This window comes from Clostridium coskatii, assembly GCF_001675205.1.
GTDB classification, from domain to species: domain Bacteria; phylum Bacillota; class Clostridia; order Clostridiales; family Clostridiaceae; genus Clostridium_B; species Clostridium_B ljungdahlii.
Map to the genome: position 1 here is coordinate 1 of NZ_LROR01000053.1, position 115,343 is coordinate 115,343.

General features: G+C 31.2%; 114 protein-coding genes, 2 tRNA genes, 2 pseudogenes and 3 riboswitches (1 of these 121 running past the window's edge). Of the genes and pseudogenes, 29 read left to right on the forward strand and 89 right to left on the reverse strand.

Annotation, left to right across the window (positions count from 1 at the left end; translation table 11 throughout):
* A partial coding sequence (locus CLCOS_RS11640; protein WP_242872335.1) for a sensor histidine kinase occupies positions 1-1,316 on the forward strand: 1,316 nt, incomplete at its 5' end.
* Between the two features lie 233 nt (positions 1,317-1,549).
* Here the strand turns inward: CLCOS_RS11640 and CLCOS_RS11645 are convergent.
* Together CLCOS_RS11645 and CLCOS_RS11650 are read right to left on the reverse strand one after the other, a co-directional pair.
* A complete protein-coding gene (locus CLCOS_RS11645) occupies positions 1,550-2,155 on the reverse strand; it encodes a lactate utilization protein (RefSeq protein ID WP_063600155.1) in 606 nt (201 codons plus the stop codon).
* Between the two features lie 258 nt (positions 2,156-2,413).
* Complete coding sequence (locus CLCOS_RS11650; RefSeq protein WP_063600154.1) at positions 2,414-2,962, reverse strand: TetR/AcrR family transcriptional regulator; 549 nt, start codon at positions 2,960-2,962, stop codon at positions 2,414-2,416.
* A 144-nt stretch (positions 2,963-3,106) separates the two neighbouring features.
* Here CLCOS_RS11650 and CLCOS_RS11655 point away from each other — a divergent pair, with 144 nt between their 5' ends.
* The 3 genes from CLCOS_RS11655 (at position 3,107) to CLCOS_RS11665 (ending at position 5,995) form a co-directional block, all read left to right on the forward strand.
* Positions 3,107-3,544, forward strand: a complete 438-nt coding sequence (locus CLCOS_RS11655) for a flavodoxin family protein (RefSeq protein WP_063600153.1) — start codon at positions 3,107-3,109, stop codon at positions 3,542-3,544.
* Between the two features lie 685 nt (positions 3,545-4,229).
* Positions 4,230-4,688, forward strand: coding sequence for an ImmA/IrrE family metallo-endopeptidase (locus tag CLCOS_RS11660; protein ID WP_063600152.1), 459 nt, complete (start codon positions 4,230-4,232; stop codon positions 4,686-4,688).
* 125 nt (positions 4,689-4,813) lie between these two features.
* Positions 4,814-5,995, forward strand: a complete 1,182-nt coding sequence (locus CLCOS_RS11665; RefSeq protein WP_063600151.1) for a tyrosine-type recombinase/integrase — start codon at positions 4,814-4,816, stop codon at positions 5,993-5,995.
* Positions 5,996-6,081: 86 nt separating this feature from the next.
* Here CLCOS_RS11665 and CLCOS_RS11670 read toward each other — a convergent pair.
* Positions 6,082-6,156 (reverse strand) — tRNA-Glu (locus tag CLCOS_RS11670).
* Positions 6,157-6,369: 213 nt separating this feature from the next.
* Between CLCOS_RS11670 and CLCOS_RS23180 the strand changes: the two are divergent.
* The 3 genes and pseudogenes from CLCOS_RS23180 to CLCOS_RS11685 all read left to right on the forward strand — a co-directional run bounded on the left by CLCOS_RS23180 (position 6,370) and on the right by CLCOS_RS11685 (position 9,491).
* Positions 6,370-7,747 (forward strand): annotated as a pseudogene (locus CLCOS_RS23180) (ISNCY family transposase).
* Positions 7,748-8,014: 267 nt separating this feature from the next.
* Positions 8,015-8,677 carry a metal ABC transporter ATP-binding protein gene (locus tag CLCOS_RS11680; protein ID WP_063600150.1) on the forward strand — a complete coding sequence of 221 codons (663 nt, stop codon included), beginning with the start codon at positions 8,015-8,017 and terminating at the stop codon, positions 8,675-8,677.
* Between the two features lie 19 nt (positions 8,678-8,696).
* Positions 8,697-9,491, forward strand: a complete 795-nt coding sequence (locus CLCOS_RS11685) for a metal ABC transporter permease (protein WP_013239810.1) — start codon at positions 8,697-8,699, stop codon at positions 9,489-9,491.
* 63 nt (positions 9,492-9,554) lie between these two features.
* On the opposite strand, the gene CLCOS_RS11690 is transcribed toward CLCOS_RS11685, so the two are convergent.
* From CLCOS_RS11690 to CLCOS_RS11815, 26 genes are all read right to left on the reverse strand, one after another.
* Positions 9,555-9,851, reverse strand: coding sequence for a DUF2325 domain-containing protein (locus CLCOS_RS11690; protein ID WP_063600149.1), 297 nt, complete (start codon positions 9,849-9,851; stop codon positions 9,555-9,557).
* 447 nt (positions 9,852-10,298) lie between these two features.
* A complete protein-coding gene (gene cobO / locus CLCOS_RS11695) occupies positions 10,299-10,814 on the reverse strand; it encodes a cob(I)yrinic acid a,c-diamide adenosyltransferase (RefSeq protein WP_013239812.1) in 516 nt (171 codons plus the stop codon).
* Positions 10,815-10,949: 135 nt separating this feature from the next.
* On the reverse strand, positions 10,950-11,807 hold the full coding sequence (locus CLCOS_RS11700; RefSeq protein ID WP_013239813.1) for a kinase: 858 nt from the start codon (positions 11,805-11,807) through the stop codon (positions 10,950-10,952).
* A gap of 12 nt (positions 11,808-11,819) precedes the next feature.
* Positions 11,820-12,596, reverse strand: a complete 777-nt coding sequence (locus CLCOS_RS11705) for a cobalt-precorrin-6A reductase (RefSeq protein ID WP_063600148.1) — start codon at positions 12,594-12,596, stop codon at positions 11,820-11,822.
* Between the two features lie 12 nt (positions 12,597-12,608).
* On the reverse strand, positions 12,609-13,433 hold the full coding sequence (locus CLCOS_RS11710) for a sirohydrochlorin cobaltochelatase (protein WP_063600147.1): 825 nt from the start codon (positions 13,431-13,433) through the stop codon (positions 12,609-12,611).
* Between the two features lie 34 nt (positions 13,434-13,467).
* On the reverse strand, positions 13,468-14,190 hold the full coding sequence (gene cobJ / locus CLCOS_RS11715) for a precorrin-3B C(17)-methyltransferase (protein WP_063600146.1): 723 nt from the start codon (positions 14,188-14,190) through the stop codon (positions 13,468-13,470).
* Positions 14,191-14,248: 58 nt separating this feature from the next.
* Positions 14,249-15,253 carry a cobalt-precorrin 5A hydrolase gene (gene cbiG, locus CLCOS_RS11720; RefSeq protein WP_063600145.1) on the reverse strand — a complete coding sequence of 335 codons (1,005 nt, stop codon included), beginning with the start codon at positions 15,251-15,253 and terminating at the stop codon, positions 14,249-14,251.
* Complete coding sequence (gene cobM, locus CLCOS_RS11725) at positions 15,234-16,010, reverse strand: precorrin-4 C(11)-methyltransferase (RefSeq protein ID WP_013239818.1); 777 nt, start codon at positions 16,008-16,010, stop codon at positions 15,234-15,236. The genes cbiG and cobM overlap by 20 nt, the downstream gene beginning before the upstream one ends.
* Positions 16,011-16,022: 12 nt before the next feature.
* Positions 16,023-16,688, reverse strand: coding sequence for a cobalt-factor II C(20)-methyltransferase (locus CLCOS_RS11730; RefSeq protein ID WP_041705537.1), 666 nt, complete (start codon positions 16,686-16,688; stop codon positions 16,023-16,025).
* Positions 16,689-16,867: 179 nt separating this feature from the next.
* The gene (gene cbiT, locus CLCOS_RS11735; protein ID WP_063600144.1) at positions 16,868-17,434 is read right to left on the reverse strand and encodes a precorrin-6Y C5,15-methyltransferase (decarboxylating) subunit CbiT; all 567 of its coding nucleotides are present in this window, start codon (positions 17,432-17,434) and stop codon (positions 16,868-16,870) included.
* A 17-nt stretch (positions 17,435-17,451) separates the two neighbouring features.
* Positions 17,452-18,069, reverse strand: a complete 618-nt coding sequence (gene cbiE / locus CLCOS_RS11740) for a precorrin-6y C5,15-methyltransferase (decarboxylating) subunit CbiE (RefSeq protein WP_063600143.1) — start codon at positions 18,067-18,069, stop codon at positions 17,452-17,454.
* Positions 18,070-18,091: 22 nt separating this feature from the next.
* Positions 18,092-19,174: a cobalt-precorrin-5B (C(1))-methyltransferase CbiD gene (gene cbiD, locus CLCOS_RS11745; RefSeq protein ID WP_063600142.1), complete on the reverse strand. Its 1,083-nt coding sequence runs from the start codon at positions 19,172-19,174 to the stop codon at positions 18,092-18,094.
* 25 nt (positions 19,175-19,199) lie between these two features.
* Positions 19,200-19,820 carry a precorrin-8X methylmutase gene (locus CLCOS_RS11750; protein ID WP_063600141.1) on the reverse strand — a complete coding sequence of 207 codons (621 nt, stop codon included), beginning with the start codon at positions 19,818-19,820 and terminating at the stop codon, positions 19,200-19,202.
* Positions 19,821-19,858: 38 nt separating this feature from the next.
* The gene (gene cobT, locus CLCOS_RS11755; protein WP_063600140.1) at positions 19,859-20,935 is read right to left on the reverse strand and encodes a nicotinate-nucleotide--dimethylbenzimidazole phosphoribosyltransferase; all 1,077 of its coding nucleotides are present in this window, start codon (positions 20,933-20,935) and stop codon (positions 19,859-19,861) included.
* 106 nt (positions 20,936-21,041) lie between these two features.
* Positions 21,042-22,376 carry a cobyrinate a,c-diamide synthase gene (locus tag CLCOS_RS11760; RefSeq protein ID WP_063600139.1) on the reverse strand — a complete coding sequence of 445 codons (1,335 nt, stop codon included), beginning with the start codon at positions 22,374-22,376 and terminating at the stop codon, positions 21,042-21,044.
* A gap of 23 nt (positions 22,377-22,399) precedes the next feature.
* Entirely contained in the window at positions 22,400-23,374 is a 975-nt protein-coding gene (hemB, locus tag CLCOS_RS11765) for a porphobilinogen synthase (protein WP_063600138.1), read from the reverse strand.
* Between the two features lie 5 nt (positions 23,375-23,379).
* Positions 23,380-24,840, reverse strand: a complete 1,461-nt coding sequence (gene cobA / locus CLCOS_RS11770) for a uroporphyrinogen-III C-methyltransferase (RefSeq protein ID WP_063600137.1) — start codon at positions 24,838-24,840, stop codon at positions 23,380-23,382.
* 10 nt (positions 24,841-24,850) lie between these two features.
* Entirely contained in the window at positions 24,851-25,723 is an 873-nt protein-coding gene (hemC, locus tag CLCOS_RS11775) for a hydroxymethylbilane synthase (protein ID WP_063600136.1), read from the reverse strand.
* Complete coding sequence (locus CLCOS_RS11780) at positions 25,720-26,382, reverse strand: NAD(P)-dependent oxidoreductase (RefSeq protein ID WP_063600135.1); 663 nt, start codon at positions 26,380-26,382, stop codon at positions 25,720-25,722. The genes hemC and CLCOS_RS11780 overlap by 4 nt, the downstream gene beginning before the upstream one ends.
* A 21-nt stretch (positions 26,383-26,403) precedes the next feature.
* Positions 26,404-27,642: a pyridoxal phosphate-dependent aminotransferase gene (locus CLCOS_RS11785; RefSeq protein ID WP_063600134.1), complete on the reverse strand. Its 1,239-nt coding sequence runs from the start codon at positions 27,640-27,642 to the stop codon at positions 26,404-26,406.
* Positions 27,643-27,674: 32 nt separating this feature from the next.
* Positions 27,675-28,628: an adenosylcobinamide-phosphate synthase CbiB gene (gene cbiB, locus CLCOS_RS11790; protein WP_063600165.1), complete on the reverse strand. Its 954-nt coding sequence runs from the start codon at positions 28,626-28,628 to the stop codon at positions 27,675-27,677.
* A 50-nt stretch (positions 28,629-28,678) separates the two neighbouring features.
* Positions 28,679-30,196 carry a cobyric acid synthase gene (locus tag CLCOS_RS11795; protein ID WP_013239832.1) on the reverse strand — a complete coding sequence of 506 codons (1,518 nt, stop codon included), beginning with the start codon at positions 30,194-30,196 and terminating at the stop codon, positions 28,679-28,681.
* Between the two features lie 176 nt (positions 30,197-30,372).
* Positions 30,373-30,545: riboswitch (cobalamin riboswitch) on the reverse strand.
* Between the two features lie 111 nt (positions 30,546-30,656).
* On the reverse strand, positions 30,657-31,382 hold the full coding sequence (locus CLCOS_RS11800; RefSeq protein WP_013239833.1) for an energy-coupling factor ABC transporter ATP-binding protein: 726 nt from the start codon (positions 31,380-31,382) through the stop codon (positions 30,657-30,659).
* On the reverse strand, positions 31,379-32,185 hold the full coding sequence (locus CLCOS_RS11805) for an energy-coupling factor transporter transmembrane component T (protein ID WP_013239834.1): 807 nt from the start codon (positions 32,183-32,185) through the stop codon (positions 31,379-31,381). The genes CLCOS_RS11800 and CLCOS_RS11805 overlap by 4 nt, the downstream gene beginning before the upstream one ends.
* Before the next feature lie 99 nt (positions 32,186-32,284).
* Positions 32,285-32,833 carry an NUDIX domain-containing protein gene (locus tag CLCOS_RS11810; RefSeq protein WP_013239835.1) on the reverse strand — a complete coding sequence of 183 codons (549 nt, stop codon included), beginning with the start codon at positions 32,831-32,833 and terminating at the stop codon, positions 32,285-32,287.
* The gene (locus CLCOS_RS11815) at positions 32,833-34,281 is read right to left on the reverse strand and encodes a PLP-dependent aminotransferase family protein (protein ID WP_013239836.1); all 1,449 of its coding nucleotides are present in this window, start codon (positions 34,279-34,281) and stop codon (positions 32,833-32,835) included. Before CLCOS_RS11815 ends, CLCOS_RS11810 begins: the two co-directional genes overlap by 1 nt.
* Before the next feature lie 204 nt (positions 34,282-34,485).
* Between CLCOS_RS11815 and CLCOS_RS11820 the strand changes: the two genes are divergently transcribed.
* Together CLCOS_RS11820 and CLCOS_RS11825 are read left to right on the forward strand one after the other, a co-directional pair.
* A complete protein-coding gene (locus CLCOS_RS11820; protein WP_063600133.1) occupies positions 34,486-36,648 on the forward strand; it encodes a YhgE/Pip domain-containing protein in 2,163 nt (720 codons plus the stop codon).
* Positions 36,649-36,699: 51 nt separating this feature from the next.
* The gene (locus CLCOS_RS11825; protein ID WP_063600132.1) at positions 36,700-38,859 is read left to right on the forward strand and encodes a YhgE/Pip domain-containing protein; all 2,160 of its coding nucleotides are present in this window, start codon (positions 36,700-36,702) and stop codon (positions 38,857-38,859) included.
* Positions 38,860-39,024: 165 nt separating this feature from the next.
* Here CLCOS_RS11825 and CLCOS_RS11830 read toward each other — a convergent pair whose 3' ends face one another.
* Complete coding sequence (locus CLCOS_RS11830) at positions 39,025-40,056, reverse strand: fused DSP-PTPase phosphatase/NAD kinase-like protein (protein ID WP_063600131.1); 1,032 nt, start codon at positions 40,054-40,056, stop codon at positions 39,025-39,027.
* Positions 40,057-40,579: 523 nt separating this feature from the next.
* Entirely contained in the window at positions 40,580-41,401 is an 822-nt protein-coding gene (locus CLCOS_RS11835) for a MetQ/NlpA family ABC transporter substrate-binding protein (protein WP_063600130.1), read from the reverse strand.
* Between the two features lie 135 nt (positions 41,402-41,536).
* Positions 41,537-41,644, reverse strand: a riboswitch (SAM riboswitch).
* Between the two features lie 249 nt (positions 41,645-41,893).
* On the opposite strand from CLCOS_RS11835, the gene CLCOS_RS11840 reads away from it, so the two are divergent.
* The gene (locus tag CLCOS_RS11840) at positions 41,894-42,784 is read left to right on the forward strand and encodes a D-alanine--D-alanine ligase (RefSeq protein ID WP_063600129.1); all 891 of its coding nucleotides are present in this window, start codon (positions 41,894-41,896) and stop codon (positions 42,782-42,784) included.
* 165 nt (positions 42,785-42,949) lie between these two features.
* On the forward strand, positions 42,950-44,116 hold the full coding sequence (gene alr, locus CLCOS_RS11845; RefSeq protein WP_013239842.1) for an alanine racemase: 1,167 nt from the start codon (positions 42,950-42,952) through the stop codon (positions 44,114-44,116).
* 519 nt (positions 44,117-44,635) lie between these two features.
* Here the strand turns inward: alr and CLCOS_RS11850 are convergent.
* The 3 genes from CLCOS_RS11850 to CLCOS_RS11860 form a co-directional block, all read right to left on the reverse strand.
* Positions 44,636-45,697, reverse strand: a complete 1,062-nt coding sequence (locus tag CLCOS_RS11850) for a DMT family transporter (protein ID WP_013239843.1) — start codon at positions 45,695-45,697, stop codon at positions 44,636-44,638.
* Positions 45,698-45,720: 23 nt separating this feature from the next.
* Complete coding sequence (locus tag CLCOS_RS11855; RefSeq protein WP_013239844.1) at positions 45,721-45,993, reverse strand: metal-sensing transcriptional repressor; 273 nt, start codon at positions 45,991-45,993, stop codon at positions 45,721-45,723.
* A 104-nt stretch (positions 45,994-46,097) separates the two neighbouring features.
* A complete protein-coding gene (locus CLCOS_RS11860) occupies positions 46,098-48,575 on the reverse strand; it encodes an MBL fold metallo-hydrolase (RefSeq protein ID WP_063600128.1) in 2,478 nt (825 codons plus the stop codon).
* 150 nt (positions 48,576-48,725) lie between these two features.
* On the opposite strand from CLCOS_RS11860, the gene CLCOS_RS11865 reads away from it, so the two are divergent.
* Positions 48,726-49,232 (forward strand): amidase domain-containing protein, encoded by a 507-nt coding sequence (locus CLCOS_RS11865; protein WP_063600127.1) that lies wholly within the window; start codon positions 48,726-48,728, stop codon positions 49,230-49,232.
* A gap of 76 nt (positions 49,233-49,308) precedes the next feature.
* A complete protein-coding gene (locus CLCOS_RS11870; RefSeq protein WP_013239847.1) occupies positions 49,309-50,028 on the forward strand; it encodes a DUF554 domain-containing protein in 720 nt (239 codons plus the stop codon).
* Between the two features lie 836 nt (positions 50,029-50,864).
* Here the strand turns inward: CLCOS_RS11870 and CLCOS_RS11875 are convergent.
* On the reverse strand, positions 50,865-51,437 hold the full coding sequence (locus CLCOS_RS11875; protein ID WP_013239848.1) for a nitroreductase family protein: 573 nt from the start codon (positions 51,435-51,437) through the stop codon (positions 50,865-50,867).
* A gap of 170 nt (positions 51,438-51,607) precedes the next feature.
* Between CLCOS_RS11875 and CLCOS_RS11880 the strand changes: the two genes are divergently transcribed.
* Positions 51,608-52,588, forward strand: coding sequence for a D-isomer specific 2-hydroxyacid dehydrogenase family protein (locus CLCOS_RS11880; RefSeq protein WP_013239849.1), 981 nt, complete (start codon positions 51,608-51,610; stop codon positions 52,586-52,588).
* Positions 52,589-52,708: 120 nt separating this feature from the next.
* On the opposite strand, the gene CLCOS_RS11885 is transcribed toward CLCOS_RS11880, so the two are convergent.
* Positions 52,709-52,936 (reverse strand): DUF3892 domain-containing protein, encoded by a 228-nt coding sequence (locus CLCOS_RS11885; RefSeq protein WP_013239850.1) that lies wholly within the window; start codon positions 52,934-52,936, stop codon positions 52,709-52,711.
* A 392-nt stretch (positions 52,937-53,328) separates the two neighbouring features.
* Between CLCOS_RS11885 and CLCOS_RS11890 the strand changes: the two genes are divergently transcribed.
* Entirely contained in the window at positions 53,329-54,078 is a 750-nt protein-coding gene (locus CLCOS_RS11890) for a hypothetical protein (RefSeq protein ID WP_063600126.1), read from the forward strand.
* A gap of 55 nt (positions 54,079-54,133) precedes the next feature.
* On the opposite strand, the gene CLCOS_RS11895 is transcribed toward CLCOS_RS11890, so the two are convergent.
* Entirely contained in the window at positions 54,134-54,745 is a 612-nt protein-coding gene (locus CLCOS_RS11895) for a DUF975 family protein (RefSeq protein ID WP_013239852.1), read from the reverse strand.
* A gap of 193 nt (positions 54,746-54,938) precedes the next feature.
* Here CLCOS_RS11895 and CLCOS_RS11900 point away from each other — a divergent pair, with 193 nt between their 5' ends.
* Entirely contained in the window at positions 54,939-56,159 is a 1,221-nt protein-coding gene (locus CLCOS_RS11900) for a multidrug efflux MFS transporter (RefSeq protein ID WP_063600125.1), read from the forward strand.
* Positions 56,160-56,432: 273 nt separating this feature from the next.
* On the opposite strand, the gene CLCOS_RS11905 is transcribed toward CLCOS_RS11900, so the two are convergent.
* From CLCOS_RS11905 to CLCOS_RS12000, 20 genes are all read right to left on the reverse strand, one after another.
* The gene (locus CLCOS_RS11905; RefSeq protein ID WP_063600124.1) at positions 56,433-56,885 is read right to left on the reverse strand and encodes a cupin domain-containing protein; all 453 of its coding nucleotides are present in this window, start codon (positions 56,883-56,885) and stop codon (positions 56,433-56,435) included.
* A 17-nt stretch (positions 56,886-56,902) separates the two neighbouring features.
* On the reverse strand, positions 56,903-58,021 hold the full coding sequence (gene eutH, locus CLCOS_RS11910; protein WP_063600123.1) for an ethanolamine utilization protein EutH: 1,119 nt from the start codon (positions 58,019-58,021) through the stop codon (positions 56,903-56,905).
* Positions 58,022-58,050: 29 nt separating this feature from the next.
* Positions 58,051-58,332, reverse strand: coding sequence for a EutN/CcmL family microcompartment protein (locus tag CLCOS_RS11915; RefSeq protein ID WP_063600122.1), 282 nt, complete (start codon positions 58,330-58,332; stop codon positions 58,051-58,053).
* A gap of 22 nt (positions 58,333-58,354) precedes the next feature.
* Positions 58,355-59,077: a hypothetical protein gene (locus tag CLCOS_RS11920; RefSeq protein WP_063600121.1), complete on the reverse strand. Its 723-nt coding sequence runs from the start codon at positions 59,075-59,077 to the stop codon at positions 58,355-58,357.
* Positions 59,078-59,911, reverse strand: a complete 834-nt coding sequence (eutJ, locus tag CLCOS_RS11925) for an ethanolamine utilization protein EutJ (RefSeq protein ID WP_063600120.1) — start codon at positions 59,909-59,911, stop codon at positions 59,078-59,080.
* Between the two features lie 12 nt (positions 59,912-59,923).
* On the reverse strand, positions 59,924-60,550 hold the full coding sequence (gene pduL, locus CLCOS_RS11930; RefSeq protein WP_204524431.1) for a phosphate propanoyltransferase: 627 nt from the start codon (positions 60,548-60,550) through the stop codon (positions 59,924-59,926).
* A 13-nt stretch (positions 60,551-60,563) separates the two neighbouring features.
* Positions 60,564-61,319 carry a cobalamin adenosyltransferase gene (locus tag CLCOS_RS11935; RefSeq protein WP_063600119.1) on the reverse strand — a complete coding sequence of 252 codons (756 nt, stop codon included), beginning with the start codon at positions 61,317-61,319 and terminating at the stop codon, positions 60,564-60,566.
* A gap of 65 nt (positions 61,320-61,384) precedes the next feature.
* The gene (gene eutM, locus CLCOS_RS11940; protein WP_063600118.1) at positions 61,385-61,678 is read right to left on the reverse strand and encodes an ethanolamine utilization microcompartment protein EutM; all 294 of its coding nucleotides are present in this window, start codon (positions 61,676-61,678) and stop codon (positions 61,385-61,387) included.
* 19 nt (positions 61,679-61,697) lie between these two features.
* Positions 61,698-63,170, reverse strand: coding sequence for an acetaldehyde dehydrogenase (acetylating) (locus CLCOS_RS11945; protein ID WP_063600117.1), 1,473 nt, complete (start codon positions 63,168-63,170; stop codon positions 61,698-61,700).
* Positions 63,171-63,899, reverse strand: a complete 729-nt coding sequence (locus tag CLCOS_RS22995; RefSeq protein ID WP_063600116.1) for a BMC domain-containing protein — start codon at positions 63,897-63,899, stop codon at positions 63,171-63,173.
* Between the two features lie 2 nt (positions 63,900-63,901).
* Positions 63,902-64,555, reverse strand: coding sequence for an ethanolamine utilization microcompartment protein EutL (gene eutL / locus CLCOS_RS11955; RefSeq protein ID WP_063600115.1), 654 nt, complete (start codon positions 64,553-64,555; stop codon positions 63,902-63,904).
* 16 nt (positions 64,556-64,571) lie between these two features.
* Positions 64,572-65,459 carry an ethanolamine ammonia-lyase subunit EutC gene (gene eutC / locus CLCOS_RS11960; protein ID WP_063600114.1) on the reverse strand — a complete coding sequence of 296 codons (888 nt, stop codon included), beginning with the start codon at positions 65,457-65,459 and terminating at the stop codon, positions 64,572-64,574.
* 15 nt (positions 65,460-65,474) lie between these two features.
* Positions 65,475-66,839, reverse strand: a complete 1,365-nt coding sequence (locus CLCOS_RS11965; RefSeq protein WP_063600113.1) for an ethanolamine ammonia-lyase subunit EutB — start codon at positions 66,837-66,839, stop codon at positions 65,475-65,477.
* Positions 66,840-66,854: 15 nt separating this feature from the next.
* Positions 66,855-68,291, reverse strand: coding sequence for an ethanolamine ammonia-lyase reactivating factor EutA (eutA, locus tag CLCOS_RS11970; RefSeq protein ID WP_063600112.1), 1,437 nt, complete (start codon positions 68,289-68,291; stop codon positions 66,855-66,857).
* 112 nt (positions 68,292-68,403) lie between these two features.
* A complete protein-coding gene (locus tag CLCOS_RS11975; protein WP_063600111.1) occupies positions 68,404-69,819 on the reverse strand; it encodes a histidine kinase N-terminal domain-containing protein in 1,416 nt (471 codons plus the stop codon).
* Between the two features lie 16 nt (positions 69,820-69,835).
* On the reverse strand, positions 69,836-70,408 hold the full coding sequence (locus tag CLCOS_RS11980) for an ANTAR domain-containing response regulator (RefSeq protein WP_063600110.1): 573 nt from the start codon (positions 70,406-70,408) through the stop codon (positions 69,836-69,838).
* A gap of 62 nt (positions 70,409-70,470) precedes the next feature.
* Positions 70,471-70,905, reverse strand: a complete 435-nt coding sequence (locus CLCOS_RS11985; RefSeq protein WP_063600109.1) for a EutP/PduV family microcompartment system protein — start codon at positions 70,903-70,905, stop codon at positions 70,471-70,473.
* Between the two features lie 11 nt (positions 70,906-70,916).
* Entirely contained in the window at positions 70,917-71,270 is a 354-nt protein-coding gene (gene eutS, locus CLCOS_RS11990) for an ethanolamine utilization microcompartment protein EutS (protein ID WP_063600108.1), read from the reverse strand.
* A gap of 26 nt (positions 71,271-71,296) precedes the next feature.
* Positions 71,297-72,460: a 1-propanol dehydrogenase PduQ gene (locus CLCOS_RS11995; protein ID WP_153042934.1), complete on the reverse strand. Its 1,164-nt coding sequence runs from the start codon at positions 72,458-72,460 to the stop codon at positions 71,297-71,299.
* Positions 72,461-72,777: 317 nt separating this feature from the next.
* Positions 72,778-73,311: a phosphatase PAP2 family protein gene (locus tag CLCOS_RS12000; protein ID WP_063600106.1), complete on the reverse strand. Its 534-nt coding sequence runs from the start codon at positions 73,309-73,311 to the stop codon at positions 72,778-72,780.
* Positions 73,312-73,670: 359 nt separating this feature from the next.
* Between CLCOS_RS12000 and CLCOS_RS12005 the strand changes: the two genes are divergently transcribed.
* The 3 genes from CLCOS_RS12005 to CLCOS_RS12015 all read left to right on the forward strand — a co-directional run bounded on the left by CLCOS_RS12005 (position 73,671) and on the right by CLCOS_RS12015 (position 76,604).
* Positions 73,671-74,405, forward strand: a complete 735-nt coding sequence (locus CLCOS_RS12005) for a Fic family protein (RefSeq protein WP_063600105.1) — start codon at positions 73,671-73,673, stop codon at positions 74,403-74,405.
* A 105-nt stretch (positions 74,406-74,510) separates the two neighbouring features.
* The gene (locus tag CLCOS_RS12010; RefSeq protein WP_242872336.1) at positions 74,511-74,765 is read left to right on the forward strand and encodes a nucleotidyltransferase domain-containing protein; all 255 of its coding nucleotides are present in this window, start codon (positions 74,511-74,513) and stop codon (positions 74,763-74,765) included.
* Between the two features lie 939 nt (positions 74,766-75,704).
* Positions 75,705-76,604, forward strand: coding sequence for a DMT family transporter (locus CLCOS_RS12015; RefSeq protein ID WP_063600104.1), 900 nt, complete (start codon positions 75,705-75,707; stop codon positions 76,602-76,604).
* Positions 76,605-77,311: 707 nt separating this feature from the next.
* Here CLCOS_RS12015 and CLCOS_RS22815 read toward each other — a convergent pair.
* The 16 genes and pseudogenes from CLCOS_RS22815 to CLCOS_RS12095 form a co-directional block, all read right to left on the reverse strand.
* A pseudogene (locus CLCOS_RS22815) lies at positions 77,312-78,202 on the reverse strand (Abi family protein).
* A 356-nt stretch (positions 78,203-78,558) separates the two neighbouring features.
* Positions 78,559-78,645 (reverse strand) — tRNA-Leu (locus CLCOS_RS12025).
* 103 nt (positions 78,646-78,748) lie between these two features.
* Positions 78,749-79,780 (reverse strand): epoxyqueuosine reductase, encoded by a 1,032-nt coding sequence (locus CLCOS_RS12030; RefSeq protein ID WP_023162163.1) that lies wholly within the window; start codon positions 79,778-79,780, stop codon positions 78,749-78,751.
* A gap of 99 nt (positions 79,781-79,879) precedes the next feature.
* Positions 79,880-80,521 (reverse strand): DUF3786 domain-containing protein, encoded by a 642-nt coding sequence (locus CLCOS_RS12035; protein WP_013239905.1) that lies wholly within the window; start codon positions 80,519-80,521, stop codon positions 79,880-79,882.
* Between the two features lie 142 nt (positions 80,522-80,663).
* Positions 80,664-81,029 carry a MarR family winged helix-turn-helix transcriptional regulator gene (locus tag CLCOS_RS12040; RefSeq protein ID WP_013239906.1) on the reverse strand — a complete coding sequence of 122 codons (366 nt, stop codon included), beginning with the start codon at positions 81,027-81,029 and terminating at the stop codon, positions 80,664-80,666.
* A 105-nt stretch (positions 81,030-81,134) separates the two neighbouring features.
* A complete protein-coding gene (locus tag CLCOS_RS12045) occupies positions 81,135-82,076 on the reverse strand; it encodes a hydroxyacid dehydrogenase (protein WP_063600103.1) in 942 nt (313 codons plus the stop codon).
* A 6-nt stretch (positions 82,077-82,082) separates the two neighbouring features.
* Positions 82,083-83,525, reverse strand: coding sequence for an MFS transporter (locus CLCOS_RS12050; RefSeq protein WP_013239908.1), 1,443 nt, complete (start codon positions 83,523-83,525; stop codon positions 82,083-82,085).
* Between the two features lie 393 nt (positions 83,526-83,918).
* On the reverse strand, positions 83,919-84,299 hold the full coding sequence (locus CLCOS_RS12055; RefSeq protein WP_013239909.1) for a hypothetical protein: 381 nt from the start codon (positions 84,297-84,299) through the stop codon (positions 83,919-83,921).
* Positions 84,286-84,501 carry a helix-turn-helix transcriptional regulator gene (locus tag CLCOS_RS12060; protein WP_013239910.1) on the reverse strand — a complete coding sequence of 72 codons (216 nt, stop codon included), beginning with the start codon at positions 84,499-84,501 and terminating at the stop codon, positions 84,286-84,288. Before CLCOS_RS12060 ends, CLCOS_RS12055 begins: the two co-directional genes overlap by 14 nt.
* Positions 84,502-84,889: 388 nt before the next feature.
* Complete coding sequence (locus CLCOS_RS12065; protein ID WP_013239911.1) at positions 84,890-85,315, reverse strand: YjdF family protein; 426 nt, start codon at positions 85,313-85,315, stop codon at positions 84,890-84,892.
* Between the two features lie 176 nt (positions 85,316-85,491).
* Positions 85,492-86,640, reverse strand: a complete 1,149-nt coding sequence (locus CLCOS_RS12070; protein ID WP_023162166.1) for an MFS transporter — start codon at positions 86,638-86,640, stop codon at positions 85,492-85,494.
* A 255-nt stretch (positions 86,641-86,895) separates the two neighbouring features.
* Positions 86,896-88,467: an HAL/PAL/TAL family ammonia-lyase gene (locus tag CLCOS_RS12075; protein ID WP_063600102.1), complete on the reverse strand. Its 1,572-nt coding sequence runs from the start codon at positions 88,465-88,467 to the stop codon at positions 86,896-86,898.
* A 22-nt stretch (positions 88,468-88,489) separates the two neighbouring features.
* Positions 88,490-89,032 (reverse strand): hypothetical protein, encoded by a 543-nt coding sequence (locus CLCOS_RS12080; protein ID WP_063600101.1) that lies wholly within the window; start codon positions 89,030-89,032, stop codon positions 88,490-88,492.
* 22 nt (positions 89,033-89,054) lie between these two features.
* Positions 89,055-89,291, reverse strand: coding sequence for a hypothetical protein (locus tag CLCOS_RS12085; RefSeq protein ID WP_013239915.1), 237 nt, complete (start codon positions 89,289-89,291; stop codon positions 89,055-89,057).
* Positions 89,291-90,601: a sodium:solute symporter family protein gene (locus CLCOS_RS12090; protein ID WP_242872337.1), complete on the reverse strand. Its 1,311-nt coding sequence runs from the start codon at positions 90,599-90,601 to the stop codon at positions 89,291-89,293. The genes CLCOS_RS12085 and CLCOS_RS12090 overlap by 1 nt, the downstream gene beginning before the upstream one ends.
* 295 nt (positions 90,602-90,896) lie before the next feature.
* Entirely contained in the window at positions 90,897-92,540 is a 1,644-nt protein-coding gene (locus CLCOS_RS12095; protein WP_013239917.1) for a sigma-54 interaction domain-containing protein, read from the reverse strand.
* 567 nt (positions 92,541-93,107) lie between these two features.
* Here CLCOS_RS12095 and CLCOS_RS12100 point away from each other — a divergent pair.
* A complete protein-coding gene (locus CLCOS_RS12100) occupies positions 93,108-94,490 on the forward strand; it encodes an aspartate kinase (RefSeq protein ID WP_063600100.1) in 1,383 nt (460 codons plus the stop codon).
* Positions 94,491-94,616: 126 nt separating this feature from the next.
* On the opposite strand, the gene CLCOS_RS12105 is transcribed toward CLCOS_RS12100, so the two are convergent.
* The 9 genes from CLCOS_RS12105 to CLCOS_RS12145 all read right to left on the reverse strand — a co-directional run bounded on the left by CLCOS_RS12105 (position 94,617) and on the right by CLCOS_RS12145 (position 102,020).
* On the reverse strand, positions 94,617-95,231 hold the full coding sequence (locus tag CLCOS_RS12105) for a methyltransferase family protein (protein ID WP_082853476.1): 615 nt from the start codon (positions 95,229-95,231) through the stop codon (positions 94,617-94,619).
* A 54-nt stretch (positions 95,232-95,285) separates the two neighbouring features.
* Positions 95,286-96,245, reverse strand: a complete 960-nt coding sequence (locus tag CLCOS_RS12110) for a DUF4097 domain-containing protein (RefSeq protein WP_013239920.1) — start codon at positions 96,243-96,245, stop codon at positions 95,286-95,288.
* A 4-nt stretch (positions 96,246-96,249) separates the two neighbouring features.
* Positions 96,250-96,906: a permease prefix domain 1-containing protein gene (locus tag CLCOS_RS12115; RefSeq protein WP_013239921.1), complete on the reverse strand. Its 657-nt coding sequence runs from the start codon at positions 96,904-96,906 to the stop codon at positions 96,250-96,252.
* Positions 96,899-97,240 (reverse strand): PadR family transcriptional regulator, encoded by a 342-nt coding sequence (locus CLCOS_RS12120; protein ID WP_013239922.1) that lies wholly within the window; start codon positions 97,238-97,240, stop codon positions 96,899-96,901. The genes CLCOS_RS12115 and CLCOS_RS12120 overlap by 8 nt, the downstream gene beginning before the upstream one ends.
* A gap of 193 nt (positions 97,241-97,433) precedes the next feature.
* Positions 97,434-98,018, reverse strand: a complete 585-nt coding sequence (gene clpP / locus CLCOS_RS12125; RefSeq protein ID WP_013239923.1) for an ATP-dependent Clp endopeptidase proteolytic subunit ClpP — start codon at positions 98,016-98,018, stop codon at positions 97,434-97,436.
* A 165-nt stretch (positions 98,019-98,183) separates the two neighbouring features.
* Positions 98,184-98,534: a helix-turn-helix transcriptional regulator gene (locus CLCOS_RS12130; RefSeq protein ID WP_013239924.1), complete on the reverse strand. Its 351-nt coding sequence runs from the start codon at positions 98,532-98,534 to the stop codon at positions 98,184-98,186.
* 35 nt (positions 98,535-98,569) lie between these two features.
* A complete protein-coding gene (locus CLCOS_RS12135; protein ID WP_063600099.1) occupies positions 98,570-100,033 on the reverse strand; it encodes a HAMP domain-containing sensor histidine kinase in 1,464 nt (487 codons plus the stop codon).
* Entirely contained in the window at positions 100,023-100,715 is a 693-nt protein-coding gene (locus tag CLCOS_RS12140; protein ID WP_013239926.1) for a response regulator transcription factor, read from the reverse strand. The genes CLCOS_RS12135 and CLCOS_RS12140 overlap by 11 nt, the downstream gene beginning before the upstream one ends.
* A gap of 51 nt (positions 100,716-100,766) precedes the next feature.
* A complete protein-coding gene (locus CLCOS_RS12145; RefSeq protein ID WP_063600098.1) occupies positions 100,767-102,020 on the reverse strand; it encodes a hypothetical protein in 1,254 nt (417 codons plus the stop codon).
* Between the two features lie 177 nt (positions 102,021-102,197).
* Between CLCOS_RS12145 and CLCOS_RS12150 the strand changes: the two genes are divergently transcribed.
* On the forward strand, positions 102,198-102,932 hold the full coding sequence (locus tag CLCOS_RS12150) for a DUF434 domain-containing protein (protein ID WP_013239928.1): 735 nt from the start codon (positions 102,198-102,200) through the stop codon (positions 102,930-102,932).
* Here CLCOS_RS12150 and CLCOS_RS12155 read toward each other — a convergent pair.
* The 4 genes from CLCOS_RS12155 to CLCOS_RS12170 all read right to left on the reverse strand — a co-directional run bounded on the left by CLCOS_RS12155 (position 102,927) and on the right by CLCOS_RS12170 (position 106,395).
* Complete coding sequence (locus tag CLCOS_RS12155) at positions 102,927-103,988, reverse strand: ABC transporter permease (protein WP_063600097.1); 1,062 nt, start codon at positions 103,986-103,988, stop codon at positions 102,927-102,929. The two genes, CLCOS_RS12150 and CLCOS_RS12155, sit on opposite strands and share 6 nt — an antisense overlap.
* A gap of 4 nt (positions 103,989-103,992) precedes the next feature.
* Positions 103,993-104,730 (reverse strand): ABC transporter ATP-binding protein, encoded by a 738-nt coding sequence (locus CLCOS_RS12160; RefSeq protein ID WP_063600096.1) that lies wholly within the window; start codon positions 104,728-104,730, stop codon positions 103,993-103,995.
* A 17-nt stretch (positions 104,731-104,747) separates the two neighbouring features.
* Entirely contained in the window at positions 104,748-105,770 is a 1,023-nt protein-coding gene (gene splB / locus CLCOS_RS12165) for a spore photoproduct lyase (protein WP_063600095.1), read from the reverse strand.
* Between the two features lie 211 nt (positions 105,771-105,981).
* Positions 105,982-106,395, reverse strand: coding sequence for a universal stress protein (locus CLCOS_RS12170; RefSeq protein ID WP_013239932.1), 414 nt, complete (start codon positions 106,393-106,395; stop codon positions 105,982-105,984).
* Positions 106,396-106,617: 222 nt separating this feature from the next.
* A riboswitch (TPP riboswitch) is annotated at positions 106,618-106,719 on the forward strand.
* 128 nt (positions 106,720-106,847) lie between these two features.
* On the opposite strand from CLCOS_RS12170, the gene thiD reads away from it, so the two are divergent.
* Genes thiD through CLCOS_RS12190 form a run of 4 tightly spaced genes read left to right on the forward strand, consistent with a single transcriptional unit; the run spans position 106,848 to position 110,371 of the window.
* Complete coding sequence (gene thiD, locus CLCOS_RS12175) at positions 106,848-107,651, forward strand: bifunctional hydroxymethylpyrimidine kinase/phosphomethylpyrimidine kinase (protein WP_063600094.1); 804 nt, start codon at positions 106,848-106,850, stop codon at positions 107,649-107,651.
* Positions 107,652-107,681: 30 nt separating this feature from the next.
* Positions 107,682-108,491 (forward strand): hydroxyethylthiazole kinase, encoded by an 810-nt coding sequence (gene thiM, locus CLCOS_RS12180; RefSeq protein ID WP_063600093.1) that lies wholly within the window; start codon positions 107,682-107,684, stop codon positions 108,489-108,491.
* Positions 108,482-109,093, forward strand: a complete 612-nt coding sequence (thiE, locus tag CLCOS_RS12185) for a thiamine phosphate synthase (RefSeq protein WP_013239935.1) — start codon at positions 108,482-108,484, stop codon at positions 109,091-109,093. The genes thiM and thiE overlap by 10 nt, the downstream gene beginning before the upstream one ends.
* Positions 109,094-109,126: 33 nt before the next feature.
* Positions 109,127-110,371 (forward strand): HAD-IIA family hydrolase, encoded by a 1,245-nt coding sequence (locus tag CLCOS_RS12190; RefSeq protein ID WP_013239936.1) that lies wholly within the window; start codon positions 109,127-109,129, stop codon positions 110,369-110,371.
* Between the two features lie 140 nt (positions 110,372-110,511).
* Here CLCOS_RS12190 and CLCOS_RS12195 read toward each other — a convergent pair whose 3' ends face one another.
* Positions 110,512-111,204 (reverse strand): LrgB family protein, encoded by a 693-nt coding sequence (locus CLCOS_RS12195; RefSeq protein WP_013239937.1) that lies wholly within the window; start codon positions 111,202-111,204, stop codon positions 110,512-110,514.
* Positions 111,201-111,560, reverse strand: a complete 360-nt coding sequence (locus CLCOS_RS12200; RefSeq protein ID WP_013239938.1) for a CidA/LrgA family protein — start codon at positions 111,558-111,560, stop codon at positions 111,201-111,203. The genes CLCOS_RS12195 and CLCOS_RS12200 overlap by 4 nt, the downstream gene beginning before the upstream one ends.
* Positions 111,561-111,897: 337 nt before the next feature.
* On the opposite strand from CLCOS_RS12200, the gene CLCOS_RS12205 reads away from it, so the two are divergent.
* Entirely contained in the window at positions 111,898-112,845 is a 948-nt protein-coding gene (locus CLCOS_RS12205; protein WP_242834158.1) for a LysR family transcriptional regulator, read from the forward strand.
* A 147-nt stretch (positions 112,846-112,992) separates the two neighbouring features.
* Here the strand turns inward: CLCOS_RS12205 and CLCOS_RS12210 are convergent, their stop codons facing one another.
* Complete coding sequence (locus CLCOS_RS12210) at positions 112,993-113,619, reverse strand: flavodoxin family protein (protein WP_063600092.1); 627 nt, start codon at positions 113,617-113,619, stop codon at positions 112,993-112,995.
* 224 nt (positions 113,620-113,843) lie between these two features.
* Here CLCOS_RS12210 and CLCOS_RS12215 point away from each other — a divergent pair, with 224 nt between their 5' ends.
* The 3 genes from CLCOS_RS12215 to CLCOS_RS12225 form a co-directional block, all read left to right on the forward strand.
* Positions 113,844-114,200 (forward strand): winged helix-turn-helix transcriptional regulator, encoded by a 357-nt coding sequence (locus tag CLCOS_RS12215; protein WP_063600091.1) that lies wholly within the window; start codon positions 113,844-113,846, stop codon positions 114,198-114,200.
* A gap of 184 nt (positions 114,201-114,384) precedes the next feature.
* Positions 114,385-115,191 carry an amino acid ABC transporter substrate-binding protein gene (locus tag CLCOS_RS12220; protein WP_063600090.1) on the forward strand — a complete coding sequence of 269 codons (807 nt, stop codon included), beginning with the start codon at positions 114,385-114,387 and terminating at the stop codon, positions 115,189-115,191.
* A 20-nt stretch (positions 115,192-115,211) separates the two neighbouring features.
* Positions 115,212-115,343, forward strand: partial view of an amino acid ABC transporter permease gene (locus tag CLCOS_RS12225; RefSeq protein ID WP_013239943.1) — the start only. 507 nt of this gene lie beyond the right edge of the window; only the first 132 of its 639 coding nucleotides appear in the window; it begins with the start codon at positions 115,212-115,214; its stop codon lies beyond the right edge, outside the window.

Here is a 115,343-nt window from a genome sequence, read left to right on the forward strand (position 1 = left end):
ATGTTATACAAGAAATATTAATAGATATTATAGAAGCATTTCTCCTTTTAGGTATTTTTGAAGCATTACATAATAAAAAAAAATTTATAATTCATAATAAAATTAAAACAGAACTATTTTGCATATTGTTTGTCTTTACAACTTATTTAAGTACATTTTACATTTCAAAAATTTATCATACACTTTTCCTTTTAATTTTTTATATTTTGTTACTTGCTTGTATTACAAAAATAAAGATTTTTGATTCTACGGTTATAGTTTGCTTATTTGCTACAATAACTTTAACTACGGAAACTTTTATTGAAATTATTGAAATGATTATATTTAATGTAAATTTAAATCAAATTTTTTTAAATAACACATATGTATTGGTTGCTACAATAATTTCTATTTTACTTCAAATATTTATTGTAACAATGATTTTTAAGTTTAATTCATATTTTATTAAACTCAGATTGTTTCAAAAAGAAGGCGCTGTTTTTGCTAATTTAATACTTGAATTAGGTGCGTTTACTTTATTTGTGTTTTGCGTCAACTATGGTATTTTCAGTATAAAAAGTATACAAATCTATAATCTTATTATTTTTATTATTTATTTTATATTTTTAATAACAAAATTTGAAAACTTAAAAGAAGAACAGTCCCTCGTAAATATAAATGCTAAGTATAAAGTTCAAGAAAGCCAAATTAAAAATATGGAAGAAATAATTAGTATAATAAGGCAGGAAAAGCACGATTTTGCTAACCACATAAATGTCATACAGGGATTATGTTTATTAAACAAGCCTAATACTGTTGAAAGAATAAATGATTATGTGTTAAAAATTTCAGATACCATGCAGTCTTCTTTTAAGTATTTGGATACCGGAAATGATTACATAGATGGATTATTATCTATCAAAAACAGCTATGCTATGAAAAATAATATAGACTTTGAAGTAATGATCGATGAACCTTTCGATTTGATAAAAGTCAAACAGGATGAATTAATAAGTATTATAAGTAATCTGGTAGACAATGCTTTTGAGGCATTTCAATCTAAATCATATACTGATTATAAGGAAATAGCTGTCAGTACCTTTAGAGAGCATGAAGATTTTTGTATTGAAGTAGCTGACAATGGGGATGTCATTCCAGAAGATATGAGAAAAAAGATTTTTGATAAGGGCTTTTCTACGAAAACCACTAAGAAAAGTGACCACGGTTTTGGACTGTATATTATCAAACAATTAGTCGAAAAAAATAATGGAAGAATATATGTGGAAAGCAGCTCAGAAATCACTAAATTCTTAGTGAAATTTAAAATAGACGAATAGATAAATGGATGAATTTATAGGATGTTTTGTATAAATAATTACACATGTAGCATACATACATGAAGCAATCTGCTGATGTTGCCGCAGAGAAGTTATATAATGGTCAGGGATCATAAATGGAGCCATGTTGAGCATAGCTCCTTTTTTTATATTTATTTATTTCGTATAATAAGAAAAATGAGAGCTAACTAAACGATAATTTAAAATTTAAAAATTCATTCATATATTTTTATTTAATATCCAAGCTTTTCATGAATTAAAACAACTTCATATTCACATCCTGTAGGTTTTCGACATAATACAGAAAAATTTCTACATATTCTCTGTGGGCTTTTACAGTCGTAACATTTATCCCCCTTTACCGCACATGGAGTTTTTACTCCTAAACGTTTTGCATTAAGAGGTGCTGCTATATTTCTTGCTCTATCTAAAGCATCCTCATAATTTGAAGCTATTTTATTTTCACCAATAATTAAATAAACTTTATCATGTCCAAAACTGATTGCAGATACACGATTTCCAGTATTATCAATATTAATGATTTCTCCTGTTTCGGCAATTCCATTTACTGATGAGATATAAATATCCGCAAGGTTTGCTTTCTTTCTTATCTCCATAGCACTCATGTTTTCAGGTAATCGCATATGCCAGTACACCTCATTACGAGATGCTAGGGCATCATATAATTTCATTTCCTCTACTGTAACTGAGCCTCCTATTCCAATAGTTCTATTGCTCATTTGATTAGACAAATACTTTGTTGCTTCATCTGCATGACTAAATTCACTTACATTGTACCCTAAGCATTCGAGGCTATTTTTAAGTTTTGTAAATTCCATAACTATGTCGCTCCTATTCATACTAAAATATTCTTGTACTTCTCATAAACAAATACCTATTTATCTATTAGTTAAATAGGTATCATTACATCGCAATAATTTACTTTTACATCACATAATATAAATAACCTGTACTACAAATTATTTATAATGATAAACATTAAATTGGAATTTATCGGTTTCGTATTATGTTCATACTGTACTATATAATTAAGAATCTTATGGTTCATTACTCCTAAGCAAGATACGTGATTAAATTTATAAACTATACGATGTTATTCCTGTGTTATATAGATTTTGAATCAAGTTGAACAATTCTTCTAGCGGTAAATCTTTTTGCCTATGCCGCCAAAGGCGAATCAGCGAAATTGATGTGGATATATGAAATTCCATTAAGTATGGCAAAATTGGGGTATCTTTCTCAAAACTCAAATTCAGTTCATCAGAAGAAATTTCTTTTTTCAATCTTTCCAAAAATCGAATGTTGCCATAATCCCCTAATAAAGCTTCAAGGTATTTTCCTTTTTCCTCAAACAGGCAAACAATACTTTGAACATCAGATGGTTTTGTTGTGCACTTTTTGCTTTGCAAAATTTTCTGAATGTAATTCAACACATCATCTTCGATATAAGCCAGTAACTCGTAGATATCACTAAAATATTGATAAAAGGTACTGCGGTTATATCCGGACTTGTTTGAAATTTCCTGAATTGATATTTTCTCAATTGGTTTTTGAGTATATAATTCGCAAAAAATATTAATAAAAGCTTGTCTTGTTTTCTCTGTTGTTTCAGGTTGCTTTTTCATTTTCTCATTCCTTTCTATCAACCAACAAATATCGAAAATCTGTTGGTTGATAAAGATAAATTAAGGTTATATAATAATTATACAACACGTTGTTCTATAGTCAAGATAATATTAGAAATGGTGCTTTAGAAAGGTGGAATTAAAATGAAAATAGCCGTTAGATATCAGTCCAGAGGTGGCAATACGCGTGCAGTGGCAGAGGTCATTGCCAAAGTTTTAGGAATAAAGTCAGAGCCGATTGATAGTCCGTTAGATGAAACGGTTGATTTACTATTTTTAGGCGGTGGCGTTTATGGATGGGATGCTGACCCGCAACTAAAAGAATATTTAGAGAAATTGGACTCTAAGAAAATCGGTGAAATTGTAGCTTTTTCTACAACTGGTGCTATGAAGAAAGCAATAAGCAGAATAACTGAATACGCTGACAAAGTCGGAATAAAGGTAAATGATAAACACTTATGCCTAAAATTGGGGATGCAAGGTCATGGAACGTTTGGCCGCGAAGGTGGTCATCTAACTGATGCTCAAATAGAAAAAATAAAAGAGTTCACATCAGATGTCTTAGCTGGTTTTCAAGATTAAGATTAGTCGTACATTATAAGCATTTTCCTTGACAACAAGCGGTTTCATCACCATCCGAGAAAATAATAACACTACACACAAAAAGTGTATCCATTGGCATAGCTGCTAGGTACGCTTTTCTATGTAATGTCTTTAATGTGTCTTTGCTTCAGTAAAGCTGCTGCAGATCTTGACTACACGTATCTCGGATTCCAGCCTATTTAATACAATAGCTACTCTATACAATGTTTTTATCAGATAAAGTGAGAGATAGTTTTTATACTGTCCCTCACTCTTTTTTAATCCAATCGGGTTTTATTATCGTTCTAAAATTTTTAAATAGATAGAATCCTTAATACTAATAAAATAGTTTTTTAAAAATCCTAAAAGATACTTAAAAATTACTATTTGCCTATATCTTTTTTAATAATCTTTATTTCGCCTTACTTTACAACTGCGAATTTCTCTTTAATCCATTGTCTTTATATAAATAATAGAATAAATTACAAATTTACATCTAAAATAGATTATACCATAGAGCTGGACATGCAGTATATGTATATAGAATGGAACTTTGGCAGCACATTTTGATGGTGAAGATATAACAGATGATGATGTTGAAGATATAAAAAATTTTATAGAATTTGTTGTTCAAAAAAGGAAGAATAAAGACAAATAACTTATTTTCGCGATACGGAGGGATTCTATGACATATGATGAACTTCTTGAAGAAGTAGAATCACAAGGTATAGATGTTTTTGAAATGAACATAGGGAAGCATAAAGGATTATATGTAGATAATACTATAGCTCTATCTAAAAATATAAAAACAACCAAGGAAAAAGTATGTGTTCTTGCCGAGGAACTAGGACATCACCATAAAACTTCTGGAGAGATACTCGGCAAGAAAAATATAAACAAAATAAAGCAGGAAAAAATAGCTAGAAATTGGGGATGTGAAAAACTAGTAGGAATTGTACAATTAATAAATGCTTTTGAAAAAGGTATTAGGAGTAAACATGATTTAGCTGAATATTTAAATGTCACAGAAAAATTTTTAGAACAAGCTATCCAACATTATAAAGAAAAATATGGTGTACATTATAAAATAGATAATTACATTATTTATTTTGAACCAACGCTATTTATTGCGAAAATGTTCTAAAAGAATTGATTTTAATGTTGACCCCAAAGAATAAAATATATAAGTAAAAATTTCATCAGGAGCAATGTCTCCTATATATTTTTTAATTTTATATCGAACAAAAGTTCTGTGAAGGAGGTACTTAAATGGCAACAAAAACAAACTTTACTTCTAATGGGAAAAAATATTATAGAATAAACTATGATATTGGTATGGATGCTGATGGGAAAAGAATTAGGAAACAATTTGTTGGTAAAAGCAGAAAAGAAGCTGAAAAAAAGAAACTAGACTACATAAATAAAATGAATGCTGGTTTAAAAGATGCAAAAAATATGTGGCTTGCACAAACATTAAAAAGTTGGCTATTTGAAGTTGTAAAAATGTCTGGTAATATAAAACGAACTACATTTGCAAGATATGAAGGATTATATAGAAATTACATAGAAAATTCTCCTATAGGATGTATGAGTTTAGATAAATTAGAATCAATACAAATACAGAGATATTATAATAAGCTGTTTAGACAAGGTAAAAGCAGCAATCAAATTAACTATGTAAATAAATTTTTAAAACAATTTTTAAATTATGCGGTTGACTGTGGGTATATTCTCAAGAACCCATGTAGTGGCAAAAAGGTTGCTATTCCAAAAGAGAACTCAGATAAAGTATCTGAAAGGCATATTCCTGTATTCAATAATGAAGATCTAACAAAAATAGTTAAAGCTGAAAGCTCTAAAATTAAATACATTGCTTTATTTTCTTTATCAACGGGAATGAGGCGTGGAGAAATAATTGGCTTAAAAGAAAATGACATTGACTATAAGTTAAAAGAAATTCATATTAGAAGAACTGTGGCAACTACTACAATTTTTGATGATAACAATAAAAGAAGTAAACAAACTATAGTTCAAGAACCAAAAAGCAAAAACTCTAAAAGAACAATTCCACTCCCAGCATCATTAGTAGAAATAATCAAAGCTTCAATTAAAATTAAAAAATCAGAGAAACTAAAAGCTGGTAGTAGCTACTGCAAAGACAACTTGGACTACATATTTCTAAGTGAACAAGGTAATTTAATTAATGCTGGAAATTTGGACAAGACATGGGCAAAATTCTTAAGGTCCTTAAATATTCCTCACAAAAAATTTCATGCTTTAAGACTTACGTATGCTACTAAGCAATTTGAAAATAATATACCTTTAAAAACTATTTCTATGCTATTAGGTCACAGCAGTATTGAAATAACTGCCAATATTTATACTCATGTTTTAAAAAAAGAAAAAGAGAAATCAGCTGACATTTTAGCTGATATTAAAACTATGGTGTAAAAATGGTGTAAAATTTTAAAAAAGCACACCTTAAATCAAAAAGCAAGAATGGCTTAACCATTGTAGTTAAGCCATTCTTTCATCTTTGGTAGTCCCTAGGAGAATCGAACTCCTGATTTCACCGTGAGAGGGTGACGTCTTAACCGCTTGACCAAGGGACCATATTTAATTTTCGCAATCAACATTTAATATTATATATCCTGCTCAACAATTAGTCAATACTTTTTTCACTTTTTATTCAATATTTATGATCGAATTGTGATAATGTCTTAGTATACCGCATTTGATTATGTCCCAAATAAATAAGTTTATAGTATAATAAAACCTCATGACTAAGAAGTGAGGTGGACAAAATCAGAAAGGTAGTTTTAACAATGAATGAGAATGCAAAGTATAACATAATCAAAAAATTAATAGAGAGCAATGGTAACAAGCAAAGAGCTGCTGTACAGATTAATTGTACTGTTAGGCACATTAACAGAATGATTAAAGGGTACAAAGAGCAGGGAAAAGCCTTTTTTATACATGGAAATCGTGGTAGAAAGCCTGTCCATGCTTTAGATGATTCTACAAAACATACTATTGTTGACTTATATCGAACAAAATATAAAGACACCAATTTAACTCATTTTTCAGAGCTCTTAGAAGAATTTGAAGGAATCAAAGTTTCATCAAACACTATACATTCCATTATTTTACAGGAATTTATCCTGTCTCCTAAAGCAAAACGTACTTCTAAGGAAGCTCTACACACTAAACTTAAAGATATGCAAAAATCTACAAAGTCAAAAAAGCAAGCTAGAGTTATTCAAAGTTCTATTCTTGCTATCGAAGATGCCCATCCTAGGCGTCCGAGATGTGCCTACTTTGGAGAAATGCTTCAGATGGATGCTTCTCTTCACCCTTGGTTTGGTAGAGAAAAAAGTCAGCTCCATATAGCTGTAGATGATGCCACAGGTGATATTGTAGGTGCCTATTTCGATGCTCAAGAAACACTGAATGGCTATTACCATGTACTTGAGCAAATACTGAAAACCTATGGTATTCCTTATATGTTTTACACCGATAGGCGTACAGTTTTTGAGTATAACAAGAAAAATCCCCTTCTATTGAAGAGGATACTTTTACTCAATTCGGTTATGCCTGCAAACAGCTAGGAATCGAGATTAAAACAAGCAGTGTTCCCCAAGCCAAGGGACGCGTGGAACGAATGTTCCAAACACTGCAATCAAGACTTCCAATCGAATTGCGTTTGGCTGGTATAAGCACAATTGAGCAGGCAAATGAATTTTTAAACTCCTACATAAAAAAATTCATTTGCCTGCTCAATTCGCTTTACCTATTGATAATATCAAATCTGTATTCGAAGTGCAACCTGATATTGAAAAAATTAACTTAATTCTTAGTGTACTTGCTAGTAGGAAAGTAGACAATGGGAGTTGTGTAAAATACAATAAAGGATATTATCTTCCAGTAGATGTTAATGGTCACCCAGTATATTACCATAAAGGCACCTGCGGTATAGTAATAAAGGCATTTAACAATGATCTATATTTTTGTGTAAACGAAAAGGTTTATGCACTTGAATTGCTTCCAGAGCATGTTCCTTCATCAAAAAATTTTGATCTTGCAAAGACTTCAAAAACTCCAAAGAAACACTACATACCACCGATGAGCCATCCATGGAAGCAGGCTTCATTTGAACATTATTGCAATAAGCAAGCCCATAGACAAAAAGAAAACATAGCTTAAAAAACTAAAAAACTCTTTAACTTAAAACTTTTTGGGACATTTTCAAAATTAGTTTACACACCTTTTTTATTCAATATTTTTTTCTAAAAGCTATACTCTAGATAGCCTTCATTTGAAATGCACAACTAAAACCATTAAAGATTAAATTAAAAATTAATTAATATTTTTAGTTGCAACTAGTTCGCAACTAGTTATATAATAGTATATGTCGGTCTTATATGTACTGCACCTATCGTGTACATTTAATATAAATGGAGGAACTCATTAATGATAGAAATTAAAGATCTGACATTTTCCTACACAGGTAAATGTCCTTATTTAATAAATAAAGTAAACTTAAATATTCAAGACGGAGACTATGTTTCAATTTTAGGTGAAAACGGAAGCGCTAAAACCACCCTTGTAAAATTGATTTTGGGACTGTTAAATCCTTTAAGTGGCAGTATACACGTAGCAGCTGAAAGAATTGGATATGTACCTCAAATAGTAGATAATTTTAATTCTGAATTTCCAATTACAGTTTCAGAACTGATGAGATGTCATAGTAAAATTTTAAAAATAAAAAATAAAAAATCTGCAAATATATGTCTTGGTTCTGTTGGAATGAGTGATTTTAAAAATAAACTGATAGGGAATCTTTCTGGTGGCCAGCGTCAAAAAATATTCATAGCAAGAGCTCTCATTGGCTACCCTAAACTCCTAATATTTGATGAACCTTCTACTGGAATAGACGTTCCAAGTCAAAAAGAAATATACAGTATAATAAAACATTTAAATAGACACCAATCCATAACGGTTCTAGCTGTAGAACACAACTTAAAAGCTGCTCTGGAAAACTCTACCCATATCTGTACCATGAAGGATGGCAATTTAAAAATGTATACTGTTGAAGAATACAAACAAGTACATAATCTATCTGATTTTAATTAAATTTTACTGGAGGAAAATGATGTTACAATACGGTTTTATGCAAAATGCAATTATTGCAGGTATATTTATATCTATACTTTGTCCTGCTGTAGGCATATTTTTAGTCTTAAAAAGATATTCTATGATTGGAGATACCCTATCTCATTCATCCCTCGCTGGAGTTGCAATAGGTCTAGTTTTTGGATTCAATCCAATACTAACTGCTTTTATATTTACTTCCATTGCAGGACTCGTAATAGAGTTTTTACGAGATTATTATAAGAAGTATGCTGAATTAATACTTGTTATAGTCCTTACATTATCCGTTGGTATTGCCATTGTACTTATAAGCACCGGAAAAGCCAATGCAGATGTAAACTCCTTTCTTTTTGGAAGTATACTTACTGTATCTGAAAATGACATTTACACAGTAGTTATATTAAGCATAATTTCTGTTATAACTTTAACTCTTTTACATAATGAATTATTGTATATAACCTTTGATGAAAATGGAGCAAAAGTGTGCAAAATAAAAGTAAAGCTTATAAATTACATATTTGCCCTTTTGGTAGGTGCTACAATTTCTGTTTCTATACGAATTCTTGGGATTCTTGTAATTTCATCCATGATAGCTATGCCCGTGGCTGCAGCCCTTCAACTTCACAAAGGATTTAAAATTACATTTTTATTCTCAATAATATTTGGATTTCTAGACATAATGATTGGATTATTTTTATCCTATTATATAAACAGTGCCCCTGGTGGTACTATAGCAATTACTTCAGTTGTGTTGCTTTTGGTTGTTATTATAGGTAAAAGGTTATTCAATAAATAGCTTTCTCTGTTCTCAGATATGTTTAGGTATTTATAAATTTAAATACTTATACATATCTTAAGCTCATTGGTTTACTATTCTTGTAGTATACTTTTCTATATTCTTTCTTATACTTGGCCAGGAACGTTTGCAAAACATTACTTCTACATTATTTCTACTAGATCTTTCCTTTATTATATTAGCCATATTATGTCCTATATAATCTATAAGCACCAATACCAAATCTGTATTTTCGTGAATTTTTATTTTTCTATCACCTTTTTTTCTTCCTGTAACATGGCCAATTTCATTAAATCCCTTTTCTCTCAATTTATCTTCTATATTCCCAAGTCGGTCTCCCCCTACTACTAAAATACTCATAAATTAATTCCTCCTCAGTTTATAATCGATATTAATTCTCATAATCAATTATAAACTGATATCACTATTTTGTAAACCTTATATTGCGACTAAGCTAAAAACTTTACAAGCTAAAAGCTGTAAAAAATTGCTCATCAAATAGGTTTAATTGATGAGCTTAAACATGCTATTGCTTTGTAAACTTTATATAGAGCTTCTAACTAAAATTTAAACTTATACATAAAATGTAATTACAAAATTGAAAGCACCTTTAAAAACTTTTCCATAAGTCTTAAGTAGGTATTTTAGAAAATCTTAGGAGCTTAGATATGTTTGAGGTACGAGTTTAGCTAAGGTTCTTAGATTTTCAAAATACCGAGCTCTAGACTTATCAAAAGTTTTTATGGTGCTAAAATTTGTCATTACATGACCTGTATAAGTTGATTTTTCGTTTAGAAACTCTATAAGTTAATTCTCTATTCCAACTCTTGCTGGGACACCTTCAGTATAATAATGCTTTATTTCCTTCATTTCTGTAACTAAATCTGCTCTTTCTATTATTCTCTTATCTGCATATCTTCCAGTTAGTATTACTTCAGTCTTTTCCTGTTTTTTATCTAAAATTTTCAAAACCTCATCTACTGTAAATAGTTCATAAAATATAGCTATATTTATTTCATCCAATACTACTACGTCATAGTCTCCCTTTGTAACTATCTCTTCAATTTTTTTAAGTCCAGTTTTGGCTGCTTCTATATCAGCTTTGCTTGGTTTACCGCATATAAAACAATTTCTTCCAAACTGTTCTAATGTAAAATTAGGTAAATACTCTTTTGCTTTCAGTTCGCTGTATTCCATTCCTTTAACAAACTGACCAAAAAATACTTTTTTGCCAGCACATACAGCTCTGAGAGATAACCCTAGTGAAGCCGTAGTCTTACCTTTACCGTTTCCAGTATAAACTTGAATGTATCCTTTATCCATAACAAACAACCCTCTTCCTTATAATAATTATCATATTTGAAATGCCTGAATTCTTCTCTTACTTTAAGTTTATTAGTATGCATTTATTATGTCAATATTTATTGTAAATAGAATTTTTCCCATCACGTAATCAAACTAAATACATTCAACTGGCAGTGAAATTTCATTTAAAGCTTTTACTTTATATATCTTTATATTTTTGAAATTTAATCCTCTTAAGAACTTTTCTTCAAATTTAAACTTTTCTGCATCATCATATATTATTCCTAAAACATTTCCACTATGTGCACCTATTATTCCAAGACCTGAAGTTTTTTCTTTTATGTCCATCACTAAGTTTAAAAAATCATAATAAAGTCTTTTCTGATTTTTCACTATACTTTCAGTTGAGACATAAGCAAGCTTATGTAAATCTTTTTCTTTCACTGCTTCTTTAAGTATTGGAATTAATTCTTTAACATCACATAAATTAGGTAATTTTTTGTGATTAAATTCAACTGTATCTACTGTTTTATCTCCTTCGAAAGCAAGTATATTATAAGATAAGTAATCTCCTATTGTAAATTTATAATTACCACTTTTATAATCAAATAAAGTCATCTTATTGAACACTATACTATCCGTAGGTTCGATATCTATACAGTTTTTCACAAGTTCTGCCTCATTGAATTTTTTATTAAACATATTAATAAGACAATAATAAACTCCACAAAGATCTGCCGTACTGCTGGCAAGTCCCTTTCCATATGGAATCTCGGAGTTTATTTCTATATCTATGCTATCAAAATACTTTTCATATCCCCAGGATTTAAGAATATTATATAAAAAACTAGAAGACTTTTTTAGGTACCTTTTCCTTATGGGATTATTACATTCTATAAGTTTAACTTTAGTATAAATATTTACTGGACAAGACAATAAAAGATCTCTATTTTCTATTTTTCCCTGAAGTATTTCTCCAAAACTTCCAGGATAAATTGTTGAAGTCTCCATAAAATACACCCTTTACAAATTTTTTATTGTCTTTATATATTTCACAAGTTCATTTACATTGTAAAAAACATTAATATTATTATAATCCATTTTCTTTCTTCCAATTATAAACGCATATATTCCACAATCCAGACAGGCTCTTATTTTTTCATAAGTTCCACCTTCCCTACCGCTGTCTTTAAGCAGCATGGCTTCAGCTTCATAATCTTTTATAAAGGCACAATTTAGTTCATAACTTATAGGCCCTTTTAAAGCAATTATATCTGCTAAATCTATATTTTTATCATAACATTCATTTATAACTTTAACAGAAGGCAAAACTCTATAAATTATTCTATTATTAAGACCCATTCCCAGTACTTTATCCAAACTCCTACTTCCTGTAGTATTTAGTATAGTTCCATTTATATCCTTAAGTTTCAATTTAAGCTCATCATAATCCTTTACTTCTACAACTTTATCCTCACTTTTAAATTCTTCTATACAGGAGGGTCTCTCATATCTTATATACTCTATGTTTAACTCATTGCATGCCTTAATTACATTTTTTGTAACTTCAACTGCATAAGGATGTGAGGCATCCACTAATACTTTTACACCTTTTTCCCTTAACTCACTTATAAGATCATGAAGATCAAGGGGTTTGTTGTTCATATAAGCATATTTATATTCTTTAAGAAGCTCTCCACCATATTCCGTGGCTGTAGATACAAATATATCAGAAGTAAATTCATTTAGCAAAGAGAGTATTTTTCTACCTTCAGAAGTTCCAAGAATTAATCCTATCATATGAAAATCTCCTTACATTTTAACTTTCATCTTTTCATCCATAAGAGGATTGCCTTCTATACAATCCCTAATGTGCTGCACATATATCTCCTGAAAAGCCTTGTTTTCCCCAAGTCCATGAAGATATGTGTTTATTTCAAATCCTTTAGATTTAAGTATTTGTTTCCATGAATCATTGTCTTCACCTGCCATGTCATTTGTAGCATGATCTCCTGCTACTAACATAAAAGGCATTAATGTTACTTTCTCAATATTATTTTCTTTCAGCTTAGGTATTATATTATCAATTGCAGGATACCCCTCTACAGTAGCTACAAAAGTATTTCCTATTTTCAAATCATCTAATACATATTGAAAAAGAGCATAGCTAGAATTACTTGGATGGGAAGATCCATGTCCCATTAACACTACAGCTTCATTTTGGCTAAGAGGTGGAAGCTGCTTTTCTAATGCCCTAGCAGCTATTACATAATCACTTTGTCTATAAAGTACAGGGCGACCTAGAACCAGTTTACTAAAGGACCCTTGATATTCATTTATACATCGAACTACCTTGTCATATTCATCTCCTGGCATTATATGAAGTGGCTGAACATAAACTTCTCTAAAGCCTTCATCTCTCATTTTATCCAGGGCTTCAGGCACCGTATCTATATAAATTTTCTTTTGATTTTTTAATTTCTTGATTATTATTCCGGAGGTAAAAGCTCTTCTAACTGCATATTCCTTAAATTCATTTTTAATTTCATTTTCCGTATCTTCAATACAGTTTTTAAGTGTTCCCAACATGCTTGTACCAAAACTTACCACAAGTATTCCTCTTTTTGCTTCCTTCAAATCTTATCACCTCTTTTAAGAATAGTTTTTTATTCTATTCTGGAATTTTGTAACCACGGGGAGTTATAAATATCCCATCTTTTATATAACTGTTACTGTTTCCTATTATAACTACGGACATCATGTCAACTACGCTGTCATCAAAAGAATCAAGTGTAAAAAGCTTATGCTCCTGACCTTCTCTAAGTGCATTTTTAACTACGGCTACAGGGGTATTGCCTTTTCTGTATTTTTTCACAATATCAATACATTCTTTTAAATAGTGTGGTCTACCCTTACTTTTAGGATTATAAAGTGATATTACAAAATCTCCAGAAGCTGCAAGTTCAATTCTCTTTTTTATAAGCTCATAAGGAGTCATAAGGTCACTTAAACTTATGTTACAGTTATCATGCATAAGAGGTGCTCCAACTATAGAAGCTGCTGCAGAGGAAGCTGTAAGTCCTGGAATTACTTCTACGTCTTCATCTTTTCTCATTTCCAAGATGAGCCCTGCCATACCATATATTCCTGGGTCACCTGTACTCACTATGGAAACTACGTGGTCTTTTGAAAGTTCAAGTGCTTTTTTGCATCTTTCCACTTCAGCTCTCATGCCTGTTGAAATTACCTCTTTATTTTTAATTAGGTCTTTTATCATCTCTATATACTTAGTATATCCTACAATTATTTCACTATTTTCTATTACCTTTACAGCACGTAAAGTCATATTTTCATATCCACCTGGTCCAATTCCTACTACATAAAGTTTACCCATTTTACACACATCCTTTATTTAATGCACAATTCACAGTGCACAATTCACAATTTTTAAATCAACATTTGTTTTTATGTACTTCACCTATACACAAGGTCATTCCATTTGCCTTTATTTTATCCGTAATTAAAGATGCTCCCGTAAGTTCTGTGCAAGGCTCGCACACTGCCCTTACGCCTATTGTTTTTTCAACAAAGTCACTGCCTTTATAGTTGTGATGTACTCTTCTTATATCTTCTATAGAATAGATTTTTAAATCACATTTGAAATATTCTGCAAGTTTTAATATGGCTTCTTCCTTTGCCTTTATTTCTACAGTAGAAATATACCTTACAGCTCTCTCATCTATATTGTAATCTAAAAGCAGCTTTTTAACTGTTTCTATCATCTGCTTCGAATCAAAATTTTTCCTGCAGCCAACTCCCAGCACAACATTCTTTCTTATGAGTTTTAGTGTTTTTATATTTTTAAAATTCTCATCACCAAAGGCTTTACACTTATTTGTAACACACAAAAGTCCTTGTATATTATCTAAATTGATGCTGTAACCTTTAGGAACATCCAGCAATTTATCTTCATCTATAAATCCTACTTTTTTGCCTTCCACCAAAAGGGCAGCTATGTATTTAGCATCTTTTAAATCATTTATAATGAATCCATTTTCTTTTGCAAAGACATCCGGTGCCTTTACCCCAATATTATCTGTAGCTGTAGTTATTACAGGAACAGCTTTGAGGATACTTGCCAATTGGCATGTAAGCTCATTTGCTCCACCTAAATGGCCGCTTAAAAGGCTAATTACAAATTTACAGGAACTATCTATGACAACTACTGCAGGATCCTTATCTTTTGATTTTATAAAGCTTGCTATGGCTCTTACAGCTATACCTGTAGAACTTATAAATACAACTGCCTTGTAATTTGACATGGCAGTTTCCGCTGCATCCTTAAGTTTAAAACCTTCCATATTATTTTTAGAATAAAGATCTACAGGAAAATGCTTTTTCATCTTATCACTTATTTTATCTCCTGCAGTTGTAACGCTAATTACCGCTATTTTCATTTTTTGCCTTTCTGAACATATGTGTAAAATTTTCATCGTACAAAAGGCTCTTATCATATTTACAATTGATAAAATCTCCTACAAGTATCTGCGCTGTTTTTGTTATATTTTCCTTCTTTACTTTTTCTACGATATCATCTAAAGTTCCTATAACACACTTTTCATCTTCCCAGGTAGCTTTTTGAATAACTGCTATAGGCACATTTCTACCATAGCCTTTCTTTAATTTTTCCACTACCTTGTCTATCATGCTTACAGACAAAAACAGTGCCATGGAAGCTCCTACAGAAGCTAATCTTTCCAAATTTTCTTTCTCTGGTACGGGAGTTCTTCCCTCTACTCTTGTGAGAATTATAGTTTGGCTTATACTTGGAAGGGTAAATTCTCTGTTTATAGCAGCTGCTGCAGCCGTAAAAGAACTTACTCCTGGAACAACTTCATAATCTATTCCAAGCTTGTCTAGTTCATCCATCTGTTCTCTTATAGCCCCATATATGGTTGGATCTCCTGTATGCAGTCTAACTATTTTCTTTCCTTCTCCATGATACTTTTTTATAACATCGATAACTTCATTTAAGGTCATGGAAGCAGAATTGTATACTTTTACTCCAACCCTACAGTATTCCAAATGATCTTTGCTTACGAGTGAACCTGCATATATAACCACATCTGCAGTTTTTAGTATATCTCTTCCCTTAACTGTTATTAAATCAGCATTTCCTGGTCCTGCTCCTATAAAGTAAACTTTATTTGTCATGTTCTTCCTCCTTTAATCTCTTTGGGCTATTATAAGAGACATATAATCTCTGCTTTTTAGTATATCTTCTCTATTTTTAAGTACTTCCTGTCCTTCTCTATAAGCTCTCTTTACACATATGTACTTGAATCCTTTTTCTTCTAATACATTTAATACATTTTCTTCTTTTCTATATACTTTCATTATTACTACAAACTTCTCATCTGTTATCTTATCTACCTGAGATGCAGGAAGAATCAAAACCCTTTCATCTCCTATAACAATACTCTGTCCTGCTAAACTTGCAGCAGCACAAAACGATGTTATTCCAGGTACAGTTTCTGTTTTATACCCCTTGTTTTTAATGTGATCTAAAAGATATATATAGGTACTGTATACAAAAGGGTCACCTATAGTCAAAAATGCCACATTTTTACCCTCATTTAATCTTTCCTCTATAGTCTTAAAAGCTTCAAATATCTTTCCTTCCTGCTCTTTTCCACCCATTGGAAAGTGTTTTATTATAACTTCTTTATTTTCATCTACAAAATTTTTAGCTGTATCAAAAGCTATGCTTCTATCTCCATCTTTTGCTGAAGGTGCAACTATTACCTCACATTTCTTTATTACATTTACAGCTTTTAGCGTCAGTAATTCTTCATCTCCAGGCCCAACTCCTATACCATAGAGAGTACCCATCTTTAAGGTATCTTTTTCCATAAGTTTTCACATCCTAACTACTTAATATAAAGTTTAAAGTCCAAATATCAAAGTTCAAATAATGATGACTTCCTTCGTACCTCAGCAAATCTATAATTTTAATGTTTTCTGACATTAGGAGGAAAATTATCATTATCTGTTATTTGTTCTTTAACAAATTATAAATTACGAATTGCACTTACTATAAATATACTGTTATTAGAAGTCATCATATAACTGTTCGCCCTGGTCTTATTTATTGATACTTGTATACATTCTACTTCACATTTCATACCTTTTAGAGTATCAAGGGCTTTATACAAATTATTTAAAGTTATAAAATTAAGCACCATTTTCCCATGTCCTTTTAGCTTTGCACCATATCTTTTTACTATTTCCTCTATATTTCCTCCGCTGCCGCCTATAAATACAGCATCAAAATAAGGTTCTATGCTTTCCTCTACCTCAAGTGCTTCTCCTTTTACAACTGTTAAATTGTTTACATTGAATTTATCTATATTTTTTTCAATTACAGAAAGTGCTTCTTCATTTTTTTCAACCGCAACTACCTGTCCCTTAGAGCATATCTTAGCCATCTGTACACTTACAGAACCTGTTCCAGCACCTACATCCAGCACTCTAAAATCTGGCTCAATTCCAAGTTTTGCAATGCTAAGTATTCTAATTTCCTCTTTTGTCATGGGACAGTTTCCTCTTATAAATTCATCATCTTTTATATATCTCATAAAAATTTCTCCCACTTTTATAGAGTTTTATTTTCAATTACAACTACACAAAGACCTCCAAAGTCTTTATCTTTTAGCTCTACAGCACTTCCTGAAGTGATTTTCTCATCCTCGTAAGAAAGATTTTCTCCTACATGCACTACTGCATCTACAGCATTTTCTTCTAGAATGCTGCACAGATAATCTGGTGAATGTTTTTTATCCGTAAACCATATAGAAATACGATTTTCCTTTACTATGCCTAAAAAATCTTCCTCTCTGCCGTGGAGACTTCCTAAAAAGGATCCCTGCCAGCTAAGTTTTACTTTTGCCATCATATATTGAAAAGAGCTTATACCTGGAATAACTTCTATGTCACCATCATAATTCTTTTTTAAATACTCCGTTATACCATAGTAAAGTGGATCTCCAGAAGCTGTAACAGATACGCTTTCATATTTTCCAGATTGCAAAATATTAAGTATATCCGTTAACTTTCTTACCTTTATCTTATTGCCTTCTATAAAGTCCAAACTATCTACTGCTCTTTCAAAACCCAATATAGCCTGCGAACGTTTCATTACAACTGCAGCCTTTGGAAGTATGTAATCTTTATTTCCAGGTCCTATGCCTACTATAAAAACCTTTGTATTCATAACCACACCTACTATTAAAATTTTACTTAGAAAGACTGCTGTAGAGCACTCCTCTTTTCATTGAATACATTATAACATCTGCTTCGATTGAATTATAGGTGTACTGTTCTATTCTATTTTTTACCTTAATACCTATATTTTCATAAAGCTTGTCATATCCATCTCCTAGAAGTTCTACAGCTCCTTCTGTAGTTTTTTCATTATACACTTTTTTTACAAGTTGCAAGTCTTCTCCCATTAAAGCAAGTTCCAGTGCCATTGTCTCAAGTCTTACATCTGATACCCTGCTGTGGGTGTTAAAACATCCTGAAGCAATTTTACTCATCTTACCTATATGTCCAATTACAAGTACTTTCTTTATATTTTTGTTCATGCAGCATCCTAGTGCAAAGCCAACATAGTTAGACATTATAACCATCTTGTTTTTATCCAGCTTCAAACTAGCTGCCATATTTTCTCCCATGTTTCCAAAGAGAAGTATAAGATCTTTGCACCCTTTAGCTATCTTTTGATTTATCTCAAGTTCTACAGACTGCTTAAGTGCTTCCTCAGACATTGGCATTACAATTCCACTTGTTCCAAGTATAGAAATTCCTCCTACTATATTGAGCCTTGGGTTAAATGTCTTTTTTGCTATTTTTTCACCTTCAGGTACAAATATAGTTATTTCTACACCTGAGTTTTCAGGAAGTACTTCTTTTACTTCTTTTTCAATCATCTTTCTAGGCACAGGGTTTATAGCAGCTTCACCTTTTTTCACATATAGTCCTTCACCTTTAACTATTCCAACACCTATGCCGCCTTTTAATCTATATCCTTTAGATATTTTCTTTGCCCTTGCCCATATCTCTATGCCATTTGTTATGTCTATGTCGTCTCCACCATCTTTTAAAACACAGCACTCTACAAAATCTTTTCCATACTTTACTTTTTCAATAGGTATCACAAGCTCAATACCTTTTGGAGTATCTATTTTCACTTCTTTTAAATCAGTTTTAAAATACAGCATAGTACAAGCTGCCTTTGCAGCCGCTGCCGCACAAGAACCTGTAGTATATCCACATCTAAGTCTTTTTCCATCACAATTTACATACATGTCAAGCACAATATCACCACCTAAAAGTGCCAAATTATCTAGTTATCATATACATAAGTGCATTTACTATAGCAGCTGCTATGTTGCTGCCGCCTTTTCTTCCTCTTATAGTTATCATAGGTACATCAAGTTTTTCTATTTCCTCTTTAGAATCTGCAGCTCCTACAAATCCTACTGGTGCTCCTACTATAAATTTAGGCTTTGCCTTTCCGGCTAAAGTAAGCTCCTTTAATTTATAAAGTGCTGTAGGGGCATTTCCAAATACAAAAAACTCCACTCCTTCTTCTACAGCTTTTTCTACAGCTGCCATAGAACGGGTTATACTTTTTTCCTTAGCGATATCTGCTATTTCACTTCTACTTACAAAACATTCTACTTTACAGTTGAGCTTTGCAAGTGCTTTTTTATTTATTCCTGCTGCAGCCATATTTGTATCTGTATATATGGTCACACCTTTTTTTAAAAGTCCCAAAGCACTATCTACAGCTCCTTCTCTTATATAAAGTATATCTTTATATTGAAAATCTCCTGTAGTATGTATTACCCTCTTTACTATAGAAAGTTCTCTTTCAGGAAAATTACATTCTCCCATTTCTTCTCCTATTATTTCAAAACTTCTTTTCTCTATTCCCATAGGTGATTTTATATAATCCATGATAATCTATTCTCCATTTCCTTATATGAAGTTAAAAACTACTTTTCCCTTATATCTATAAATTTATCTGAATTTTTTACATCTGCTTCTTCAAAAGTTGCCATATTGTCCATAGTATAAAGTGCGGCCTCTATTACTGAAAATTCTAAAGGACATCCTGAACCTTCTCCAAGTCTCATATCTAAATTTAACATAGGCTTTAATCCCAGTTCCCTCATTACATAGCTTATAGCTGGTTCTGCTGAAAGATGGGACGGAAATAAATAATCTCCTACCTTTTTATTTAATTTAAAAGCACATAAGGCAGCTGCCGAAGATATAAATCCGTCAATTACAATAGGTACTCTATTTTTAGCTGCTCCTAAAAAACATCCGCACATTCCTGCTATATCAAATCCACCTACTTTTGACAATACATCAATAATATCTTTTGGATCCGGTTTATTTATATCAATAGCAGCTTGTACAGCTTTCTTTTTGCTTTTAAGCTGTTCATCTGTTATTCCAGAACCTTTTCCAACTGTAAGGTCTACTGGTAAACCTGTAATTGCACTTAAAATTGCAGAACTAGTAGCAGTATTACCTACACCCATCTCTCCTGTTCCAAAAAGGTCATATCCTTCTTTTACAAGATTATCTACTGACTCTATACCTGCCTCAATGGCCTTTATGCATTCTTCTCTAGTCATAGCTGGTCCTTTAGCCATGTTTTTTGTACCATAGGCCACTTTTTTATTTATTATTCCAGGCTCTTTAAAGTCATAATCCACTCCTACATCTACTACAGTTATATCCGACTTGGCAAAATCCGAAAGCACACAAACTCCTGTTATGCCTCTTGCAAAATTTTTAGTAACTGTTACTGTAAGATCTTTAGGACAGTTACTTACCCCTTCTTCTACTACTCCATTATCAGAACACATAATAACTATATTTTTTTTATGTATTTTATTATGTATTTTTCCTGTAATTCCTGCCATTTTAGCAGCTATTTCTTCAAGTTTTCCAAGGCTTCCTATAGGTTTTGTCAAACTGTCCAATCTTTCCCATGCCTTTTTTACAGCCTCTTCATCTTTTCCCTCTATACACTTTAAAGTTTCTTCAAATAAACTCATAATACATACCCCCCAATTTACTTTTAAAATTATTAAATTTACCCCTTACTATATAAGACACTAAAAACACAAAAATAGTAACGCACTTTTTAAAACTTTTTTATCTTTATTTTTTTGATGCCCCTGAAATTTTTTGTAACATATCTAAGTTTCCAAAGAAGTGAATGTGGGCATAAGCTCCTAAAGTATTGTTTTTAACGTACCCGCAGTTCCACTTTTTTATTTTTCCATCGTAAGTATCCTTAGTTACGTTATAAATTTTTTCTTCTTCTGAATCGATATAGGATTTATGAAACTCATGACAATTTACTTTAAGTCCTAAAGGTAAAATGTTATTTTCCTTAGCTACTTCTACCTCGGCATATCCAAAGTTTTGTAATCTGGAAGTCATGTGAGCCTTTCCTTTAAAAAATCCAACTGTGTCAAAGACAGCACTTTTGTCTACATTTTCCATACCTTCTGTCAAATACATAAGTCCTCCGCATTCGGCATAGCATCTAAGTCCCGCTTTTAATTCTGTTTTTATACTTTCCATCATAGATATATTGCTGCTAAGCTCCTCTATAAAAACTTCAGGATATCCGCCTCCTATGTACAAAAAGTCTATATTAGAAGGTAATTTTTTATCTTTAAGGGGACTAAAGGATATAGTTTCACCTAGTTCCTCTAAAAGTTCTATATTTTCCTTGTAATAAAAGCTGAAGGCTTTATCGTAAGCTACTGCTGTCCTTATCTTCCTATTTTCAATATGGTAGTCATCCTTAAAGTTCTTGTTTTCCTTAAAGCATCTAAGCAGCATTTCAACATCCACATTTTTTAAAATAAGTTCACTGCATAGGTCTATTTTTTCATTTAAGTCACCTACTTCACTGCTTTGGACAAGTCCTAAATGTCTGCTCTTAAGGGAAAGCCTTTCATCCTTTGGAATGTAGCCAAATACCCTTATATTGCAATTTTTTTCTACAGCAGCTTTCAAAAGTTTATAGTAACTATCTCCTATATTATTAAATATCACTCCTGCTATATTTAAATTTTCAAAGTTCACTATTCCATTTATTTCAGCACATAAGGTAGTACTTTGAGACTTAGGGCTCATAACAAGTACCACAGGCAGGTCCAGTACCTCAGCTATATTAGCTGTAGAATACTTGCTGTCTATCCCCTTGCCGTCATATAATCCCATAACACCTTCAATTATTCCTAGTTCTCCTTTTCCCCTACTGAAAGAGGCCTTTACTCCCTCTTCTCCCATAAGGTATAAATCCAAATTTCTAGAACTAGTTCCAGTTATGCTTCTATGAAATGCAGGATCTATATAATCCGGTCCTACTTTGTAACCTTGAACTTTATATCCTTTTTTCATAAGTGCTTTCATAAGTCCAATAGTTACTGTAGTCTTTCCGCCTCCACTACTGTTTGATGATACAATAATACTTTTCAATGCCCATCACCCTATTTCATTTTTTACTTGAACTCTTCTTTAATCCACCTGCATATGTCAAGAGCATAATAAGTAATTATCATTCCTGCTCCTGCCCTCTTTATGCAAGTTAGCATTTCCTTTACTATAGCTTTTTCATCTATAAGACCAGCTTTAGCTGCTGCTTTAACCATGGCAAATTCTCCACTTACATTATAAGCAGCTACTGGCAAGTCAAATTTGTCCCTGGCAAGTCTCACTACATCTAGATAAGGAAGGGCTGGTTTTACCATTATTATGTCTGCCCCTTCTTTTATATCATCTTCTATTTCCAGCATAGCTTCTCTTACATTGGCTGGATCCATCTGATAACCCTTTCTGTCACCAAATTTAGGTGCTGAATCCGCTGCATCTCTAAAAGGTCCATAAAATGCAGAACAGTATTTGGCACTGTAAGCCATTATAGCTACATTTTTAAATCCATTCTCATCTAATATATTTCTAATAGCCTCAACTCTTCCATCCATCATATCCGATGGTGCTACCATATCTGCTCCAGCTTGTGCATGAGAAAGTGCTATTTTAGCTATATATTTAAGTGTTTCATCATTGTCTACTTCATGTCCATTGAGTATTCCACAGTGGCCGTGGCTTGTATACTCACACATGCATACGTCTGTAATTATATAAAGTTCTGGATCTAATTCTCTCAGTTTTCTAACTGCCTTTTGAATTATTCCATTTTCCTCAAAAGCTGAAGTTGCCACCTCATCTTTATGATCTGGAATTCCAAATAAAATTACACTCTTTACTCCCGCATCTTTAATTTCTTTTACAGCTTCAGGAAGCCTGTCAATAGAATAGTGGTAATTATTGTCCAGTGAAGATATTTCTTCTTTAATATTTTCTCCTTCTACCACAAATAATGGATAAATAAAATCGCTTGGATTGAGTACAGTTTCCCTAACCATATCTCTTATAATTGGATTTTTTCTAAGTCTTCTGTGTCTTCTAAACATATTTTTTACTTCCCTTCTAATAGTCGTTTTATAACTCCGTCTGTAGTATATTCTTCAGACATTTCATAATCTATATCATGCTTTTTCAGCTCTTTACCTGTTATAGGTCCTATAGAAATTACCTGCTTTTCCTTTATAGCAGAAAGTCCTACAAGTTCTATCATGTTTCTAACTGTAGTTGGACTTGTAAAAATAACTGTATCTACATCATTAAAACAATTTTTATCAGTTAAACTTCCAGCTATTGTCTCATAAGTATAACATTCATCTACCATGCAGCCTTCTTCTCTCAAGGCTTCTGCCAAATAAGGTCTTGCATTTTTAGATCTTGGAATAAATACCTTGTCTCCTTTTTTTATGAAACCTTTCATTTTATCATGGAGACTTTCAGCTACAAACTTTTCTGCTACTATCTCAGGTATAATTCCCTTACTTTTTATAGCTCTTTCTGTGGCAGGACCTATAGCTGCAAATTTTCCTTTTATATTTCTAATATCATAATTTTCGGTTAGAAGTCGTTCAAAAAAGCTGTTTACCCCATTTACACTGGTGAAAATAATATAATCATACTCCGGCAATTTACCTAAATACTCTTTGATATTTTCTGAAGTATATTTTATTTCTATGGAATGTATCTCAGTAACCTGAGCTCCTAAATCAAGAAGTTTTTCTCTCATTTCACGTGACTGAGCCTTTGATCTTGTGATACATACATTTTTTCCAAAGAGAGGCTTTTTTTCATACCAATCAAGCTGCTCATTGAATTTTATAACATCTCCTATAACTATTATGCATGGAGAAGTCAGTCCTGCTTCTTCAGCTTTTTCTTTTATGTCTTTTATTTTTCCTACAACTTTTTTTTGCTTTGAAGTAGTTCCCCTCATAACTACAGCACAAGGAGTATTTTCATCCATACCATTTTCCTTAAGTTTGCTGCATATTACTTCCAAGTTTCTAAATCCCATTAAAAAAATAAGTGTTCCTCCTATTTTAGCTGCAGCTTTCCAATTTATATCCAGCTTTTCAGCAGTCTTTCCTGTAAAGATATGAAAACTTCGAGCTACTTTTCTATGAGTTACAGGTATTCCTGCATAATTTAATGCTGATATTGGAGAAGTTATTCCGGGTATGACCTCAAACTCTATATTTTCTTTTAAAAGAGCTAGAGCTTCTTCCCCTCCTCTTCCAAATACATAGGGATCTCCACCTTTAATTCTTCCTACTACATGTCCTTTTTTAGCAAGTTCAACTAACATGTTATTTATTTCATCTTGATTTTTATAATGGCATCCTGGTTCCTTACCACAGTAATATATTTCACAGTCCTCATTTACATATTTTAAAATTCCAGGGCCTGCCAATCTGTCATACATAACTGCAGTACATTCACTTAGTTTTCTCACTGCCTTTAAAGTTATAAGTTCCTCATCTCCAGGTCCTGCACCAATAAGATAAACTTTACCCATAGTATCCTCCTTAAGCTTTCAATATCATTTTTGCAAGTTTTTCACCTAAAACCATATAATCTTCCTTGTTCCCTGTTACATCTTTTTTTATAAGTTTATTTCCTACCATGAACATTCCCATGATATTTATAGTATCTTTATCTATTTTTGCATAGGCACCTATGGTGGAATGACAATCTCCATTTAATGTCCTCATAAAGCTTCTTTCAGCTTCTACACAAATCCTTGTATTTTCATCGTCTAATTTACTGAAAAAGCTCTTATTTTTACTGTCTTTTTTTGTTTCTATACCAAGAGCTCCTTGTCCAATTGCAGGTACCATATCTTCCACCTTAAAATACTCAGTAACTAGTTCCTCTAAGTGAGACCTTTTAATTCCTGCAGCTGCCAAAACTATGCCATCTAAGTTTTGACTTTCTATTTTACTTATTCTAGTCTGTATATTTCCCCTTATAGGAGCTATCTCTATATCCGGCCTTAATATCTTTAACTGTTCTGCTCTTCTATTGCTGCTTGTCCCAATTTTAGCTCCTTTAGGAAGTTCATTAAAAGGTACTTTATCTTTAGATACAAAGGCATCCCTTACATCTTCTCTCTGCATAATAGCAGCTATTTCAAAATCTTCCGGCACATCAAAAGGTACATCTTTCATACTGTGAACTGCTGCATCTGCTTCATCTTTGAGAAGTGCCAGTTCAATTTCCTTTAAGAAAAGACCTTTTCCACCTATTTTATTTAGGGCTATGTCAAGTCTCTTGTCTCCCATTGTTTCTATAAGCACTTTTTCACACTTTGCATTATAATCTTTTTCCAGTATATCCATTACTATTTCAGTTTGAGTCTGGGCTAATTTGCTCTTTCTAGTTGCAATTTTAAAATTCAAATGTTATCACCATCCTGTGTTATCCTTAAATTTGCTGTTGTAAAAAACATATTTATTACATCTAGGGCCTTTCCCTTTTTATAAAAAAAGTAAAAATCATCTGTACATATAAACTTCATAATTTTTTTCTTATTATCTATACTGCAAATGCTATTTCTTATATGAGAAGTAAATTCTACAAATTCATCATAGTCTTTTATATAATCTACCAGCTTATTTGCAATAAATACAGAAGTTACAGGTGATACTCCTTTTGTATTTATCCCAATTGAAATATTTTTAGTATTTCTCTGGCAGGGTGTAATGCAATTTCCATTTTCAGGCTTAGTTGCATCTATATATATTTTACATAACTTTCTGCAATCCTCTGCTATACTGTAGTTTACTTTCACATCATCTGTAGCTATTACTACAAGGTGCTTGTCTTCTATATACTTCTTTTCATACTCTGCATTAATTATATTTACATTAGGGAGGCTCCCTATATTTTCAAAATCATCCATAAACTTTTTAGACAATATATAAACCTGGCATCCTTTTTTTGAAAAGGTTTTTGATTTAATGTAAGCTGCATGTCCTCCCCCTAATATAATCACTTTTATTTTAGGAGATAGTAGCGACAAAAGCATATTATTATTTTCTAAGTTGTTTACCTTCATCTCTTCTTCTCCCCTTAAAACTTAAGTAGTTACATCTTTACTTATTTTTTTTAACACCTGTAGTATTCTTTCATTTCTCCACCTATCTTTTACAGCTAGCCTTATAAATTTACTATCAAGTTTCTTAAAATTATTGCATCTTCTTATGAGAACATCTTCCTTTAAACATCTATCATATAGCTTCTGACAATCTTCATATTTCATTTTACATAATACAAAATTGCTGTAGCTATCATACACTTTTTCAAATAAAGGTATTTCTTTTAACTCATCTAACATAAATTTTCTTTCTTTTTCTATCCAAGAAATGGAGTCTTCTATGTATTTCTTATCTTTAAAAACATTCTCGGCTGCTGTTTCTGCAAAGGAGTTTATGTTCCATGGATTTTGTTTGGATTTTATACTTTTTATTAAACTTTCATTTTTACAAAGTCCATATCCCATTCTTATTCCCGGAAGTGCAAAAAATTTAGTAAGAGCCCTGATTAAAAATACACATTTATATTTCTGCGCCTCCCTTAAAAAAGAACATCCTCTTTTTCCTGTAAACTCCACGAAAGCTTCATCTATAATTATAGTTTTATGATTTTCTTCACAGTAATCAAGTATTTCTTTAAACTTCTCTTTATCTATTACACCGCCATTTGGGTTATTTGGATTACCTATAATTAAGGCTTCTGACTTTGTTATTTTTTGTCTGATATCTTTATAATCATACTCCATATTCTCTTTCAAATGTGAATGTATTATTTGGCAGTTCCATTTTGCTGCATTTTTTTCATATTCTATAAAAGAAGGTACTACAATACAGATGCTTTTAAAACAGCTGATTACAAGATCTATTATCTCTGCAGCTCCATTACCTAATACAATGTTTGTATCTTCCATGCTGCTTGATATTTTTTCTTCTTCAATGTAAACAGAGTTCTTGGCATCAGATGGAGTTTTTGACTTCCCCTGATACTTAGAAATCGTTATCCAGGGACGTAGCTGCTCTTTGCTCCCACTTGAAGAAGTGGGAGTATTAGAGCAGGTAGTCATCGGATAAAAGTAATTTAATGAAAAATTTATATACTCTTTTATTGAATTTTTAAGTTGTCTATACTCCACATCAGGATACTTTTCTACATCTTTTAATGCTTTCTCTATATTTTCTTTGAAACTTAAAGGTACTCCTAGTGGATTTATATTTGAACTGAAATCCAAAAGCTTTCTTCCCTTTAAAAGTCCCTCTGTATATATATCCCCACCATGTTCCATAATAACACATCCTATATCATTGATTTTCTAAATTACGCTCTGGGTAATCCAATTATAACTATTCCACATAAAATCATAAAAAGTATTTCGGTAAAATACATAATTATTATGCACTGTCCTATGTGTTTAAAACTTAGTTCCATAAGTTTATCCCCTATAGTAGGTTTATAAACTACTTGACCAAAATAAACATTTGTGCCACCAAGCTGTATTCTCATAGCTCCAGCTGCTGCTGCCTCAGGATAAGCACAATTAGGACTCTTGTGGTTTTTCCTGTCCCTTATCATTATTTTAAAAGACTTAAAAGGATTTCCTTTTACTACAAAAGCGGATATACACATAAGTACCCCTGTAATTCTAGAAGGTATAAAATTAAATACATCATCTACCTTTGCAGGAAAAAATCCTATGTACCTATACTTTTCATTCATATATCCAAGCATGGAATCCATAGTATTTATTCCCTTATAGAGCATAGCAAGTGGTGATCCAAAAATAGCTGCATATATAAGTGGTGCTATTACTCCATCGGAAGTATTTTCCGCCACAGTTTCCACATCTGCCCTTATTATTTCCTGACTGCTTAAAGAGGATGTATCCCTTCCAACTATATAAGAAAGCTTGGTTCTTGCATCTTCAATATCTTCATTTTTAAGGGCATAGTATACTTTCTTTGCCTCTATAGCAAGGCATTTAGCAGAAATAGTCGTCCAAATAATAAATGTATTTACTATATTGTATAAAATAACATTTTTTCTTAAAAGCAGCAGTACTGCAAAAGGCACAATAAAACTAACAAATGCAACAAGGAAAACAATTAATCCACCAAATGCTTTTAAGCTCTCCTCTTTTTTGCAAAGCTTTCTTCCCTTTTTATCTAAATAAGATATAAGCTTTCCTATATATATAACGGGATGGGGAAACCAATAGGGATCTCCTATTATCCAATCAATTACAACTGCTATCACAATATCTATTAAATTCATAAATACAAAAGAACTGGACAAATTTAACCCCTCTTTTCTAAATTTAATTACTATCTTTTAATTCCCATAATATTGTATATCTTATCTATATCTAAATTCTTTCGCACTATGCTTGCTAACTTATCCAATTCTCCTTCTCTAAGATTTTCATATGTCTTAGATTTTTTATAACCTAATCCTTTATTTTCTCTTATCTTATTTACAATAAATTCTCTAAAATCAATTCCATCGAAAACTCCATGTATATAAGATCCAATTACATTTCCTGACATATTTATGGCACCATCTTCTGTGTCAACCTTTTCACCATTTTTATCAGTTATATTAAACAATGGTCTTGCATCTTTTCCATATTTGCATATTCCCATATGTATTTCATATCCGTATACATCCAATTTTCTATTAGTTAAAGATTCGCCATCCTTTTTTATTGGAAAGTCAATTTTACTTTTTGCATTTACTCTAGTTGTAACCTTTTCTTTTTCAAATATAGTTTCTATGTCTAAAAGTCCTATACCCTCTACTTTTCCTACATCTGTCTCCACTCCATAAGGATCTTCTATGACTTTACCAAGCATTTGATATCCACCGCATAGTCCTATGACAAGTCCAGTTTTACTATACTCTTTTATTCGATCCTCAAGGCCGCACTGTCTAATTTTAAGTAGATCTTCTATAGTATTTTTACTTCCTGGAATAATGACTAAATCTGGATTTCCAAACTCTTCTACAGATGTTATAAATCTTACGGAAACGTCTTCTTCGCTCTTAAGCGCATCTAAATCTGTAAAATTAGATATATGAGGCAGCTTTATTACGGCTATATCAATAGGTGCTGTAACTCTTTTATTGAATTCTACAGCTCCATCTTCATCCTCAAGTGCCAATCTAAAATGAGGTATGACACCAAGACAAGGTACCTTTACTATATCCTCAAGCATCTTAAGCCCCGGCTCCAGTATATCTTTATCTCCTCTAAATTTATTTATTATAGTACCCTTTACTCTTTTTTTCTCCTCTTCTGTAAAAAGCAGCATTGTTCCTGCAATGGATGCAAATACTCCTCCTTTGTCTATGTCTCCTGCTAAAAGTACTGGTGCATCTACTGATTCTGCCATACCCATATTTACAATGTCTCTATCTCTTAAATTTATTTCTGCAGGACTTCCTGCTCCTTCCATTACTATTATGTCAAATTTCTTCTCCATCTTTTCAAAGTGTTCTTTAAGCATATCCCTAAATTCCAGCTTCATATTATGATATTGCATAGCAGTGCTGTTACCATACACTTTTCCGTTAACTATTATTTGGCATTTCTTATCTGAAGTTGGTTTTAACAATATAGGGTTCATATATGCTTCCGGCTGCAATCCAGCTGCATAAGCCTGAAGTACCTGAGCCCGTCCCATCTCTTTGCCATCTAATGTTATATATGAGTTCAATGACATATTTTGAGATTTAAAAGGACATACTGAATAACCATCTTGTTTAAATATTCTACAAAGGGCTGAAACAATTATACTTTTTCCTACAGAAGAACCAGTTCCCTGAATCATAATTTTTGCCATAACAATTACTCCTCCCAAAACTTCCTAAATATAATAAAAAGTTTAATTTTAATTAATACACACATATCTATATTAAAGCCAAAAGGCAGTAAGCTTTAGAAAGCTAACTGCCTTTAACATAAAAACCTCAGCTTAAGCTGAGGTTAACCACACTAAAAGTTTCTCTCCCTCCGAAAGCATATAATAACAATCAGGCAGGTCTCCTGGCTTATGATTCATATTTACTTTAACCTTCCTCTTTTACGAGTGGTAACTAAAGTTCATCATCACATACAGTAGCGGGGGCTGCTACGGAGTTTAACCGTATTCCCTTTTCACCTATAAAGGCACCTGAATTTTCTATTTAATTTATACTCTAAGTTTATTATAATTAGAGTTTTATGTCAACTTGAAATATCCAATATATTACATAAAGCAAATAAAAATTTCATGGAATTCTAAAGTTTTACAGTTAATAACACTATTTGATATTATATTTCACTAAAAACTCAGTATCCTCCATTACTTTGTTGTAAGCGTCATCCCTTATTATATGGTGATCTTCAGAAAATACAAGAACTCGTTTAAAAAGTCCATTAACATATTCAAAATCATGTGTTGAACATATTATAGTTTTTCCTGCTTTATTTAATTTGATAAAAAGATCATTTAAGAATTTCTTTCCCTTAGGGTCTATTCCACTCATAGGCTCATCTAAAACCAAAACTTCAGGATTTAATGCAAGTACAGCAGCTATAGCCACTCTCTTTTTTTCTCCCCCACTTATGTTATAAGGCTCCCTGTTTTCTAAATCCTTCACATTTAAAAGTTCTAGACAGTCATTTACCCTTTTATTTACTTCATCTTCATCCATTCCCATTTGCCTTGGTCCAAAAGCAATTTCCTCGTATACACTAGAGCAAAAAAGTTGTGCATCGGAGTTTTGGAATACAAATCCTACTTTTTTATGGAACTTCTTTGAGAAGTTACCTTTTTCCAATTCATTTTTACATATTTTCACATCATCAAAATAGTAATTTCCCTTTGTGGGAAATACCACTCCATTTAATAATTTTAAAAAGGTAGATTTACCACTTCCATTTGCACCTATAAGCGCTATGGATTCTCCTTGTTCTATAGTTACATTTATATCTTTTAATACTTCATTATTTTTATATTTAAAAAAAGCATTCTCAATTTTTATCATCTTAATCCCACCCTAGATATGTAAAAATACATAGTTATGATAAGTACATTAACTATTAAATATATTAGATCAAAAAACTTAAATTTAAATTTTTTGTGAGACACATATTCTCCTGTAAATCCCCTACATTCCATAGCACAATACATTTCATCTCCCATTTCTTTTGATTTTAAAAATAAACTGCCAATTATCTTTGAAATAGAAGAATACTTTTTACTATTTCTTCCTATAGATCTAAGCTTTAGTGCATAAAACATGTCCAAAGAAAATTCACCTAATATATAAATGTATTTTAAAGTTATGTCAAATACCAAAATAAATATGTCTGGTATAAAAAACATCTTTAGCGCCTTAGTTATATCATGCCATTTAGTTGTATAAGATAAAACATTTATTGAAATTATAGTACCAGCTACTTTTAGTAAAAGCATTTCACTATTTCTAATGTTCCCCATAAGTATGGAAGGTATGAGCATTATAAATGTAAAAAATGGAATAGAAATGCTTAAAAGCAGTATTTTTTTTATATCTTGAACATCCAAAAAACTTAAAATTAGTAGAAAATAAACATCTACAAGCATTACATAAGTAAAATTTTTAGACAACGATAAAAATAATATATTTAAAATAGTAAAGGAAAGTTTTAACATAGGATTTAAATTATATATAAAGCTATTATTTACTTTATTGTTCCTTTTGATAAGAGATAATAGATGTAATATAGAAAATATACTTTTATCTATAAATTTGTCTTTATCTTCTTTGGGAACGTATTCATCCTTTTTTAAAAGCCAATCCTCCATAAATTACACCCTCAATTCTAATTTTTAATTTTTCTGCTTCCTTGTTAAAAATATATCATACTAACAGTTATTATTCAACTAAATACAAAAACATTATTCTTAGCTTAATCCATAAAAAACATACCATACACCCATTCCTATAGCAGTTCCCCTTGCCTGTTCTTTAATCAAAAAGTCTTTAAGTTCTTCTCTGTGAAGTGCAATTACCTGTATATCTTCCTCTGGCTCCAGCTTTTGTATGGGAATTTGATTTTCCATTAAATCTTCATATATATCAACCCTTGCTAACGTAACCTTATCCGTTAAAAGTGCAGGATTTGAATAAAGCATAGGGCTCATTGACTTTACTTCTCCCTTATATCCAGTTTCCTCCTCCAATTCTCGTAGTGCATTTTCGCCTATATTATCCCCTTCCACAAGACCTGCTGGAAATCCAATAACGTATTTATCTATAGCAGCTCTGTATTGTTTGATAAATATATACTTATTAGATGGTACGAGTTTGCCAACTATTACTACTGTATTTGTAGTATTGGTTCTCTTTATTCTTTCCCACTTTAACTCCTCATTATTTTTTCCTGTATAAGTTATTTCCTGTAATTGAATCCACTTTCCTTTATACAGTGTTTTTTCCGATATTCTTTTCATCAAGTCCATCCTCCTATTTTTTTAGCCTCCTGGCCTATTATCATAATTCCTTTTTTTATATCTTCTTCACTGACTCTTGAAAATCCAAGCCTAAAAGTATCATATCCCTCATCATTTACATAAAATACATCACCAGGAGTAAATATTACTCCTCTCTTGCAGCATCTTTCTAAAAGCTTTCTGGAACTTATATTCCTTAGCTTTATAAATATATGCATTCCCCCCTCACCAAATATCTCTTCACAAGGTATATTCTCTCTTGCACACTTTAAGGTGAATTCATATTTTTCCTTATATACTCTTCGAGCTTTCTTTATGTACTTTTCAAAATTGCCTTGATTTAAGTAATCATAAAAAATTGCCTGATCCAGAGAAGAAGTATGAATATTCCTAGCCCTTTTGCAACTCTCTAAATAGTTTATAAGTACTTCATCCGCGAGTATCCATCCTATCCTTATTCCAGGAAATAATACCTTTGAAAAGCTTCCTATATATATAATACTATTTCCACTACCGCTAAAAGCAGCTATAGGTGATACATGAGTTCCTGAATACCTAAGCTCTTCATTAAATCCATCTTCAATTATAGGTACACTATAACTTTTAAGTATGTTATATAACTTCACCCTATTTTCAGGAGGCATGACAATACCTGTAGGATTTTGATAGGATGGAATAAAATATGATATCTTAAATTTATTTTTTTTCAGCTCTTCACTAAGATCTTTTAAACATACTCCGTCTTTTTCAACTTTTACTCCAGTTATATTGAGTCCATGTAGTTTCATAATTTTAATTGCAGTATTATGAGTTGGATTTTCACAAAGTATATTATCTCCTCTTTCCGTAAGACAAGATAATATTAAATCAAATCCTTCGGTAAATCCATTTGTTATAAGTATATCCTTTTCCTTTGTACAAACTCCTTTACTTTCCATATATTTAAGTAAATATTGAATAAGGGGCCTATAACCTTTAGCATACCCATAATTCAACACTTTTTCTCCTTCTATAGACATACGATTTAAAAAAGCTTTTTTAAATTCATCTACATTAAAAAGTTTTTCATCAGGAGCTATACTTTTAAAGGATATCATTCCTTTTTCCCATTTTGCTTCATGTTTTATTATATCTAATCTTTCGGAAAGTTTGCCATATTGATTTATTTTGTCTTCCCAATCTATACTCCACTTTTCCTGAAAATCTACTTTTACATCCGATACAAAGGTACCCCTTCCTTTTTTCATGTATACAAATCCTTCATCTTGCAAAAATTCATAAGCATACATTACACTATTTCTGCTTATTTTTAGCATTGAAGCCATCTCTCTTGTGGAAGGAAGTTTTTCTCCACTTCTAAGCATACCCTTAAGTATCATATCTTTAATATAATCTTTTAGCTGTATATATACAAGCCTATCTTTATTTATCTTAAGTTCCGAAAACATAACAAGTTTCACCTCAAATATATTCTTGCACAATTTTACTAATAAATAAAGAATAATATTAATAAATAAGTTATTGACATATAGTAAAAAAAATGTTTCAATAATACTGACTAGTCAGTTAATATTTAAATATTATATAATTTCATTATTGAGAATAATTTTCCATATATTTATTTTAGATATTTATTTTAGGAGGATTCATATATGCTAAGAAATATTATACAAGTTTTTAAAAGAGATATGAAAAGTATTGTTAAAAATAAAATGACAATGTTGATTGTTGCAGGTGTATGCATACTTCCATCTCTCTATGCATGGGTCAATATAAAAGCATGTTGGGATCCTTATGGAAATACAAGCAGCATTCCTGTAGCCATAGTTAATGAGGACAAGGGTACGAACTTTAACGGAAAAAATTTAAATACAGGAAATGAAATCGTAGAAAAATTAAAAGATAACCATAAAATAGGCTGGAAATTTGTAAACGCTAGAAACGCGGATATGGGTATCATAGATGGTACATACTATGCCATGATAAAGATTCCAGAAGATTTCTCAAGGAATATTACAAGCATAACATCAAATACTCCTAAAAAAGCTGAGATCATTTATAAAGTGAATACAAAAAATAGTCCTGTAGCTCTTAAAATAACTGATGCAGCAAGAAACACGCTAGCAGAACAAATAAAATCAAATTTTATATATACAGTAAATCAAACTATATTTTTTTCTTTGAACATTTTTGGTAAAAATGCAGAAAATGATAAACAAAACATTATAAATTTGAAGGATGCAATAATAAAATTAAGTGACAATATGGATGTTATAACAGATGTTCTTGGAGGCATAAGTGATGATTCAAATGATTTTAATTCAACGCTTTCTCAAATTAAATCAGGTATTCCTATGATAAATTCAAGAATAACTACTTTAGAAAATGGTAATGACACAAACAATTCATCTGTGCTATCCCTTCAGTCTTCCATGAACAATACCTTTGATAACATTGCATTTAATTTAAATACCTCAAAGACTGATATATATAGGATTCAAAATTCGATCTTAAATTTTAATTCAGTAGTTTCAACTTCCAAGTATTCAAATATAGATACCGCTGTAACTAAAATCAATTATGAGATAAATATATTATATAATAAAATCAATTCAACCATTAACATTCTTGAAAAATTTAATAATTTTAAAAACGATGACAGTACATCAGAACTTATAAATTCATTAAAAAATACTAGGGATTCATTAAATACAGAGAAAAAGAAAATAAACGATATCCAAAAACAACTTGAAAGTTCAAATGAAATAAATAGGGATTTGATTAATTCAATAACAAATGACACTGCAAATTTAAATCAGCAATTAATAGATGAAACCAATGCATACAATGGGCAGGTAAGAAAAAGCTTAAATTCCACGGCGGCTGAACTTGTTGAGTCCACAGATAAAGCTTCTTCTGTTTTAAAATCTATACAAGATCTTACTTCCCATGGAGATAATTCCTTAGATGCGTTAATAAACGGAAGTGAGCTGACAGCAAATTCATCCAGCAAACTAAACAATAGATTACTGGAATTTAAGGGTATTATTAACAATTTGGCAGATAAACTTAAGCTAGTAACTAATAATGACATAATACAGATAATCACCATATTGCAAAATAACCCTGATTTTATGGGTAGCCTTGCATCAAGCCCATTTAATGTGAAGGAACAAAATATATACACTATTTCAAACTTTGGATCTTCCATGGCTCCAGCTTATACTACACTTTCAATCTGGATTGGATCTATTATTCTTGTATCCATTTTTAAAACAGATGCAGATAGATTTAAAGGTGATGAAAGATTGAGCTTTAAAGAAAGGTATCTTGGTAAAATGAGTACCTTTATAGTTTTTGCATTAGCACAGGGATTTATAGTTGCTATTGGGGATAAACTTTTGCTAAATGTCCAAATGGTAAATACATTTTTAATGATAATGGTAGCTCTAGTTTCATCTTTTACTTTTACTGTAATAACATACACCCTTGTTTCTATGTTTGGTAACTTGGGGAAGGCTATATCCATTGTTTGGCTTATAACTCAAATAGCAGGAAGTGGAGCAACCTATCCAATACAGCTTGATTCACTTATTTTTAGAATAATGCAGCCTTTATTTCCATTTACCTATTCAGTAAGTGGATTCAGAGAAGCTATCGCAGGACCTCTTATAAGTACTGTAGTTATGGATTTTACGTTTATGATTTTAATTTCAATGTGTTTTATACTATTAGGTATATTTTTAAAGAAACCTTTGCAAAATAAAATCTATAAGTTTAGAGCCAAGCTTTCACAATCTGGTATAGGAGATTAAAGCATTTGAAAGAAAATGCCTTAAACAATATTAATTTTAGGAGGAAATACATTGAAGGTAATATTCAAACTATTAAAAAGAGATTTTAAAAATATAATAAAAACTCCATCAGTGCTTGCTTTAATTTTATTATTGTGCGTCCTTCCATCTCTTTATGCTTGGATTAGCATTAAAGCCTCATGGAATCCTTATGCCAATACAAATAGAATGCCTATAGGTGTAGTAAACAATGACAGCGGTACAACTATTAACGGTAAAAATTTAAATGTTGGAAATGAAATAGTTAAAAATTTAAAGAAAAATAATTCTATAAATTGGATTTTTATAGATGACTGGCAGGGAAATTATAATCTTAATTCAGGAAAATATTATTCACTTATAGAGATACCTGCTGACTTTTCCAGCAAACTTTCCACTTTAATTACAGCATCACCTGAAAAGCCTAGTATAATCTATAAATCTAATGAAAAGCTAAATGGAATAGCCACTAAAATTACAGATTCAGCTAAAAATTCCTTAGCAGATACTATAAAAAGTTCTCTTACAAAATCCGTAAACATGGAAGCTCTTAAAATGCTAAACTCTACAGGTAAAAAGCTTGAAACAGACAAGCCGCAAATTTTACAATTAAAGGATGCTTTACCTCAAGCAATATCTACCTTAAATGATATAAAAGGTAATATGTCACAGGAAAATTCCAACTCCAAAAGTCTGCAGCAATATCTAAGTGGAGTTCAAACAGATTTACCAAAATTGTCCAAAGAGATAACTAGTCTTCATAATATTGTAGCACAGAGCAGAACACTGACTTTATCTACCAAGGAATCTCTAAACTCTATGCAAAGTGATTTAAATAAAGATATAAATGAAATTGAGTCAAAAGAAAATCAAGTTCAACTTTTGCTTAACAACCTGCAAAATATAAATAATATGGATGCTGGCAAAAGTTCAGCTGCAAGTATTATAGAAAATATGAGTAATTTGAATAATTCTTTAATAGATAGTATAGATACTGATATTAAAATTCTAAATGAGATAAATGGATTTATAAATACTAATATAACAAGTGATCTTATAAACTCATTGAAGTCCCTAAGAAATTCGTTAAGCACTGAAAACAATTATTTGGCTGAGTTAAAGAATTTAATAAATAGCAACTCTTCACAAGATAGTATTAATCAAGTTATATATGAACTTTCATCATTAAGTAGTGAATCATCAGAAGATATAAGCAATATATCAAATATCTTTTATTCAGGAACATATGAATCCATGAATTTATTATCAGACACATTGACATCCAATTTAGATAGTATTGATTCAATACTTAATGCAACTGGGCAATTGGTACCCGAATTAAATCTTATGGCAAACTCAGGAATATCAAGCAGTAAAAATTTAGTTAATCAAAGAGATAGGTTAAGTAAAAAGCTAATAGATATTCAAAATAACTTAAACAAATTAAGTGATAAAATAAAGGACTTAAACGATGAAAACTTAACTTCAATAATAAATATAATGGAGAAAGATCCTAATAAAATATCAGATTTTATATCATCACCTATTGAATTGAAAAATGTTGAACTATATAATTCAGGTCTTTTTGGATATGGAATAACGCCTTTTTATACTACTCTTGCAATATGGGTGGGAGCTTTGTTGTTATGCTCCATGCTAACACTAAAATGTAAAGATCTCGAAAGTGGAGAAAATGTGAAATTGTCACATAAATACTTTGCCAAATTACTTCTATTTTTAATAATATCAATTATACAAACTACCATTATAACTTTAGGAGACATATATATAGTAGGGATAAAGCCAGAAAATTTATGGCTTATGATGGGATTTGCATTTACCTGCAGCTTTACTTTCACTATTATTATAGTTACATTAGTATCTATTATGGGTAACATTGGAAAAGCCGCTGCAGTTATAATCATGGTCTTTCAAATTGCAGGGGCAGGAGGACTTTATCCTGTAAAAACCTTGCCTCAAATATTTGGAGTACTAGAACCTCTTTGGCCTTTTACATATGCTATAAATGGATTCAGGGAAGCTATAGCAGGACCTATTTGGAGTAATGTGTATAAGGATTTCCTCACTTTAATGGCTTTTGCAGGTGCATTCTTGATTATTTCTGTCTTAAAAAAGCCTCTTCACAAATTAACTGATAAAGCAGAAAGTCAATTCAAAGAATCAGGTTTATAGTAATACCAACAATATATCAAGCAGACTTTTACTATAAAAACAAGCTATTTCCAATACTATCTTTATAATAAGACAATTAACACACAATATTCTTATTTTGTCTATCATCAGCAGGCAGTCCAATTTCATCTTAAATTTGGACTGCCTGTTTTTTAGAATATACCACTAAGTTCTAATCCATTGTGACCATGTAGTTTTAAAGTTGTCATCATTTTCAACACAATATATATAAAATCTTTCTATTAATTTAGCTCTTTGTTTGGATCGGTTCATTAGGTATAGTTCATCTCTAAGTAAGTTTTTTCCTCCTAGTAAGACCTGTCTATCCATTATATTTTGGAGACTAACATTTTTAGCGTTTTTCATTATATCATACATTACCATAAAAGTACCTGTTCTTCCTACTCCACCTTTACAATGAAAATGTAGCCAGGTATTTTTTGACAATGACTTAACGAATTTTATAAAATAATCAACCATGTCATTAGTAGGCTTTTCTTTATCTGTTACTGGTATACGCATATATGACATACCATAGCTTTGAACTAATTTTTCTTCATCTTCAACTTTTTTCGGTATTAATATTTTATCACTAATATATAGTGGTTTGTTTAATAAGATGCTTTGTAATCTCGTATTTTCATCAAATAAAACTTCTTCTTTAGTCAAGCCTTTATTAGCTTTGTTTCTGTTACCTGACCAACTTATCGCTATACCGTTAATAAATCCATGTGATTCTTGTCTTAAGTCAACTATAATTATTGGCATAGCATCACCTAGGGATTGTTTAATTAATATAAGACTATTTTCAGAGAATTGGGAACTGCCAGATATATTTAAATTAGCTAATCCATTTAAGTTTATAACTTTATTACCTTTAAAATTAGTTAAATCAGTAGTTTTCCGAAAGTGTTTAGATAACTTTTTTATATTATTAGAATTTATAACAAGGTGCATATCATTATTTGGAGGTTCATAATAGCGTTCTTGTATCATTCCATCATTCATATGCAAGCCATATTTATAAAAAAATGGATTCCAATAAGCAGGTACTTTATATGGACAACAGTGTAAATAACAACAAAGATACAAATATTTATACAAATAAGCATACCAGCCATAACAGTTATGTTTAAAACTATCCTCAACTAAATTGTAATTTGTGGAGTCATTTGAAATTATTTTATTTTGTTTCATACATAATTCTCCATAAAAGTTCTTCACATTATATTGTATGATATTAACTCATATTGTTCTTAATTATTTCTACCAATTTTATAATTTTGTTATAGAATTAATGTTTTTTATTACTGGATATAAAGATACATTTATCAATTAAATATTAATTATTATATAAAAATTATTCAACATAAATAATTTACTCTAACGAATCCTAAACTAAAAATCCAAAATATGTATTATTCATAACTAAAAAATAAACTTACACTTCTGACATTTTTACAACCACAAGCACGATTAAATATTTTAGCAAGTCTTAGTAGAAAATATTTAAATGCGCCTATTTATTGTAAAAATATCTATACGTATAAGCTTATTTCAAGTTAGATTACTATATATAGTATTTTTAAGTAAAATTTGAACTTATATAAGGTGAATATGCTGCCAAAATTGAAGCTACATTTAAAAATTTTTTTATAGTAGTGAAATTTAGCAACATACTCCGCTGTATATGTCAACTTTTTACTTACAACTTTATTTTCTAAAATGCTGGAACTATGCTTCCATTATATTTTTCCTGTATAAACTTCTTAATTGATGGATCGTTAACAGCCTTTGCTAATGCCTTAATATAAGGTTTGTCTTTATTTTCTTTTTTAACAGCAATTATATTAGCATAAGGTGAATCCTTAGATTCTATGGCAATAGCATCTTTAAGTGGATTTAACTTTGCTTGAAGTGCATAGTTTGTATTTATAACTGCCGCATCTACTTCTGTTAAAGTTCTTGGGAGTTGTGGTGCATCGAGTTCCTGGAATTTTAAGTTTTTCTTGTTTTCAGTTATATCTAATTTTGAAATAAGATCTCCACTCTTTACTTTTATAATTCCTTCATGAGCTAATAATTTTAATGCTCTTGCACCATTTGTAGGATCATTTGGTATTGCAATTTCAGCTCCATTTTTCAAATCTTTTAAGCTCTTGATTTTATTAGAATAAACCCCCATAGGTTCAAGATGTACTTTTGCTACATAATCTAAATTTGTATTATTCTTTTTATTGAATTCATTTAAATATGGAATATGCTGAAAGAAGTTTGCATCTATATCCCCTGAATCCAAAGCCTTATTAGGAGTTACATAATCTGTAAACTGAACTATTTGTAAATCGTATCCTTGTTTCTTTAGTATAGGTTTTACCTTTTCTAGTATTTCAGCATGAGGCTGTGGAGATGCCCCTACTTTTATTACTTTTTTGTCATCACCTTTACTACTGCTTGAAGAACTTGTACTGCTTTGCGCACCACATCCAGCTAATGCCAAGATCAATGTTAGCGATAAAATAGCTGTAATTAATTTTTTCATTTTGATTCCCTCCAATTATAAAATAATAGACAATTTCTAAACATTAAGCTGAGATATAAAATTTTCATATCATATTTTCAATTCAAAATCAAATAAAGCTCGAGGAACAACCTCGAGCTAAAAATCTCAATGATCCTCTCATCTTCCAGCTTATGCTGCAGGAATTAGCACCACTATACTATTAAAAATAGCATTGGTTGCCGGGCTTCATAGGGCCAGTCCCTCCACCTCTCTTGATAAGTTAATATTAAATTTTGTTAACTTGTGATTTACATTATAACAGCGAAATTTAAAGATGTCAACAGTAACATTTTCTGTTCTCAAAGATTTTTTACTTTACTTTTAACTTAATATTCTTCCCTATCCATAAAGCCACATTTAGGATAAACTAGTTATCCTGTGGTTCTTTATTTTATATGGAAAATGTATAAAATAAATATTAGACATAGTAATTGAAAAATATTAAATAACAAGTTCAGTGGAGGAATTAACATGAAAATAGGAGTTATAATGGGTGGAATATCTTCTGAAAGAGAGGTTTCACTAAATTCAGGTAAAGAAATAGTAAACTGCTTAGATAAAAATAAATATGAAGTTGTACCCATTGTTATAGATAAAAAGAGAGATGTTCTTGAAAAAGTAAAAGATATAGATTTTGCCTTTATTGCACTTCACGGTAAATTTGGTGAAGATGGTACTATACAATCAGTACTTGAAACCATGGATATACCTTACTCAGGATGCGGACCTTTGACAAGTGCCATTTGCATGGACAAAGACATGAGTAAAAAAGTGTTAAAATCTGCAGACATAAATACTGCCAAATGGATTTGTGTTAAATCTATAGAAGAAATTGATTATGATAAATTGGATGAAATAGGCTATCCTGTAGTTGTAAAACCTAACTGTGGTGGTTCAAGTGTTGCTACTAATATAGTTAAGAAAAAAGAAGATATTGAAAATAATGTAAAGTTAGCTCTAGATTATGACACTGAAGTTGTTATTGAAAAATATATACAGGGAGATGAAATAACATGCTGTATGTTAAAAGGTAAAACTCTTCCTGTAATTGCAATAAAGCCTAATGCAGAATTCTTTGACTATACTGCAAAATATGCAGATGGTGGTTCTGATGAAATAGTTGTAGAACTTGAAAAATCCCTTCAGGAAAAAGTTGAAAAAATATGTGTTCAATGCTGGGAAGTTCTCAAATGCAAAAGTTATGCAAGGGTAGATATAATAGTTGAAAATGGTATTCCTTATGTACTTGAACTAAACACTTTACCAGGCCTTACAAAAAATAGCCTATTTCCTAAGAGTGCTCGTGGAATTGATATGTCCTTTACCCAACTATTGGATAAAATAATTCAATATTCACTCTAATTTGAAATTACATTCATAGACATCAATAAATTTTTACTAATTGAAAATTATATTTAAGTTAAGAATTAATAATCATCTATAACTATTAATTCTTAACTCTTAATTTTTAATTATACATTATTGTTGAGTGGACAATATCTATCAATATCGAAAGGAGAATGTGTTTTGTTTAAAGATTACAGACCTGTATGGGAAGAAATTAATTTAGACAATCTTGTATATAATATACGTCAAATAAAGCTGAAAGTTGGTAATAATAAAGGACTGATAGGTGTTGTTAAAGCTAATGCCTATGGCCATGGAGCTTTAGAAGTATCACAAGTTTTATTAGAAAATGGAGTAAATAGATTGGCCGTATCTGAGTTAGATGAAGCAATAGAACTTAGAGAAAATGGAATTAAAGCTCCCATAATGATACTTGGCATAGTCCCAGATACTTTTTTGAATGACATAATAGATTATAATGTAGAGCCAGTGGTGCCTTCTTATGAATATGCAAGTAAATTATCAAAAGTAGCTAAAAATAAATGGAAAACTGCAAAAATACACGTTGCAGTAGATACTGGAATGGGAAGAATAGGATTCCAGCCAAATGAAAATAGCATAGAAGAAATATACAACATAAGCAAACTTCCAAATATAGAAATACAAAGCTTATTTTCTCATTTTTCCACTTCAGATGAAAAAGACAAAACATATTCACAGGAACAATTTGAAAAGTACAAAACATTTTACAATGAGCTCATAAATAGAAAGATAAAAATAAGCATGAGAGATATTGCAAATAGTGCAGCTATAATGGAATTACAAGACACTTATTGTGATGCAGTTAGACCAGGAATAATAATTTATGGATATTACCCTTCAGATGACGTAGATAGAAATGATCTAAGCATAAAACCTGTAATGAGTTTAAAAGCTAAAGTAGCTTATGTAAAGACATTAGAAGCTGGAAAATACGTTGGCTATGGAAGGAAGTTCAAATCTGAAAGAAAAAGTGTAATAGCTACACTTCCAATAGGATATGCAGATGGCTATACTAGAATGCTTTCAGGAAAGGCAAAAGTAATAGTCAATGGTAAATTTGCACCAGTAGTTGGTAACATCTGTATGGATCAGTGCATGATAGATGTTACAGATGCAGGTGAAGTAAATGTAGGCGATGAAGTAATACTCATGGGTGAAAAAAACGGATTGAAATTTGATGCGGAAGATATAGCTAAAACAATTGGAACTATAAGTTATGAAATACTCTGCTCCATAAGTAGAAGAGTTCCAAGGGTATATATAAAAGACGGAAAAATAATCAAAATTAGAAATTACCTGAAATAAATATAGAGTTTCTAAACGAAAAATCAACTTATGCTACGGGATATTTTTTACAACCTTCAGCTCATTAAATATTTTGATAAGGCTAAGTAAAAAATTTTGAAAAATACTGAGAACTTTTGAAAACTCGTACCTCAAACAATTCAAAAGTTCTAGATTTTTCAAGAAATTTTTTTCTAAGTCTTATATGCAAAATATTTAAAAGAGCTTCATTATTGTAAAAATATGCCTACGTATAAGTTGATTTTTTAGTTAGAACCCCTGTAAGTTTTCAATTGAAATTTAAACTTATACATAAAATGTAATGACAAAATTGAAAGCACCTTTAAAAACTTTTCCATAAGTCTTAGCGAGACATTTTAGAAAATCTTAGGAGCTTAGATATGTTTGAGGTACGAGTTTAGCTAAGGTTCTTAGATTTTCTAAATGCTGAGCTTTAGACTTGTCAAAAGTTTTTATGGTGTTGAAATTTGTCATTACATGATCTGTATAAGTTAACTTTCAATCTAGAAACTCTATTTTTTAGTGAGCATGTCTATGATGCAAGTCTGGAGTATGTGGATGACAATGTTCCATTCTCTCATGAACGTGATAGTGCGTATGATACACGCTATCAGGTATACCAGGATGATGATGATTGTGATGTCCATCTGTATGACAATGCCTGTGTTCATGGGCCATATACAAATGAACGTGCATATGGCTGTGATTTTCCCTTATAATAAGAACCGTTCCTGCAATCATAAGAGGAAGTGCAAGTGCAAAAGTAACACCTGGAACTTCTCCTAGTAAAATAAAAGACAATATAGTACTTATAAAAGGTGCTGCACTGAAAAAAGCACTAGTTCTAGCACTGCCTAAATTTCTCATTGCAAACACAAACAAAACTGTACTAAATCCATAGCTTAAAAATCCAAGCAGCAATGCCATAAAAATTATTTTAAAGTCCGGCAAATGATTTCCTAAAATAATTGACAAAATTAGTGAAAATGTTCCTGCTCCCAATCCTTTAACCATAACTATAGTATAAGGATTTTTAGCAGATATGTTTCTTGTAAAATTATTATCTATCCCCCAACATACGCAGGCCAATATTATTCCCAAAGCCCCTAAAGATATTCCCCACTGGCCAGTAAAATTCCAGGATAAAATTACACTAGCAGAGAGTATACATATTATAGCCGCACCAATTCTCTTGCCGATGTTCTCTTTAAAAAATAGTGCTGCAATAATTGTGGTAGCTACACCTTCAAAATTCAAAAGAAGTGATGCAGTAGATGCTGGCGTTACTTTTAAGCTTATCATTTGAATTATAGGCCCTAAAATCCCCCCAAAAATAACAGCCCCTAAAAGCCATGGAAAGTCTCTTTTAGTTAATCCTGCTTCCTCTATATCTTTTTTGTATAAAATTTTTTCTAATATCTGAAATATTAAAAGTCCTACACCACTTCCAATATACAAGAGAGCAGCCAAAAGAACTGGATCTATTCGTCCAAGAAGGATCTTTGAAATAGGTGCACTGGCTCCAAAAAGTAGTGCAGAAAAAAAAGCTTGAAATATTGGATATAATTTGGTATTCCTCATTTATAACACTCCCAATTTAAAAATTATTCCCAAAATTTATCAATGGCATTATTCAAATTATCTAAGACCTCTGTATCATTTTTTTCAACTGCATCCTTCACACAATGATTGATATGATCTTTCAATATTACTTTTCCTGTATTATTAAGTGCAGATCTTACTGCAGATATTTGAATAATAACTTCACTACAGTCTCTTCCTTCTTCTACCATACGCTTTACAGCCTCCAGATGTCCAATTATCCTGGATAATCTATTTACAACTGCTTTATTATTTGGATGATTGTGTTTTTCCATATAAACATCTCCTTATCCCCCTATAGGGGTTATTTAAATTATAATACATCATACTTTTATTGTAAATAGTGTTAAAAAAACAAGCCCCTTGTGGGGTCTGATCTCTACCATTTTAACATGCATCCAGTTTTATACTCAAATTCTTTCTTTACATCCTCCATATTTTCTACATTATCATCTTCTAATTTTAACTCCACACTTAAATTACTGCTATTAAAAGACGGATTTTTTTTCAAATCTATACCTTTACTTTTACAAAGTATAGATGCAATTTGCAATATTTCATTCTGATTTGCACTATTTGATACTTTCATATTCCACCCTGTAAGATGAACTAATTCCTCTATGTTTTTTTCATATTTTTTACCAATTATAGGACTTATAAATGTAAGTTCTATGTATCTTCCTTTAGAATTTGACTTTATACTTTTTTTGTAAGGCCTAAACTGTTCTCTTTCAAAAGTTTCATCTATTATATTTAAAGCTTTATTTTGTTCCATCATTTCGCACTCATCTTCAGCTTTAATAAGCATACTATCTTTTAGATCTATTCCTGGAGATTGTATTAATACTTGAAGTCCTGTAATGTTCTCAATTTCAGCTAATTTTTCTTTTTCCACATTACATTTAGAATTCAACATAACTACAACCTGGTTTTCTCCTAATCTATAGGATATTTTTTTAATAGATATATTCTGTAAATTTATCCTTACGACTTCGGAAACTGCATTTATATTTACAGAATTATTTATTTCTACCTTCCACTTAACCTCTTCCTCAAATTTTTTTATTTTCCCGTATATACTCTTATCCACTACACCTGGAAAATCAAAATTTAAAATCACCTTTTTCTGATCACATATGAAACTAATTTTCTTTGTATTAAATTTATTAAAATATTTGTCTGCAGCTTCTTTTAATTCATTTAATTTAATCTCATTATTTTTTAAACTCTGAGAGACCTTATCCTCAGAATTGATTTTAAATAAAAACAATCTCCTTGTGTCACTTTCGAAATAAGGACATTCTACTATAATTCTTTGAAAATCTTCTAAAGCATTTTTGCCCTTGTTATTTCCCTTCCATATAAATATAAGTTCTTCTAATGTAAAAAGTCTTTCACCGTAATTATAACGCACAAACTCCCATAACCTTTTCACATTATTTTCATCCATTTCTTCACAAGAGTTCATAACTTTATCAATATTTTTTTTCCACTGTTTTCTTGGGTTTTTTATATTTATTTCATAAACTTCACTACACCTAGGTGCATATACTCTTCCTCTTACATCTTTGGAAAGCTCTTTTGATAAATTTTCCACTACCTCTTCATTTCCATGAACTAGAAATATATTTTTAGGTGTTAAAAAATCTATAAGAGATTTTATTTCATATTTGTCACTGTGGGCAGAAAGTCCTACTTTTTCTACCTTGCAATTTACAGGAACAGTTTTTTCATTTATATAAAGTTTTTTGTCCTTTTCCTCATCCAAAAGATTTAATAGCTTTCTTCCAGGGGATTCCTCATCCTGATATCCCGTTATAACTATGTACCCATTTTCCATAGGGGCTATTTTTTCTGCATAATATTGACTGTATCCTCCTGTAAGCATTCCTGAACTTGACACTATTACACAAGGCTCGTCATCTTTTAGTACCTCTTCTCTAAGTTTATTATTATCTACTGCAATTATATTGTCATCATAAAAAGGTTCAATTCCTCTGAGTATCTTTTTTCCTAAAGAATTTTTAAGGTACAGTGGATTTAATTTGTAGGTCCTGTTTATATCCTTTATCATACCATCCACATAAACTTTAGTATCTTTTAATATATTTTTATTTACTGCTTTTTTTATAATAAGAAGCACTTCCTGAGCCCTTCCAAGAGCAAAAGCAGGAATAAGCATTTTTCCTTTTTTCTCTATGCAGTCATTTATTGTATCAATAAGTTTTTCCTCTTCCACTTCTCTATTTGAATGAAGTCTATCTCCATAAGTGGATTCAAAGATTGCTGCATCTGGTCTTAGTTTTGGAACTTTCAACCCTTCCACAGTTTTTTGTGAAAATATTGAGAAATCCCCAGAATAAAATAATGATCCCTCTGGAGTCGTAATATAAATACAAGCGGCTCCTGCTATATGACCTGCTGTATAAAAAGTGAGTTTTATATTTTCAAATATAGAAAATTCCACCATGTAATTTATAGGAACCACCCGGTTTAACATGCTTATAACGTCTCCTTCAGCATAAAGTGGAATTTCTCCTTCTCTATTCTTCATTATTTTCAAACTATCATACAAAAGTACTTTCATTAAATCCTTTGTCATTCTAGTTGTATATATTCTAGCCCCTGGATATTCCTTACTTATTATAGGCAGAGAACCTATGTGATCCATATGGGCATGACTTACAATTATAACATCTACTCCTCCCTGATCTTGAATTGATTTAAAATCAGGCAGGGTATCTTTAGAGGAACTCTGTCTTATGCCGCAATCAAGAAGTATATTTTTATTATATATGTTCAAAAGGATACAACTTCCACCTACTTCTCTAGCTCCTCCTAAAAATGAAATGTTCATGTTGGCCTATCACCTCTCCTTTTTATCCTTTACAACTCTATAATTATTATATCCTATAGAATTGTAAAGTAAAAATTAGATTTGTTATTTTACGCACTTGCATAAGATTTATACATAAAATATATTGTAATTAATTTTATAGGAGAAATCATGAGTTATAGAGATACTTCATCCTACTCTAGAATTTCAGCTGTAAATTATGCAGTAAAGTACGCTCTCACCCCCAATCCAAACTATAAATACTTTTCCATATACCAAACTATCGGCGGTGACTGCACAAATTTCACTTCACAGTGCTTGCATTCAGGAGGAGCGCCTATGGTCTTTTCAGGTAAAAACACCTGGTGGTATAACATTAGAACTAATAAATGGTCAGTTTCCTGGACTGTAGCAGGTTCTCTTTACTGGTATTTAAAAATTAACGCTGAAAAAAATTCCTACGGCATAAAAGGAAGAGAAGTGCCTTCTATTTCTTCTCTTGAGATAGGCGACCTGATATTTTATCGAAATAGTAAAGGTACAATAGCCCATTCTGCCATCATTACTTCTTTCCGTAACGGCCACCCACTCATATCTCAGCATACTTTTAATGCATTAAACATAACTTACGTAAAAGATTGGGCATCTAAAATGCACTTTATGAAAATATGGTTATAAGATTTTGTTTACAATGCCTATTATAAAAGTATATAATATCCCTATGTAGATAAGAAAAATAGGTGGTTTGATAAACATGATAGCAGTTATAGTAAACTTTATTTCCATAATAATAGGAAGTATAATCGGAATATTTTTAAAAAATGGTATACCAAAAAAAGTTAAAGAAAGTGTTTTTAGTGGACTTGCTTTATGTGTTCTATACATTGGAATTTCAGGTTCTTTAAAGACAAATAACGTACTTACTCTAATAATATCCATAGTAATAGGTACAATTTTAGGAGAACTAATAGATATAGACAAACATATAACAAGTCTAGGAAACTTAATAGAAAGTAAATTTAAAACTAAAGGTGGAAAGATATCAGAAGGGTTCGTAACATCAAGCCTTTTATTTTGTGTTGGAGCCATGGCAATAGTCGGATCTCTAGAAGCAGGTCTTGACGGAAATTACAAAACACTTTTTGCAAAATCAGTAATAGATGGAGTTTCCGCAATTATTTTTTCTTCTTCTTTAGGTATTGGTGTAATGATTTCATCTGTAAGTGTACTTGTATATCAGGGTGCTATAACCCTTGGAGCAGTGTTTTTAAAAAGTGTTCTGACGAGCTCAGTTATTGCTGATATGACTGGAATAGGAAGTCTTCTCATTATTGGACTTGCCCTAAATATGCTCAACATAACTAAAATAAAAATAGCAAATTTGCTACCTTCAGTTTTTATGCCAATTTTTGCATACATAATTTATACTAACTTTCATCGTTTTTTATCCTATATTCCATTTTTAACATTGTAAATAAAAATTTCACGTATACTAGCAAATTTGAACTAAAAAGTTTCGTACGATGTTACTTCTAAAAATAAACAGAGTTCTTGGTTTCAGGTGGAGTTTTTTTCTCCATCTAAAACTTGTTAACAGGATTCATAGTGCTTTAGCACTTAGAAGGCGTTATCCTTTAGGGTAAATCGCTATCCAGGGACGTATCAGCCATTATCCCCCACTTTATAAGAAAAGGAGATGTCCCAAATCATTGATTTGGCGACAGTCGCTTTCGCTGTGTGTGATGGGGTATTACGGCTGGTAGCCATCAGATAAATGTATATAAATATATATTTATCTGTATATTTTCTAACTTAAAACTCAACTTATATGCAGGAATATATTTACAATAATGAAATTTTTTAAATATTTTGTATATAAGTCTTAGAAAAAATTCGTAAAAACTTAGAACTTTTGAATTGTCTGAGGTACGAGTTTTCAAAAGTTCTTAGCTTTTTTAGAATTTTTTACTTAGACTTATCAAAATATTTAATGAACTGAAGGTTGTAAAAGATATCCGGAGTATAAATTGAGTTTTAAGAGCAACACTGTACGTGGTATTCTAGCTTGAAATTTGAACTTATACATGAAATATAATGACAAAATTGAAATCACATTTAAAAACTTTTTTAAATAAGTCTTAGCTTGGTATTTTAGAAAACCTTAGGAACTTAGATATGTTTGAGGTACGAGTTGATCTAAGTTCCTTTAGGTTTTAAAAATACCAAGCTTTAGACTTATTAAAAGTTTTTATAGTGATGAAATTTGTCATTATATGATATTGTATAAGTGAACTTTCAACCTAGAAATATCTAAATGTCTAAAATTATATCTTCTAAACTTCTTTTTGGTACATGATGGACTTTATTCTCGTCTCTCCAGTACTTCACATCATTATTTGAATCCATAGCTTCTATAACCACTTGTTCCTTTGGCTTTCCAAGAGCTACTACCAATATAATTTCATATTTTTCATCCAAATTAAGATTTGATTTTAATTCTTTTTTATTCACATTTCCCAGCATACATCCGCCAAATCCTTTTTCTACAGCTCCTAGTAAAATAGTTTGAGCTGCTATTCCAGGATCAAATGATGGGCTTTTACTAATAGATGTGTCATTAAGTATAACAACATAACCACTTGGTTTTTCACCTTCTTCAGGTCCATCCCAGTCCTTTAAATATCCTGCCCAACCCAAAGTCTTAAATATTTTTTCATTATTATCTTCTGTATTTGATATAACATATTTTAGTGGCTGCAAATTTGAACCTGATGCTGATAATCTGGCAAGGTTCACCAAATATTTTAAAGTTTCCACAGTTATTTTTTCATTCTGATAGAATCTTCTACAGGATCTATTTTTTAAAACTAGTTCTTTTATCATATTCATCCCTCCAAGCTAATAACTTAATATCATTACAATTATCATATCTCTAAACAAATTGAATATCAATCAAATATAGTAAATATAAAGGTAATATTGAATTATATCCCTTGTTACTATAAAATTATATATAGTAAATATTATTCATAAAAAGGGGGAGCTAGAATACAATGAAAGTTTTGGCATATAGTCATAGACAAGATGAAACTGAATATTTCAAAAAATTCAGTAAAAAATACGACGTGGAGGTTGTATTGTGTGATGATCCACCAACTATGGAAAATGCAGACTTGGCCAAGGGATTTGACTGCATCAGCATTATCACAACTAAAATTTCAGATAAATTAGTAGAAAAATTTCATGAAATTGGAGTAAAATTTATATCTACAAGAACAATAGGATATGACCATATAGACATAAAAAAGGCAAAAGAGCTAGGTGTCCATATAGGCAATGTAAACTATTCACCAAATAGTGTAGCCGATTATACAATTATGATGATTCTTATGGCTATAAGAAAAACGAAAGCTATTATAGAACGAAGTAATGTACAGGATTATTCTTTAAAAGGTGTTCAAGGTAAAGAGCTTCACAATTTAACTGTAGGTGTTATTGGTACAGGAAGAATTGGCCGTGCAGTTATAAGTCGCTTAAGTGGATTTGGCTGCAAAATATTAGCTTATGATTTATATGAGAATGAAGAAATAAAGAAGTATGTTACATATGTTACACTAGAAGATCTCTTTAAAAACAGTGACATTATTACAATGCATGCACCTGCAACAGATGACAATTATCACATGATAAATAAGGATTCCATAGCACTTATGAAAGATGGTACATTTATTATCAATATAGCCCGAGGCTCACTTATCAATACTGAAGATCTTATAGATGCCATTGAAAATAAAAAAATTGGTGGTGCAGCTATAGACGTTATTGAAAATGAATTCGGACTTTGCTATAACGATTTAAAATGTGAGATACTAGATAAAAGGGAAATGGCAATTTTAAAATCTTTTCCAAATGTAATTGTAACACCTCACACAGCTTTTTATACAGATCAAGCTGTAAGTGATATGGTAGAACATTCTATTTTAAGTTGTGTTTTATTCATGGAAGGCAAAGAAAATCCATGGCAAATTGAATAAACAAAAGTTCTTATGCACTCTTCTTTTTTTGATAAAAGAAGAGTGCATTGATTTTAATGTTTTTTTATCTTATTTATAGAATATAGAAATCTTAGCAACTAGACTTAAACCATAATCAAGTTAAAATCTTGGTAAATCCTTTAAATTTTCAACATCCATAACATCAGGGTCAGCTACTAAATATTCTCCTCCATCTTTACCTTTAAATACGCCAACTCCTTCAATTATGTGCTCCCTTGCCATCATTATAGCATGATTTAAAGGAAGCACCTCACCATTTTCAAGTAATACATCTGTAATCTTACCCTCATGATCTTTCCTTACTTTAATTATTTTTGAATTTTTCATTATATACCTCCTGATTAGATATATCATTAATATATATTTTGAGAGAAAACTCAACTACTTATACAAAATATTTTTACATTATATTTACACAATTATAACTTTTGTGGTTGCAATTAAAGTTATAATTGAACCAAATCTTGTTATTGACAGTACAAAATGCAAGTCATATATTTATCCGATGACTACCCGCTCTAATACTTTCCCTCTTTTCCAAGTGGGAGTAAAGAGCGGATACGTCCCTGGATAACGATTTTTCCTAAAGGATAACGCCTTCTAAGTGCTGAAGCACTAAGAATCCTGTTAATAAGCATCAGGTGGAGTTAAACCTCCATCTGATACTAAGAACTCTGTTTATAACATGATTTGCAAATATATCACTTTGGAGGAATTTTATGAAAAAAAATATTATTAAAAGTTCCATAGTATTTATGGTGATTTTTGCTTTATTTTTTATAGCATCAGATAAATCAACTGTTCATGCATTAAATTGCTATACAGTAAGCTTGTCAAATTTTAAAGAGGTATCCCAAAACATTTATGTACAGCCAAATACTTCTGATAAAGATATAAATAATATATTGAGTACCATTTCCAAATCTAAAAACATTGTGGCCAATTTATATGGAAGTTTCAATGCTAAACCTGTCTTTATAATTAGCAAAGATTCAACAGCCTTAAAAAAATTTGGTGTTGAAAATAAAACAGGAGCTACACAAAAAACTATACTAGGTAGCTACATAGTTCTGGGACCAGAGGGGTTAAATACTAATGTAATTTCTCACGAACTCACTCACAGCGAGTTAGCCTACAGGATTCATAAAAGTACAAAAATACCTGTGTGGTTTGATGAGGGAATGGCAATGCAAGTAGATAATAGACCTAAATACTCTGAGGGACAATGGATAAAGGAAACTCAAAATGGTACAAAAATACCTGATATGAAAACTTTAAATTCATATACCCAATTTTATGCAGCTGATTTAGATACAAGAGTGTTAAATTACACTTTGGCAAAGCATGAAGTACATAGATGGTTATCTATTGTAGGCCAAAAAGGTCTATCACAGTTAATTGATGATGTTAATAATGGTAATGATTTTTATAAGTCTTATAACACCATTGAAAAAGAAAATAGTAAATAATAGCTGATCAGGACTAGCATAAGTACTAGTCCTGGTCAATAAATTAAATAATTTACTATTCTTGGTTATTCAATATTGGTACAAGCTTTACATCCTGATAGAAGTTTGCAGTAGCCGCTTGCATATAAGGACATACAAAAATAAACCCTATGCCAAAAGTAACAACTGAAAGTATTATCCATCCTAAAAAGCTGATCAATAAGCAAAATAACTCCCATTTGTGTCCATACATCATTTTCTTGCTTTCATCAAGTGCCTCAAGTACAGGAATATCTGGGTTTTCACTAAGAACATACATAGCCATAGAGTACCTCAATGATGCTATTAATCCCGGTATAATAAGCAGCAGTGACCATAAAAAAATAAATATGCTCATAATAATATATAGTATTATTGCAGAACCTAGATTTTTAAACCCATCGAACAAATCCTCCACTTGAAACTTCTCGGATTTTACAAGTTTTATAAAGCATCCTACAACACCAAGTGTAAGTGGTCCAACAATCAAAAAAGAAATAATGATACCTGCATGTGGTATAAAATTTATACCAATAATAATTAGTGAATACACAAGGCACACCAAAACACACTTACCCCAGTTACCCTTTAACTGATCTCTAGATACTTTCCTCAGCTGATAGCTAGTACGAACAGAAGCATTACTCATTTTTAATCCCCTTTCAAATACATATATTTTGCTCTACATATTACTGCAAAAAGTTACAGCTATATTAACTTATGATCTATCAAATAAAACTGTTAATTTATTTAAATGTAATTCAAATTTATTCTTTCAAAATTGAGCAGTATGATATATCATATAACTAATGTTGGTAATTTTGAAAGAAGGCTTGACATCATTGAAAATTTGGAAAAGAAACCTAATTGTATGTTGGTTAGGAGCATTTGTAACTGCCTTGGGACTAAGCCAAATAGCCCCAATAATGCCCCTTTACATCAAACAACTTGGTATTCATGACATCTCTACTATTGAACAAATATCTGGAGTTGCCTTTGGAGTTACTTTTGTAGTTTTAGCAATATTTTCACCAATTTGGGGATATGCAGCTGATAAAATTGGTAGAAAACCAATGCTCTTACGTGCAAGTATTGGAATGTCTATTGTAATTTCAACTATGGGACTTGCACAAAATATATATCAACTTATTGGTTTAAGAATGCTCCAAGGAGTTGTAGCAGGTTACAGTACAGCTTGTATGACATTAATTGCAACTCAAACCGAAAAAGAACATTCTGGTTGGGCATTAGGTGTGCTGTCCACAGCTTCTATTTCTGGTTCACTACTTGGGCCACTTATTGGAGGATATCTTGATGAAATTTTGGGACTGCAATTTACTTTTTTCTTTACTGGTATCCTTATGCTAATTGTTTTTATTCTAACTTTAATATTTGTAAAAGAAAACTTTATAAAATCCAATAAAAAAGTACTCAGTACAAAAGAAGTTTGGAAACAACTTCCTGATTGTCACTTAACTATTGTTTTATTTGCTACTTCTTTTATTTTACAGCTTGCCTTTTATTCTATAGAACCCATAATAACAGTATATATATCTCAATTATCTCGCAGCTCAGCCCATATTGCCTTAATTTCTGGAATGGCATTTTCTGCTTCTGGCCTTGCTAGCATTATTGCAGCTCCAAGGCTTGGAAAACTGTCAGATAAAATTGGACCTCAAAAGGTTATGCTTGCATCACTTATTATAGCTGGTTTAATATTTATACCTCAAGCTTTTGTAAAAAATTCTTGGCAGCTTATCATATTAAGATTTTCATTAGGTTTTGTAACAGCAGGACTAGCACCATCAATTAATACACTGGTAAAGAAAATAACACCAGAAGCCCTTACTGGAAGAATGTTTGGTTTTAACATGAGCGCATTTTATTTAGGTACCTTTTCCGGTTCTTTACTTGGTGGACAAATAGCTTCATATTTTGGTATGAAGTATGTATTTTTCATCACCAGCACATTACTTCTTTTAAATGGTTTATTGGTTTATGAAAAAATCTGTAAAAAGTTAGATTCAAATGCTACTACTCCATTAAAAGAGCATATGGTTTAAAAATCAGTTTTAAGTTCATTAAAGAATATATTCCTCTGTCATTATCACCTATCAACATCTATAGAATATTATATGTTGAGGGGTAAACTGTATTAAGATATATGTAAAATCATTGTTAGGAGATGTGATTTATGTCACAAAAAAACAGCAATTATATCTTAGACATGAAAAATACTAAGATAAAAAAGTTGTTAGCAATTAAAAAAAAGGAATGAACATAGATTTAATCCTTTAAATCTATGTTCATTCTCCATAATTAGTTAGCATTCCAAATTACTTATTTTCTTCAGCCCAGTCAGCAGGATAAGTACAGTACATAAATTTTGCATATTTAGGTACAGAAAATTTAATTTTTGAATTTCTTGGTATCATTAAAATATCACCCTTATTTCCGCCAATCCTTTTGTCACCTATTACAATCTCAAGCCTGCCTTCTATAATATAATCTATTTCTTCATATTTAAGTGTCCAATCAAATGTAGTTTCAGTCATTTCCATAATACCACATCCCATATATGGGCTCTCATCAAGAGTTAACACATCTGTAAGCAGTACATTGTCCCCTTCTTTTCCCGTATCAAATTTTTGACATTTTACTGTATCAGTTTTTACATGAATAACTCCTCCAGGGCCAACTTCCTTTTCAAAGTCATTATTATTTGATAATTTTTCAGCTATAATTTTTCTTACTATTTCTTCAATAAACTTTTCACTAATTTCAGCCATTTCAAACACACCTCTCTTTAAGCATTTTTAACATCAATTTTTTCAACACTATTTTTCTTGATAGTACTTTTTGGTGCTATAAGTGAAGCAACTGCCACAGCACTTATTCCACCTATAAGCTTTCCTACAATCATTGGAAATATCATCTGCTTGTTTACACCTGCTGCAAATCCAAGATGATCACCAAATACAAAAGCTGCGCTTACTGCAAATGCGACATTTAACACTTTTCCCCTATCATCCATGTCCTTCATCATTTGGATCATAGGTATATCATTTGCAAGAGTTGCAACCATTCCAGCTGCTGCAACATCTCCCATACCAAGAAGTCCACCTAATTTCATAAGCGGCTTTTTAAAAACTTTTGTAATAACATATACAAGTGGAAAAGCACCTGCAAGCATAATTGCAATATTTCCCACAATTAGTATGCCATCTGAAAGTGGAGCCATTCCAGGTATTACTACGATACCTGTAAGAGTTTGAATTATTATAGCAGCAAGTCCTACTGTTATCATTACTGTAACGGCATTTCCAAATATGTTGAATCCCTTGATCATACCATTAGGTACTCTCCACAAGCCTATTGCTATTAATGCTGCAAATATTATTATAGGTACAAGATTTTTTAATATCATAACTATGTTGAATCCAGCTGCAATACCACCAAAGAAGCATCCTACTGGTATTGTCATTATACCTGCAAGCACACCTTTTGCAAGAAATTTTCTATCTTCTTTTTTTATAATTCCAAGTGCTACAGGAATAGTAAATACAATAGTAGCTCCCATCATTGAACCTAATATTAAGCCTGCAAATTGCCCTGCATCATGTGAAAGTGCCAGTTTAAGTGCAAGAGGATATCCGCCCATATCACATGCAAGAAATGTCGTTGCAAACATTGAAGGGTCTGCACCAAGTGCAGTATAAATAGGTACAACAACTGGTTTCAATACTTTAGCTAGTACTGGAGCTAGAGAAACAACTCCAACCATAGAAATTGTAAGAGAACCCATCGCATTGAAACCTTCTTCAAATTTTTCACCAAGTCCAAATTTATTTCCTATACACTTGTCCAAAGCTCCAAATATCATAAATATTACCATTATATAAACAATTATCTGATTTATTCCCATATTAAACCTCCTTTAAACTACATTAAGAATTATTCTTTTTCACCTTTCTCTACCTCCACATTATCTACTATACCAACAATAGTTGCGTCTACAGGTATATATTTTTTACCAAGACATACTCTAGCAGAACTTCCCTTTACTACGAGAACTATCTCTCCTATACCAGATCCTATGCTGTCTACCGCTATAAACGTATGACCTTCGTAATAAGAGTAACAATCTATGGGCTTCACAATAAGAAACTTAAGTCCATTAAGGTCATCATCTTTCTTCGTAGCCCATACATTTCCAACAATTTTACCTATTTCCATATAACAATCCTTTCCTTTGAAGTTATTCTATTCTATTAACTTTTAACCCGTTTATCTTTATATAATCAACAGCAAGAGAAGTTATAATGGCCTTTTTAGGAACACTTATTTCTATATATCCTTTTTCACAAGCTTTTCTAATTTCCGATTCAGTTATCAACTTTTTGCCTGTAAATTCAAGTATATTTTTATTTTTTTTCTCTAAGCCTTCATTTTTATGATCAATTGCACTGTTTTTAATATTCTCCTCATCTCTGTTATTCTGTTTAGGTTCACTAAATTCATTTACAAAGTTTTCCCTATCCACTATACGTACCCCATACTCACAAAGCTTTTTTTCATACTCCTCATAAAGTTTATACAAAGCCTTGTTAGAAGTAGCTGCATATTTTCTATACGCTATGCCATCATCGAGTAAAAATACTTTTTTGCCTAACAAAAGTGCTTCAAGAACTGTCTGTTCTTTTATACCACTTTCCAATCCCATCGCCATATTTACAATTTCCTTATTGCTCAAGGATGTAATTATAATTTTTTCATATGTGAGGGTATCCTTTTTATCTTTCATATAATCTATTTCATATCCAAGAAAATTTAACTTTTGCTCTATAATTTTAAAACTTTCATCACTACTTTTATCAAGCACTAAAATTCTTTTTAAGGATTTTTGAGGATATCCATTTTCATCTTTCAATCTTTTCATTATCTCCCGTGTAACCATATCAACAATAGCATTAATATCCATTTAATCACCTTCTTTATTACAACAGTTTAAAGCAATTCCTATTGGAGTTACTAATAATGGATTCGACGGCTTAACTGTTTTTATACCAGTTTCTTTCTCAATAACACTCTCAAACCCTTTTAAACAGCATGTACCACCTACAAGATAGATAGTGTTTACTTTAAATTCCCTTATATGACTTTTTATTATGGAAGCCACTTTCTGTATCACAGGCCTTACAATATTAAAAATTTCATTCTGTTTTTCACTTGTTTTTTTCATTTTTTCTGCTTCAGTAAAACTTATCCCATACTGTCCAGCTATTACAAGAGATAAATGTGTACCCCCTGTAGGTTCATCAGCTGTGTATATAGTTTTTCCATTTTCAAATATGGAAAGTCCCGTGGTTCCACCACCTATATCTACTACAACTCCATCTTTTATATTGAGCACTGAATTTGCTGCCGTAGGTTCATCAAGTATCGCAGTAACATCCATTCCCGCTCCCTCCACTATATATCTATGAGTATCAGCATCCCTTTTTCCCGTACCAGGAGGAACAGCAATAGCTGCTTTAACAAGTTCTATTCCTGTTTTTTCTTGAATTTTCTTTTTTAATCTTCTTACTATATCACTTGCTCCAGTAAAATCTACTACCAATCCATCTTTAACCACTTCAGCATATTCCATTTCACAAGCTACAGGATTTTTATTACTGTCAAGCACAACGATTACTATGTAGGAAGTGCCAAGATCAACTCCCACCAAATATTTTTCATTTTTTTCTACTTTTGCAGGATACTTTATACTTTTTTCTACTGAACTTACAAAGTTATTTATCTCTTCAAGATTCACAGCAGGCACCTCCTATTTAACTATCTTTGCATTCATTCCCTTTAGATAACAACATGCATTGGCTTCGTCAAAATCAATGTGCATAGCCGTTTTATATTTATTGCTCACCCTTATAACTACATCACCAAATATAAGAGATCTTTCTCCTAAGGTCTGAATTTTTACATTATCCCCATTTTGTACTCCATATAATCTTGCATCAAATGGAGTCATATGGATATGTCTTTTGGCCACAATCACTTTTTCCTCAGCCTTTATAACAGATTTTCCTGCCGCAATAATAAGTGATGCACTTTTTTTCAAATTTCCAGATTCTCTAACTGGAGGATTAATACCAAGAGTAGCAGCATCTGTTTTAGAAACTTCAACCTGTGTTTCATTTCTAACAGGTCCGAGCACTGACACATTTTTTATAACACCTTTAGGTCCAATAAGCATTACCTTTTCATTACTTTGAAACTGTCCAGGTTGAGAAAGATCCTTTTTCTTTGTAAGACTATATCCTTCACCAAAAAGATTCTCCATATCTTCCTGTGATAAATGAACATGCCTTCCCGATACTTCTATAGGAATAGGTCTATGGTTCAAAATCATCTCTATTATCTTATTTGCAACAGTTTCAATATCATAATTGTTCAACTACTTCACCTCTTTACTTATACATTCCTGCTTTATACTTGCACATCATTATATAAAAGCAGCTGCTGAGCCTGTTTAAATACATGACAATATCCTCTCTTGTCAGAACACCTTCCATGTTTTTAAAAGCTTTAAACGCACATATTTCAACTTTTCGTGAATAGCTCCTCAAAGAATTGAGCATTACTACCATTTCACCCATATCCGCTTGTGTTATAAAATGATCCACATTAAAATACTTTTTAGGATGATGTGACATTTCCCTAAGTTCACTGTCATTCATTCCAAGTAAAACCAAATCTCCAAGTTTTTCTTCAAGTACTTCTGCTCTTAAAATATTTCTTACAAATTTAAGAACTTCCCCCAAATCCTTTCTAAGGCTCGAACATTTATTTTTTTCAGCTTTGACTTGGGCTTCAAGTATATTGGATTCAAGGTTATCAAGTTCACCTCGAAGTATTATTCTTGGATGATCTTTATAAACAAGTTTGTTTCCATAAAGCTGGGTCATAAATTCAGGTTTTTTTTCATAATACCCTCCCTGAAGTGTTACATACACAGGTTTTATAGTTTTATCTATAGGAGCCACATTATTAGGCAGAGCAGATTTTTTTTCGTTATCTTCTTCTTTAATAACAAGTTTTATATTCTTGTCATTTAAGTACTGCCTTGCAGAAGGAGTAACTATAACATTTTTTGCTATAGCATATTCAGAAATATTTTTATTTCTTAAACTTGTTCTAAGCTCATACTCCGTTAATACACTCATATCATCACATCCTTTTAAGAATGTATATCACCCGGGTATTTTTTATCCCGGGTTTTTATCCTTTTTTAGTCTTCTACTCTCTCTATTTTAGGTAAAATGTATTCAACTTCATTATGAGGTCTTGGTATTACATGTACTGAAAGAAGTTCTCCAACTCTTTCGGCAGCTGCAGCACCTGCATCTGTTGCAGCTTTTACAGCTCCAACATCTCCTCTTACCATTACAGTTACAAGCCCTCCACCTACATGTACCTTACCTATAAGTGTTACATTGGCTGCTTTTACCATAGCATCAGAAGCTTCTATTGCTGCTACCAATCCCTTTGTTTCAATCATTCCTAGAGCATTTGTATTTGTCATATTAATTCCTCCCTATATTTTACAAACTAAGCTTTTCAGCTATTTTTTTAGTTATAAGTTCAACGTACTGATCAGAAATATCTAAAACAGTATGTGAGGTTTCTCTGTCATTACAATTACTTACAAAATTTTTTATATCTTCTATTTCCTTTACTCCATAGGCAACTCTTCTTATATTTATAAGATTCCTTGGCCCTACATTATCAGAAGTTGCACTTCCTCCAACTGCTCCGCATCCAAGTGTAAGTGCAGGCACTAAATTTGTAGTAGCTCCTATTCCTCCAAGTGATCCCGGCGTGTTTACAAGTATTCTGGATACAGGTTTTTTAAGCCCAAATTCTTTTACTATTTCTTCATTGTTTGAATGTATTATGAGAGTATGTCCTATACCTTCATTATTTAAAAGCTCAATACATCTCTCGCAAGCTTTTTCCCAATTTTCTTCACAGTAGAATGCTAAAATTGTTGTAAGCTTTTCCCTTGAAAATGGGTTATCTTTTCCAACTGTTGTCTGCTCTGAAATCAATATTCTTGCATTTGGATCTACAGTTATATCTGCCATTTCAGCTATTTTCTGAGCTGATTTTCCCACAATTTGAGGATTCATAGTACCATTTGCTCTCAATATAAACTTTGCTACTTTTTCGGATTGTTCTTTAGATAAGAAGTATGCTCCTTGACGTTTAAGCTCATCTACAACTTCATCTTTTATACACTTTTCAACTACTATGGACTGTTCTGAAGCACATATTACCCCATTGTCAAAAGTTTTACTATCCATTATTCTTTTTACTGCAAGCTTTATATTTGCTGTTTTTTCAATAAAAGCAGGTCCATTTCCAGGTCCAACTCCTATAGCAGGAGTTCCTGAACTGTATGCTGCCTTTACCATAGCTGATCCACCTGTTGCTAGTATGAGATCAACGTTTTTCATAAGCTCATGAGTTCCTTCCATAGTAAGTATGCTCATTCCGGAAACCATTCCTAAGGGTGCTCCTGCCTCAACAGCTGCATCACTTACAACTTTTATAGCTTCTGCAATGCAATGTCTTGCCTTAGGATGAGGACTAAATACAATTGCATTTCCTGATTTTAAAGCTATAAGACTTTTGTATATAACGGTAGAAGTAGGATTAGTTGATGGTACAAGTCCTGCAATAATACCTACAGGTGAACCTATCTCTAATATTTTTCTATCTTTGTCATCTCTTAAAATGCCTACTAACTTCATGTCTTTTATATTTTCATACACTATTTCACTAGCAAATTTGTTTTTAATTATCTTATCGGGTAAATTTCCAAAAGTTGTTTCTTCTACAGCAAGTTTTGCTAGTCTTTCAGCTTGTAAACCAGCGGATTCTGCTACATGCTCAATAATTTTATTCATCTTTTCCTGACTGAATTTACAATATTCCTGTTGAGCTTGTCTTGCTTTTTGAACAAGCCGTCTTACATCTTGTATAGATTGCAAATCCCTATCCATATTTTCCATTTATTTTAGCCTCCTTGTATAGTATTCTAAAATTGCTTTAATCAGCTGCTTTTTCTTGCCAAATTTAATGTCCTTCTTAGTCAATGAACTTAAATTCATTCTTCTAGCCATATTTCTGAGTTCAATAACTTTCATTCTTTCAAGTTTTTGTTTTATCTCAAGAAGTGAACCTGACTTTCTTTCCTCATCTACTTTTACTCTCTCTGGTTGTTCCTGATTTGATTCATCTGGAGCTAGTTTTTCCAGGTTTTCTGAACCTTCTGGTTCTGATTCTTCCTGATCTGGTTCCTTTATACCCGACTCTTTTGGATCTTCTCTCTCTTCTATCCCATCTAGCTTTTCTTGTTCTTCTGATTCCTCTGGTTTTTCCAATTCTTGTAGTTTTTCTACACATTCAAGCTTTTCCAACTCTTCTGGCTTTTCCTGTATTTCTTTAAGCACCATATCTTTCTTTTCTGTTTCACAGAAAAATTTAAATACATCATCAGCAGGCCGTGGTATAACAAATGCCGAAATTAATTTTCCCACTTTATTCACTGCTGTTTTAGCAGCTTCAATAGATGCATTTACAGCACCAACATCACCCGTAACCTTGATAGTAACAAGCCCCTCCCTTATAAGTTCACAACCAGCAAATTTAACATTTGCAGATTTTAGAGAGACATCAAGTGCTTCTACAGCTGCTATATATCCTAATGTTTCAACCATACCTAATGCTTGACTATACATTTTTAAAACTGAGTCGGATTATCGGCTACAAATTTTACTGAATTGGCAAATGCATCACAAGCAGCTTTACAAGCAGATTGGCTTCCTGTCAAAAGCCCTCCTCCAAAATTAGTTTCAGATGGAGGTCCATAAAATGTTGCAACCTTTACATCTGCTGCCTTTAAAGCTGCATCTAGCCCATATATTGCCTCAAGGGGTGGTGCTATAAGATAAGCTATTGCTTCACCCTCTGGTATACCAGCTACTTTTGAAAGATATGTACCTGTTCTTGAAATACACTGTGCATAATAAATAATATCGTCATCATCATTTGCACTATAAAAACAAGCTTTACTATTTATGAACTCTACTGCTGCATCTAGTCCACTTCTAATTTCAGCAGGATTAGGAGCTGCAAGAATTCCTATAAATTCTCCTGCAAGTTTTGTGCTTGCATTTCCTGAACCTGCATACATAGATTTTGCATATACTACTTCAACATCAGCTTTTTTTGTAGCTTCATCAATTGCCGTATATGAAACATCATCTATATCGGAAGTTATAAGTCCAAGACTTCTTTGATTTGACTGCAAATTTAACGCTTGTGCCAAATCAGGGTCAACACTAGGAATTATTTTTACGCTCAACACACGGGCTTTTATTGGATCATTTTTCATATGCTTTTCCTCCTAATTAAAGTTTTAAATCAACTCCACTTTTTTTCTCTTCTAAAATAGTTTTTATAATATCCGCAATATGAGCTCCTGCTTCTACCGGAGGTGTTCCTCCTCTATGAATATTAGAAACAACGGTTCTTCTAGCTTCAGGCATATTAACAGTTGCTCTATAAGCCATATAGGCACTCATACTTTCAGCTGTTACAAGTCCCGGTCTTTCTCCAATAAGTACACACGTAACTTCAGCATCAAGTGTTTCTGATATAACATCCATAGCAGGCACTCTACCATATTTTACAAAAAACGGTGTACCTACCTTTATTCCATAGCCTTCAAGTCCTTGAATCATTGCAGGCAAAACATCACTTACATTTGATTCAATTGAGGTTGAACTAAGTCCATCTGATACGTAAATCTGAACTTGTGGTTTCATTATGCATTTTTCTCTTACTTTGTCTAACTCTTCTTTTTCAAATTGTCTTCCAAGATCAGGTCTTGTAAGGTATTCATCTTTATCTTTACATTTTGTTTTTATTGAAAACAAATTCATCTTTTTTATAAATTCTTCAGGAACACTTGTAAATACGGCATCCATTGCCGCAGCATGATCTGCTCTAAATCTCAAAAGCGATTCTGTGTTATACCTTGTTCCTGTTCTCCACATACCAAGCCTTGCAGATGTCATTTGTTTTGCCTTCATATATGCTTCTCTATTCTCTGGATTGGGCACATAAAAAAGGTCTCTCAAATTTTTTCCTGTTATATCAGGTAAAATGCCACCAGATATATCATTTTGCACACTGCTGTTACTTATATCTACTTTATCAGTATCCTTTTTATCAGCAGAAACCACCTCACACAAAACCTGCTCAATCATCTTTTTTAATTCATTTTCTGATACCATTATTTTCACCCCTTATTATTTAAGAAATATAGACGCATCTCCAGCAATTTCAGTGAATTTGCCATCTTCAGTTATTCCCATTTTTTCAAGCCACTGATCAAATTCCTTTATAGGCTTCAATCCAAGTAATTGTCTAAGTGTTGGAGTGTCATGATAACTTGTACATTGGTAATTAAGCATTACATCATCTCCAAAAGGTACACCCATAAAGTAATTACAACCAGCCGTAGCAAGAAGTACAGCCAAATTTTCAATATCATTCTGATCTGCTTTCATATGATTTGTATAACAAGCATCACATCCCATAGGTATTCCAGTAAGTTTTCCCATAAAGTGATCCTCAAGTCCAGCTCTTGTAACCTGTTTACTATCATATAAAAATTCAGGTCCTATAAATCCAACAACTGTGTTTACAAGAAATGGACTATATCTTTTTGCCAGACCATAACACCTAGCTTCCAATGTCACTTGATCTGCACCATTATGTGCATTTGACGAAAGTTCAGAGCCCTGACCTGTTTCAAAATACATTACATTAGGTCCTGTAGATGTTCCAAGCTTTGTAACAATTTCCTTTGCTTCATCCAGCATACTTGCAGTTATTCCAAAAGCTTCATTACCCTTTTGAGTGCCAGCAATACTCTGGAAAATCAAATCTGAAGGTGCACCCTTTTTAATAGCTTCCATCTGCGTTGTTACATGTGCAAGCACACAAGCCTGCGTAGGTATTTCCCACTTATTCTTTATTTCATCAAATTTATTTAAAATTTTAGTTACATTATCTACTGTATCTTCAACAGGATTTAATCCTATTACAGCATCACCAATTCCATAGGATAAACCTTCCATAAGAGATGCTACTATACCATCAATATTATCTGTGGTATGATTTGGCTGTAATCTAGATGAAAGAGTTCCTTCTAATCCTATAGTAGTGTTGCAGTGAGCTGTTCTTCTAATTTTCCTTGCTCCAACAATAAGATCCATGTTTGACATAAGTTTTGCAACTGCGGCAACCATCTCACTTGTAAGTCCTCTGCTTATCCTCTTTATTTGCTCACCAGTTGTTTTGATATCTAATATCCATTCTCTAAGTTCACTAACTGACCAATTTTTAATTTCATTATAAATTTTTTCATTTACAGAATCTTGTATTATTCTTGTTACTTCATCTTCATCATAGTCAACCACAGGATTATTTCTAAGATCTGCTAATGTCAAATGGCTTAAAACCACTTTTGCAGCAATCCTTTCGGAAACTGTAGATGCAGCTATACCAGCAAGTTTATCTCCTGATTTTTCCTCATTGGCTTTTGCAAGCACCTCTTTAACTGATTTAAATTCATACGTTTGACCAAATAATTTGGTTTTTAAAATCATTTATCTTCACCCCTTTTATGAACTAAAAGCTAACGTTTTAATAACTACAGGAACAACACGTCCATGCATAAGCGGTTTGCCTACATCTACGTAATCACCTGCTTCTACTTTTATACTGTCAATGCAAATTACATCTTTTTTATAATCAAGCATCTTATATATTGTTTGTCCAAGTACCTTGCCCATATCATTTTCAACTATTACAAATAGAGGATATTCCTCATCTAAGATATCCGAAACTCCACTTATTACAGAAGATGCCATTTGCTGTACCTCGTTAAAACTTGGACTTTTAGTACCATCTATTGCAATTGCAACTTGCTGAAATTCATTTTCCACCTTAAACCAATGAAGCCTTTCCTTTAAAGTTTCTGATATGTAACTACAATCAATATTATTATTTCTTTGATGAACTCTAACTACAGGAACATTTTTTATAGGAAACACATTCTTTGTATAGGTTATTGTGCTTCCACTTATATCAGTGGTATGAGATCCTGCACCTACAACTGTAGCTCTTATAGTTTCTCTGGATTTTTCCAAATTAAATTTTTGCGTAAGTATGGAATTCTTTATACATCTTCCAAGCAGTATACCAATATCTCCATATTTATAAACATCTTCTTCATCGTCTCCCGCATATATATAATTTGCTACTCCTCCAGAAAAAGTAATACAATCAATGTTGTAATTTAATTTAAGACCTTTATTGGTGATTATTTCTTCATATTCATGCGTTTGGTTTTTCATTCCAACAGATTGTTCAAGAAGCTCCACCATCTTTTTAACAATATTTTCAACATCAGAAATGTCAGGTATTTCACCAACTTTTATGTTTATTCCATATTTATCAGCTAGTTTTTTAATTTTAGAAGCAATATATGTTATTTCATGTGTATTTTTATCTATTTTTATAAGTCGCCCTCCTATATCAAGACAACCGGTATCAATTACTTCACCTTCTTTAAAAACTGCAAGATTTGTAGTTCCTCCTCCAATATCCATATTAGCTGCAGTGCAATTTTCTTCTTTTGATATAATGTTTGTGCCTGCTCCTTTGCCTGCAATAATGGATTCCAAATCAGGTCCTGCCGTAGCAACTACAAAATCTCCGGCGAGACCGCTCATTTCATCTAAAATCTCTCTTGCATTTTCTTTTCTTGCAGTTTCACCAGTAATTATTATTGCTCCTGTTTCAACTTCTTCAGGTTTTATACCTGCTTTCTTATATTCAGATTCTACAATTTTTCTTACTGATGAACCGTCTATTTCATTTTGTGATATCAAAGGTGTAAAATAAATATTACTTTTATATATAACCTTTTTATCTACTATATTTATTTTAGGTATTGAAAAACTAGATGCCATATTTTCAATAGTAATCCTGCTAAAAACAAGTTGTGTCGTAGATGTTCCAATGTCAATTCCCACACTCAATATTTCCTGCTTCAATTTATCACTTCCCTTCTATTAATATTTAGATGAAATTTTTCAAAAAACAAAAGTCCAAAGTTTTTTAACTTTGGGCTCCATTGCCATACATAACACTTCATTGTGCTAAAATTTAATTTTCACTATTTTTAAAATCAAAAACAACTTTAGTACCTTTATTGTTTGAACTCATATTAAGATCTCCTAAAAGCTTTTCCTTAACAATGCTTTTTACTATATTAAGTCCAAGACTTTTCCTGTCAACATTATCTATATCAAATCCTATTCCGTCATCAATAACAGATATGCTTGAATACATCTTACCATTGTCTATTTTAATATGTATACTTCCCTCCTCTTTTTCCTCAAAAGCATGTTCAATAGAATTTTCAATAAGTTCATTTACTACAAGTGATATAGATGTTGCCTTATCTGAATTGACTTTAAAATTATTACCAGAAACATCAATATATATCTTCTTTGATAGACTACAGCTATACATTTTTATTTTTTCAACAACTTTTCCTATAACTTCTTTTATATCAACATCATCCATTCCATTTTGCGATAGGATTTCATGCGTTGCAGCTATGCTTAATATGCGATTCATACTTTGCTTAAGTGCAATTTTAGTCTGTTCATTTTCTATTCTTCTTGCCTGCAAGTTAAGAAGACTTGCAATCATCTGTAAATTATTCTTAACTCTATGATGTATTTCTTTAAAGGCAACAGACTTTAGCATCAATTCTTTTTCCTGCTGTTTAAATTTTGTTATATCTTTTATCATCATAACTATCCCAACTGACCTTAAATTTTCAAATACATATTTCACTTGTAAGGTGTAATTACTTATGTTTACTTCTGAAATACTAAACTGCTTTTTTGACATAACATTTTTAAATGAATTGTCATCAAGACATACGTTATTAAAATGCATACCAACTATATTATCTTTATATCCAAGGTCTTTATATAACCGATCTGCAACAGAGTTAGTGAACTCCACAACTCCATGCTCATCAAAGATTATAATAGCATCATCCAAATAATTCGTAATACTTCCCTCATTTCCTGTTAATGAAAGAAGATTATTGGTAAGTTCCTCTGTAGTTTCAGCTAACATTTCCATATATTTGTTTTTATTAATATCTTCTGTTATGTCTTTTTCCACTATTATAACCCCTATGACATTATTATTTCTATTTCTTATTGGGGCAACTGTTTGGCTTACATTTTCATTCTCCTGAGTAACAGCCTTCATATCTTTTGTTGAAATTCCAAGTTCAAGTGTCCTTAGTGCTGCCGGCTCGTTCTCACGTAATGCCAGTTTACCAATTACACTATTTTTATACATAGACTGACAATTTACAGGTTTTGCTTCAGATACAACTATAGCTTTATTCAAATCTTTTGTAGGACAATCTATAAATACATCTGCTTGGACAAGATCAGATATTGTTGGAAGTATCTTTGATACTTCCCTTATTTTTTTGATATCGGTTTCAGAAAGATTTGTGTACATTTTGCATAAACTTAAAATCGTATTCATATTAATGTATACCCAATCATATATCAAAAGATACTATTATAGTTGAAGCAATATCTTTCATAGAGCACCTTTTATTCATACTTAATGTTCTAAGTCGTGTAAAAGCCTCACCTTCACTGATCTTATATTTGTCCATTAATAATCCCTTTGCCTTTTCAATTCTCTTTCTAGCTTCAAGCTTATCTTCAGCATTTTTTACATTATTTTTCATATCCATCATTTCTTCTGATTTCGATATAGCTATTTCTACTGCTGGTATTAAATTTTTTTCATCCACAGGTTTCACTACATAACTTATGACCTGTGCCTCTTTAGCCCTCTCAATAAATTCACTGCCGCTATATGCACTTAGAATTAATACTGCACCTGCAATATTTTCATCATTAATTATCTTTGCAGCAGCTAGTCCATCTACTAAAGGCATTTTGATATCCATAATTACTAAGTCAGGTAAATTTTTTCTACATAGTTCTATTGCATCAAATCCATCTACCGCCTCACCTACAACATTGTAACCGGACGATTCGAGTATTTCTTTAATGTCCATCCTAGTAATAGGTTCATCGTCGGCTATCACTATTCTTTTCATACTATCCTCTCCCTTTAATCACTTTCTACCTCATTGTAGCATAAAATTTCAAATACATAGTATTAATTTATATCAAGCCATTTCTTTAATGCATTAATACCTTCACTTTTCATTGAGCTAACTTTAAAAATATACCTTGCACCTGCGCTAACTAAAAAATTTTCTGCTGCTTTTAGTGTTTGTTCATCATTACACAAATCAATTTTTGTTATAATTCCAATAACAGGTTTGGAAAACATAGAGCTAAAACCAGGTGGAAAAATACTTACTTTACTCGTACAATCATGTACAAGTGCTATAACATCACAATCAGAAGAAGTATTATTAAGAGCTCTATAGTATCTTACATTTTCTACATATTCACCTGGGGTATCTATAGTATCACTGAAGAAGTTCACTGCCTGGGTTTTTTTATATTTAATATCTTTATTATGTATAGCCTGATACAGCGTAGTTTTACCACAGCCTGTTCTGCCTACAAACATTACTCTTTTCAAATCTTCTCCTCCTATGATTTTGTTATTGGTGATACTGTAAAATTAAGTACATCTCTAAGTAAGAGAATTATTCCATCCAGTGCAGTTTCTACACTTCCTATATCTCCAACTATAACCAGAGCTCCACTGAACCTATCCATAAATCCTATTTTTACATTTCCTGATTTGGTAGCAACATCACCAGCTATTATTGCAGCTTCACTTGGCGTCAGTGTCAATATACCTACTGCTTCATTGTATTCACCAGATAATCCTAATTTTTGATAAATATCTTTATCTGGATGTGCAATTATATGAGATAATGTTACCTGCTTACCAGGAACAAATTCTTCAATTATTCTATCTCTTTTTTCCAAAGTCACCATTCCTTTAATAAAGTTATAGATTTAATTTATTCTATAGAAAAAACCCTCTTAAACAAATTTTCAACATCCTTTATTTTAGGAACCCTCGGATTTGTTTTTGTACATCTATCATTTAGTGCAGTTATTGATAAATCATGAATCTCGCTGTCTAAATTTCCACATAAAACTTCACAATTATTAATGCATTTAGGTAAGTTTAGCTTATTCATCAATATCTTAACTGCTGCAATCAAACTTCTAACACCTTCAAATTGGTTAGATGCAGGAAGCCCCAAAAATTTGGATATTTCAGTATACCTATATGCCGCACTAAAAGGCTTTACCTTTCCTTGCAAATTCTTAAGGTTTGCATTATACTCTATTACGTATGGAAGGAGTAGTCCATTTGCTCTTCCATGTGGTATATGAATTTTTCCACCAAGTGCATGCGCCATGCCATGGTTTAATCCAAGGGAAGCATTTGTAAATGCCATACCTGCTATACAGGATGCATTATGCATCTTCATTCTAGCTTCCTCATCATCTCCATTTTCATATGCAGCTAACAAGTATTTAAACACCATTTTTATTGACTTTTCTGCCAGTGCATCAGAATAATCTGATCTATTTGTAGAAACATATGCTTCAATTCCATGTGTAAGTACGTCTATTCCTGTTTCCGCTGTAGTAGATTTTGGTACTGATTTCACAAGTTCAATATCAAGTACTGCCTGATCTGGTGTCAAATTATCATCAACAAGAGCATATTTGACTCCTTTTTGCTTATCAGTTACAATACAAAAGTTAGTAACCTCGGAACCTGTACCACTTGTTGTCGGAATTGCTATAAACAGAGGCTCTTTCGTTTCGTTATTCAATTCATTATTTACATACTGACAAAAATACATTATTCCTTTTGCAGAATCAATAGCTGATCCTCCTCCAAGTGCTATAAGTACATCTGGTTTAAATTTAACAGCTTCCTGCACTCCTTTTACAATAACTTCAACAGGAGGATCTGGTACTATATCTGAAAATATATCATACTCTATATGTGCCTTATCAAGCTGTTCAGTAATTTTATCAACCGTTGATGACTTAACCATAAATGGATCTGCAGCAATTAAAGCTTTCTTACATTTTAATTCACACAAATGATTTAAAGCATCAGTATCAAAATAAACCTTTGGTTTAATATTAAAATTTTTCACAATAATCATACTCCAATTTTAAAAAAATATTTATAAAAAACTATATGGTTTCCTGATAGCTATCAAAGAAACAAAAAAAGCTTCCCAGAATATAAAATTCTTTGAGAAGCTTCGTCGCTTTTTCATACTTCATTGTATAAATTTATTTTATTTTTAATATTTAACTAATTTCTGACTTTATATTACACTTTTAAACTTATATCGTCAACAGTTTTATATATCGTTTACATGTTGTAAAAAAATAGTTTTTGCTAATTATTATAAAATAAATCTCTCAATCTTATAATATCTAACTAATTCATGGATTATCTTAGCAATTATACTTTTTTCAACTTTTTAAATAAATATATTGTTATTTTGCCAGATACAAGTCCTAACACTATTCCAGCAAGCACATCTGTAGGATAATGCACATATAAATATATTCTTGAAAAAGCTATTAAAATTGCTACAGCAAAAAATGCTGGCGCATATTTTTTGAAATACCTGGATAATATACTAGCTGCTGCAAAAGATGCCGTAGTATGTCCTGATGGAAATGAATAGGAAGCCGGTTTTGCAACTAAAAGTTTTATAGTGGGGTCAAGATAAAAAGGCCTTGTACGTTTAACTATATGTTTTATCAATCCTTCACCAAATATCGATCCTATTATAATAGCTGTTAAGACCATAATTCCAACTTTTCTATATTTTTTACTTACTATAAGTGCTATGGAAATTGCAATCCATATAAGCCCCTTATTACCAAGCGAAGTAAATGCAATCATAACCTTGTCTAAAATCTGATTATGCATATTATTTGCTATATACGAAAGAATGTATTCATCAAATTTGTATATTAATGTAACCATCTCTATCTCCCTGCTGTTATATTTAGTATGTACAACTTACTAATAATACTACATTTGAAATTTAAAATCCACTAGTGTATTGATTTTTGGTGATTTTAGCATTGCTAAATTTTCAGTATGGAATTTGTGTCCTATATAATCACTTCTAAATAAATGATTTATATATAAATTAGTGAAATAAGAAGAGTGGATATCATATAGTTATAGGAAAAATTTTTTAGTATTTGCTAAATAAATTCAGTAAAGTTGATAATACTAATTACGAGATATTCATATTTTACCATAAATATAAATTTTGTATGGTATAATACGCTTAAGAGTATTTTATAAATAACAATTTCATTTGTAAGGGGGATATTATGATTAAAGAGATAGATAAAAAGAAAAAAATACTTGATAGTAAAAGACCGTTTGATAAAACTGCTATTAAAAATTTGAAAGAGTATTTTGATGTGGAACTTACATATAATTCAAATGCTATTGAAGGAAATACCCTTACAATCACTGAAACTAAAGTTATTTTGGAAGATGGAATCACTATTGGAAAAGGAAAAACTCTTAGAGAACATCTTGAAGTTATTAATCACAAAGAGGCTATGGACTACATTGAAGATATAGTTGATAAAAATATAGATATTACTGAAAGTGTTATAAAAAACTTACATTACATTATTCTTAAAACTATAAACAATGAAAATGCAGGAAGATACAGAAATATAAATGTACTCATAGGCGGCAGCAAACATAGACCTCCAGAGCACTTCTTAGTTCCACAAGAAATGGAAGACTTAATCAAGTGGTATGACGAAAATAAAAATAAATTGCATCCTATAAAGCTTGCAGCAGAATTTCATCATAAATTTACTTTTATACATCCTTTCATAGATGGAAATGGCAGATGTGGAAGATTACTTATGAATTTAATCCTTATGAGATGTGGATATCCAATCACTGTTATAAGAATGGAAGACAGAAATGAATATATGAGTGCTCTTGAAAAAGCAAGTGTTGAAAATAATTTAGAGGATTTCATAGGTATTGTTGCTGCAGCAGTAAATAGAAGCCTAGATACGTATTTGTATATTTTAAAATAAAAATACATTTTGAGATACTTGCAAACCAAGGTATTATTGAAAAAAAATATATAAATACTTACTTTGCTATGGCAAAATTCAGAAATAGAATTGTTCATATGTATTTTGACGTTAACAATGAAATACTATATGAAATTTGCCTGTGATATTACAGATGTACTTAAAATAGAAAATATTGATACTATAAATTTAGTAAAAGCACCAATTACACTTCAATTTAAGACAATAAAAGAAGGCAGAAACTTATATGAAGCAGATTATATTAAAGTGTGTGATTATATAGAATATGTAATAAATAATTATGGAGATAGGAAATATTATTTGGATAAGTTTGATAGGGATTATTTTGCCACTCTTTAATTTGGGATGATATAAGAAATATTTAGCTAAGAATACAGTATTCTTAAAATTATGAGAGGTACCCACAGGCTACACTTAGAAGAACTGAATACATCCGGTTCTTCTTTTAATTTTAATTATTTATTGATCTGAAACAGTGACCAAACTTTAGTGTTTCCTACATTCAAATAAAAGCCCTGGCTACTGCTATAATTTTAATCGGATACTATGATTGAGAGAATAATTATAAATGCTGACATATTCAATAGTAAGATACCCGTTTGGAAACAGAATAAACTCTTAATCCATTAAATTAAAGCACATAGATGCTATTAACTTGTATAAACATATAGAGATCAATATTTGTATAATAAAACATATTACGTGTTTTTTATATGTTAACTTAAAAGACATATAGCTTTTCACATCATCATAGATTATTGACTTCAATTTTTTTACTATTCGTAAAATGAAATAAATACGTACTAACCATTAAAATTGCGAACGCTGTTCTTTGGTAAGTAAATAATGAGGTATTAAAACTATGAATGTATTTTGGGTTAATACAAAAATTAGTGAAATACTGCAAAAAAGGTGTTATAATTTGTACAATGATTGAATAAAAATCATAATTTATCGTGAGAAATATTATACATAGCATATATGATGGACAAGAAGTCTGAATAAATTTGATATTTTGCCTAGTTTTGCTTTACTCGAAGCTGCAATAACACTATTGAATAAAATTAATGCTTTATAGAAATTTTTAATAGGAGGAATACAGAGTGTATAATATTATAATAAAAAAGCTTTCCCCACCACGAATACCAAGACAGTAGAATCTATCATTACTGTTAGGTATTTGTAAAAAGTTCTCTAATAAACAATAGATTCTACTGTATGGGAAGTTTTATATTCTATTATATAAAATATCATATTAGTAGAAAGTGGGAACTTAAAATGAAATTAAAAATATATTTTATATTATCAATGATGATCTTTGGTACAATTGGAATCTTTGTCAGATACATTGACTTAGCTTCAAGCGAAATAGCTCTTCTCAGAGGTTTTATAGGAAGCTTATTTCTGTTAACTATTACTATAGTTAACAAGCAAAAAATATCTTGGACAAATATTAAGAATAATATTCCTGTATTGTTATTATCGAGTTTTGCATTGGGATTTAATTGGATCTTTCTTTTTCAGGCATATAAACATACAACTATTGCAAATGCTTCTTTAAGTTATTACTTTGCTCCGGTTTTCGTCATTGTTATGTCGCCTATTGTACTGAAAGAAAAAATTTCACTTAAAAAAGCTGCATGTATAAGCATTTCGGTATTTGGAATGTTTTTAATTGTACAAAATAGAGGAAATGGCGGTACAGAATATAATCATTTATTGGGTATCTGCTATGGAATCACTGCAGCGGTATTTTATGCAACATTGATGTTGACTAACAAGTTCATTAAAAATATGAATGGTTTGGAAATAACACTGTTACAGTTGTCATTAGCAACTGTAATGCTTATACCTTATGTTTTTGTAACGGAGAGGGTTAACCTATTTCAAATAACGGGGCTTTCAGTTGCATGTATTATCATATTGGGAATAATTCATACAGGACTTGGATTTTATCTATTCTTTTATGGAATGAAAGGGTTAAGGGGACAAAGTATTGCAGCCTTGAGCTATATAGATCCAATAACATCATTATTTACTTCATTTATTATTTTCGGTGAGAATATGACAGTGTTTCAGATTATAGGTGCTGTACTGCTTTTAGGCTCAACATTTATAAGTGAAATAAGTAAAAACTATGATTGTTCTTCTAAAAAAAATAAAGGTTATATTGAGTGATCTGAAAATAAGCAAGTGTCGAGAAATTCTTATTTTATAACTCAATTATAAAAATTAAACAATTTACTGGAACACTGCATTATTCAATTTTGGAGTGTTCTTAGTTACTTTTTTTTAATTATATTTTGATATTTGTATATAAGGATGAATAGATAAATTTATAGTATAAAGATTTTATGTAGCACTGGCCAAGCTTTAACTTTTCTCGCACTCAGACAAAAAGCTTGGCCAGTAGCTTTGATTTTAATGGGATGCTCCGGACCAAATCCAGGAAGTAATGCTCCTCGGTCTTATACTAGGCTCGGATTTCCTCGCATGGAAGCTTTGGACAAACACTTTCTTTTTCACTTATTTTATACCTCAATAATCTCTAAATTGTAGTCTCTCTTCTGCAGCTTTATAAAACTAGCTTTTATACCTTTCACAAAATAAAATTAGCATATATTTATAAGATAAACAACGTAGTTCAAATATGGATATATTATTATACATGCTATTTTACAGCATTGATTTGTTTTTTATATAGCATTATATCAGCTTTTAAACTAAGCAGATACTTTATATTATTCTACTCTTTTTTGCCACTGATAAGAATTTATATAAATTATTGTATAAATTCTACTTTATATATAATATATATCTTCTTCTCCCCTATATACTTTTAAATAATAAATAGCTGTATGTTTTCTTCAAGCACCAGCACTTTTTTAGTCCTCGTCATCCTTAGAACAGTTAAAAAAATAAAAGGAAGGCTTCTTGCTTAAATCTATAAATCTCGCCCATTTTTGTATTGCCTTATCTAAATCATTTATAAGCCTGTCCAACTCATCTTTATATGGAAGTAAATATTTAATAGCCACAACGTTGGCAAACAATTTATTTTTTTCTATCTTATAATTTGATAAATCCTCATGAATAGCAGGAACTAGATTAAACTTTCTATTATACAATCTACCATAATGTGCGCATATATTTCTTAGAATTGATGATGATCTTAACCAGCTGACCACAATTTTATGATTAACACCAATAAAATCATTAGCTATCTTACTTCTATCCTAAGTTTTTAAATTAGCATATAGTCTTGATAACATACCAAAAGTCATTATTTCCGTTGCAACCCATATAGGTAAACTCCCATGATAATTATTTATATAGTGTTCTATAAATAATTCTCTTTTATTACTTTTCTTTTCTCTTTCTAACTCTTGTAAAAACTTCTTATGATATTTTCTATTTTTGTCAACCATTTTAAAATTATCCGCATACATATATCCATCAGGTCCATATTTATGACCTACAACATATGCTATACTTGTCCTCATAGAAATTTCTACAGTTTCAAGTGCATCCATTAAAATATTCCTCATTCTTTTATCAAAACTATATATGCCAAATATTGATTCTATAGTATATCCTTTCATATAATGCTCACCACATTTTATATGTAAAGCATACCCCGTAAGTCTATAATAATTAACCGTACTCAATATTTTTCTAGCTTTCTCTTTATCATTTATAATTATGTTTCTACTTCTAAGAATTTCAATCTGTTCGTCAAACGTTCTTGGTGGTTTTAAATTCACTTCATTTTTCATAGAAATTCTCCTATATGTAAAAAGCTCTGCCAGTTTCGCATTGTTAAGAGATTTGACAAGTTATGTTACTATTGCAGCATAACAATTTTGCAAATTGATATACTTATTTTTCATTTAAATATTTCAATTACGTTAAATTATATTCATATATCTCGATATATCTTTTTTTATCTTTTAGCACTCCTCTCAATTACTCCTCTAATTTCATCTTTTAAATTTTTTAAGTTCTAACGCAAGATCATTTTTTTGTTATCTTGTTTTAATCTGTTTTAATTTGTGATATTTTTTTGGAGGACATAAACCCAAAAAGAGCATTTTGGAATAAATTCCAAAATGCCCTTAAACGTTGATATTCATGGTGCCGGAGGCGGGAGTCGAACCCGCATGTTGTCACCAACGACGGATTTTGAATCCGTTGCGTCTGCCAATTCCACCACTTCGGCATATCTGTATCCGCTGTTAATTTCTATACTTTAGCGGTTAACATATAATATGATAACAGGTGCTAGCACATTTGTCAAGTTAGAATTTTTAAAAAAATAATAATTATTGTAAACAAAGTTCCTTACAAATTGAGTAAGCCATTTCACGTACCTTATAATTTTCATTATTGCAGGCATTTATAATAAGTGGTCTATAAGTTTCCTTATAGTTATTACGCATATAGCACAATACATCTACTTTCCATTTCCAAAGTTCTTCTGATGATAAATAGAAAAATTTTGGTTGGACTTTCTTACGATAAAAGTCTTCTTCCATATTTAAAATATTCTCTGGAGTTAATACAGAAGATAATTCTGCAAGGCCAGGAAATTCTTCTTCTTCCTTCCACTTTCCTTTGTTCATAGGACATACGTCCTGACAAATATCACAACCATAAATGCAATTTCCAAATGTTCTACTTAATGGTTCCTGGGGCAAATTACGCCCACCAAAGGTTGTCAAAAAAGAAATACATGTAGTTGGTGACATAGTATAGGGATCAGAAAGAGATTTTGTAGGACAGGATGCCATGCAGCGATTGCAGTTCTTTGGACACTGTAAAACATCATTTGTTTCCTTTAACTCCATTTCTCTGTCAGTTACCCAAGCTTCAAGATGAACCCATGAACCAGATTCTGTGTATAAGAAGTTATTTCTGCGAACAATACCAATTCCAGCTTGCAAAGCTGCCCAGCGCATTCCAACCACTCCAAATTTTTGATTTGTCTCTACCTTTAAACCAAGTTCCTGCATATATTTTTCCAATGCTCGATTATTCTGATATTCTTTTGTATTTTTATCAACACGTATATCAAATAAATATGACTTACCTATGTGTCCCTTTACTACCTCTGGAATTTTATATTTTCCATATTGTACCGCAAGTACTACTACAGACTTCGCCCATGGATATGTTGCCAATGTATTAACTAAACGCTGCTGATTTTGATAAAACATCTTTGATTTTGGAACTTTTTCAATACGTTCTTCAAATTTTTTAGCATATCCATCCATCAAACCAATCGGAATAATACCACATTTTTCGTAGCCCAGTTCGTAAGCCTTTTTTTGAATCATTTGTTCAATTATATTCATATTGACTACCACCTTTTATAAATTTGGCTTAATATATTTATTTTTTAACTTCATATTGTTAAATTATTTAAGCATTTTTTCACTACTATAGTTTATTAATCATTCTGATATTTGTTTAGCAATTTCAATCACTTCATCAATTAGCAAAGAGGATAACAAGGCCACATCTTCTGGATGTAGCTCTTTCACCACCGAAGGATCATACAACATATTAGAATTAGCCTCCAATTCATCATCTGCTAGCCATAAAACTAGAATTATTGGAATGTTCGGGAACACATCAATTTTTAAAGCTATATCTCCATATGATATCTTTTTTGCACCAAGAATATGTCCAACTTTTAAGAAAAGATCTCCTTTATGCCCAAAGAATTGTGATAATTTATTTGTAGTAATACCACCTGAAACATTATATAAAACAGCTCCATCTAATTCTCTGTATGGTACCCATTTATTTTGGTGGGTGGCTTTAGTACATCTGTGAAAATAACTAATTATCAACATTTTTTTCATTACATTATCTCTAAATAAATTTCTTTGTGTATCATTTTTTAATACAATTCTTCCCTGTGGATAAGAAATTATATATTCTCTGTTTAAATAAGTTAAAGTAAATTCCTTTTTTTCAAAATTATATTTAGCACCGCTTTTATTTGCCATTTCTTCTGGGTCATGCTTAGCAAATTCTATACAAAGATTTTCATAGCATAGATCATAATTGTTTTTATTATAATTTTGCATAATAATAATCTCCCGTTTTCATAATTACCTAGCTTTCATATATGCAGTTTGGTTTAAAAATTAACTTTTTTATCCCATTTAAAAACTTTAAACTTAAGTATATACCAGTTAGCGTGTATATACACGATAACTGGTAAAAAATTTAAGAAACTAAAGCCTCAATTTTAGAAAGTAATGTCGTAAAAGTGGATATATTATCTTTGCCAAGATACTCTTCTAAAAAACTTTGTGCCTTCTCCCAAAGTTCTTCTGAATATTTATAAGTTTCAATTCCTTTATCTGTTAATCTAAGTTGTCTATTTCTAGTTTTTTCTGTTGATATATCTTCTACAAATCCACTTTTTTCTAAAGGTTTAAGATTTCTCACAAGGGTAGTTCTATCTAATCTTATGACTACAGCTAAGTCACTTACACTTACTGGTCCTAATTGGTTTATATGTCTAAGTAATGCTAACTGGCTTATCTTCAAGTTACTTGGTACAAGAAATTCATCGTAAACTTTAGTCATTGCTTGTGAAGCCCTTCTAATATTAAGACAATTACACGGTGATGGTTTCTTCTCATAAATGTTTCTCTCCTATGTAAAGCAAATACACCCCTAGAAACATCAAACTCAATTTACTGGCCAGGAAGGCTCTCTTCCGCTTAACACTTCATCTATACCAATGGCTGGATGAAGAGACATCCTTATACCTGCTTCTTCTGTATGTGCTGCAGTATGAGGCGTTACAATTACATTTTCAAGTTTAAAAAGAGGATTATCTTTCGATGGTTCTTCTCCTTTAAATACATCAATAGCAGCTCCAGCAATTTTATTTTGCAAAAGTGCTTCAAGCAAGGCATCTTCATCAACTACTTCTCCCCGTGCCGTATTTATAAGAAATGCTTCAGGCTTCATAATAGACAGCTCCCTTTTTCCTATCATACCCTTTGTTTTCTCTGTAAGTGGAACATGCAAGCTTACAAAATCAGAATTTTTAAGTACATAATCTAAATCTCCAGTAAGTTTTATATTATCGATTTGATTTGCAGCTATATTTCGCTTGAATCCTATAACTTTCATGCCAAATCCCTTTGAAGCCTTTAAAGCAACAAGCTCTCCTATACTTCCAACTCCTATAATTCCTAGGGTTTTACCTTCAAGATCCATTCCAAAACTTTTTCTTATTTGAAAATTCCCATCTCTAAGTTCTCTATCATAAATAAGTAATCTTTTAGCAAGTAATAGTATAAGGCCCATAGTATACTCAGCCACACTATTCTTATTGGATTCAGGAGAATTGGTGACTCTTATTCCAAGACTTGATGCAGCTTCAACATCTATATTATCTACTCCCACACCAAACTTAGATATGACTTTCAACTTTGTTCCTGATTTCATAATTTTTTCAGTAATATTTGCCATTCTAACTAATATTGCATCACAGTCCTTTACTTCCTCTACCAAAACATTTTCTGAAATATCAGAAGCCATCTTTAATTCATAACCATGACTTCTAAGATACTCCTTGCCTTCTTCATATATATTTTCCGTAATCAAAACTTTATAACTCATACTAAATCACCCCTTCATATATAATCCCCTTAATTTTTTACTATAGTAAAGCCTTAATGCAGTTATCAAAACTCCAAATAAGCACATAATACCAACACTTATATATACTGATCTCATGCCATAAATAAAAACATCATCTCTGCCTTTTATGTAATCCACCACTCTGTACCCAATTTTATGACTCATTCTATTGTAAAGTAATAACGTGGAAAGAGATGTACCTAGAACAAATCCTAAGTTTCTAATAAGGGCATTTACACTTCCTGCTATTCCAAGCTTATCTCTACTAACAGTAGACATAACTAGCGAATTATTAGGAGATTGAAACATTCCATTTCCTAGAGTCATAATTACTATATAACCTATAATCAAAAGTACAGAAGACCTTTCATTTAAACTAGATAAGAAAAACAACCCTAAACTCGTAAAACTAAGTCCAAATAAGGTAAGTATCTCGGATCCAATTTTATCTGACATATATCCACTAAAAGGAGCCACTACAGATAAAACAATAGGAGATACCATCATGAGCATTCCAGATGCTGCCGGTGAAAATTTCAATGTATCCTGAAAGTAAAAAGGAAGTATTATATTTGATGCACTAATTGCAATAAATGAAATAAAAGCACATATTATACTTATTGAAAATAAACTGTTTTTAAAAATACTCAATTGCAAAATTGGCATGCTTATTTTATGTTCTAATATAATAAACAATACAAAAGTTATAAATGAAATTACAAAAGCTAAAATTATAAATATATTGTCATAACCCTTTACCTGGCCTTGTCCCAATGCTCCAAACAGCGAAACTGTAGTTACTACAAATAGTAAAGCTCCTTTTATATCTAGTTTTTCATCAGAAGTAGTATGTGCTTTAGGAAATATCTTTAATGTAAGTATAAATACAATTATTCCTATTGGTATGTTTATTAAAAATATATATTCCCAGCTTATAGCGGAAACAATAATGCCCCCAATTGGAGGACCTGCCATAGAACCCAATGCCACAAATGTACCTAAAACTCCAAGTGCCCTCCCCCTCTCATTAGCCGGAAAAACGTGAGTTATGATTCCTTGATTAGTAGCCATGGTAGCTGATGCTCCTACTGCCTGTATAACTCTTGCTGTTACAAGTAAGGGCAGTGAACTTGTGAGCCCACACAGCAGTGAACCCATTGTAAAAAGAACGACTCCAAATTTAAAAACTTTTGTCTTTCCTATCATGTCTCCAAGCCTTCCAAATATTAAAATAGTTGCTGCAACAGTTATTAAAAAACTGGTAACAACCCATGTAATACCTGACATTCCTACATTTAATTTAGATGCCATATCCGGCAGTGCTACATTTACAATGCTGCCGTCAAGTGTTGACATAAATGTAGCAGAAACAACTGTAATCAGAATCAGCCACTTTTTTTTATTCATTTCACTTTCAATTTTTTTCAACCTTCACTCATCCTCTCACAAATGCTTTTTCATTTTTTAAATCCTTCAAGTTTTTTATCCGATGACTACCTGATCTAATACTCTCACGCACTCTGTGAAAGCGACTATCACCAAATCAAAGATTTGGGATATCTACTTTTCTCCAAGTGTACGTTGCGAGCAGCTACGTCTCTGGATAACAATTTTTTCTAAAAGATAACGCCTTCTAAGTGCTGAAACACTAAGAATCCTGTTAATAAGCATCAGGTGGAATCAAAACTCCATCTGATGCCAAAAACTCTGTTTATAAAAATAAGCCTGTATACATCTATATATGTTATTAGTTAGTTTGTTCAAAGTTAACGCCTTATTATTCATAGTCAATAAGTTTTTACTTTCACTATCTGTTGTTTTTTACATTTCCTTATGATACTTAGAAAAAGACACCATATAGGATGCAAAAATAACCAAATATGCTGCAATTGCAAGGAAAATTGTAAGTAAATTAACTCTCAAAAAAACGTATGAAATTACAAGAATACCAAATACTATTTCCATAATATCAAAAGCCTTTGCCTTAGCTCTATTTTCAATAGCAATGTTCCGTTCATCTTTATCTTTTTCTTTCACAAGAAATTTATGATATATGCCATTAGTAATTGAAGCTACCGCCATTGCCATAAGAATTAAAGGTATGGTTTTAGACGTATATCCACCTACAAAAAACATACCGATTGCTGAACTAATTAGCATTACAACTACTGCCACGATAAATACATAATTAAAAGTTTTCATTTTCTGAACTCTCCTCATAAATAAATATTTCTTCAATACTCACATTAAAAAATTTAGAAATCTTAAAAGCTAGCAATATAGATGGATTATAGCGTCCATTTTCAAGGGATCCAATTGTTTGTCTTGATACCTCCAGTTTTTGTGCTAGCTCCTCTTGTGTGATGCCATGTTGTTTTCTAATTTTTTCAAGCCTGTTTTTCAAATTAATGCCTCCAATCACAATGAAAAGTGACTTTGTAATATTAGAATATTACTGTTTTTTTGCAATGTCAAGTTTGCTTTCCATCGTTGTTATAAACAGAGTTCTTGGCATAAGGTTGAGTTTTGACTCCAACTTATGCTTAGAAATCGTTATCCAGGCGCCTAGCAGTGCTTATCCCACCACTTTGATAGAAAAGCGACTATACCAAATCTTTGATTTGGTATAGTCGCTTTCACTGTGCGCGATGGGGCGTGTTAGCAATGGTAGCGATCGGATAAAAAAAGGGTTTTAAAAAATCAAACCCTTTCGTAGATACCATCTTAGCAAAAATAGCCATAAGATAATTTTAAAAACCACACCAAACAAATTAAATTATTGACAATTCTAGTTAATGTCCCCTGTGCTTCATTAATTTTTTCTGCTGCCTTAATTTAAATTTTTTCTCTTTTTCTTCTTCCTTTTTTTCTCTTGAGACCTTTTTTATTTTTAGTTTAAAATCTTCATATTGCTGCTTCATGGCAATTTGGGCTTTTGTACCTATACCATTGTCTTTAGTCTCTTTTTTAATTTTTCTCTGAAGTCTTTTAGGATTTATCTTTTTATCAATGCTTTTATCAGAATAATTGATATCCAACGGTTTACTAAACTTTAAATCATTAAAATTTTTTAGTATATAGTCGTATACTTCATAGTCTTTTGGTTCAGCACCAAATACAACCCTTGAAAGATATATTGTATCAGAATCCCACCTTTTAAACACGCCAACCCAAAATGGCTCTTCAAAAAATACTGTTAGCTTAATATTAGCTGTCATTTTATATTCCTCCTGTTTAACAAATAAAAAATCTAGAGAATGGACAACCCCAGGAGGGCAGGTTACTGCTAACTTATAAAGTACAAGCCAAGTTTTGGACTACCAACCAAAACTGTGTTTTTATCTCTATTAACATAATAGCAAAAATCATCTAAAATGCAATGTTTTTTCAAAACCTAAACTTTACCAGGTTTAAAAATTCTATAGTACACAGAAATTAATGCTATGTATATGTAAAACAATATTTGTATTATAAATACATAAGTTATTTTTATACCACCTGCAAAACCTATTATATAGGTTAAAAATGTAGCTCCCAAGTTATTGAAAATCATAGTAACAGCAGATGCAGAAGGTATATTTTTTTCAGTAACATGCTGCACAATATATCCTTGCAGTGCAGGATACATAATTGATATTGATATTCCTATAATTGCAAATCCTGTTAAAGCTTGAAGCTTACTTTTTCCAAATAGTAAAATAATAATTCCTAAAATTGATATTAAAGGTGATATGGAAAGGAATCTAAGTTGTCCAACCCTTTCTAAAAATTTATCTCCTAAACTCCTTCCTATAGTAAACAAGATCCAAAAGCTTAAAAGTATATTTGGTACTTCGATTTTACTAATTCCATAATATTTTTCAAGAAAAGTTCCTGTCCAATTTGTAGTTGAGATCTCCGCTCCGACATAGAAAAATACCGCAATACAAAGCAATAAAATCATAGGGTTTTTTAATATAGAAAAAGAAGTGTTACATTTAGAATTACTTTTATAAAATGTCCTTCTATCCATTTTTGACACAAGAATAATATAAAAAGATATAAGTAATATATGAATAATATATGTGTAATTAAATTTTATACCCATCTTTAATATAAATCTGTCTATTGGCAAAATTAAAATTCCACCTAATCCAAAGCATGCATTTGCAAAACTAAATTTTTGATATTTTTGTGGAAGAAGTGAAAGCATCGTACTCAAATACAAGCATGCCATCCCGGTTGCCAATCCTGCCATAAAATATCCAGTTAAAATAACATAAAATGATTTGGAAAATACAATTATAAGACTTGCAAAAATTTCAAATACAATTCCCAGATACAGTCCATTTTTAATTCCCAGCCACGGCATAAGTTTTGCCCCTACAATATTTGTTATAAGTGCGGCACAATATACTACTGATGGTATAAATGCAATGACATATGATGACACATTATACGTACTTTTTATAGTTGTTATAAAAGGTGATAATGTATTAGAAAACAGTGACAATAAAAAATATCCTATAAAAATAGTTACCATAGCTTTAAAGTTTTTTTCCATTAAATTTCTCCTACAAAAAATTTTTGAATTAGTTTTACTTTCCACCTTGTTTTTCAAAACATAAATCCAATTATTATACAAAGTTCATTATAGTATATAAAATTAACTTTTAAAACGAGATCTTTTTATAATTCTATTTGATACTGACTTTTCATATACATCCCTTTCTGGATTATAACATTTTTCTTATAATATAATAAGGGCATGAAAGTTTCCTGCTTACTTTCATGCCCTTATTATATTAAGGCCTACATTTTAAATTTCCAAAACACCTATTACATCTTCAACTTCTTCTAAAATATTGCCTTCATGTATTTGATTATTTATATACTCAATATAAGGATATAAATGCTCATCATCTTCTATCTTAGGAACAACTTTTCTAATCAAATCATACACCGATTTTGTTGCCGTAGACATCTTTAGTGGTTTTAGAAACTCAACAGCTTGAAGTGCATTTAATAACTCAATGGATAATATGTTTTCCAATAATCCCACACACTTATACGCTTTCCTTGAAGCATTGTAACCCATGCTCACATAATCTTCTTGATTTGCACATGTTGGAGTGTTATCAATACTTGCTGGTGTTGACAATATACGCATCTCCCCTAAAAGTCCTGCAGCCGTATATTGTGGAATCATAAAACCATTATTAAGTCCAGTCTTCTCAATTAAAAATGCCGGCAATTCGCTTATATGATGATTTACAAGCCTATCTATTCTTCTTTCTGACATTTTGGCAATGCTTGTCATAGCAATGCATGAGGAATCTGCTTCAATTCCAACATATGATCCATCTGCATTACAACCCATAAGTGCAACACCATCATCTTTAATTGGATATATAACAGGATTATCACAGCAGGAATTGATTTCAGTAATTATTGTTTTTGCAGCATCTTTTAGAGTTTTTTTAGCTGCTCCATGCAGCTGAGGTATACATCTTAAAGAAAGCGCATCCTGAAGTCTATAATCTTTATATTTTATGGCAATTTCACTATCTTCAAGTATCCTTAGAATATTCCTAGCTGTCATATTCTGTTCCTCATGGGGTCTTACAGACTGCAGTCTAGGGTCAAATGCTCTTGTAGTTCCCCTTAAAGCCTCAAGGCTTATTGCTCCGATAATATCTGCAGTTTTTGCAGCCTTTATTCCATCGTATATTGCCAATGCAGCTAGGGCAGTAACCGAAGTAGTTCCGGAAACCAAAGCAAGTCCTTCCTTACAACCTAATTCAACTGGTTTTATCCCTTCCAATTGTAATGCCTCATAACCATCTATTAGTTTGCCATTATAAAAAGCCTTACCTTCACCTATAAGAACTAAGCTGATATGTGCTTCTACTGAAAGATATCCTACTGACCCATGACAGGGCGCAAATGGAACTATATTACTATTTAAAATGCTAGCTATAGTTTCAATAGTATCCAGTTTTACTCCTGAATAACCTTGTCCCATATTCAAAATCATCATTAATAGAATTGCCCTAACACACTCCCCTTCTAATGCTTCCCCTATTGAACAAGCATGGGATCTCAGTATATTTTTCTGAAGAATAATTGCATCTTCAGGCTCAATAATCTTATCACAGTTATCACCAAATCCTGTAGTTAAACCATATATAACTCTTTTCTCCTTTAAAAATTTCTCTACCAGTCCTCTCGATTTAGTAACTCTTTCTCTAAAAGCATCTGATAATATAACTGTTGCCTTATACCTTGATATTGCTATAAACTCCTCAAGAGTAATATCTTTACATCCTATAACTACCTGCTTTAACTTTTTTGCATATTGAATACAGTCTTTCTCATCTTCATATTCCAATAGTATCACCTCTTCATCTTAGTTACATACTCCTATGTGATCCACATCCATCAGCTGCAATAGGCATATATCGAACCTTATTGCCTTCTGCCACATCACCATAAAGAGCAACCCAATATGGTCTAAAAACACTTTCTATTTTTAAAACTTTGAATTCTGGTATTCCTCCGACATGCCTGTGCACAACTTTTAATGCAAGCTTTCTTGCTTTTAATATAAGATAATCATCATCTTTATCAGACAGTTGAATAGTATTACTATCAACTTCCTTTAATTCAATTATGTCAGGCATACTATCTACCCATGAAACAGATCCTGTTGATCCATTGGCAAGCAAAGTAATTGTTTGTTTTTTTTCATGAGCTTTTTTTGATACCATTCTTTCAATAACTGTTGGTTTATGGATAATTTCAAGGGTCACAAGTTTAAATTCAACAAAATGTTTTCTAACCTCAGAAAGCTTTTTATTTAAAAATATAACTTTCCATAAAACTCCTCCCATAGCTTGAGCTCTTTTCTCTGCTTCTTGTTTTTCAACTTTAATAGGGAATGCTCTTATATCCATAATATCTACTCCTAATAAAAATTTATTTTTCCTTATTGCCTTTAGACTTTCTAGAAAATTTAAATATTATTCCAAGATAATTTATAAAAATTAAAGTTACAGCAATCATAATCCCATAGGGAATTAACCTTCCCACTATAAAGTCATTATGAGCTGAAATTGCATAATAAATTACCCCTACTACTATAAAATAAAGCAATACAAGAAACCCATCAATTCCAAACCAGGAAATTTCAAGTTTATCATTTTTCTTTGACATTATACTACCTCCTTAGCTACTTTTTCAGGAATAGACTTACCAAACTTATTGCCTAAAATCCATGCTATTAAAGACAATGGCAGTGCAACAACAAGTGCTTCCACATTGAAAGCCTTAATAGGAAATAACTTAAAATATGCAAATGCAAATCCCCCTACAAGTATCCCAAGATAACCTCCTAATGCCGTTTTCTTACCTTTCCAAACAAGTCCACCAACTATTGGGACAAATCCTGCTGCCATCCAGATACTGCTTACAAATATAAATGCATCTTGTGCTGTAGTAAATTTAAATGCAATTGACAATGCTGCTACTGATTCTATTATTATACCTATTCTTGTAAGTAGAACCAGTTTGTCCTGCGTAACATTTCCTTTAATCCTACCGTATATATCATTTGCAAGAGTTGCTCCACCTGAAAGGTAATATCCATCTAATGCAGAAATTATTGAACCTGCAAGACCAATTATAAATAATGCCCTTACTCCTTGAGGTAAACTTCCTAATACAAGTTTTATATATCCTTCTCCAGGTACCATATTTGGATACCTTACCTTAACAATGAGTCCTGTAAGAGTTAATACAATATCAAAACAAACCCACAAAACAAAGCATGATAGAAGTGCACGTCTTCCTGATTTTGGTGAATCTGATGCAGAAAATCTTTGGTAAAATGTTGGATCGGCATAAACTCCAAATGAAAGTACACAGAGCATTAAAGCTTTCATAGGCGTAAGTCCACCTAATGGATCCATTAACGCTGGAGTTTTAGATAATGCATGCTGAAGTCCAGCCCATCCGCCAACACTATCCCATTGTCCAGGCAGCACCATTGTAAGTCCAAAACACATACACCAAAACATTAACATATCAGTAACTGCAACTCCCATAAGTCCCCCTAAAACTGCAATTACAATAACCATTACAATACATACTATACCTGCCGTAAAATTATTAATTCCCCAGGCAACCTTTCCTATAAACCCAAATGACGTTAACTGACCTATTTGAGTGCAGTACGTAAGCATTAATATAGCACCAAGGACTGCAACTCCCTTGCCATATGCACTCTCCAATAAATCTGGAACTGTAATGTCTGTTCTAATATGTATTTTAGGTCCTACCCAAAGTGCTAATGGCATACGTCCTAAATGGGAGGTAACACACCAAATAACCCAAACAGATAATCCATACATTGCTGAATACTCAACTGTTCCAATTGTTCCAACTCCACCATACCAAGTTGCAACTAGTGCTCCAACAGTAAGAGACCATGGAAGACTCCTATTACCTAGATAAAAACTCTCCATATCTTTTACTGCCCTTGAAAAATACCAGCCAATAAAAATTAGTAGAATTGAGCATAAAATGATAACTACATTGTCAAAGCTTGATAATAACATAATCCAACACCTACCTTATTTTATATTTTGTATCTAATTAATAAAATAATTTATAGCAAAAGTCATGCCAGCTTCAGTATTGTGTGAATATATTAAAAATGCTGAAAATATCAGGTTTTATTCTAGCTTATTGCATTTTCATATCCTATGATTTTAAAAAAGATGCATAATGATTTTGCAAAAGTGCAAAATCATTATGCATCTATAATCCATATTTTTTCATTCTATATTGCAGACTTTGTCTCTTCATTCCCAAGTATTTTGCTGTATTTGTCACATTATTCTTATTTTTTCTAAGAGCAGTTTTTATTACTTCTCTCTCATATTCATTAAGTATCTGTTCCAGTGTTTTATGCTGCAAACCTTTTTTGCAGTCCCTGTTAGCTTTCTTTTTCATATATTGGGGTAAATCACTTATATATATAGTATCCTCAGTTATAGTGTTAAATATATATTCAATACAATGCTGCAGCTCCCTTACGTTTCCCGGCCAATCATATTCTTTAAATACTTTGATAACTTCATCTGACATTACATTTATATTTTTTGAATAATTACGGCATAATTTTTTCATAAATAATTGTGCCAGTAGTTCAATATCTTTTTTTCTTTCCCGAAGTGGAGGAATGTTAATCGTTATTGTACTTATTCTATAATATAAATCACTTCTCATCTTGCCATTTTTAATCAATGAAAATGGTTTTTCATTGGTAGATGAAATGATCCTTACATTACTTTCAATATCTTTGCTTCCTCCTACCCTTCTAAAACTTTTCTCCTGCAAAACCCTAAGAAGTTTAGACTGCATTTGAAGACTCATTGAATTAATTTCATCTAAAAATAATGTACCGCCCTCAGCCTGTTCAAATAGTCCCTTCTTATCATAACTTCCAGTAAAGGCTCCCTTTTCTGTACCAAACAATATACCCTCTACTAAATTTTCAGGAATAGCAGCACAGTTTACTGCAATGAATTCCTTATATTTTCTTTTACTTGCAGAATGAATACTCTGTGCAAACAATTCCTTGCCAGTACCAGTCTCCCCATATATAAGTACAGAACAATCTCTTTCAGCAACATTACATGCTAAATTAATTGCTTCAAGAAAATTTTCATCTTTTCCAATTATATCATCAAAATTATAATATTTTAATGCATAGTACTTTTTTGGCGACTTTAAATATTTATTACTTTTTTTAGTATCTATAAAATTCTTAAAAATTGCAGCTTTCTCCCTATACTTTTGGAAAACTGACACATCTTGTACTAACCCAACAGCTCCAATTAAATTACTTCCTAGAAATAAAGGATAACCTGAATTCATTGTTGAAATTATTTCACCTTTATTATTCTTAAAATTATCACATCTATCTACTATAGCTTCTCCCTTTTTCATTGTATTTAAAATCGTACTATAATCTTCCTCTAAACTATAAATATCCAATAAATGCTTTCCAATTATATTTCTTCTATCCATCTTTTCAATTTTCTCATTAAATTTATTGCAAAATACAAGATGTGCATTCTTATCATATATCTGCATTCCTTCTGATAAGCAGTCAAAAGCCGCCCTATATAGATCTTCATCACTTTCTGCCTGAGTTATGTATAAAATGTATCCTTTGCCTGTAAAATTCTCGGTTTTAAAATATCTAAGAAATAGCTCCCCCCATTTTATATAACCACTATCTATTTTCAAATCTACATCTAAAAAACTAGTGATTTCATTTCCTATATATTTTTTTAAAATATATATCCTCTTATCTGTTCTCGTTAAATCTCCAAATTTGACATGTCTTAGAACATTATCATTATCAATAAATAACATAATATCAATGGAAATCATACCTTTACCCCCTTAAAGTTGATTTCATATTTAGTAATTCTAAAAATCAATAATTATTGCATTTTTAGTTAAATGCATATTGTCTTCAATTTTTATATGATTATATCATTTTTACTAATATAAAACCACTTTAAGACACATTATTTATAGTTTGTAATTCATATTTTTTAAATATGCCTCTAGATTAATAATAATTTCATAAAATTATAAAGTAAATTTTGTCAAATTATTAACAAAATTTTATAAAGTCCTTGTATACCTTTTCATAATATCGTATTCTATTAACAAATATAAAATAATCATTCTTACCTAAAAAGCGCGCACATACTGTAAAATGTTGTAATTGATAACATTTTACAATATAAATGAAAATAACCAATTGAATTTTTACAGATACCTTCTGCCTTTAAATTGCATAAAATATTATAGTACTTTATTCAAAAGCATTTTTAGCAATATTTCTAGCATTAAAAGCAATAAAAAGTGTAAAATTCTAAACTATAATATAATAAAGCTATAATAAAAAAATCTGATTTAATAAATTATAATTCATAGGAGACCTTAAAAATGAATAAATTAATAGTTGCTAAATTTGGAGGAAGCTCACTAGCTAATGATAAACAATTTAAAAAAGTAAAGGAAATCGTTTTGCAAGATAAAAGGAGACGATATATCATAGTTTCTGCTCCAGGAAAAACTTTTGAAAAAGATTATAAAGTCACAGATCTTCTATATAAATGCTATTGTTGTGTTGACAATAAAAATCTATTTGAAAATTATTTCAATATAATCGAAGGAAAATATGTTTCTATATGTAATAATTTAAAATTAGATTTAGATATAAAAAAATTCTTATATGGTATAAAAAATGATTTTTTTAACGGTGCCTCTAAGGACTATATTTTAAGCCGTGGAGAATATCTGAATGGTTTAATTTTTTCAAAATTTATGAATTTTACGTTTATAGATCCTTCAGATATAATCTCATTTAAACAAAATGGCCAGTTAGATAAAGAAGCTACTAAAATGTTAATTTTGAGTAAACTTTCCCATATAGAAAAAGCTGTAATACCCGGTTTTTATGGTTCTAATAAAGATGGATCGATTAAAACTTTTCCAAGAGGAGGATCAGACATAACTGGTTCCATAATATCAAGTGTTATGAATGCTTCTATATATGAAAACTGGACTGATGTATCCGGCGTGTTAATGGCAAATCCAAAGATTGTAAAAGACCCTAAAAATATAAGAAACATGACATATAAAGAAATAAAAAATCTTTCTCATATGGGAGCAAATGTTCTTAATGAAGATTCAATTATTCCAGCTGAGGAAAGTAAAATTCCAATAAATATAAGAAACACCAATAATCCAGACGACATTGGTACTCTTATATCTGATAATTTACCCGATGAAGATTATAAAAATACTATTGCTGGAATATCCGGCAAAGAAAATTTTTCAATAGTAACATTGGAAAAGCTCAATTTGATAAATGATGGTTTGCATAATCTATTTTCCATTATAAACACTAATAATATTTCTATAGAACATTTATCTTTTAATTCAGATTCTGTATCATTAATTGTACCAGATTTCCAATTACGTAAATGTGAAAGTTCTTTTATTAGTAAAATAGAAACTCAGATTAATCCAGGTTCCATAACTATAAATCATAATATATCTTTAGTCGGAATAATTATAAGAAATATAAATAAATTTAGGCAAATTATCCATAGGATTTTTCAAAATTTATCTAACCAAAATGTTAAAATAAAAATAATTATACAGCCATCTTGTGAATCCAATATTATTTTTGGAGTAGAGGACGCTGATCTTTCTAAGACAATTAAACTAATTTATGAATCAATTAATAATCCTGTATTAATTGAAAAGTCAAATACGGAAAATGAATCCCTTCCTATTTATTTTAATGTATTAAGTAAATAAATTTTTCAAACTTATTCAAAGCATGTACTCATTCTAATACTAAAAAGTTACCTGTACTGATAATACACTTAGAGGACTTGATTAGTTTGCAAAACAATTTTTGTAAACTAATCAAGTCCTCATATCTTACCACACAAATGGAAATAAACAATACGTACGCTTACAGTAATCTTCAAATTCTTTTTTAAATTGTTCCCTTAATGCCTTTTCTTCAACTTTTATTCTAATCCCATAACATAATACACAAATGGCTAAAACAACTATAGGTGCCAATATATTTCTCAATGAAAATGCTATTCCCAAAAGACTTAGTATACTTCCTGTATAAGCAGGATTTCTTACATATCGATAAAACCCTTTTTGTATTAAATGTTGGTCAGATGTTGTTTGTACTGATAATGTAAATGCTTTTTTTAATGTCCACACAGAATAAGCCCTGATTATAGTACCTGCTATTATTAGGAAAATACCTAAATAATAAAATATGTGTGGGAATACAAGATTTCTTATAAATTCACTTACTTCTGAACCTGTGAAATAATAGCTTACATAAATACTTAACCAATATCCTAAAACTATTAACCAAATTGAACCTCTATCAGATTTTTTCCTATTTTTTTTATTTCCACTTGAAGCAAATATCCATATTATAAATTCACATAGAAACATAAATCCAATTGCAAAAATATATATATTATATTCAAACATATTTGAAAATTTTGCGAAGTCACTAATATCCAAGCCTTTCCACCTCCAACATTTTATTTAATCCCTTTTCTTTATTTTCCATATTCATCACTTGCTTGAAATATCTATATCACCTGATACTGTACCTACATTTATTGTCTTATATGGTCCATTTCCTACTTGTGCAGATGCTTTGCTTTTTCTACTATTTTCATAGGTTAATGGAAAATCTCCTTTTATATCTCCAGAAGTACACTTTCCTTCAAATTTAAAACTCAAATTTTGAGGAAGTACCATCTTCACATCTCCAGAAGTAGAACTTGCCTTAGCATACTCATCAATGGACTTGTAATTCATTTTTATATCTCCTGATACAATTTTTGCATTTCCAGAGCCTGAAATAGACTTTACGAATATATCCCCTGATATAGCTTGTATATTATAATATTTAGAATCCAGGCTAGTTATACCTATATCTCCTGAATTTGTTTTTATATCGACATTATTTGCAGTAATACTACCATCCATCTTAAAATCTCCAGAACTTTGTATACAATTTATATCATTCAATTTCATGTCAGAGTTAAATAAGATATCTCCTGAAGTTGTACTTATATCTAAATCTTTAGCATAGCTTTTAGGTACATACAATTCTATTTTCTCATTTGTATTGAATCCATCGAATATATTAATAAATTTATTGTGAAAAACTTTATTTTCATCTCTCCTTCTAATTTCAATGTCATTTCCCTGTTTTTCTATTACAAACTTATCTCCATCTTTTAACTTTCTAGATGCACTTTGTACAACTTTTAAGTTTGATTCATCTGTTGCCTGTACAATCACATCTCCTCTAAAAAATCTCAAGCTTATCTTACTACAATTATTTACAGATGTGCTTTCACTTTTCTGTACAACATACCTAGCACCTGTTATTTTATTTCCATATTCAAATATTGGGAAACCCTCTCCGTGAGAAAATCCATATATTAAGAAAGATATGCCTGCTGCTGCAATGACAGCCCACATTACAATTAATACTTTTATTAGGCTTCTATTTCTATTCATATTTCTACTCCTTCAACTTAAAGCTCAAAGTTATAATTTTTTCTACGGCAGCACCTATTATAAATATAACCCAGGAATATCCCCAAGCATCAAAAACAAAACTCAATATAAAATATAGGGCAACTATAATTAGCCATGCTATAGATTTAATTGATTTAATAATTTCCATTTGGCTGTCATTAGAAGATTTCCACTGTTTGAATTCTTCCACGATAGTATCATCTCCTTTTACATATTTAGGCTTTGAAGCATGATTGTAGACTATAAGACATGTTGCAATAGCATCTATTGTAAGCATAAGACTTACGGATACAACATTATTTACCATAAAAACTTGATTTAACAGCATTAAAAGCACTACACTCATAATATATAATCCTACAGACACAGACAATACAAGTGCATTTTTCCTGCGATATTTTTGCTCCTCATCATAATCAAACATATTTTTATCTTTTAACCCCTCTAAGAGTTCATCCACATCACCTATACTTGAAATAGCTATTTTAAAGGCTTCTTCTTCACCTTTTCCTGAAGATACCAAATCATCATATTTATCTATAAGATTAGCTAAAAGCTCTTCTTTAAGCTCTGTTGCTCTATGAGTTTTAGGTGCATTTTCAAATAATTCTTCTACACTATTTCTCAATCTTTCATGCATTTTCATTACCTCCATTAATTAACTTATCTATTAATTCCTTTGATTCATTCCAATCTAGCCTATTTTGATTTAGTACTTCTTTTCCCAATTCTGTTATAGAATAATATCTCCTTCTTGCTCCTGTATTTTGATCTCCCCAATAAGAAGTTATAAGAGAAGCTTTTTCCAGCCTTCTGAAAGCAGAATAAAGAGTTGCTTCTTTAAGTTCATATTTATTATCCGTCTTTTCCTTTATAAATTTATTGATTTCATAACCATAGCTGTCCTTTTCAATTAAGTGCGCCAAAATTATGGTTTCTGTATGCCCCCTTATAACATCTGAAGTTATAGACATCTACTCACTCCTTACAACATATTAAATTGTAAACTAAATTACTTTAATAATTTAGTTATATTATATAAAAGCATACCTCACCTGTCAAGGTATATTTTATTTGGACATATATATAATGTGAATATATGTCCAAATAAAAAAGCAGCAGCTGCATAATGAAGTTTTCTTCATTATGCAGCTGCTGTTTAAAAAACTATTTTGAAAGTATTTTATCCACTAATCCATAATCTAAAGCTTCTTTAGCTGACATAAAATAATCTCTCTCAACGTCCTTTTCTATCTTTTCAATAGGTTTACCTGTCATTTCACTGTATAATCTATTCATCTTTTTCTTTATTCCTAAAAGCCATTTTGTGTGAATTTCTATGTCTGTGGCCTGACCCTGCATTCCACCGTATACAGAGGGCTGATGTATTAAAATTTCACTGTTTGGGAGAGCAAATCTCTTTCCTTTTGCCCCTGCTGCAAGCAAAAATGAGCCCATGCTGGCAGCCATACCAACACATATTGTGGATACATCGGATCTTATATACTGCATTGTATCATATATTGCCATTCCAGCAGTAATAGATCCTCCTGGACTATTTATATAAAAATTGATATCACTGTCAGGATTATCTGATTCCAAAAATAAAAGCTGTGCCACAATTGAACTTGCAGCTTCATCTGTTACCTGACCATTTAACATTACTATCCTATCTTTTAAAAGCCTTGAAAATATATCGTAAGAACGTTCTCCTGCATTTGTATGATCAATTACTACTGGTACATAACTCATTATTCAAATCACCTCGTAAAAATATTGTCTTAATAAACAAAGTTCTTGGCATCAGATGGAGTTTTAACTCCACCTGATGCTTAGAAATCGTTATCCAGGGACGTAGCTGCTCTAATACTCCCACTTGGAGATGGAGTATTAGAGCAGGTAGTCATCGGATAAATATTAAGCTGCCATAGAAATACTACTTGCAGTTCTATTTCTTCTGAATTCCCTTGGAGGCATTCCATAAAGTTTTTTGAAGGCCTTTGTAAAAGATTCCTGAGAACTAAACTGATACTTTAATGCTATATCTACAATTTTATTACGTGTATTTAAAAGCTCATTTGCAGCTTCTTTAAGTCTTCTCCTTCTTATATATTCAGCTACAGGTTCTCCAACAACAGAATGAAAAATTCTATGAAAATGATATTTTGACAGGAAGACTTTGTGAGCAATATCTTCAAGTTCTATTTTATTTTCTAAATTATGCTCTATATATTCAATAGACTTCCTAATACAAGCATTGTAATTCATTTTAGAATACCTACCTCCTTAAACCTTTTCCTATATTATATATTAACCTTTGATGTAAATCCTGTCTTTTTTTGCTCATTTATCCCATCGGTACCATTGCTAACAGTAAGTTTAGATGAATTATTCTTTAACTTAATATACATTTTAAAAATATTATCATTTTCTTCCGCCCAAACTTCTCCACCGTGCAGATCCACAATATTTTTAACTATGGCAAGCCCTAAACCAGAGTTGTTTTTATGAGAATTTCTAGACTTATCCCCCATATAGAATCTATCAAATATTTTATTCATATCTTCAGAGGACAACTCTCTACTTGATAAGTTTTGGAAACTAATTATAGTGTCATTTACATTATGGACAATATCTATATAAACTTCACTATTTTTTACACTGTACTTTATAGCATTTGATAAAATATTTTGAAATACCCTGCTGATGAGATATGGATCAATATTTAAATTCAACTTTGTAATACTATACTTTTTTACAAAACTTATTTGAGACTTGCTGGCAATTATAGAAAGCTCCCCTATGATTTGTTCTATAATTTCAATTATATTAACATTACATATTTCAAGACTTATTGCTCCACTTTCCAGTTTTGAATATTCAAATAAGTTCTCTATTAAAACTTTTAGTTTTTCCGCTCTCTCCATAGATTTTTTGCTGTATACCTCCTTATCTTCTATAGAAACATTCTTATCATTTATCAAATACAAATACCCCATTAATGAGGCAAGAGGTGTCCTCAAATCGTGTGATATATTGGTTATAAGCTCATCTTTAAACTTTTGGACAGACTTTTCACGATTTATCATATTATTTAAATTAAGTGACATGCTATTTATCTCATCTGCCAACGTTCCAAGTTCATCTGTGCCCTTTTTCTCCAACCTATAATTTAAATCCTCATGGGAAATTTTCACTATTCCATTACAGATGTACTTTATATACCTGGTCTTTCTATATGAAACTAAATATACAACTGCCAGTGAAATAATTATTGGAATTAGTATCATTGACGTATACCTAAAAATATTATGATACATACCTGTGCCTTTCCATGTAACAAGTATGTATTTAGTACCTGATATATTTATATTATACACCTGATATACTACATCTCCATCCCTTGGAGTAGTAGTAAGTATAATATTTTTTATATTATTCAGATCAATATACTTGCCTTCTACTTCACTTGATTTAAAAATTATACAGCCTTTGGTATCTGTAATAGCTATATTTACATTGTTTTCGTCAGCCAAATTATTTATATAACTTTGAACTTCAGTATTTGTAGATTGCACATATCTATTTACCTGAACATAAATGTCATTTGATGCATTTTCAATATTTTGAGGGTTATTTGTATCCTGCATTATAACACTAAGAGCACTAGTTATACCAATTATAAGTATAACAAAGCTAAGTATATTTATAATCAAAAATTCCCTTGATATGCTCTTAAATGCAAGCTTCTTTATTTTATTTATCAATTTTATAACCTACCCCCCAAACAACTTTTATATATTTGGGGTCCTTTGAATTTATTTCTATCTTTTCTCTTATATTTCTTATATGTACTGCAACTGTATTTTTAGCATTGTAAAAAGGTTCTTTCCAAACACTTTCATAAATACTTTCCGTGCTTAAAACCCTTCCCCTATTATTTGCAAGTACTTCCAAGATTGAAAATTCAATTGGTGTAAGTTCTATTAACTTTTCTCCAATAAATACTTCTCTAGATGCTGTATTTATTATCATATCATCTATAACAATTTCTTCTTTACTTTGTGGTCTTTCCATATTGAATTGAGAATACCTTCTAATTTGTGATTTGACTCTGGCAACTAGCTCCAGCGGATTAAAAGGCTTAGTAACATAATCATCTGCTCCAACATTTAATCCTAATATCTTGCTGCTTGAATCATCTTTAGCTGAAAGCATTATTATAGGTATTTTTTCTTTTTTCCTAATTTCAAGACATGCATGTATACCATCTAAGTTTGGCATCATTATATCGAGTATTATTAAATCTATATTATTTTTTTCAAGCTTGTCCATTGCTATTAAACCATCTTGGGCAGTAATCACATTGAAGTTATCATTTTTTAGATAAATTTCTATTATATCTAAAATATCCTTATCATCATCCACTACTAGTATAGTACTATCCATAAAAAATATCTCCTCTTAATGCTATATAAACTATTTTTATTATACACCACTTTAGTTGCCTAAACTTTTGCTTTTTTTAACAAATGGTATACTTATTTTCTCTCCAAAATATGAGAAAAAATAAACAACTATAAATATAGATGGAAATGAATAACGCGGCTGTCCCTCTGTTATAAAGTAAACACAAGAAAACATGTAAAAGCAAATTAAATTATATAGAGAGTATGAATCAATTTCTCTTTTTTTAATCAAATTTCTAATTACTTTTACACTGTACAAAGGCATTAAAATTATTGCGGGAATAAATATTACATACCTTGCTATATAAGTATAAACTGCAAATAATATTTTAAAGAACAAATTTAAATTTGTTCCATTTAAACTGTAAAATAAATCACCTCCATCAAGATAGGTCTTAAATAATCTTGTAAAACCTAACTTTACAAAGGATAATGGATGACTTAATATCCATTTTTTAGCTGCTTTAGACAGCATTTTATTTTTTTCTGTAGCATTTGCATTTATGTATTCTTTAGTATTGACAATAGAATTCTCAACATTTTTAGCATCCATCCAAACACCAGATTTATTTTGAGAATTGTTATTTATATAAAGTACTATTCCAGAGTTGTTTGATATAGATGTAAACTCACCAATTAACTTAGTATTTCTATATATCCATGGAGATATAGAAACACAGCTAACTATGAGTACTACAGCTGTATGTTTTAAAACATCTTTAAATTTCATCCTTAAACATATCTCCAATATGAATATAGCAAAAAAGAACACCATAAAAAATGGTTTTACCATAGCATCAGCAGCTGTTAAAACACCAATTATTACATATTTGTACTTAATATCGTGAAAATATATTAGTGTTATAAAAAGTAATATAGTGGTAAATAATATTTCCGTTGCCAAAACACTGTTATAGAAAATATTGCTTGGGAAAAATACAAATAACCCATAAATAATTTTACGCCTTTTCTCATTTAAATTTGCTTTTTGTAGTATAATATAAAACATTCCATAATTTAAAAATGTCAAAACCAAATTAAAAACTTTTGCTGAAGCTAAGTTGTTCCCAAAGATTTTATATATAAATCCAAGAACAATGGAATACCCGACAGAGGTATAAGTATCTCCCCATTGACCTCCACTTGCCACTTGATTTGCAATCCTATTGTAGTATGCAAAATCTGAAAATGGCTGGGTATTTACTAAAATAACCCACAATATGCTAATTAACATTGCTGCAAGTGTCATGTTTCTGTAATATCTGCTCATATGTATATCTTCCATTATAATCCTCCTGTACTGAATGCATACAAATTTTTGAATTAAATTCTAATTTATACACATAAATAAATTATCTGTAATTCTTAACTTTCAATTTGATTTTACAAGATATTTTTTAAGAATTGCCTATTAATTTTATGAAGATTTTATGAAGATTAATCTCAAAAGGAGGTTTTAAAAATGAACTATAATTTGAGAACAGTTAGGAGAGGAAGTGATCCCAGTGACAATAGATGGTTTTCAAAAGAATCCGTTTTGAAACTTCAAAAAGCACAGGTAGAAGTATCCTGGTTACTTGATAGAGGTTACAAAATGCATTCAATTATAGAGATGGTAGGTAATCATTACCAGTTTTCACTAAGACAGAGAAATGCTCTTCAGCGTTCAACCTCTTCTAAAGTAAGCTGCGAAAAAAGGAAATCAAAATGTCTGCCTTTTTCATGCATATCTGAGGACTGCATATACATAGACGGATTTAACCTTATAATAACTTTAGAAGTTGCCCTTTCAAAAGGAATATTAATATTATGCAGTGATAGTACCATAAGGGATATAGCAGGACTTAGGGGAACTTATAGTATTGTAGATAAAACCCACCTAGCCTTAAATTTAATTGGCCAGGAATTTATTACTTTAGGTATACCAAAGGTTAAATTTTTTCTTGATTCTGGAGTTTCAAATTCGGGCAGACTTAAAAATTTTATACTTGAACATTCAATTAAATGGAATATTCCTGTTGAAATAGAATTAATACCAAATGCAGACCCTCTTCTCTCCAAAATGGGCAGAATTGTAACAAGTGACTCCATAGTCCTTGACAGCTGTTTAAGCTGGTTTAATATAGCAAGAAAAATAATAGAAGACTATGTACCTGATGCTAACATAATAAATTTAAGTAGAGCAATTTCTTTATAACCGTCTGTATTTTTTTAGTGCCAATGAGTTTAATACTATAAACAATAGTGCATAACCCAAAAGTATTAAGATATCCATATAAACTTTCGAAAGTCCATACCCTCTAAGCACAATTCCCTTTAGGGCATCTGCACCATATGTTAGTGGAAATATTTTAGAAAGTATATTTACCCATATTGGCGTTTCTCTAAGGGGAAATAATCCACAAAACAATATTTGAGGTACTATGACTATAGGAATAAATTGAAATAATTGAAATTCATTTTTAGCAAATGCAGAAAGTAAAGTTCCAAGAGTCAATGATCCTGCTGCCAGCAGCACATTTACAAGTAAAACTAAAATTGGACTTCCTTTTATGATAATGCCAAGACCATATACCATAAACAGTTGAATCACTAGAGTTTGAAACATAACAAATATACCAAACCCTAAAAAATATCCTAATACAATTTCTATTCTCTTAACAGGTGTTGCCATAAGTCTATCCAATGTACCGCTAATTCTTTCCCTTAAGAAAGATACCCCTGCCATAAGAAATACAAAAAAGAATATAAAAAATCCCATCATCAGCGGAGCAACCGTATCAAAAGTTGTCATATTCTCAGAACCGTTTATATATTTATACTCACTATCAATCATTCTAAAACCCAGCTGCTTCAGCATTGGATTTGATGAAATACTAGTATGCATATATTCGTTAAAAGCTTTTGAAACTGCTTTTTTAACTGAATTTGAAACTGCCATATCACTTCCTTCAACAGTCACTATAATTTTATCATTTTCAAATTTAACTAGTCCATCTATAACATTATTTTTTACTCTGTCAAGAGCCTTATTTTCATCTTTAACCTCCACTATATTTGTCTCATTTTTAAGTGATTCCATAAGTGTTTGTGGTAAATTTATTCCTTCTAAATTGGGCTTATCTATACCTGAATTCAACATTATACTTAGCAAATACAGAACAAATATTGGTGCCACAAATAATAATGCAAGAGATCGTCTATCTCCTAAGATTTGTTTTATAACTCTTTTTGCTACAGAAAAAGTATTCATATAACTACACCTCTTCCTTTAAAGAACTAAAGTATATAAAAGCATCTTCAATAGTTTTTCCACCAGAACTTTTTATTATTTTATCTGGACTTCCTTCTGCTATTACAATTCCATTTCTTATTAGAAAAAGTCTATCACACTTATATGCTTCATCCATTACATGTGTAGTTATAATTATAGTTCCCTTATCTCGTTTTATTTTATAAAATTCATCCCAGAATTTTTTCCTAAGAACAGGATCTATGCCAACTGTAGGTTCATCTAAAATGAGCAATCTAGGTCTGTGTACTAGTGCTATAGCCAATGATAATCTCCTCTTCATTCCACCTGAAAAGTTTTTAACTGGATACTTATACTGCTCTTCCAAATTAACAAGTTTTAAAACATCCTTAGCTCTTTTTCTTATAATACTTTTTTTAATATTGTAGAGTTCTCCAAAAAACAATATATTATCAATTGCACTTAAATCATCATACAGTGCATCACTTTGTGCCATATATCCTATTCTTGAAGTTACACCAAGAGACGGCATTTTTTCACCAAGTACTTCAATAAATCCTTTAGATAATTCTTTCATTCCAATAATAGATTTTACAATAGTGGTCTTTCCTGAACCAGAAGGTCCTAAAAGTCCAACTATCTCTCCCCTTTTTATATCCATATTAATATTTCTTAATACAACTTTTTTATCATATCTAACTTCTGCATCCTCTATTTTAACTACATTTTCTAATTCCTGCATGATTAAAATTCTCCCGTTTATATAATGTATTTTATATTTTCTTTTGAGAATCTACTTGAAAGTTCTCTTTCAAAAAAGGTTTTAATTTCTTCCATTTGCTCTTTCGTGTACAAAAATTTACCGTATCCAAATTGACCATACTTGAATTTTCTTTCACTATCCTCCATTGGCAGCGTCGTTTTAGGAAATACCTGTAGTATGATATTTTTAGCTTTAGTTGTATATCTATGCGATATGACTTCAAATCCAATAGGATTCTTTAAATTTTTAGGCATTCTATCATATAACATGTCTAAAACTTTTTCATATTCCTGCTTCCAATTTTCATATATGAATACAGGTGCTATTATAAAACCTATAGGGTAACCTGCTTCAGCAAGTTTAAAAGCAGATTGTATTCTTTTTTCCATTGAAGCTGTATAATGCTCATATTGTTTTATTATCTTATCTGTATTTAAACTAAATCTTATTTCCGTATGACCATTATGATTTATGTTTAAAAATCCATCTATATCATTGTACTTTGTTACGAATCTAAATCTTGCAAGCTTTTGATCTCCAAAGTATTCTATACTCTTTTTAAGTGAATTGGTATAAGGCTCCACAGGAACTGGATCGGAGGTTGCAGCACCTTCAAATACAGTTATTTCAGGATTTCTTTCATCTATATATTTTTGAGCCTGTTTTAAGATGTCATCAACATTGACATGAACTCTCACAAAAGGTTTTTCCCCTAATTGTGTATTTAAATAGCAGTACTCACACTGTCCAATACATCCACTAACTAAGGGCATTTGATAATGTGCCGAAGGCTTACAACTTTGAAATTTCAAGCTTTTTTTTACACCCACAACTAAAGTTTTTTTACCTTCCCTGTACTTTTCATATATATCTTTTCCTGGCACAGCTGACATAATTCTATTTGAAGACAATTTTATTATCTCAACCTTGTCATCATTTTTAAATCTATTATATATCTCATTTCCCAGAGAATATTCTAGGGTACCTTTTTCAAAAATAACTCTATGTGGAACAAACATTAATTACACACCTTCCTGATATAGAGTTTCTAAACAAAACTCAACTTATACCTCAAGCAATTCATAGGATGCTCATTAAAGTATGTGAAAAAATCAATAAAAATATTCTAAATAAAATCACCTATAATTCCAAGTACCAGACAAATATTTTAATATGCAGATAAAAATAGCCATAATGCTTGTACAACATTATGGCTATTTTAAACCATTTTTATTCTGGAACAATCATAACTAAAACCTGTGAATTTTTTAATACTTTACTTGTTACGGATCCGATCATTCTAGCCAAACCCTTTTTATTAGATTTAGTCATAATTATCATATCAAATTCATCACAATTTGCCTTTTTCAGTATTTCATCTGCTACACGTCCAAAAACACAATATTTTTCAGGTTTATATTCTTGAATCTTTCTTTCAGCTCTATCTAAGATGTTTTCACCTTTTTTCCTTGCCATATCTACCATGCTATTTGATACACCCGTTTCATTTACTATAACTATTTCAGATACATACATAAGAGTTAACTGTACTTCATCTCTGGAAAACAATTTTTTTAAACAGTCAAGTGAATGCATACTTCTCTCTGTTTCATCTAATGGGACTAAAATTCTTTTCTTTTCCATATCAACACATCCTATCATTTTTATTAATTTGTTTTGTAACAAAAATCTTCAATTAATGCCATTATATCACACGTACTGCAAAAACTTTTATTCGGCTGCTATTGCTAACACCCTCCCACATTCCATTTATGTACATATGGGGAGACTTAGTCAATGAAGTAAATATTAAAATTTCATATTGCAAATTTTTATCACTGTAGTAAAATTAATGTATAAAACTTAATACTTTTGTGGGGGTGCTGCAAGGCTGAGAAGAGATCTTTCTCTAACCCTTTGAACCTGATCCAGATAAAACTGGCGTAGGGAAGCAACTTACATATTTTTGATTTTAAAGGTATATGCTTTTCTGCATATACCTTTTATTTTGACCTGATGGCTGCCTACTGTAATACTCCCACTAAGTAAAATTCAATTGATATTAATTTTAAAGTTACTAAATTAGGGGGGTAAAAATGAAAAAGGTATTAACAATTGCAGGTTCTGACAGCTGTGGTGGAGCTGGTATACAAGCTGATTTAAAAACCATGAGTGCCCTTGGCGTATATGGTATGAGTGTCATAACTGCTGTTACAGCTCAAAATAGCATAGGAGTACAGGACGTAATGGATGTAACTCCTGAAATTGTAGAAGCACAAATAAGATCTATATTTGATGACATACAAGTAGATGCAGTAAAAATTGGTATGGTTTCAAACAGCAAAACCATATCTGTAATAAAGAGGCTTTTAATAGAATACAAAGCTAAAAACATAGTAATTGATCCTGTAATGGTATCAAAAAGTGGTTACTTTCTCTTAAAACCTGAAGCACAAACAGCTATAAAAGATCTGACAAGCATTGCAGACGTCGTAACTCCAAATATTCCAGAAGCTGAAGTTCTGACAGAAATGAAAATAAAAAATAGCAGCGACATGGAAAAAGCAGCTTTTAGCATAAAAGAGCTAGGTGCTAAAAACGTGCTTGTAAAAGGAGGCCACAGATGCAATGATGCCAACGACGTTCTTCTTTATGAAAACAAAATATTAAACATAGACGGTCATAGAATAGATACTAAAAACACTCATGGAACAGGATGTACCTTATCTTCTGCCATAGCCTCCTTCTTGGCTAAAGGTGAAAGTACTGACAAATCCGTATATCTTGCAAAGCAATATATAACTAAGGCTATAGAAAATTCATTTTCCATAGGAAGTGGCGTTGGTCCCGTGGGACATTTCATTGAATTATATAAAAAAGCTGATGTAGATTTCAAATAAACAGATTTCTAATATAAAGGAGTATGAAAAATGGATAATTTAAACTTAGACAGTGTGTCAAAAGTATTAACACAGGTAAGAAATAAAGTACCTCTTGTAGATTGTATTACAAACAGTGTCACTATAAATGACTGTGCAAACATTCTATTATCTTATGGAGCTTCTCCTGCCATGTGTGAAGCTTATGATGAAGTTTTTGATTTTGTAAAAATATCTTCTGCCCTATATATAAATTTAGGAACCCTCACAAAAGAACAGGAAGCTGCAGTAATCCTAGCAAGTACCTCTGCAAAAATCCACAATATACCTGTAATACTTGACCCTGTAGCTTGTGCTGCTATACCAAGGAAAGCTCAAGTTATAAATAGAATTATGCAAATTGGTAAAGTAGATGTTATAAAAGGAAATGTAGGTGAAATTAAATTTCTTGCAGGACAATCTTCTAACGTAAGAGGAGTAGATTCCTTAGATAATGGAGAAGGAGCCTTGGATTCAGCTGTAGCTTTAGCCAAAAAGTACAACTGTGTAGTTGCTGCAACTGGCAAAGAAGATTTTATAACAGACGGTAAAAATAGTGTTGTAATTCAAAACGGGGTGGAAATGTTAACTAAAATAACTGGTTCGGGCTGCATGCTTGGAGCATTATGTGGTGCTGCCATAGGTGCCTATGAGGATAAATTTATAGCTACTGTAAGTGCTATACTTTCAATGAATATAGCTGGTGAAGAAGCCTATAAAGCAGCAAAAGCTCCTGGAACTTTTAGAGTTAAACTAATAGATTCTATATATGAATTAACTGAAGAAAAATTAAAGAAAGGAGGTAAAATAACTTGGAAGTAGATTATAGTTTATATCTTGTTACAGATAGAAGTTTTTTAAAAGACAAGTCTCTGCAGCAAGCCGTAGAGGAATCAATTTTAGGTGGAGTAACTCTTGTCCAACTTAGAGAAAAAGATGCGTCCACAAGAGAATTTTATGAAATTGCTAAGGAAGTTAAAAAAGTAACTGATCACTATAAAGTTCCTTTTTTAATAAATGACAGACTTGATATAGCCCAAGCTGTAGATGCAGATGGAGTTCACCTTGGTCAAAGCGATATGCCTATAAACACAGCTAGAAAAATATTAGGTAAGGATAAAATAATTGGAATATCTGCAGGCAATGTGGATGAAGCCTTAGAGGCAGAAAAAAATGGTGCAGATTACATTGGAATAGGTACAATTTTTTTCACAGGAACTAAAAAAGATATAGATACTCCTATAGGTATAGAAGGTCTCCGTAAAATATACAGTAGTATAAATATACCTGCTGTTGCCATAGGTGGAGTTAATGAAACTAACTTTAAAGAGGTATTTTCAACTGGAGTTGATGGTATTTCAGTTATATCTGCTATTTTAGGCAAAAGCGATATAACAGCTGCTAGTAAGGCTCTTTGCAAATAACTTTATAGGAATAAAATTTAAGGAGCGAATAATATGATATTTGATGCATTTGATGCATTTCTATTTGATTTAGATGGAGTGATTTATATAGGAAATAAGCCTCTTCCAGAAGCAGTAGAATCTCTTGAAATACTTCGTAAAAATCAGAAAGCAATTCGATTTTTAACAAATAATCCATGCACAACTCGTAAAAAAATAGCAAAACGATTAAATGCACTTGGAATAGAAGCAAATAGTAATGAAGTGATTACATCAGGCTGGGTGACCGCTCAGTATTTACAAAATAAGAATATAAATAATGTATTTGTTCTTGGTGATGAAAACTTAAAATGGGAATGTCATCAGGTAGGCATTAATACTAATGATATAGCTGATGCAGAAGCAGTTGTTATAGGTTGGGATGATGATTTACGCTTCCATGATATTAAAAAAGCAGTGCAATTAATTAATAACGGTGCAAAATTTATAGGCACAAACAGTGATAATAATTTTCCAAGTACAGATGGTCCATCACCTGCAGTTGGGTCAATTGTGAAAGCTGTTCAAGTAGCAGTAGAGAAAAAACCTTTAATTATAGGAAAGCCACATTCATATATGTTTAAAAAAGCTCTAGATAATTTAAAAACATCATCTAAAGTAGTAATGATAGGTGATAATCCCTATACAGATATTTTAGGGGCGCATCAGGCAGGAATATCAGCTATTTTAGTATCAAGTGAAAAAACAAACAAATTTCCATCTGCTAGGGATTTTCATAATGCTGATGCTACTATTGCAAACCTAAAAGGTTTATTTGACAATAATGTAACCATAAAAAAATGGAGTTCTCCTCATTTTCCATGGCCTAACGATGGTGTTAAGGCAGGAGTTGCCGGTATTATATTTGATAAATCTCAAAGGGTTCTTTTGATGAAACGTACTGACAATGGATTATGGGGAATCCCTTCAGGTCATGTTGAACCTGGAGAAACTGTAGAAGAAGCAATTATAAGAGAAATTAATGAAGAGACTGGTTTAAAAGTTAAAGTAAATCGATTAATTGGCATATATTCTGATCCTGTTTCACAAGTTTTTTCATATCCAAGTGGAAAAGTTAATCATTTTATTACAACTTGTTTTGAATGTGAAGTTGTAGGTGGTAAATTAATTAAAGAAGGAGAAGAAACCTTAGATGTAGATTACTTCGATTTTAATTATTTACCAAAAAATCTTTTACCAATGCATCCAAGATGGCTTAAAGATGCCTTAGAAAAAGAAAGAGTTTCATATATACGTTAATTAATGTTCTATACTCTATGTTAAAAAAATATATAAGGTACTTTATACTAAAGATGCAATTAAAAGCCTAAATATCATGCCAAAAGTACCATTTTTTAAAGGTATTTTTGACATGCTCATGTTTTTTATATGTATCATCTCTACATGAAATTAGCAAATATTGATGCACCAATTACTGTTAGCAAACCAGATACTACTATAGCCACACTACTCATGGCTCCTTCAACTTTTCCCATTTCCATTGCTTTTGATGTTCCAATAGCATGAGAAGCAGTTCCAATAGCAATTCCTTGGGCAATTGGTTCATTAATGCGAAATATCTTGCAAACTACTTCAGCAAGCATGCTTCCAAATATTCCTGTAATAATAATAACTGCTACTGTAATTGTTACATTTCCACCTAACTCCTCTGAAATACCCATACCAATTGCAGTAGTAATAGACTTTGGTAATAATGTTACATACTGTTCATGTGTAAATCGGAAAAGCATGGAAAACAAATATATACTCCCAAGACTTGATATTACTCCTGATAAAACTCCTACCATAATAGCTTTTATATTGCTTTTTAGTAATTCAAGTTGTTGATATAGTGGTATTGCCAGACATACCGTAGCGGGAGTTAACAAATAACTCAAATATTTTGCTTCATCATTATAACTTTTATAGTCTACTTTAAAAATAACTAAAATAGCCATTACAAATACAATCGAAATAAGTAATGGATTTAAAATTGGCTTACGAAACTTTTGATAAAGAAATAATCCTATTTCATACCCAATAATACTAACCAATACTCCAAAAAATGCCGAACTGCATAATAATTCTTTCAACTTTTGCTCCTTCTCTCAACTCTAATCATAAGCTGTGTAACTTTTCCTGCGATTACCATCACAATTACTGTAATTAATATCGTACTGACGATAACGGGAATACATATATCCTTTAGTGCTTTCCATGAAACTAATAAACCAGCCGCGGCAGGTATAAACATTAGCGGCATAATTTCTATTAAAAAATTTCCAGTTTCTTTTACTTCTTCAATGGGAATTATATTTTTCTTTAATGCAAAAAGCATAAGAATCAAACCATATATGCTTGCAGGAATAGGTAAAGGAATGATATATTTTAACACCTCTCCAATAAAGGTAACTGTCATAATAATTCCAAATTGCCAAATATACTTCATATAAACACCTCATCTAAATTGGTAATGACAATTCAGAATTGTACAACCTCTAACTTTCCATGTCAAGCAAATTTTAAAAATGGTACTAAAAAAAATATTTCACTAAATACACAGCACTTCTTGTAGTTCAAATTACAACTTTCAATTTGTAATCAAAATAAATTTAAATTTTGTACACTAATTCAAATATTCTTTTTGATTCATAAAATTATTCAATTTTCTTATAAACTTTACTAATAAATTGATATTATTATTTTTTTGATATATAATCAAATTTATATATTTTAGTTAATATATAAATTTCATTTATGCAGAGGTGAAGAAATTGTTTCAAATCATGAATTATGTTTATGAAGTATATAAGTGTGGAAGCTTCTCAAAGGCATCAAAAAACTTGCATATGACGCAACCAGCCTTGAGTATTGCAATTCGTAAACTGGAACAAGAAATTGGTCAACCTTTATTTCAGCGAAAAACATCACCACTTAAGTTAACTGATGCAGGACGCATATATATGGAGAAAGTGGAAAAAATTATATCAATGGAACAAGAATGCACTGATTACTTTCAAAACTTAAATGAGGTCAAAGTTGGAAAAGTTACAATTGGTGGTGCTATTATATCTATGACCTACTTACTTCCTGAACTTATTGTTGGTTTTTTTTATCAATATCCAGGAATTGAAATTGCTGCAAAAGAAGCATCTCTTCCAGTACTTAAAAGTATGCTAGCAGATGGAAACATTGATTTAATTTTAGACACTAATTGGTTTGAAGAAGACATCTTTCAATCCATTCCTTTATTTACAAACCAAGTTTTACTTGCCATACCTTTGAATCTTTCTGTAGATAGAAAAATTTTTGCTTGCGGCATGACATCCGAAGAAATCAGATCAAACAAACATCTTTCTCAGAATCAACCAGCCATTGACCTATATAATATGGGGAATCTTCCTTTTCTTTTGCTAGAGCCAACAAATGAAATTTTCGGAAGGTCAAAGGCAATTTTTAATTATTATCATATTGAACCATTAGTAAAGATGTCATTTAATCAACAGATGACTTCCTTTGAATTTGCTTCAAAGGGGCTTGGAGCCGTTTTTATTTCGGATACCCTTGTCAAGTGTTCCCCTAATGCACAAAATCTTCGCTTTTATAAACTTAACTGCCCCATGCCAAAACGGGAAGTCTCCATTGCCTATAGCAAAAAGATTTATGTTACCAAAGCAACTCAGCGTTTTATTGATTACACTACTGAATTTTATAAAAGGAAAATTAACCATTGAGCTAGTATTACTTTAGTAACTATTTTGTTGAGCCAGTGTTACCCGACTCAACAAAATAGTTACTAAAGTACAAAGAGAGTTTTAATTATACTTCTTGTATTGAGATAATACTCAATACCCCACTATAAATTGAAATTTATAAAAACGCTAACGGATGAAATTTGTGCAAGCGGATTTTTCTGTTGTAGGAATGTTAATACCTTGTTCCTTACCAAGTTGAATACACTTAAGAAGCCATGCCATGTTTCTTCCAATGTTACGCATGGTCTGTAATCCTTCTAAATCTTTCTTCACATCTTCAGGAGTAAAGCCATGCACCATATTCCAATAAGTAGATGACACAACTGGCATCTCTGCAATGGTAAAGTACTTGTTCAGCACATCTATAGAAGCTGTAGTTCCAGCACGTCTTGCTGATGAAATAGCAGCAGCTGGTTTGTGTCTAAATACAGATGGTCCAGCATAAAACAATCGATCTAAAACCGACAATAATCGTCCACTAGGATGCGCAAAATAGACTGGTGTACCGAATATGAAGCCATCTGCATGTTCTGCCTTCTTCAGTAGCCCATTGATCCCATCATCATCAAATACACAAGAACTGTGTAATTCCTGACATTTATTGCAGCCAATGCAGTCACGAATTGGCTGATTACCAATATGGACAATCTCGCATTCAATTTGTTCTTCTCTCAAAACCTTTGTAATTTCTGCTAATGCTGTATAAGTACATCCATTAGATCTTGAGCTACCATTCAATAATAAAACTTTCATTTTTTCCTCCTTATTCTATATGCCCATACTGTCAGTACAGACAGCATGCTGCTATGTGATTGTATTTTTAATCTTGAAATAGTCATATTCTCAATGAATTGACACCCTTTCTTGGTTTAACTATAATTATATCGTAAATAATCAACTTAGCAATAATGCACTTTTTTGTTATACACTATACTTTTGGTTTAATACTATACTATTAGATAGTAAGGAGATATAAGATGGATAAAGCTAAATTGGAAAGTTATAACTGCGCAGTAGAAGCGGCAATGGATATTGTTGGAGGAAAATATAAAGCCATTATAATATATGAACTGATTGATAAGACGTTAAGATACAATGAAATTCAGAAGCGTATTCCACAGGCAACACCAAAAATGCTCAGTCACCAGTTAAAAGAACTGAAGAACGACGGCATTATCAATCGTGTTCTTTATCCTGTGGTCCCTCCTAAGACAGAATACTCACTTACTGAACTCGGTAAGACATTTGTTCCTATAGTAAAATCGCTTTGTAAATGGGGCGAAGACTACTTCCGATTAAATGACGTACCAATACCATGTAATAAATCAAAATAACTTAACAGAAAGATCTGTAAACTAACGTTTCTCATAAATAACAACACTACTTCCAATGCAATTACAGCATCATTATTAAACGTAATATTTTATAACTATAATTAATTTACTAGTTTACAAATTTAGCACGGTAAACTATAATATTTATTATAATTAATTTAATATAAATTGGGAGGTCTGTGAAATGAAAAAGAAATTAGGAATTTTAACTTTGGTAATATTTTTGCTTGGAATAATGCTTACAGGATGTGGACAAGGCCAGAAATCAAGTGATAAATCCTGGGATGATATAAAATCAAAAGGTCAGTTTGTAGTTGGCCTAGATGATAGTTTTCCTCCAATGGGCTTTAGAGATGAAAAAGGTCAAATCGTAGGATTTGATATAGATATGGCCAAAGCAGCTGCACAAAAAATGGGGGTAAAGGTAGTTTTTAAACCAGTAGAATGGGATGGCATTATACTTAGCTTAAATAACAAAGACATAGATGTTATATGGAATGGTTTGACTATAACTGATAAGAGAAAAAAGCAAATAGCATTTTCAAAAGTATATCTTCAAAATAAGCAAATAATTGTAGTAAGAAATGATTCTAACATAAAGAACAAAAAAGACTTGTCGGGTAAAACAGTAGGTCTTCAAATGGGAAGCAGCAGTGAAACTGCATTGAATTCAGACGCTGCTACAGCAAAATCTCTAAAGAATATTAGAAAATATTCTAACAATACAGAAGCATTACTTGATTTAAACCAGGGTCGTATAGATGCAGTTGTTGTAGATGAAGTAGTAGGAAGATACTATTTACAAAAGAAACCTGGCTTATACAAAATACTTGAAGATAACTTTGGTAAAGAAGACTACGGTGTTGGTATAAGAAAAAGCGATGAAAGCTTTAAAGAAAAACTTGATGAAGCATTAGATTCAATGAAAAAAGATGGAACGGCAAATAAAATATCTCAAAAATGGTTTGGCAAAGATATAATTGCAAAATAATTGGTTAGGATGTGATTTATATGTCTGATATCATGGACATTACAGGATTTATACTAAGTGGAAGCTTAATAACTATACAACTATTTTTTATAACGGCTATTTTTTCTATCCCCTTAGGATGCCTAGTAGCCTTAGGGAAAATATCTAAAATC

What these genes read in the sequence shown, in the direction of transcription:
- CLCOS_RS12030 (WP_023162163.1), bottom strand. Translation starts at nt 79,780, where the DNA reads ATGAATATAATTGAACAAATGATTCAAAAAAAGGCTTACGAACTGGGC.
- CLCOS_RS11865 (WP_063600127.1), top strand. Translation starts at nt 48,726, where the DNA reads ATGAGTTATAGAGATACTTCATCCTACTCTAGAATTTCAGCTGTAAAT.
- cbiT (WP_063600144.1), bottom strand. Translation starts at nt 17,434, where the DNA reads ATGAGATATATAAAAGATGATGAATTTATAAGAGGAAACTGTCCCATG.
- CLCOS_RS11945 (WP_063600117.1), bottom strand. Translation starts at nt 63,170, where the DNA reads ATGGAAAATATGGATAGGGATTTGCAATCTATACAAGATGTAAGACGG.
- CLCOS_RS12200 (WP_013239938.1), bottom strand. Translation starts at nt 111,560, where the DNA reads ATGAAGTATATTTGGCAATTTGGAATTATTATGACAGTTACCTTTATT.
- cbiB (WP_063600165.1), bottom strand. Translation starts at nt 28,628, where the DNA reads ATGAATTTAATAGATATTGTGATAGCAGTTGTAATTGATTGGATAATA.
- CLCOS_RS11920 (WP_063600121.1), bottom strand. Translation starts at nt 59,077, where the DNA reads ATGGATATTAATGCTATTGTTGATATGGTTACACGGGAGATAATGAAA.
- CLCOS_RS12205 (WP_242834158.1), top strand. Translation starts at nt 111,898, where the DNA reads ATGAATTATGTTTATGAAGTATATAAGTGTGGAAGCTTCTCAAAGGCA.
- eutC (WP_063600114.1), bottom strand. Translation starts at nt 65,459, where the DNA reads ATGGTATCAGAAAATGAATTAAAAAAGATGATTGAGCAGGTTTTGTGT.
- eutS (WP_063600108.1), bottom strand. Translation starts at nt 71,270, where the DNA reads ATGGTGACTTTGGAAAAAAGAGATAGAATAATTGAAGAATTTGTTCCT.
- CLCOS_RS11705 (WP_063600148.1), bottom strand. Translation starts at nt 12,596, where the DNA reads ATGATAGGATTAATTCTTGGAACTTCTGAAGGTAGAAAAATACTCTCT.
- CLCOS_RS12085 (WP_013239915.1), bottom strand. Translation starts at nt 89,291, where the DNA reads ATGTCAAAGAAAAATGATAAACTTGAAATTTCCTGGTTTGGAATTGAT.
- cbiE (WP_063600143.1), bottom strand. Translation starts at nt 18,069, where the DNA reads ATGAATACAAAGGTTTTTATAGTAGGCATAGGACCTGGAAATAAAGAT.
- hemB (WP_063600138.1), bottom strand. Translation starts at nt 23,374, where the DNA reads ATGTTTAGAAGACACAGAAGACTTAGAAAAAATCCAATTATAAGAGAT.
- thiM (WP_063600093.1), top strand. Translation starts at nt 107,682, where the DNA reads ATGGATAATTTAAACTTAGACAGTGTGTCAAAAGTATTAACACAGGTA.
- CLCOS_RS11750 (WP_063600141.1), bottom strand. Translation starts at nt 19,820, where the DNA reads ATGGATTATATAAAATCACCTATGGGAATAGAGAAAAGAAGTTTTGAA.
- CLCOS_RS12080 (WP_063600101.1), bottom strand. Translation starts at nt 89,032, where the DNA reads ATGGATATAAGAGCATTCCCTATTAAAGTTGAAAAACAAGAAGCAGAG.
- CLCOS_RS12220 (WP_063600090.1), top strand. Translation starts at nt 114,385, where the DNA reads ATGAAAAAGAAATTAGGAATTTTAACTTTGGTAATATTTTTGCTTGGA.
- cobM (WP_013239818.1), bottom strand. Translation starts at nt 16,010, where the DNA reads ATGACAAATAAAGTTTACTTTATAGGAGCAGGACCAGGAAATGCTGAT.
- CLCOS_RS12210 (WP_063600092.1), bottom strand. Translation starts at nt 113,619, where the DNA reads ATGAAAGTTTTATTATTGAATGGTAGCTCAAGATCTAATGGATGTACT.
- CLCOS_RS11805 (WP_013239834.1), bottom strand. Translation starts at nt 32,185, where the DNA reads ATGGAGGATTGGCTTTTAAAAAAGGATGAATACGTTCCCAAAGAAGAT.
- CLCOS_RS11810 (WP_013239835.1), bottom strand. Translation starts at nt 32,833, where the DNA reads ATGAAAAGAATATCGGAAAAAACACTGTATAAAGGAAAGTGGATTCAA.
- CLCOS_RS11885 (WP_013239850.1), bottom strand. Translation starts at nt 52,936, where the DNA reads ATGAAAAATTCAAAAATAATTAAAGTAAGGAAAGATCATGAGGGTAAG.
- CLCOS_RS11690 (WP_063600149.1), bottom strand. Translation starts at nt 9,851, where the DNA reads ATGAGTATTTTAGTAGTAGGGGGAGACCGACTTGGGAATATAGAAGAT.
- CLCOS_RS11800 (WP_013239833.1), bottom strand. Translation starts at nt 31,382, where the DNA reads ATGATAAAAATTGAGAATGCTTTTTTTAAATATAAAAATAATGAAGTA.
- CLCOS_RS12035 (WP_013239905.1), bottom strand. Translation starts at nt 80,521, where the DNA reads ATGCAAAATTATAATAAAAACAATTATGATCTATGCTATGAAAATCTT.
- CLCOS_RS12045 (WP_063600103.1), bottom strand. Translation starts at nt 82,076, where the DNA reads ATGAGTTATAAAGTTTTGATTACGGAAAATATATATGAAGAAGGCAAG.
- CLCOS_RS11795 (WP_013239832.1), bottom strand. Translation starts at nt 30,196, where the DNA reads ATGGCAAAAATTATGATTCAGGGAACTGGTTCTTCTGTAGGAAAAAGT.
- CLCOS_RS12095 (WP_013239917.1), bottom strand. Translation starts at nt 92,540, where the DNA reads ATGATTTCCATTGATATTATGTTATTTATTGATAATGATAATGTTCTA.
- CLCOS_RS12000 (WP_063600106.1), bottom strand. Translation starts at nt 73,311, where the DNA reads ATGGTTACATTAATATACAAATTTGATGAATACATTCTTTCGTATATA.
- CLCOS_RS12120 (WP_013239922.1), bottom strand. Translation starts at nt 97,240, where the DNA reads ATGTCTATAACTTCAGATGTTATAAGGGGGCATACAGAAACCATAATT.
- CLCOS_RS12215 (WP_063600091.1), top strand. Translation starts at nt 113,844, where the DNA reads ATGGATAAAGCTAAATTGGAAAGTTATAACTGCGCAGTAGAAGCGGCA.
- CLCOS_RS11830 (WP_063600131.1), bottom strand. Translation starts at nt 40,056, where the DNA reads ATGAAACAAAATAAAATAATTTCAAATGACTCCACAAATTACAATTTA.
- CLCOS_RS11780 (WP_063600135.1), bottom strand. Translation starts at nt 26,382, where the DNA reads ATGAAGGTAAACAACTTAGAAAATAATAATATGCTTTTGTCGCTACTA.
- CLCOS_RS12090 (WP_242872337.1), bottom strand. Translation starts at nt 90,601, where the DNA reads ATGGAGAGTTTTTATCTAGGTAATAGGAGTCTTCCATGGTCTCTTACT.
- CLCOS_RS11665 (WP_063600151.1), top strand. Translation starts at nt 4,814, where the DNA reads ATGGCAACAAAAACAAACTTTACTTCTAATGGGAAAAAATATTATAGA.
- CLCOS_RS11835 (WP_063600130.1), bottom strand. Translation starts at nt 41,401, where the DNA reads ATGAAAAAATTAATTACAGCTATTTTATCGCTAACATTGATCTTGGCA.
- cobT (WP_063600140.1), bottom strand. Translation starts at nt 20,935, where the DNA reads ATGAGTTTATTTGAAGAAACTTTAAAGTGTATAGAGGGAAAAGATGAA.
- CLCOS_RS12190 (WP_013239936.1), top strand. Translation starts at nt 109,127, where the DNA reads ATGATATTTGATGCATTTGATGCATTTCTATTTGATTTAGATGGAGTG.
- CLCOS_RS11860 (WP_063600128.1), bottom strand. Translation starts at nt 48,575, where the DNA reads ATGAACATTTCATTTTTAGGAGGAGCTAGAGAAGTAGGTGGAAGTTGT.
- CLCOS_RS11965 (WP_063600113.1), bottom strand. Translation starts at nt 66,839, where the DNA reads ATGATTTTAAAAACCAAATTATTTGGTCAAACGTATGAATTTAAATCA.
- CLCOS_RS12130 (WP_013239924.1), bottom strand. Translation starts at nt 98,534, where the DNA reads ATGAATTACAATGCTTGTATTAGGAAGTCTATTGAATATATAGAGCAT.
- cobJ (WP_063600146.1), bottom strand. Translation starts at nt 14,190, where the DNA reads ATGGGTAAACTTTATGTAGTAGGAATTGGACCAGGTGGATATGAAAAT.
- CLCOS_RS11820 (WP_063600133.1), top strand. Translation starts at nt 34,486, where the DNA reads ATGCTAAGAAATATTATACAAGTTTTTAAAAGAGATATGAAAAGTATT.
- CLCOS_RS11980 (WP_063600110.1), bottom strand. Translation starts at nt 70,408, where the DNA reads ATGAAAAGAATAGTGATAGCCGACGATGAACCTATTACTAGGATGGAC.
- eutH (WP_063600123.1), bottom strand. Translation starts at nt 58,021, where the DNA reads ATGGGAATAAATCAGATAATTGTTTATATAATGGTAATATTTATGATA.
- CLCOS_RS12040 (WP_013239906.1), bottom strand. Translation starts at nt 81,029, where the DNA reads ATGACTAAAGTTTACGATGAATTTCTTGTACCAAGTAACTTGAAGATA.
- cobO (WP_013239812.1), bottom strand. Translation starts at nt 10,814, where the DNA reads ATGGATAAAGGATACATTCAAGTTTATACTGGAAACGGTAAAGGTAAG.
- clpP (WP_013239923.1), bottom strand. Translation starts at nt 98,018, where the DNA reads ATGAGTTATGTACCAGTAGTAATTGATCATACAAATGCAGGAGAACGT.
- CLCOS_RS12055 (WP_013239909.1), bottom strand. Translation starts at nt 84,299, where the DNA reads ATGAAAACTTTTAATTATGTATTTATCGTGGCAGTAGTTGTAATGCTA.
- CLCOS_RS11840 (WP_063600129.1), top strand. Translation starts at nt 41,894, where the DNA reads ATGAAAATAGGAGTTATAATGGGTGGAATATCTTCTGAAAGAGAGGTT.
- CLCOS_RS12140 (WP_013239926.1), bottom strand. Translation starts at nt 100,715, where the DNA reads ATGGATAGTACTATACTAGTAGTGGATGATGATAAGGATATTTTAGAT.
- CLCOS_RS11660 (WP_063600152.1), top strand. Translation starts at nt 4,230, where the DNA reads ATGACATATGATGAACTTCTTGAAGAAGTAGAATCACAAGGTATAGAT.
- CLCOS_RS11730 (WP_041705537.1), bottom strand. Translation starts at nt 16,688, where the DNA reads ATGGGTACTCTCTATGGTATAGGAGTTGGGCCTGGAGATGAAGAATTA.
- CLCOS_RS11905 (WP_063600124.1), bottom strand. Translation starts at nt 56,885, where the DNA reads ATGGCTGAAATTAGTGAAAAGTTTATTGAAGAAATAGTAAGAAAAATT.
- CLCOS_RS12100 (WP_063600100.1), top strand. Translation starts at nt 93,108, where the DNA reads ATGAATAAATTAATAGTTGCTAAATTTGGAGGAAGCTCACTAGCTAAT.
- CLCOS_RS22995 (WP_063600116.1), bottom strand. Translation starts at nt 63,899, where the DNA reads ATGTATAGTCAAGCATTAGGTATGGTTGAAACATTAGGATATATAGCA.
- CLCOS_RS11815 (WP_013239836.1), bottom strand. Translation starts at nt 34,281, where the DNA reads ATGTTTTCGGAACTTAAGATAAATAAAGATAGGCTTGTATATATACAG.
- CLCOS_RS12150 (WP_013239928.1), top strand. Translation starts at nt 102,198, where the DNA reads ATGAACTATAATTTGAGAACAGTTAGGAGAGGAAGTGATCCCAGTGAC.
- CLCOS_RS12170 (WP_013239932.1), bottom strand. Translation starts at nt 106,395, where the DNA reads ATGGAAAAGAAAAGAATTTTAGTCCCATTAGATGAAACAGAGAGAAGT.
- CLCOS_RS12115 (WP_013239921.1), bottom strand. Translation starts at nt 96,906, where the DNA reads ATGCATGAAAGATTGAGAAATAGTGTAGAAGAATTATTTGAAAATGCA.
- CLCOS_RS11855 (WP_013239844.1), bottom strand. Translation starts at nt 45,993, where the DNA reads ATGGAAAAACACAATCATCCAAATAATAAAGCAGTTGTAAATAGATTA.
- CLCOS_RS11935 (WP_063600119.1), bottom strand. Translation starts at nt 61,319, where the DNA reads ATGAGTGTATTAACGGAGTATGAGCTTAGAACAAGTTTAAGAAATAAA.
- CLCOS_RS11685 (WP_013239810.1), top strand. Translation starts at nt 8,697, where the DNA reads ATGTTACAATACGGTTTTATGCAAAATGCAATTATTGCAGGTATATTT.
- CLCOS_RS11915 (WP_063600122.1), bottom strand. Translation starts at nt 58,332, where the DNA reads ATGGAAATAGGTAAAATTGTTGGAAATGTATGGGCTACGAAGAAAGAT.
- CLCOS_RS11645 (WP_063600155.1), bottom strand. Translation starts at nt 2,155, where the DNA reads ATGGAATTTACAAAACTTAAAAATAGCCTCGAATGCTTAGGGTACAAT.
- CLCOS_RS12110 (WP_013239920.1), bottom strand. Translation starts at nt 96,245, where the DNA reads ATGAATAGAAATAGAAGCCTAATAAAAGTATTAATTGTAATGTGGGCT.
- CLCOS_RS12070 (WP_023162166.1), bottom strand. Translation starts at nt 86,640, where the DNA reads ATGGAAAAAAACTTTAAAGCTATGGTAACTATTTTTATAGGATATTTT.
- CLCOS_RS11890 (WP_063600126.1), top strand. Translation starts at nt 53,329, where the DNA reads ATGAAAAAAAATATTATTAAAAGTTCCATAGTATTTATGGTGATTTTT.
- CLCOS_RS11870 (WP_013239847.1), top strand. Translation starts at nt 49,309, where the DNA reads ATGATAGCAGTTATAGTAAACTTTATTTCCATAATAATAGGAAGTATA.
- CLCOS_RS11650 (WP_063600154.1), bottom strand. Translation starts at nt 2,962, where the DNA reads ATGAAAAAGCAACCTGAAACAACAGAGAAAACAAGACAAGCTTTTATT.
- CLCOS_RS11975 (WP_063600111.1), bottom strand. Translation starts at nt 69,819, where the DNA reads ATGAATACGATTTTAAGTTTATGCAAAATGTACACAAATCTTTCTGAA.
- splB (WP_063600095.1), bottom strand. Translation starts at nt 105,770, where the DNA reads ATGTTTGTTCCACATAGAGTTATTTTTGAAAAAGGTACCCTAGAATAT.
- CLCOS_RS11895 (WP_013239852.1), bottom strand. Translation starts at nt 54,745, where the DNA reads ATGAGTAATGCTTCTGTTCGTACTAGCTATCAGCTGAGGAAAGTATCT.
- CLCOS_RS11850 (WP_013239843.1), bottom strand. Translation starts at nt 45,697, where the DNA reads ATGAGGAATACCAAATTATATCCAATATTTCAAGCTTTTTTTTCTGCA.
- cobA (WP_063600137.1), bottom strand. Translation starts at nt 24,840, where the DNA reads ATGGGTAAAGTTTATCTTATTGGTGCAGGACCTGGAGATGAGGAACTT.
- CLCOS_RS12160 (WP_063600096.1), bottom strand. Translation starts at nt 104,730, where the DNA reads ATGCAGGAATTAGAAAATGTAGTTAAAATAGAGGATGCAGAAGTTAGA.
- CLCOS_RS11880 (WP_013239849.1), top strand. Translation starts at nt 51,608, where the DNA reads ATGAAAGTTTTGGCATATAGTCATAGACAAGATGAAACTGAATATTTC.
- CLCOS_RS12145 (WP_063600098.1), bottom strand. Translation starts at nt 102,020, where the DNA reads ATGGAAGATATACATATGAGCAGATATTACAGAAACATGACACTTGCA.
- CLCOS_RS12155 (WP_063600097.1), bottom strand. Translation starts at nt 103,988, where the DNA reads ATGAATACTTTTTCTGTAGCAAAAAGAGTTATAAAACAAATCTTAGGA.
- CLCOS_RS11875 (WP_013239848.1), bottom strand. Translation starts at nt 51,437, where the DNA reads ATGATAAAAGAACTAGTTTTAAAAAATAGATCCTGTAGAAGATTCTAT.
- CLCOS_RS11785 (WP_063600134.1), bottom strand. Translation starts at nt 27,642, where the DNA reads ATGGAACATGGTGGGGATATATATACAGAGGGACTTTTAAAGGGAAGA.
- eutM (WP_063600118.1), bottom strand. Translation starts at nt 61,678, where the DNA reads ATGACAAATACAAATGCTCTAGGAATGATTGAAACAAAGGGATTGGTA.
- CLCOS_RS11680 (WP_063600150.1), top strand. Translation starts at nt 8,015, where the DNA reads ATGATAGAAATTAAAGATCTGACATTTTCCTACACAGGTAAATGTCCT.
- cbiG (WP_063600145.1), bottom strand. Translation starts at nt 15,253, where the DNA reads ATGAAAATAGCGGTAATTAGCGTTACAACTGCAGGAGATAAAATAAGT.
- CLCOS_RS11655 (WP_063600153.1), top strand. Translation starts at nt 3,107, where the DNA reads ATGAAAATAGCCGTTAGATATCAGTCCAGAGGTGGCAATACGCGTGCA.
- thiD (WP_063600094.1), top strand. Translation starts at nt 106,848, where the DNA reads ATGAAAAAGGTATTAACAATTGCAGGTTCTGACAGCTGTGGTGGAGCT.
- eutL (WP_063600115.1), bottom strand. Translation starts at nt 64,555, where the DNA reads ATGAAAAATGATCCAATAAAAGCCCGTGTGTTGAGCGTAAAAATAATT.
- CLCOS_RS12015 (WP_063600104.1), top strand. Translation starts at nt 75,705, where the DNA reads ATGAAATTAAAAATATATTTTATATTATCAATGATGATCTTTGGTACA.
- CLCOS_RS12005 (WP_063600105.1), top strand. Translation starts at nt 73,671, where the DNA reads ATGATTAAAGAGATAGATAAAAAGAAAAAAATACTTGATAGTAAAAGA.
- CLCOS_RS12065 (WP_013239911.1), bottom strand. Translation starts at nt 85,315, where the DNA reads ATGACAGCTAATATTAAGCTAACAGTATTTTTTGAAGAGCCATTTTGG.
- CLCOS_RS11700 (WP_013239813.1), bottom strand. Translation starts at nt 11,807, where the DNA reads ATGGAGACTTCAACAATTTATCCTGGAAGTTTTGGAGAAATACTTCAG.